The organism is Hymenobacter sp. B1770, assembly GCF_049896385.1.
Taxonomy (GTDB): domain Bacteria; phylum Bacteroidota; class Bacteroidia; order Cytophagales; family Hymenobacteraceae; genus Hymenobacter.
This window is the reverse complement of record NZ_JAFCUF010000001.1, coordinates 1-115,343: the sequence shown is the minus strand read 5'-3', so window position 1 is coordinate 115,343 and position 115,343 is coordinate 1. Positions and strand designations below refer to the sequence as shown.

The 115,343-nt window shown below is 59.9% G+C and carries 73 protein-coding genes, 1 pseudogene and 1 riboswitch (1 of these 75 running past the window's edge); of the genes and pseudogenes, 50 read left to right on the top strand and 24 right to left on the bottom strand.

The genetic code is table 11. The features are described 5' to 3' along the window. The 4 genes from ACP7AJ_RS00370 to ACP7AJ_RS00355 all read left to right on the top strand — a co-directional run. Positions 1-32, top strand: the final stretch of a protein-coding gene (locus tag ACP7AJ_RS00370; protein ID WP_426058201.1) for a Sec-independent protein translocase subunit TatA/TatB. Its footprint begins 229 nt before the window's first position; the window shows 32 of its 261 coding nt (coding positions 230-261); the start codon falls outside the window, past its left edge; its stop codon occupies positions 30-32. 17 nt (positions 33-49) lie between these two features. Then, the gene (locus ACP7AJ_RS00365; protein ID WP_426058200.1) at positions 50-544 is read left to right on the top strand and encodes a Sec-independent protein translocase subunit TatA/TatB; all 495 of its coding nucleotides are present in this window, start codon (positions 50-52) and stop codon (positions 542-544) included. Between the two features lie 32 nt (positions 545-576). Continuing rightward, a complete protein-coding gene (gene gatA / locus ACP7AJ_RS00360; protein WP_426058199.1) occupies positions 577-2,004 on the top strand; it encodes an Asp-tRNA(Asn)/Glu-tRNA(Gln) amidotransferase subunit GatA in 1,428 nt (475 codons plus the stop codon). Between the two features lie 487 nt (positions 2,005-2,491). Next, a complete protein-coding gene (locus ACP7AJ_RS00355; protein ID WP_426058198.1) occupies positions 2,492-4,426 on the top strand; it encodes a glycoside hydrolase family 97 catalytic domain-containing protein in 1,935 nt (644 codons plus the stop codon). A 70-nt stretch (positions 4,427-4,496) separates the two neighbouring features. On the opposite strand, the gene ACP7AJ_RS00350 is transcribed toward ACP7AJ_RS00355, so the two are convergent. Further along, on the bottom strand, positions 4,497-4,748 hold the full coding sequence (locus tag ACP7AJ_RS00350; RefSeq protein WP_426058197.1) for a hypothetical protein: 252 nt from the start codon (positions 4,746-4,748) through the stop codon (positions 4,497-4,499). Between the two features lie 375 nt (positions 4,749-5,123). Here ACP7AJ_RS00350 and ACP7AJ_RS00345 point away from each other — a divergent pair, with 375 nt between their 5' ends. From ACP7AJ_RS00345 to ACP7AJ_RS00320, 6 genes are all read left to right on the top strand, one after another. Continuing rightward, complete coding sequence (locus ACP7AJ_RS00345; protein ID WP_426058196.1) at positions 5,124-7,325, top strand: LysM peptidoglycan-binding domain-containing protein; 2,202 nt, start codon at positions 5,124-5,126, stop codon at positions 7,323-7,325. 217 nt (positions 7,326-7,542) lie between these two features. Then, positions 7,543-9,816 carry an NADP-dependent malic enzyme gene (locus ACP7AJ_RS00340; protein WP_426058195.1) on the top strand — a complete coding sequence of 758 codons (2,274 nt, stop codon included), beginning with the start codon at positions 7,543-7,545 and terminating at the stop codon, positions 9,814-9,816. Between the two features lie 330 nt (positions 9,817-10,146). Next, positions 10,147-10,752, top strand: a complete 606-nt coding sequence (ruvA, locus tag ACP7AJ_RS00335; protein ID WP_426058194.1) for a Holliday junction branch migration protein RuvA — start codon at positions 10,147-10,149, stop codon at positions 10,750-10,752. Between the two features lie 189 nt (positions 10,753-10,941). After that, a complete protein-coding gene (gene sprA / locus ACP7AJ_RS00330; protein ID WP_426058193.1) occupies positions 10,942-18,477 on the top strand; it encodes a cell surface protein SprA in 7,536 nt (2,511 codons plus the stop codon). 153 nt (positions 18,478-18,630) lie between these two features. Further along, positions 18,631-19,011 carry a glycine cleavage system protein GcvH gene (gcvH, locus tag ACP7AJ_RS00325; protein ID WP_092670812.1) on the top strand — a complete coding sequence of 127 codons (381 nt, stop codon included), beginning with the start codon at positions 18,631-18,633 and terminating at the stop codon, positions 19,009-19,011. Between the two features lie 39 nt (positions 19,012-19,050). Beyond that, positions 19,051-20,847: a VanZ family protein gene (locus tag ACP7AJ_RS00320; RefSeq protein WP_426058192.1), complete on the top strand. Its 1,797-nt coding sequence runs from the start codon at positions 19,051-19,053 to the stop codon at positions 20,845-20,847. A gap of 74 nt (positions 20,848-20,921) precedes the next feature. On the opposite strand, the gene ACP7AJ_RS00315 is transcribed toward ACP7AJ_RS00320, so the two are convergent. Next, complete coding sequence (locus ACP7AJ_RS00315) at positions 20,922-21,458, bottom strand: hypothetical protein (RefSeq protein WP_426058191.1); 537 nt, start codon at positions 21,456-21,458, stop codon at positions 20,922-20,924. 335 nt (positions 21,459-21,793) lie between these two features. Beyond that, positions 21,794-22,693 (bottom strand): YicC/YloC family endoribonuclease, encoded by a 900-nt coding sequence (locus ACP7AJ_RS00310; RefSeq protein ID WP_426058190.1) that lies wholly within the window; start codon positions 22,691-22,693, stop codon positions 21,794-21,796. Between the two features lie 261 nt (positions 22,694-22,954). Between ACP7AJ_RS00310 and ACP7AJ_RS00305 the strand changes: the two genes are divergently transcribed. The 4 genes from ACP7AJ_RS00305 to ACP7AJ_RS00290 all read left to right on the top strand — a co-directional run bounded on the left by ACP7AJ_RS00305 (position 22,955) and on the right by ACP7AJ_RS00290 (position 30,345). Continuing rightward, positions 22,955-25,753 (top strand): TonB-dependent receptor domain-containing protein, encoded by a 2,799-nt coding sequence (locus tag ACP7AJ_RS00305; RefSeq protein ID WP_426058189.1) that lies wholly within the window; start codon positions 22,955-22,957, stop codon positions 25,751-25,753. Between the two features lie 160 nt (positions 25,754-25,913). Beyond that, complete coding sequence (locus ACP7AJ_RS00300; protein ID WP_426058188.1) at positions 25,914-27,608, top strand: T9SS type A sorting domain-containing protein; 1,695 nt, start codon at positions 25,914-25,916, stop codon at positions 27,606-27,608. Between the two features lie 161 nt (positions 27,609-27,769). Beyond that, on the top strand, positions 27,770-28,999 hold the full coding sequence (locus ACP7AJ_RS00295) for a glycosyltransferase (RefSeq protein ID WP_426058187.1): 1,230 nt from the start codon (positions 27,770-27,772) through the stop codon (positions 28,997-28,999). A 65-nt stretch (positions 29,000-29,064) separates the two neighbouring features. After that, positions 29,065-30,345, top strand: a complete 1,281-nt coding sequence (locus ACP7AJ_RS00290; protein WP_426058186.1) for a lipopolysaccharide biosynthesis protein — start codon at positions 29,065-29,067, stop codon at positions 30,343-30,345. A 104-nt stretch (positions 30,346-30,449) separates the two neighbouring features. On the opposite strand, the gene ACP7AJ_RS00285 is transcribed toward ACP7AJ_RS00290, so the two are convergent. Continuing rightward, on the bottom strand, positions 30,450-34,043 hold the full coding sequence (locus tag ACP7AJ_RS00285) for a gliding motility-associated C-terminal domain-containing protein (protein ID WP_426058185.1): 3,594 nt from the start codon (positions 34,041-34,043) through the stop codon (positions 30,450-30,452). 68 nt (positions 34,044-34,111) lie between these two features. Further along, on the bottom strand, positions 34,112-37,615 hold the full coding sequence (locus tag ACP7AJ_RS00280; protein WP_426058184.1) for a gliding motility-associated C-terminal domain-containing protein: 3,504 nt from the start codon (positions 37,613-37,615) through the stop codon (positions 34,112-34,114). A 219-nt stretch (positions 37,616-37,834) separates the two neighbouring features. Between ACP7AJ_RS00280 and ACP7AJ_RS00275 the strand changes: the two genes are divergently transcribed. The 3 genes from ACP7AJ_RS00275 to ACP7AJ_RS00265 all read left to right on the top strand — a co-directional run bounded on the left by ACP7AJ_RS00275 (position 37,835) and on the right by ACP7AJ_RS00265 (position 41,773). Next, entirely contained in the window at positions 37,835-39,061 is a 1,227-nt protein-coding gene (locus ACP7AJ_RS00275) for an endonuclease/exonuclease/phosphatase family protein (RefSeq protein WP_426058183.1), read from the top strand. Between the two features lie 68 nt (positions 39,062-39,129). After that, positions 39,130-40,614 (top strand): cysteine--tRNA ligase, encoded by a 1,485-nt coding sequence (cysS, locus tag ACP7AJ_RS00270; RefSeq protein WP_426058182.1) that lies wholly within the window; start codon positions 39,130-39,132, stop codon positions 40,612-40,614. A 130-nt stretch (positions 40,615-40,744) separates the two neighbouring features. Continuing rightward, a complete protein-coding gene (locus ACP7AJ_RS00265; protein WP_426058181.1) occupies positions 40,745-41,773 on the top strand; it encodes a M28 family peptidase in 1,029 nt (342 codons plus the stop codon). Between the two features lie 103 nt (positions 41,774-41,876). On the opposite strand, the gene ACP7AJ_RS00260 is transcribed toward ACP7AJ_RS00265, so the two are convergent. Further along, complete coding sequence (locus ACP7AJ_RS00260; RefSeq protein WP_426058180.1) at positions 41,877-42,785, bottom strand: S66 peptidase family protein; 909 nt, start codon at positions 42,783-42,785, stop codon at positions 41,877-41,879. 287 nt (positions 42,786-43,072) lie between these two features. Between ACP7AJ_RS00260 and ACP7AJ_RS00255 the strand changes: the two genes are divergently transcribed. Both ACP7AJ_RS00255 and ACP7AJ_RS00250 read left to right on the top strand, forming a co-directional pair. Then, positions 43,073-46,015, top strand: coding sequence for a T9SS type A sorting domain-containing protein (locus tag ACP7AJ_RS00255; protein WP_426058179.1), 2,943 nt, complete (start codon positions 43,073-43,075; stop codon positions 46,013-46,015). A 137-nt stretch (positions 46,016-46,152) separates the two neighbouring features. Next, on the top strand, positions 46,153-47,385 hold the full coding sequence (locus ACP7AJ_RS00250; protein ID WP_426058178.1) for a hypothetical protein: 1,233 nt from the start codon (positions 46,153-46,155) through the stop codon (positions 47,383-47,385). 90 nt (positions 47,386-47,475) lie between these two features. Here ACP7AJ_RS00250 and ACP7AJ_RS00245 read toward each other — a convergent pair whose 3' ends face one another. The 3 genes from ACP7AJ_RS00245 to ACP7AJ_RS00235 all read right to left on the bottom strand — a co-directional run bounded on the left by ACP7AJ_RS00245 (position 47,476) and on the right by ACP7AJ_RS00235 (position 51,014). Beyond that, positions 47,476-48,501 (bottom strand): homoserine O-acetyltransferase family protein, encoded by a 1,026-nt coding sequence (locus ACP7AJ_RS00245; protein ID WP_426058177.1) that lies wholly within the window; start codon positions 48,499-48,501, stop codon positions 47,476-47,478. Positions 48,502-48,596: 95 nt separating this feature from the next. Further along, positions 48,597-49,976 (bottom strand): O-acetylhomoserine aminocarboxypropyltransferase/cysteine synthase family protein, encoded by a 1,380-nt coding sequence (locus ACP7AJ_RS00240; protein ID WP_426058176.1) that lies wholly within the window; start codon positions 49,974-49,976, stop codon positions 48,597-48,599. Positions 49,977-50,357: 381 nt separating this feature from the next. Further along, positions 50,358-50,473, bottom strand: a riboswitch (SAM riboswitch). Between the two features lie 256 nt (positions 50,474-50,729). Further along, the gene (locus tag ACP7AJ_RS00235) at positions 50,730-51,014 is read right to left on the bottom strand and encodes a LysM peptidoglycan-binding domain-containing protein (protein ID WP_426058175.1); all 285 of its coding nucleotides are present in this window, start codon (positions 51,012-51,014) and stop codon (positions 50,730-50,732) included. A 181-nt stretch (positions 51,015-51,195) separates the two neighbouring features. Here ACP7AJ_RS00235 and ACP7AJ_RS00230 point away from each other — a divergent pair, with 181 nt between their 5' ends. Further along, on the top strand, positions 51,196-51,615 hold the full coding sequence (locus tag ACP7AJ_RS00230; RefSeq protein WP_426058174.1) for a hypothetical protein: 420 nt from the start codon (positions 51,196-51,198) through the stop codon (positions 51,613-51,615). A 148-nt stretch (positions 51,616-51,763) separates the two neighbouring features. Here the strand turns inward: ACP7AJ_RS00230 and ACP7AJ_RS00225 are convergent, their stop codons facing one another. Then, entirely contained in the window at positions 51,764-52,849 is a 1,086-nt protein-coding gene (locus ACP7AJ_RS00225) for a lysylphosphatidylglycerol synthase transmembrane domain-containing protein (protein ID WP_426058173.1), read from the bottom strand. A gap of 131 nt (positions 52,850-52,980) precedes the next feature. Further along, positions 52,981-55,899, bottom strand: coding sequence for a TonB-dependent receptor domain-containing protein (locus ACP7AJ_RS00220; RefSeq protein WP_426058172.1), 2,919 nt, complete (start codon positions 55,897-55,899; stop codon positions 52,981-52,983). A gap of 305 nt (positions 55,900-56,204) precedes the next feature. Between ACP7AJ_RS00220 and dxs the strand changes: the two genes are divergently transcribed. Then, on the top strand, positions 56,205-58,148 hold the full coding sequence (gene dxs / locus ACP7AJ_RS00215; protein ID WP_426058888.1) for a 1-deoxy-D-xylulose-5-phosphate synthase: 1,944 nt from the start codon (positions 56,205-56,207) through the stop codon (positions 58,146-58,148). 355 nt (positions 58,149-58,503) lie between these two features. After that, on the top strand, positions 58,504-58,704 hold the full coding sequence (locus ACP7AJ_RS00210; RefSeq protein WP_426058171.1) for a hypothetical protein: 201 nt from the start codon (positions 58,504-58,506) through the stop codon (positions 58,702-58,704). A gap of 17 nt (positions 58,705-58,721) precedes the next feature. Here the strand turns inward: ACP7AJ_RS00210 and ACP7AJ_RS00205 are convergent, their stop codons facing one another. The 3 genes from ACP7AJ_RS00205 to ACP7AJ_RS00195 all read right to left on the bottom strand — a co-directional run bounded on the left by ACP7AJ_RS00205 (position 58,722) and on the right by ACP7AJ_RS00195 (position 62,293). Then, a complete protein-coding gene (locus tag ACP7AJ_RS00205; protein WP_426058170.1) occupies positions 58,722-59,888 on the bottom strand; it encodes a Gfo/Idh/MocA family protein in 1,167 nt (388 codons plus the stop codon). 237 nt (positions 59,889-60,125) lie between these two features. Next, positions 60,126-60,479 (bottom strand): ASCH/PUA domain-containing protein, encoded by a 354-nt coding sequence (locus ACP7AJ_RS00200; RefSeq protein ID WP_426058169.1) that lies wholly within the window; start codon positions 60,477-60,479, stop codon positions 60,126-60,128. A 377-nt stretch (positions 60,480-60,856) separates the two neighbouring features. Beyond that, complete coding sequence (locus ACP7AJ_RS00195) at positions 60,857-62,293, bottom strand: amidohydrolase family protein (protein WP_426058168.1); 1,437 nt, start codon at positions 62,291-62,293, stop codon at positions 60,857-60,859. Between the two features lie 1,753 nt (positions 62,294-64,046). Here ACP7AJ_RS00195 and ACP7AJ_RS00190 point away from each other — a divergent pair. The 17 genes from ACP7AJ_RS00190 (at position 64,047) to ACP7AJ_RS00110 (ending at position 91,136) form a co-directional block, all read left to right on the top strand. Further along, positions 64,047-64,805: a T9SS type A sorting domain-containing protein gene (locus ACP7AJ_RS00190; RefSeq protein WP_426058167.1), complete on the top strand. Its 759-nt coding sequence runs from the start codon at positions 64,047-64,049 to the stop codon at positions 64,803-64,805. Between the two features lie 499 nt (positions 64,806-65,304). Beyond that, positions 65,305-68,475, top strand: a complete 3,171-nt coding sequence (locus ACP7AJ_RS00185; protein WP_426058166.1) for a SusC/RagA family TonB-linked outer membrane protein — start codon at positions 65,305-65,307, stop codon at positions 68,473-68,475. Positions 68,476-68,536: 61 nt separating this feature from the next. Next, positions 68,537-70,057 carry a RagB/SusD family nutrient uptake outer membrane protein gene (locus ACP7AJ_RS00180; protein ID WP_426058165.1) on the top strand — a complete coding sequence of 507 codons (1,521 nt, stop codon included), beginning with the start codon at positions 68,537-68,539 and terminating at the stop codon, positions 70,055-70,057. Positions 70,058-70,238: 181 nt separating this feature from the next. After that, the gene (locus ACP7AJ_RS00175) at positions 70,239-71,315 is read left to right on the top strand and encodes a glycoside hydrolase family 43 protein (RefSeq protein ID WP_426058164.1); all 1,077 of its coding nucleotides are present in this window, start codon (positions 70,239-70,241) and stop codon (positions 71,313-71,315) included. 115 nt (positions 71,316-71,430) lie between these two features. Continuing rightward, complete coding sequence (locus ACP7AJ_RS00170; protein ID WP_426058163.1) at positions 71,431-73,101, top strand: family 43 glycosylhydrolase; 1,671 nt, start codon at positions 71,431-71,433, stop codon at positions 73,099-73,101. A 51-nt stretch (positions 73,102-73,152) separates the two neighbouring features. Beyond that, positions 73,153-74,349, top strand: a complete 1,197-nt coding sequence (locus tag ACP7AJ_RS00165; protein WP_426058162.1) for an aldose epimerase family protein — start codon at positions 73,153-73,155, stop codon at positions 74,347-74,349. Positions 74,350-74,436: 87 nt separating this feature from the next. Continuing rightward, the gene (locus tag ACP7AJ_RS00160; protein ID WP_426058161.1) at positions 74,437-76,158 is read left to right on the top strand and encodes a ribulokinase; all 1,722 of its coding nucleotides are present in this window, start codon (positions 74,437-74,439) and stop codon (positions 76,156-76,158) included. A gap of 66 nt (positions 76,159-76,224) precedes the next feature. Next, a complete protein-coding gene (locus ACP7AJ_RS00155; RefSeq protein WP_426058160.1) occupies positions 76,225-76,926 on the top strand; it encodes an L-ribulose-5-phosphate 4-epimerase in 702 nt (233 codons plus the stop codon). A 71-nt stretch (positions 76,927-76,997) separates the two neighbouring features. Continuing rightward, the gene (araA, locus tag ACP7AJ_RS00150) at positions 76,998-78,485 is read left to right on the top strand and encodes an L-arabinose isomerase (RefSeq protein WP_426058159.1); all 1,488 of its coding nucleotides are present in this window, start codon (positions 76,998-77,000) and stop codon (positions 78,483-78,485) included. Positions 78,486-78,687: 202 nt separating this feature from the next. Continuing rightward, positions 78,688-80,349, top strand: a complete 1,662-nt coding sequence (locus ACP7AJ_RS00145) for a sodium:solute symporter family transporter (RefSeq protein WP_426058158.1) — start codon at positions 78,688-78,690, stop codon at positions 80,347-80,349. A gap of 160 nt (positions 80,350-80,509) precedes the next feature. Then, complete coding sequence (locus ACP7AJ_RS00140) at positions 80,510-82,591, top strand: alpha-L-arabinofuranosidase C-terminal domain-containing protein (protein ID WP_426058157.1); 2,082 nt, start codon at positions 80,510-80,512, stop codon at positions 82,589-82,591. Between the two features lie 107 nt (positions 82,592-82,698). Then, on the top strand, positions 82,699-84,192 hold the full coding sequence (locus ACP7AJ_RS00135; protein WP_426058156.1) for an arabinan endo-1,5-alpha-L-arabinosidase: 1,494 nt from the start codon (positions 82,699-82,701) through the stop codon (positions 84,190-84,192). A 16-nt stretch (positions 84,193-84,208) separates the two neighbouring features. Next, positions 84,209-86,071: an NPCBM/NEW2 domain-containing protein gene (locus ACP7AJ_RS00130; RefSeq protein WP_426058155.1), complete on the top strand. Its 1,863-nt coding sequence runs from the start codon at positions 84,209-84,211 to the stop codon at positions 86,069-86,071. Positions 86,072-86,124: 53 nt separating this feature from the next. Next, a complete protein-coding gene (locus tag ACP7AJ_RS00125; RefSeq protein ID WP_426058154.1) occupies positions 86,125-87,114 on the top strand; it encodes a glycoside hydrolase family 43 protein in 990 nt (329 codons plus the stop codon). A gap of 93 nt (positions 87,115-87,207) precedes the next feature. Then, on the top strand, positions 87,208-87,567 hold the full coding sequence (locus tag ACP7AJ_RS00120) for a beta-L-arabinofuranosidase domain-containing protein (protein WP_426058153.1): 360 nt from the start codon (positions 87,208-87,210) through the stop codon (positions 87,565-87,567). After that, on the top strand, positions 87,453-89,258 hold the full coding sequence (locus ACP7AJ_RS00115; RefSeq protein WP_426058887.1) for a glycoside hydrolase family 127 protein: 1,806 nt from the start codon (positions 87,453-87,455) through the stop codon (positions 89,256-89,258). The genes ACP7AJ_RS00120 and ACP7AJ_RS00115 overlap by 115 nt, the downstream gene beginning before the upstream one ends. Positions 89,259-89,411: 153 nt before the next feature. Then, positions 89,412-91,136 (top strand): GH39 family glycosyl hydrolase, encoded by a 1,725-nt coding sequence (locus ACP7AJ_RS00110; protein WP_426058152.1) that lies wholly within the window; start codon positions 89,412-89,414, stop codon positions 91,134-91,136. A gap of 231 nt (positions 91,137-91,367) precedes the next feature. On the opposite strand, the gene ACP7AJ_RS00105 is transcribed toward ACP7AJ_RS00110, so the two are convergent. The 3 genes from ACP7AJ_RS00105 to ACP7AJ_RS00095 form a co-directional block, all read right to left on the bottom strand. Further along, entirely contained in the window at positions 91,368-92,330 is a 963-nt protein-coding gene (locus tag ACP7AJ_RS00105) for a glycoside hydrolase family 43 protein (protein ID WP_426058151.1), read from the bottom strand. A gap of 213 nt (positions 92,331-92,543) precedes the next feature. Continuing rightward, on the bottom strand, positions 92,544-95,366 hold the full coding sequence (locus ACP7AJ_RS00100; protein ID WP_426058150.1) for a bifunctional transaldolase/phosoglucose isomerase: 2,823 nt from the start codon (positions 95,364-95,366) through the stop codon (positions 92,544-92,546). 324 nt (positions 95,367-95,690) lie between these two features. Beyond that, entirely contained in the window at positions 95,691-96,737 is a 1,047-nt protein-coding gene (locus ACP7AJ_RS00095) for an arabinan endo-1,5-alpha-L-arabinosidase (protein ID WP_426058149.1), read from the bottom strand. Between the two features lie 423 nt (positions 96,738-97,160). Between ACP7AJ_RS00095 and ACP7AJ_RS00090 the strand changes: the two genes are divergently transcribed. Then, positions 97,161-98,171 (top strand): LacI family DNA-binding transcriptional regulator, encoded by a 1,011-nt coding sequence (locus tag ACP7AJ_RS00090; RefSeq protein ID WP_426058148.1) that lies wholly within the window; start codon positions 97,161-97,163, stop codon positions 98,169-98,171. Here the strand turns inward: ACP7AJ_RS00090 and ACP7AJ_RS00085 are convergent. Then, complete coding sequence (locus ACP7AJ_RS00085) at positions 98,168-99,172, bottom strand: hypothetical protein (RefSeq protein WP_426058147.1); 1,005 nt, start codon at positions 99,170-99,172, stop codon at positions 98,168-98,170. The two genes, ACP7AJ_RS00090 and ACP7AJ_RS00085, sit on opposite strands and share 4 nt — an antisense overlap. 73 nt (positions 99,173-99,245) lie before the next feature. Here ACP7AJ_RS00085 and ACP7AJ_RS00080 point away from each other — a divergent pair, with 73 nt between their 5' ends. Continuing rightward, positions 99,246-100,022, top strand: coding sequence for an alpha/beta fold hydrolase (locus ACP7AJ_RS00080; RefSeq protein WP_426058146.1), 777 nt, complete (start codon positions 99,246-99,248; stop codon positions 100,020-100,022). A gap of 234 nt (positions 100,023-100,256) precedes the next feature. Continuing rightward, a complete protein-coding gene (locus ACP7AJ_RS00075) occupies positions 100,257-101,021 on the top strand; it encodes an alpha/beta fold hydrolase (RefSeq protein ID WP_426058145.1) in 765 nt (254 codons plus the stop codon). A 282-nt stretch (positions 101,022-101,303) separates the two neighbouring features. Here the strand turns inward: ACP7AJ_RS00075 and ACP7AJ_RS00070 are convergent, their stop codons facing one another. The 3 genes and pseudogenes from ACP7AJ_RS00070 to ACP7AJ_RS00060 all read right to left on the bottom strand — a co-directional run bounded on the left by ACP7AJ_RS00070 (position 101,304) and on the right by ACP7AJ_RS00060 (position 104,880). Next, on the bottom strand, positions 101,304-101,717 hold the full coding sequence (locus ACP7AJ_RS00070) for an SPW repeat domain-containing protein (RefSeq protein WP_426058144.1): 414 nt from the start codon (positions 101,715-101,717) through the stop codon (positions 101,304-101,306). A gap of 84 nt (positions 101,718-101,801) precedes the next feature. Next, a pseudogene (locus ACP7AJ_RS00065) lies at positions 101,802-102,103 on the bottom strand (DUF1501 domain-containing protein); the annotation flags it as partial. 188 nt (positions 102,104-102,291) lie between these two features. Next, positions 102,292-104,880: a lamin tail domain-containing protein gene (locus ACP7AJ_RS00060; protein WP_426058143.1), complete on the bottom strand. Its 2,589-nt coding sequence runs from the start codon at positions 104,878-104,880 to the stop codon at positions 102,292-102,294. A 124-nt stretch (positions 104,881-105,004) separates the two neighbouring features. Between ACP7AJ_RS00060 and ACP7AJ_RS00055 the strand changes: the two genes are divergently transcribed. The 3 genes from ACP7AJ_RS00055 to ACP7AJ_RS00045 all read left to right on the top strand — a co-directional run bounded on the left by ACP7AJ_RS00055 (position 105,005) and on the right by ACP7AJ_RS00045 (position 108,776). Continuing rightward, positions 105,005-106,006 carry an aspartate-semialdehyde dehydrogenase gene (locus tag ACP7AJ_RS00055; protein WP_426058142.1) on the top strand — a complete coding sequence of 334 codons (1,002 nt, stop codon included), beginning with the start codon at positions 105,005-105,007 and terminating at the stop codon, positions 106,004-106,006. 106 nt (positions 106,007-106,112) lie between these two features. Beyond that, a complete protein-coding gene (locus ACP7AJ_RS00050) occupies positions 106,113-108,080 on the top strand; it encodes a carboxypeptidase-like regulatory domain-containing protein (RefSeq protein WP_426058141.1) in 1,968 nt (655 codons plus the stop codon). A gap of 78 nt (positions 108,081-108,158) precedes the next feature. Continuing rightward, entirely contained in the window at positions 108,159-108,776 is a 618-nt protein-coding gene (locus ACP7AJ_RS00045) for a DNA-3-methyladenine glycosylase (RefSeq protein WP_426058140.1), read from the top strand. 79 nt (positions 108,777-108,855) lie between these two features. Here the strand turns inward: ACP7AJ_RS00045 and ACP7AJ_RS00040 are convergent, their stop codons facing one another. Beyond that, a complete protein-coding gene (locus ACP7AJ_RS00040) occupies positions 108,856-109,191 on the bottom strand; it encodes a hypothetical protein (RefSeq protein WP_426058139.1) in 336 nt (111 codons plus the stop codon). 291 nt (positions 109,192-109,482) lie between these two features. Between ACP7AJ_RS00040 and ACP7AJ_RS00035 the strand changes: the two genes are divergently transcribed. The 3 genes from ACP7AJ_RS00035 (at position 109,483) to ACP7AJ_RS00025 (ending at position 111,427) form a co-directional block, all read left to right on the top strand. Further along, on the top strand, positions 109,483-110,037 hold the full coding sequence (locus ACP7AJ_RS00035) for a PAS domain S-box protein (RefSeq protein ID WP_426058138.1): 555 nt from the start codon (positions 109,483-109,485) through the stop codon (positions 110,035-110,037). A 262-nt stretch (positions 110,038-110,299) separates the two neighbouring features. Continuing rightward, entirely contained in the window at positions 110,300-110,611 is a 312-nt protein-coding gene (locus tag ACP7AJ_RS00030; RefSeq protein ID WP_426058137.1) for a hypothetical protein, read from the top strand. Between the two features lie 240 nt (positions 110,612-110,851). Then, positions 110,852-111,427: a sugar O-acetyltransferase gene (locus ACP7AJ_RS00025; RefSeq protein ID WP_426058136.1), complete on the top strand. Its 576-nt coding sequence runs from the start codon at positions 110,852-110,854 to the stop codon at positions 111,425-111,427. A 58-nt stretch (positions 111,428-111,485) separates the two neighbouring features. On the opposite strand, the gene ACP7AJ_RS00020 is transcribed toward ACP7AJ_RS00025, so the two are convergent. Next, positions 111,486-111,938 (bottom strand): hypothetical protein, encoded by a 453-nt coding sequence (locus ACP7AJ_RS00020; protein WP_426058135.1) that lies wholly within the window; start codon positions 111,936-111,938, stop codon positions 111,486-111,488. A gap of 164 nt (positions 111,939-112,102) precedes the next feature. Next, entirely contained in the window at positions 112,103-112,555 is a 453-nt protein-coding gene (locus ACP7AJ_RS00015) for a GNAT family N-acetyltransferase (RefSeq protein WP_426058134.1), read from the bottom strand. Positions 112,556-112,688: 133 nt separating this feature from the next. Between ACP7AJ_RS00015 and ACP7AJ_RS00010 the strand changes: the two genes are divergently transcribed. Together ACP7AJ_RS00010 and ACP7AJ_RS00005 are read left to right on the top strand one after the other, a co-directional pair. Further along, positions 112,689-114,065: a PQQ-dependent sugar dehydrogenase gene (locus ACP7AJ_RS00010; RefSeq protein ID WP_426058133.1), complete on the top strand. Its 1,377-nt coding sequence runs from the start codon at positions 112,689-112,691 to the stop codon at positions 114,063-114,065. Positions 114,066-114,347: 282 nt separating this feature from the next. Continuing rightward, entirely contained in the window at positions 114,348-114,521 is a 174-nt protein-coding gene (locus ACP7AJ_RS00005; protein WP_426058132.1) for a hypothetical protein, read from the top strand. Positions 114,522-115,343: the final 822 nt, after the last annotated feature.

The window sequence follows — 115,343 nt, the reverse complement described above, 5'->3', positions numbered from 1 at the left end:
ATCCTAACGACCCTACCAACCAGCCGCGCTAGTCTGCGCTCCGCAAGCCATGCAAACTCCTTTCATCCTCTTCTTAGGCGATATCGGCGGCTCCGAGCTCATGCTGATAATGGTCGTCATCCTCATTTTCTTTGGGGCCAACAAAATTCCTGAGCTGGCCCGGGGCTTGGGCAAAGGCATCCGCGAGTTCAAGGACGCCAGCACGGAAATTCGCAAAGAATTTGAGCAGGCCGGCCAGCCCTCGACGCCCAGCTACACGCAGCAACAACCGCCGGTGTACGATGCGCAGAACCCCTCTTCGGCCTCGCTGTCATCGCCAGCGGCGTCGACTCCTCCCGTAGCCGAAACCGGCTCCGGGTTCGACCCTTGGGCTGCACCCGCAACGGCTTCGGTGCTGCCCACGGCTGATGCCGACTATTCTTTTGAGAACAAGAGCGAGGACCTGACTCCGCCCGTGGCCCCTACCTTGCCGCCGAATTTAGCTCCCGAGGGCACGCAGCCCCGCCAGCCCTATATTCCGGCTACCCCCAATCCCAACGTATAACGCCAAATCGGGCACCTAATCTGCAGAACAGTTTGAAGCGTTTTCATTCTTTATCCGAAGTTCGTAACGAGCTGGCGGCGGGCAACACGTCCTGCCGTCAGCTCGTTGAGTATTACCTGGGCAACATCGAGCGCCAGCAGCACCTCAATGCTTTTCTGGAAGTGTGGGCCGACGAGGCCCGAGCCCAGGCCGATGCGGTAGACGCCAAACTTGCGGCCGGCACTGCGGGGCCTTTGGCCGGCATGGTCATCGGTCTGAAAGACGTGCTGGCCTACGCCGGGCATTCGCTGCAAAGCAGCAGCCTGATGCTCGATGGATTTAAGTCGCTGTTTACCGGCACGGCCGTGCAGCGCCTGCTTGATGCTGACGCCATTCTTATTGGTCGTCAGAACTGCGACGAGTTTGCCATGGGCGGCTCAAACGAAACGTCCTTCTTCGGCCCGGCGCGCAATGCGGCCGACCCAGAGCGGGTACCCGGCGGCTCGTCGGGCGGCTCGGCGGTGGCTGTGCAGGCCGATATGTGCTTGGCCTCTATAGGGTCGGATACGGGCGGCTCGGTGCGGCAGCCAGCGGCTTTCTGCGGCGTCATTGGCCTGAAGCCTACCTACTCGCGCATTTCGCGCTACGGCCTGGTGGCCTTCGCCTCCTCGTTTGACCAGATTGGGCCCATCACCCGCTCGGTGCAGGACGCGGCCCTGTTGCTGGAAGTAATGGCCGGGCCCGACGGCATGGACAGCACCGCCAGCCAGCGCGAAGTGCCTGCCTACAGCCAGCAACTCACGCCCGCCCCGCACTACCGCATCGGCTACATTGCCGACGCTATCAACAACGAGGGCCTGAACCCGGAAATTAAGTCAGCGCTGGAAACCCAGCTGGACATTTTGCGCGGCCAGGGCCACGTAGTGGAAGCAGTGGAGTTCCCTTATCTCGACTTCATGATTCCGACCTACTATATTCTCACTACGGCCGAAGCCAGCTCCAACCTGGGCCGCTTCGACGGGGTGAAGTATGGCTACCGTGCCCCGGATGCCACGGACCTAGAGTCGCTCTACAAAAAAAGTCGTTCGCAGGGCTTTGGAGCCGAAGTGCAGCGTCGCATCCTGCTGGGCACCTTTGTGCTCAGCGCTAACTACTACGACGCTTATTACACCAAAGCCCAGCGCGTGCGCCGGCTGATTAAGGACAAGACCGACGAGTTGCTGCGCCAGTTCGATTTCCTGGTGCTGCCCACCACGCCCACCACGGCCTTCAAAATAGGGGAGAAGCAAGACCCTGTGTCTATGTACTTGGCTGATATTTTCACCGTGCAGGCCTCACTGGCCGGGGTGCCCGCCATCTCGGTGCCGGTGGGAGAGGATGCTAACGGTTTGCCCATTGGCTTGCAGGTAATGGCCGGGGAATTCCGCGAAGCGGAGCTGTTGGCATTTGCCAGCGTGTTGACCGAAGAAGTGCTGGCCTAGCGCAGCACAGTTTGTTTCTAGGTTTCGGTCCGTCTCTGATTCATTTGTTTGGATTCGGCTTGTATGAAGTTTTTCAGCCGGCTGCCAAATGGTTTTCAACCGCTTGGCAGCCGGCTGAGTTTGTTGTGTTCCTTATTGGAATGGTTAGAATAAAATGCACAACCGTTTGTGTACAAAACAGCAATTGCTTTGCGAGTAGTTGCTCCACATTTAGATAGGTCAGGGGCTTGTGTTTGAGGAGGAGGGTATAATAATTTACCTCACCGCTATTTCTGGTTGCTTACGGGTAGTCTGATGGCTGATAGATTTATAATCAACCAATTTAATGCCTTTTCGCTTTCTCTGTTACACTATATAACGCTGAGTTGATTGGTAAGAAGCGTGAGCTTGACTGAGTAAAGCCCACGCTGAAAGTTCTGAACATGCCGTCTCATGGCTTGGCTAATAAACTTTCGTTCTTAACTAAGAATTTCTGCCTTCTATTTTCATGCTGAAAGCTTCATTTACCCTCATTTTCATTCTCACTGGTATGTTGGCCTGGGCCGGTCCATCGGCGCCCATCGTTATTCACAGCCCCGATGGGGCTGTGAAGGTGACGGTCAGCGTCACAGACCAGGGCACACCGGTTTACTCCATTGCCTATAACAACGCGGAAGTAATCCAAACTTCCCGGCTGGGGCTGCAGTTGGCTGGGGCTGATTATACACAGGGGCTTGCGCTGACCAGCGCGGGCAAAGCCCGGCTTCTGACCGATGCCTATACCCTTACGAACGACAAACGGGCGAACTGCCGCTATGAGGCCAACCGGCGTGAGCTGGCATTTGCTGGCAGCAGGGGGCGCAAAATCACCATAGTCTTTCAGGTGTCTAACGACGGGGTGGCGTTTCGCTACCTGTTACCGGGCAAGTCGAAAGAGATGCAGCGGGTGCTGAGCGAGAGCACGACTTTTCACTTGCCCGTGGCTGCTCGGGGCTGGTTGCATCCGCACGCGGTGGCCCAAACGGGCTGGGCCAATACGCAGCCTTCGTACGAGGAGTATTACCAACTGGGTATTGCCGCCGGCACGCCCTCCACGTTGGGGCAGGGCTGGTCGTTTCCCGCTCTTTTCCAAGCGGGCGGAAACTGGGTGCTGCTGACTGAGGCTGACATGGGACGGAGCTATTGTGGCACCCACCTGGCGCACCTGGCACCCGATGGCGAATATGGCGTAGCCCTGGCCCAGGCTCAGGAGGGCACCACGCCCACTGCCCCGGTCTTGCCTGAGTCGACGGGGCCTTTGCAGACGCCTTGGCGGGTCATTGTGCTGGGCCAGAGCTTAGGTACTATCGTCGAGTCGACGTTGACAACGGACCTGAGTGCACCCTCCAAAATTCGTGAGACGGCGTTTGTTCAGCCAGGCAAAGCGGCCTGGAGCTGGGCGCTGCTGCAAGACAAGGCCACTGTGTACGAAGTGCAGAAGCGCTTCATTAACTATGCGGCGGATATGAAGTGGCGCTACTGCTTGATTGATGCCTTGTGGGACACGCAAATAGGGTACGAGCGGGTGGCTGAGTTGGCGACTTATGCCCGCACTAAAAACGTGGACTTGCTGCTCTGGTACAACTCGAACGGCAGTTGGAACAAAGCACCCCAAACTCCCACGAATGTGCTGTTTGACCCAGTCAGCCGCAAAAAGGAATTCGCTCGCTTGCAGCAGATGGGCATCAAGGGAGTCAAAATTGATTTCTTCGGCGGCGACGGTCAGTCGATGATGGGCTATTACCAAGACCTGCTCGATGATGCGGCCCAGGCCAAGCTGCTGGTGAACTTTCACGGCACCACCCTGCCCCGGGGCTGGACGCGCACCTACCCCCACCTGATGACCATGGAAGCCGTGCGCGGCTTTGAGTTTCTGACCTTCGACCAAGCCAATACCGACCAAGAGCCCTCGCACTGTGCGGTGTTGCCGTTTACGCGCAACGCCGTAGGGCCCATGGATTTTACGCCGGTCTGCTTTTCAGAAATCCCCAACCGCAAGCGCGTTACCACCAACGGCTTTGAGCTGGCGCTCTCGGTGGTGTTTCAATCAGGAATTCAGCACTACGTGGAAGTGCCGGAAGGAATGGCCCAGCCGCCGCCCTACGTGGTTAACTTTCTGCGTAACCTGCCGGCCCGCTGGGACGACGTGAAGTTCCTGGATGGCTTCCCCGGGGAATTCGCCGTGGTGGCCCGTCAGACAAAGGGCAAATGGTACGTGGCCGGCATCAACGGTAACGCCGTCGACAAGACCATAACCCTGGACCTTTCGAAGCTGGGAGCCACCGGCGGTACGCTTATCACGGAGGGGAGCACTGCCCGCAACTTCAGCACCCGGCGCGTCAGCGGCACCACGCTCACATTGCCACTGAAGGCCAGGGGCGGGTTTGTGCTAGAGTTGGATTAGGCTTCAGCACGAGGTGCGCTATTGGCCGGCGTGAACAGGGGCTTTGTCTGTGCCGCAGGGTGCGAGCTGGTTAGCGGTTGCGGCTTGCCGGTGGTGAGGGCGTTTGTGGGCCAAATAACCGGCCTGCTTTCGTCGGGTTCACGAAAGGAACGGGGCCGCTCGAAGACTGGCCCTTGCGGGTGCTATCGGGCATTACGGTGGGTGTGGCAGCAGACGCTGGTGCATCGCCCTCTACTGGCGACTGGGCTGCCGGGCCATTGCAGGCCGCCAGCCATGCGCCGCCCGCTATGAGTAGCCCCCGGACGGCATGAGTAATTTGCATGGAAGAGAACTTAGATGGTGACTGCATTCAACTGATTATGGGCTTCCAAAGTTGTACCCCCAGGCCTAAACCGCCGCTGACACACTTGGCAGGTTGACTTAAAATTTTGCCGGGCTGGGGTAAGAAACTCCCTTCAACCATGCGGAGGGGGCGGAAACCAGCAACAAAGCAGGTGCCTCAGCCGCAATGGCTCGTGCAGTTCTGGTCTTTGTTTTTTACTTCTCAGGCTGTTTGCACTCCTGGGGCAAGTAGTTGGCTCCCTTTGCAATCAGAGCCGGTTTTGGTATACCGACTGGTGGTTTCCTCAGTGGTTGCCACAAAAAAACGTTGGGCGCTACCTATACAAGTTCTTTACCCTTGCCCTATCTTAGTGCTATGAAGCAAGGGATTAAGCGAACAAAAACCATCCGAGGCAGCCACCTGTGGCTGATGCTGGTGCTGCCTTGGCTATTGTTGAAAACAACAGATACGATGGCCCAGCGGGGGCGCAAGCACCGCGCCGTTGAACCAGTAAGCCCCACAATGCCCGCTCTGCTGGGCGATACCGTGCAGGTGAACCTGGAGCTACAGCCGGACTCCCTGGTGGCCGTGCCCGTTAACCCTGCCACCATCGACTCGGCCCGCCTGGAGTGGCTGCGCACCCCGCCCACCCTGCGCGACCTTGTTTGCGACCGGGTGAGCTGCTTTGAAACCGACGTGCCGCACCAGTTCAATAATTCGGTGATGGCCTTCGTGACTTTGTTCACAGCCCGCAACCGCAGCTACATGCAGCGCGTGCTGGAACGTGAGAACTTCTACTTCCCGATTTTTGAGAAATACTTGGCGCAGTATAACCTGCCCATCGATTTGAAGTACCTGGCTGTGGTAGAGTCGGCTCTGATTCCGACGGCCAAATCACGCGTGGGTGCTACCGGCCTCTGGCAATTCATGGGGCCCACCGCCGGCGACCTGCGCCTGCTGCGCGACGATTGGGTGGACGAGCGCATGCACCCCGAAAAAGCGACCGAGGCAGCTTGCAAGCACCTGCGCTACCTCTATGGCATCTTCCACGACTGGGAGCTGGTGTTGGCCGCCTACAACTGGGGGGCGGGCAGCGTGCAGCGCACCATGCGCCGGACCGGCAAAACCAACTTCTGGGACCTATACCCCCACATGCCGGCCGAGACGCGCAACTACGTGCCCACCTTCACGGCCATCATGTACAGCATGAAATACGCCGAAGCCCACGGCTTACGCACCGAAAGCCTTAACTACCAATACGCCGAGCCCGTGGATACGCTGGGCCTGCGCGGCCAAGCGTTCGATTTGCGCCGGCTAAGCCAGGCCTGCGGCTTCGAGGATTCCTTGTATCTCACGCGGTTCAACCCGGAGCTGCGGCGGGCGGCGCTGCCCGCCGGCTACCGGCCTTATATCATCCGCTACCCCGCCGCGGCCTCCGTCAACCTAAGCGGGGTAGACCGGGCTACGCTGCTCGCGTATTGCCAGCCGCTCACGGAATTGCCGCAACCCCTGCCCGTGCTGCCGCCTCGCCTTGAAGGCGTAGACCCCTGGGTGAGCCGGCAAATGCTGGCGGCTACTGAAGGGCCGCGTGCCCACACCGAAACCTCGGCGCCGCGCTTTCGCAAAGTGCCGCACAAAGTGCGCCGGGGCGAAACCCTGGCCAGTCTGGCCGAACGATTTGAGGTGAGCCAGGCCCAGTTGCGCCGCTGGAACGAACTGCCCAAGGGCCGGCCGCTAAAGCCGGGCCGGGAACTGGTTGTATTTGTGCCCGTGCCGGCCGCGGCGCCCAGCAGGCCTGCCGCGCCAGTGGTAGCGGCGGCTGTGCCCGAGGCTATTGCCGTGGCGCGTCGTGCGGTGGTATCGCCGGAGATAGCCGCCGCCCGGCAAGCCCAGGCTGACGCTAATGCCCGAGAGGTGGCCCGGCTACAGGAAGTAGCCCGCCAGGAAAAAGCCCAGGAGGCACGCCTTGTAGCCATCCGGCAGCGGCAAGCCATTCAGCAAGCTGCCGCCGAAGTGAAAGTTCGGGCAGAAGCTCGTGCCGAAGCCCGGCGCCTAGCGCAGGCCCAAGCTGCCGAGGCCAAGAAAGGCGACGACAAAGCACTGGCAGCCGCAACTCCGGAGGCTGCTCCAGAAGCAGTCGCGCCTGCCGAAGAGACTGCTGCCGTCGTGACTTATACGGTGCGCAGAGGGGATTACCTCAACAAGCTGGCCCGCGAGCACAACGTGACGGTGGCGCAACTGGTGGAGTGGAACGAGTTGCAGTCGGAAACGGTAACGCCCGGCCAGCGCCTGGTGCTGCGGGCACCTGTTGAAGACGAGGCAGCAGAAACTCCTGTTAGGCAGTCAAAATCGGCAGCTAAATTGGTAGCTAAGATTGCGGCTGCCCCCGTCTCAACAGCCCGTCCGGCCCTCAACAAGCGGCTGGAGCCGTCCAAGTTTCACATGGTGCAGCGGGGCGACACGCTGTTCAACATTTCGCGTCGTTTTGGCGTGAGCGTGAAAGTGCTGCGGGAGCTCAACAACCTTACTTCGGATGAGGTGAAGCTGGGCCAGAAGCTGCTGGTGCCGCAAAGCTAGAGCTCTCCAAACCGGCTGCAGCCCGCCCCGAGGCCAAGCCAGTGATAGCTGCTTGGGTTAAAGACCAAGGCGTTGGCCATTCTCCGCAACACAAAAGCTTAATAGCTTGGCTCAGCGGCAGCTACAAAATAAACGCGGCCATGCTGCGTATTTCCCGCTAATTTCGCCCTACACGGCCGCGCTGCCCGCGCGGCCGTTTCAATTTCTGATAATTCCGATGCTGAAAATAAACAAACAGGACGCCCTCAATTACCACTCGCAGGAGCCGGCGGGCAAGCTGGAAGTAGTGCCTACCAAGCCCATGAGCACGCAGCTCGACCTGGCGCTGGCCTACTCGCCCGGCGTAGCCGAGCCCTGCAAGGAGATTGCCGCCAACCCCGACGACGTGTATAAGTACACGGCCAAGGGCAATTTGGTGGCTGTGATTACCAACGGTACTGCCGTGCTAGGCCTGGGCAACATCGGCCCTGCTGCCAGCAAGCCGGTAATGGAAGGCAAGGGCGTGCTGTTTAAAAAATTTGCGGGCCTCGACTGTTTCGACATTGAAATTGACGCCACCGACCCCGACGAGTTTATTCGCATCGTGAAGTCGCTGGAGCCCACGTTTGGCGGCATCAACCTGGAGGACATCAAGGCGCCCGAATGCTTCCGGATTGAAACCGAACTGCGGGATAAGATGAACATCCCGTTGATGCACGACGACCAACACGGCACGGCCATTATTTCCTCGGCGGCCCTGCTTAATGCCCTGGAAGTGGTAGCGAAGCGCATCGACCAGATTAAAATGGTGGTGAGCGGGGCAGGCGCGGCGGCTATTTCCTGCCTGCGACTGTACGTGGCGTTGGGCCTGAACAAGGAAAACGTCGTGGTGTTCGACAAAGACGGCATCATCAACGAGGCCCGCACCGACCTCGACCCCCTGCAGATGCAGTTTGCCACCACCCGCAACATTACCACGCTGGCCGAGGCCATGGAAGGCGCCGACGTGTTCCTGGGCCTTTCGGCGGCCAAGGTGCTGCCGGCTGGCCTGCTACTGCACATGGCCGATAGCCCCATTGTGTTTGCTCTGGCCAACCCCGAGCCAGAAATCAGCTACGAGCTGGCTACCAGCACCCGCGGCGACCTGATTATGGCCACCGGCCGCTCCGACCATCCCAACCAGGTCAACAACGTGCTGGGTTTCCCCTACATTTTCCGGGGCGCCATGGACGTGCGCGCCACCGAAATCAACGAGGCCATGAAGCTGGCCGCCGTGCACGCGCTGGCCCAGCTCAGCAAAGAGGCCGTCCCCGAAATAGTGAACAAGGCCTACGGTGATAACACGCTGGCCTTTGGCCCTACTTATCTTATTCCCAAGCCGCTCGACCCGCGTCTCATCACCACCATTAGCCCCGCCGTGGCGCGGGCGGCCATGGAAAGCGGCGTGGCCCGCCTGCCCATCTCGGACTGGGCCGCCTACGAAGACCAGCTCCGCGCCCGCATGGGCGTGAACCAGAAACTGATGAACCGCATTACCTCGGCCGCCAAGGCCAACCCCAAGCGGGTGGTGTTTGCGGAAGCTGACAACTACAAAATCCTGAAAGCCGCTCAGATTCTGCGCGACGAGGGCATTGCCATCCCCATTCTGCTGGGGCCGCAGGAAACCATCGAAACCATTGCCCGGGCCAACAGCCTGGACCTGGAGGGCTGCCAGATTATCAACATTCTGAAGCAGGACGAGAAGCGGGCCGAGTACGCAGCCATTTTGTACGAGAAGCGGCAGCGGCGCGGCATGACGCTCTACGAAGGCCGCCGCCTGATGCGCGAGCGCAACTACTTCGCCGCCATGATGGTGGAAACCGGCGAGGCCGATGCCTGCATCACCGGCCTCACCAAGGACTATGGCAAGAGCATTATTCCCTCGCTGCAGGTTATTGGCACCGAGGAAGGCGTGCGGCGCGTGGCTTCCATGTACATCATTCAGCACAAGAAAGGCCCGTATTTCTTTGCCGATACTACGGTGAATATCAACCCCACGGCTGAGGAGATGGTGGAGATTATCGGCCTCACGGCCCGGGCGGTGCGCTTCTTCGACACCGAGCCACGCATGGCTGTTATTAGCTACTCCAACTTCGGCTCGAACGCCGGACCGCTGCCCGAGAAAACCCGCCGGGCCACGGAGCTGGCCAAAGCCCGTTTTCCTAACCTGTTGATTGACGGCGAGATGCAGGCCAACGTGGCCCTGAGTCCGCAACTGCTGCAGGACCACTACGGTTTCAGCCCGCTGGCGGAGAAGGGGGCAAACACCCTCATTTTCCCGAACGTGGAGTCGGGCAACATTGCCTACAAAGTGCTGCAGGAAATTGGCGGAGCCGAGGTAATTGGGCCGGTGCTTATGGGCATGCGTAAACCGGTGCACATTCTGCAGCTGGGCGCCAGCGTTCGCGAGATTGTGAACATGGCATCCATTGCCGTGGTAGATGCCCAGCAAGAGGGCAGCTTAGCGCTGTAGCCGGCATACTGGCTAGGGAGAGTTAGTGCATGCCTACATCGGCAGCAAAAAGGCCACGGCGCAACACGCTTGGCAAGCCCCATAGCCGGACCAAGACAGCCAAACTAAGGAAAAGGAAACATCGCCCTTGTGCAAGCGCATGGGGGCGATGTTTCCTTTTTTTAGCCAATTTATTTGGTCAAAAAGCCAGTAGATTTGGGATAGAAACGGGCGGGTCTACTGTTGAGTAAGCCAGCCGGTTCCGGCTTTTTGTCAGTACTTCGGGCGATATTTCAGAGCTGCTTGCATCCTGACGGACTGGCGCCTGCCTCGCTTTTATCAATTCCCTGCATGATTGCCTATCTAGACGGTAAACTCGCTTACAAAGACGCTACTCAAGCCATTGTCGACATCCTTGGGGTGGGCTACGAAGTTCGTATTTCGCTCGCTACCTACTCCAAATTGCCCGCCGAGGGGGCAGCCACAAAAATTTACACCTACCAGCACATCAAGGAAGACGGGCAGACCCTATACGGTTTCCTTGACCCGAGCGAAAAGGCCCTGTTTATGCAGCTCATTTCGGTGTCGGGTATCGGGCCGGGCACGGGCATTGTGATGGTGAGCAGCATGAGCGTGGGCGAGATTCGCGAAGCCATCGTGAACGAAAACGTGCGGGCCATCCAGAGCATTAAAGGTGTGGGCCCCAAGACGGCCCAGCGCGTTATACTGGAGCTAAAAGACAAGCTGCGCAAAGACGAGCTGCTGGCGAAAGCCGGCGTGGACACTGTTCCTTTGGCTCGCCAACACAATACGCGCCGCTCGGAGGCGTTGCAAGCCTTGGTTACCCTAGGCTTTGCGCGGGCCGCCGCCGAAAAGCAGCTAGACCAGATTCAGCAGAAGCACGGCGGGGAGCTAAGCGTGGAGGAATTGATTAAATTTGCTTTGAAGTCGCATTGAGTTGCGGCGAAAATTCTCGGGTTTTCGCCGTCTCAGGGTTACCTTACACAAGTGTCGGCACAAAAGGGCCGGCTAGTAGGCAGCTACTCGATTTCTGACCACTAATGGCCAGGCGCCATTGGCTTATTTTATACAGAATGCCTTGCCCAATGCGAACCATGGGGCAAGCGCCACTATCCGCTTAGCTGCTTGAAATCCGGTCAGAAATTACTCCCAGCGTCGGTTGTTGCAGTCGCGTCTCTGCTGGCATGGTGGGCCCAGGCCTCTCCTCTGGTAGGCACGCGCCTGACCGGCGCATGGCTGCAGGCCAGCCGCGTGCTGGCCATCGACACGCCCCAGCCGGTGGGGGCCGTGGCCGATACCCTGGGCCCTTATAAGCCCAGCCGCCGGCCGCGGGTGCGGGCCCAGGACCGGCCCGGTAGCCCATTTGGCGTGCGCCGCCGCGAGTCGCCGCTGGTGCTGCCGCTGCCTAATAACGTGAAACTCGACGTTGCGGTTGACGACAGTCTCAAGCAATTCGACGTTAAGGAGAAAGTAGGAGCCGATATTGACTACCGCGACCCCAGCGTGCTCACCTACGAGCAGTACGCGGAGTTTCAGCGTCGCGAGGCCGTTCGGGGGTACTACCGCGACAAGGCCAAAGGCGGCGTGACCGGGCCAGCGGCCGCGGCGGGCACTCCGCAGGCCCAGCGCCTCATCCCCAAAATTTACCTGGGCCCCGTGGCCAATCGCATTTTTGGGGGCAGCTACGTCGACATCCGGCCGGCGGGCTCGGTCACGCTCAAGTTTGGCTGGCGCCACAACCGCAACGAAAACCCGGCCCTGACCCTGCGCCAGCAAAGCGTAGGCGACTTCCTATTCGAGCAGAACATCAACGTCAACCTGACCGGTGCCATTGGCACCAAACTCAAGCTGGTGTTCAACTACGACACCAAGGCCTCCTTCGACTTCGACAACCAGATGCGGTTCGACTATGCGGGCGAGGAGACGGACATTATTCGCAAAGTGGACTTGGGCAACGTGAGCCTGCCTCTCACCAACTCCCTGGTGCAGGGTGGGCAAAACCTGTTTGGCATGAAAACCCAGCTACAGTTTGGCAAGCTGGGTGTGACGGCGGTGGCCGCTACCGTGCGCGGCACGGCCGACGAAATCCGCATTCAGAACGGTGCGCAGAGCCGGCAGTACGAAATCAAGGCCAGCCAGTACGAGCGCGACCGGCACTTCTTTTTGTCGCACTTCTTTCGCGAGCGCTACGACCAGGCGTTGCGCAACCTGCCCACCATTCAGAGCGGCGTGACCATTACCCGCCTGGAGGTATACGTAACCAACGACAACCGCACCACGGAGAACCTGCGCAACGTGGTGACGCTGATGGACCTAGCCGAGCCTCTTCGGCTCTACCAGGACAAGTACCGGCTGGGCAGCCCCACCCAGCAGGTGCCGGCCAAAAACAGTGCTAACTCGCTGTATCAAACCCTCATTAACACCCCGTCCGCCCGCGACAACCTTGGTGTAGATGATGTCTTGCAAAATGGACAGGGTCTCAGCAAGAACATTGACTTTGAGCGCGTGCGAGCCCGCAAGCTTGACCCGCGCGAATACACCTTCAACCCGCAGCTCGGCTACGTGTCGCTGAACACGGCCCTGCTGCCCGACCAGGTGCTGGGCGTGAGCTACCAGTACCTCTTCAATGGCCAGACCTATCAGGTGGGGGAAACGCAGGAATTGTACGGTAACCGGCGGCCCGACGAGGTGGTATTCCTGAAAATGCTGCGGGCCAGCAACCCCGGCGTGGGCGTGGCCGACCCTAGCAGAAACCCGCAAAACCCAAACCTGCAGACGCGCAACACGCCGACCTGGGACTTGATGATGAAAAACATCTATCCCCTGAACGCTTCGCAGCTGCAGCGCGACAATTTTCAGTTACAGCTCATTTACAAGGACGACGAAACCGGCGTCGACCTGATTTCGCTGAAGGAAGGCGCCCGCATTGCTAACCGCCCCATCATTGAGGTGCTGAACCTCGACAACGTAAACCCCAACAACGACCGCAACCCGGACGGCAACTTCGACTTTTTCCCCGGCGTCACCATCGACCCGGAGCTGGGCAAAGTCATCTTCCCAAACGTTGAGCCATTTGGCTCCTACCTGCGGGCACAGTTCGACCCCAGCGAAACCGACCTGATTGAGAAATACGTGTACAATGAGCTGTACACCCAGACCCAGAGCGACGCCCAGCAGCGGCAGGAAAAGGACAAGTTTTTCCTGCGCGGCCGCTTCCAGGGCGGCGCCGGCTCCGACGAAATCAACCTGCCAGGCATTGGCATTGCGCAGGGCTCGGTGCGGGTGCGGTCGGGCTCGACGCTGCTCACCGAGGGTGTTGACTACCAGGTATTTTATGACCAGGCCAAGGTCAAAATTCTGAATCCGGCTTACCTGAACTCGGCCAACGAGCTGCGGGTGGAGTTTGAGAAAAATGCTCTGGTGCAGGTGCAGCCGCGCCAGATGTTGGGTGTGCGCCTCGACTACCGGCTGAACAAGGATGTGAACATTGGCGGCACGGCTCTGCATCTGCTCGAACGTCAGGCCCCGGGCATCAACCGCGTGAACATCGGCGACGAGCCCGGCAACAACACCATTGTGGGGCTAGATGGGGGCATTCGCAAAGACAGCCGGGTGCTCACCAAATACCTCGACATGCTCCCGTTTGTCTCGACCAAGGAGATTTCTACCATTGCCTTCAGCGGCGAATTTGCCAAGCTGCTCCCGGGCCGCTCGCGGCTGGGCAACGGCGAAAATGGGGTGTCGTACATCGACGATTTCGAGAATGCGCGCACACCTTACACCTTGGGTGGCTTGGCTTCTATTCCGGCTTGGCGCCTAGCGGCTACGCCCCTGCCCATTGCCGGCAGCACGGTTCAGGGCCTACGCTCCAACTTTCAACGCGCCAAGCTGGCCTGGTACACCATCGACCAGAGCTACTACACTGGCGGGCCCAACGTACCCGGTAACATCGGGGCTGGCGACTTGTCTAACCATTACGTTCGTGGCATCAAGCGCGACGAAGTATTCCCCAATAAGGACCTAGGGGCCACCGGCAACGGCTACGAGTACACGTTCGACATGGCTTATTTCCCCAGCGAGCGGGGGCCTTACAACTATAACCCTAACATCGACGCCGCCGGTAAGCGGTTCGCCGGCGCCGAGCTGCCACAGGACAAGTTTGGCGGCATCAGCCGGGCCATCACCTTCGATACCGACTTTGACAACTCCAACATCGAGTATCTCGAGTTTTGGATGATGGACCCCTTCCTGAAGGTGACCAACCCCAACGCGCCCAACGCGCGGGTGAGTGTGACCGACCAGGACGGCAACGACGTGGTCAACACCACCGGCGGTGAGCTGCTCATCAACCTGGGCAACGTGAGCGAAGACGTGCTGAAAAACGACAACCAGCACGAATTTGAGAACGGCCTGCCCACCACCGACAACCCCCAGGAAATACGCGACAACAGCAACCCCACAGTGTGGGGTCGCGTGACGCGCCAGCAGTTCCTGACCGATGCCTTTAATGCGGCCCCTGGTGCCCGGGAGCGTCAAGACGTGGGCCTCGACGGCGTGAACGACAACAGTGAGCGGGCCCAAACTCAATACGGCACGCCTTACACCTCCCTGCCAGACCCCTCGGGCGACAACTTCCGTCATCACCTCGACCCCAGCTACGACCAGACTAACACCAAGCTGCTGGGCCGCTACAAAGACTACAACGGCTACGAGGGCAACTCCCCCGAAAACAACCAGCTCAGCTCGACGGCTTTCCCGGACAAAGAAGACCTGAACCGCGACAACGTGGTGCAGGATGTGGAGCGCTACTATGAGTACCGTATTCCTCTGCGCCCCAGCGCAGGTGGCCTCGAAGTGGGCCAGAATTTCATCATCGACAAGGTGACGAACAAAGACGAGCGCACCAGCGGCGATGAAGTGACGTGGTACCAGTTCCGGATTCCGATTCGGGAGGGCTACACCGTGCGGGGCGCTCAGGACGAGTTCGGTTTCAAGAACATCCGATTCCTTCGCATGTACATGACCGGCTGGGAGCAGCCGGTGGTGCTGCGCCTGGTGCAGCCGCAGTTTGTGGCCAACCAGTGGCGCCGGTTCATCTACCGCATCGTGGACACCCGCCAGGGCAATACGCCGCCCGTGGGCACGCTCACCGACGCCGATGCGTTCAGCGTGTCGACGGTGAGCGTGGAGGAAAACGGCCTGGCCGTGGGAAGCAGCATTCCGTACATATCGCCGCCCGGCATTCTGCGCGACCGCGAGTACGGCAGCAGCAGCGTTGCCCGCCTGCAAAACGAGCAAAGCCTGCGCCTGTCCGTCACGAACCTGCGCGATGGCTACGCCAAGGCAGCGTATAAAAACTTGACCATTAACATGCTGCGCTACAAGCGCCTACGCATGTTCCTGCACGGCGACAGCGAAGACCCCAGCGTGAGCGAAGGTCGGACGCAGGTGCAGGGCTTCATCCGCATCGGCACTGACTATACCCAGAATTTCTACCAGTATTCCCTGCCGCTGGTGATGACCCGGCCCGGCGCAACTACCGTTGACCAGGTGTGGCCCGAGGCCAACCGCATCGACGTGGCTTTTCAGGACTTCATTGATGCCAAGTCGGAGCGCAACAAGCGGGGCGGCTCCTACCAGATTCCGTACACCAAAACCCTGCCCAACGGCGCCACCATTACCGTGGTCGGCAACCCCGACTTTTCGGCGGTGCAGGGCGTGATGATAGGCATGCTAAACCCCACGGCCGACCTAGTTGACCCCAGCGTGAACAGCGTGAGTGCCAACTTGTGGGCCGATGAATTCCGGGTGTTCGACTTTGAGCAGCAGGCCGGCTACGCGGCCACTGCCCGCCTCAACGTGAAGATGGCCGACGTGGCCAACGTCACGGCCACGGGCAGCTTTACCAGCGTGGGCTTTGGCGGCCTGCAGGACAAAGTGCAGCAACGCTCCATCGACGATGCCTTCCGCGGCGACTTGCAGGCCACGGTGGCCGCCGAGAAGTTCTTGCCCGAGCAGCTGCAGCTACGAGTGCCTGTGCTGCTGCAGGTGGGCCACGAGAGCCGTGCTCCCCTCTACGACCCCCTCGACCCCGATACCAAGCTCAACCAGAGCCTCGAGAAATTTGAAACCAACACCGCTGCCCAGGCCGAGTACCGCAACAAGGTCATTGACCAAACCACCAGCCGCAGCATCTCGCTGCTGAACGTGCGCAAGGAGCGGGGCCCCGGCAAGCCCGGTGCCGTGCCTACTACGCCCAAGCCCTGGGACATTGAGAACCTGGCCCTGAGCTATTCCCTCACCGACCGGCTGCACACTGATATTCGCACCGAGCGCGACTACACCAAGGCCTACACCGCCGCCGTGGCCTATGTGTATCAGACCACGCCCAAAAACTACACGCCCCTGAGCAAGGTGCAAGCGCTGGATAACCCCTACCTGAAGATTTTTCAGGAGATAAATTTCACGCCCCTGCCCTCGCGCTTTTCCTTCCGTACCGATATTGACCGGCGCTACAACGAGCGGTTCCTGCAGCGCGTGCTCGAGCCTGGCACCCTGCCCGTGCAGGCCGGCCTGCCCATTATTCAGAAATCGTTCTTTATCAGCCGGATTTACGACCTGAAGTGGGACCTGACCAAGAGCCTGATTTTTGACTATACCGCCAACAACCGCGGCGTGGTCGACGAAGGCCAAGGCCGCACCATTGGCGGCAGCGATGTGGCGATTCGCAACCGCAAAGAGCTGCAGCAAAACCTGCTGCGCGGGGGGCGTACCACCAACTTCAACCAAGTAGCAGCCCTCACCTACCGCCTGCCGCTCGACAAGTTTCCGCTTACTGATTGGATAAGCGCTGATACCCGCTACTCGGCCAGCTACACCTGGCAGGCCGCTTCCACGGCCCTGCTCGCCCCGCTGAACCCTGTGCCAACCGGCGACGAGGAACAAGATGCCAGGACCGAAGAGCTGGCCTTGGGCAACACCATCCAAAACAGCCGCGAAATCAGCGCCAACGGCCGCATCGACCTGGTGAAGCTCTACAACAAGGTGCGGTTCCTCAACATTATTAACAACGCCCCGCCGCCCACGGCGCGCCCCAAAACCACCCGCGCCGAGCTGCAGAACCGCGCTCGGGCTACCGACGCCAGCCAGCAGCCTGCGGCGGCCGACACCACCAAGGAAGCCAACCGCTTCGTGAAAGCCGTGCTCCGTTCGCTGATGACGGCCCGCTCGCTCAACTTCACTTACGTGCGCACCGACGGCACCCTGCTGCCGGGCTACCTGCCCAAAACCCACCTCTTTGGCCTCGACAACGATTTGACGGCTCCGGGCGTGCCCTTCATTCTGGGCAAGCAGTACGAGCTGCCCGACCTGTTCGACCGCGCCCGCAGCAACGGCTGGTACACAGACCGCAGCGAGTTCCTCAACACCCCGCTCAGCTCCCTGCTGACGGAAACGCTCACGCTTCGCACGGCCCTTGAGCCGTTCCGCGGTTTCAATATTCAAGTAGACGCCCGCCGGCAGCTGGCCCGCAACCAGGAGGTGTACTATCGCAACCTGCTCGACTCGGTGACGCTGCTGCCCTTCCGCGACCCCATCACCGGCTTCACGAAGCTAGCCAATAACCCGCTGCTCGGCACGGGTTCTTTCCAGACGTCCACGGTCACCATCCAAACCTTGTTTGGCGATTTGGGCCGCAATGGCGAAACGTCGCGGGCCTTCAACCGCTTCGTGGAAAACCGCGCCAAAGTGCGGCAAAAACTAACCAACGCCAACCCGGATGCCGGCCCCACCGGCTACGGCTTTAATTCGCAGGAAGTGCTGGTGCAAAGCTTTATCGACGCCTACCACGGCCGCGACTCGGAGGGCTACGAAGCCAAGAAGTTTAATCCGTTTGCCATGCTGCCCCTGCCCAACTGGCGGGTCGACTACAACGGCTTTGCCGATTTGCCTGCCATCAAGCGGTTTTTCTCGTCATTCACCCTCAACCACGCTTACTCGTCGACTTACAGCGTGGGCAACTACACCACGTCCACAGTATACGCTCCCGACTTCAACCCCGAGAACCAATATCCTAACATCGTGAGAGGAGGGCAGGTGCAGCCGTACTACGTGGTGGGGCAGGTAAGCATCATCGAGCGTTTGTCGCCGCTTATCGGCATTAATTTTCAGACCGTGAGCCGGGCCACTGGCCGCCTTGAATACCGTACCGACCGCGCCGTGGTACTCAACACCACCAACTCGCAGGTGACCGAGCTGTACACCAACGAGATAATCGTGGGCTTGGGCTATGCCACCAATAGCCTCAAATTGCCCTTCAAAGTGGGTGGCGAGCAGCGGGTGTTGCGCAACAACCTCACGGCCCGCCTCGACTTGAGCATTCGCGACAACATCAGCGTGCAGCGCAGCATCCTCGACGTAGTCGACGTGGGTACCCCCCCGCAGCCTGGTTCCACAGGCAACCCCGAGGGTCGTGCCGAAGGGCAGATTACCAACGGCTCGAAAACCTTCCAGCTGCGCCCCACCATCGATTACCTGTTGAACACTCGCCTGAACCTACAGCTGTACTACAGCCAGACCATTACCACACCGCGCATCAGCAACGCCTTCCGAAATTCCATGACCGAGGGCGGCCTACAGCTGCGCTACAGCCTCACGCAGTAGAAACTAAAGTTTAGGAATGGTGAATTTTGAGTTGATGTGGTCAGTGCTGGGCTGCGCACCTCGCCAGCACCAGTATTTGGTACTTACTTTTGGGCATGAGCCGGAGGTTGCTGCTCGAACTCATCATTCATAAATCATTCATAATTCTCCCCAATGAACCTGCCCGCCACCTTACACTACACCAAGGACCACGAATGGATTCGCGTTGAGGGCGATGTTGCCTACGTAGGCATCACCGACCACGCTCAGAAAGAGCTCGGCGATATTGTCTACGTCGACATCGATACGCTTGACAAAGAGGTGGCCCAGCACGAGGTGTTTGGCACTGTAGAAGCCGTAAAAACGGTTTCTGACCTGTTCAGCCCCATCACCGGCACGGTGCTGGAAGTGAACGCCAAGCTGGGCGACGCTCCCGAAACCGTAAACGCGGACCCTTATGGCGACGGCTGGATGGTAAAAATCTCCATTGCCAAGCCCGAGGAGCTGGAAGAGCTGTTGTCGGCCGAAACCTACGGCGAGCTGGTAGGCGCTTAAACCCGTAGCGTACGCTTTAGCTTGTGCGTTGAGATGCCCATGCCCACCCGCCCAACGCCCAAGCCAACACCGACGCTGCCGCCCCGCCGCCCCTACGCGGCCCTGCCCATCTTGTGGGCCATGCTCGTGCTGGTGCTCACGCTCACACCTGCCCAGGAAATGCCAATCACGCCCGTTTGGGAGCTGCTGTCGTTCGACACAGCGGCCCATGCGGGCGTGTTTGTCGTTTTGGCAGGGCTCAGCTGGTTCTCGCTGTCGCGGCAGCGTCGTTGGCCTCGTTTGGCCCGGCATGCTGGGCTAGTGGTGGTGGTGGGCAGCACCCTGTTTGGGGGCCTGATTGAAGTCCTGCAGCACACCATGGGCCTGGGCCGCAACGGCGACTGGACCGACCTTGTCAGCGATGCCATCGGAGCGGCAGTAGCAGTAGGGGTGCTGACTGCGTGGGCCAGGTGGCATGCGCACCGGGCAAGCTCAGCGGTAGCCGTATTCTGGGTGGTGGGAGCTGCAGTTGCTCTTAGCGCTGCACCGGTGCCCGTCAACGCGCAGGACATGCCGCGGGTGCGCCGCACCATCGAGAAGCTGGCTTCGCCGCAGATGCACGGGCGCGGCTACGTGAATGACGGCGATAAAAAGGCTGCGGCTTACCTGCGCGGCAGGCTCAAAGAACTGAAGCTGGAGCCGCTGGCGGACGATTATACCCAGCCGTTTGTGCTGGACGTGAATACGTTTCCAAGAGTGATGCGTTGGAAAATGGCCTTTGGTGATAAGCGTCGGCAACTGCCTGCCCTCAAACCCGGCCGCGACTACATCGTAACAGCCACTTCCGGTAGCGGTCATATAACCAACGTGCCGTTAGTAGGGTTGGACACAGCCATCTTCGCTGGGTCCTTGCAAAATATGGTAGCTCAACAGCGTTTGTTGGAGCAGCCACTAAAGCAACAAGCGCTGCTGCTAACCGCCCGCGACCAGACTCGATTGTCCACGCTGCCCGTGAACCTGCGGCAACACCTGAATTCTGCTGCCGCTTGGGTGAAGCTCGTGCCCAAGCTGACAGCCTCGTTGGCATCCGAGCAAAGCCCCCGTATTGAGATAGAGCTTTTGTCTCATGTCAAACCAAAACAGGGGGCAATTATTATCCGTGGTACTTCAATGTCAGAGCCCGAGAAGCTATGGCTTACGGCCTCCGTCGACGCGGAACTCCGGCGCAATTACCAAACTCAGAACCTCGCCGCCGTTGTTCGCGGCACCACGCAGCCCGATTCGTTCCTCGTTGTTACGGCACATTACGACCATCTCGGTCAGATGGGCAAAGACGTGTACTTCCCCGGTGCTAACGACAATGCCAGTGGCGTGGCCCTGCTGCTGGAACTGGCTGCCTACTACGCCCGCCCCGAAAATCGTCCGGCTTGTTCCGTAGCCTTCCTACTCTTTGGGGCCGAGGAAGCGGGTCTGGTGGGCTCGAGCTACTTTGTGGCCCACCCGCTGATGCCACTGCAACGCATCAAGTTCCTAGTAAACCTCGACTTGCTGGGCACTGGCGAGCAGGGAGCCACTGTGGTCAATGGCCGGCTACTGGAAGAACCCTACCGCCGCTTGGTGGCCCTCAACGACGCCCACCACTACCTCCCGCAACTGGCCGCCCGCGGCCGCGCAGCCAACTCCGACCACTTTCCCTTCTCTGAAGCCGGGGTACCCGCTTTCTTCCTCTACACGCGTGGCGGAAGCACGGCTTACCACGACGTGAATGACCGCCCTGAGGCACTGTCGTTGGCGGGCTTCGCGGGGGCTTTTGGGCTGGTGCGCGACTTCCTTAATGGCATGGACGCTGCCAAGTAAAGGACATAAAAAAGCCTCTGCAGCCAACTACAGAGGCTTTTCTAATTTATAGATTACGCAGGGAAGCGGTTGGCCTAGCCTTTGGCTTTCAGCGACAGCATGATTTGCTTGGCGATGGGCTCCCACTCGGGCTTCTGGCGGTCGGCGCAGTTGAAGGTGCAAATCATCAGCTTGCCTTCCACGTCGGTGAAGAAAACCAGGGTGTACACTTCGTGGCCCATCTCGGGCTTCATGAATTCCAGGTAGCCCACCTTGCGGTTGTTGATGTTTTTCACTCCATCACCAAACCAGGTGGCGTCTTTGTACTGCTTGTGGTAAGTTTTGCTGAACGAGCCAGCGTAAACGTCGACCATATCCTGGTCGGCATCGTTGTCGCTGTAGTTAAAAGCCAGGCTGATGAGGTTGTTATTCGTGAAAATCACGCTCGGGCGGCTCTGGGCTTTGGCGTAGGCGAAATCCATCTGCTGCTCGGTCATTACCTCGAAGCCTTTAGGAATCAGGATTTCCACCCGCTCGCTGAGCACGCGCTTTTTTATCAGCTCAATTTCGGATGCCGGGTGCGCAGCCGTCAATATCAACCCAAGGATAAAGAGTAGAAGTGTAGATTTCATGCTAATCAGTATAAGAGGTGAGTAATTAAAATGCTTTTGATGGACCCAAGTTAGATACAATAATTAAGTATCCAACTTTTCGACTACAAATATTGCGATTTATTTTTTAACACCGTCCAATTAAGCTCTCATTCTTATCAATAACAGCTTAGAAATCGGCAGTTTGTGGTTTGAATAAATAACAGAGTTTGTATTTCAATACCGCTGAAAAACTGCTAAAATGAAGAATTGTTTTTTATAAAATATTGTTAAAGTTCAATTATAGGTGGTCTTTACAACGCGTGGTTAACGAAGGCTTGTATTTTTAGAATGCTAAATCGGATAATAACAGAGTGCTAAAGGATGTTATTTAATTGTTCCTTTATTTTCTCAAGCTCCTCTTTCATGCCCACTACGAGGTGCTGCACAGTAGCGTCGTTGGCCTTGGAACCAATGGTATTGATTTCGCGGCCGATTTCCTGGGCCAGAAAGCCAAGCTTCTTGCCAACAGCTTCGTCGGGCTGGTGAATTGCCTGCTCGAAGTAGGCCAGGTGGGCGGCTAGGCGCACTTTCTCTTCGGCGATGTCTAGTTTTTCAATGTAGTAAAGCACTTCCTGCTCGAAGCGGGTGGCATTGAACTGCTCGTGGCTGGTAAGCTCGGCTAAGTGGCCGGCCAGGCGCTGGCGAACGTGCTCGATGCGCGCGGGGTCGTGCTGCTCTACGGCGGCCAGCTGCTGGCGAATGGTGGCGATGTAGCTCAGGATTTCGATGGTGAGGGTAGTGCCCTCGTCTTGCCGGAACTGCTGCATGGCGGCCAGGGCCTCGGTGAGCAGGGGCTGCAGCTCGGGCCAGGCCACGTCTTCGGCGGCGGGCTCGGCTTCGCGGGCTTCCGACGCGCTGGGGATAACGCCGGGCAGGCGCAGGGCCGCCAGCAGGGTGTCTTCGCCGGTGGGCAGGCCCAAGCTGTCGGCAACGGCCTTCAACTCTTGGTAGGCCGATACCAGCGCTTCCTTATTAAGGGTGACGGCGGCGCGGGCCGCGGCGGGTCGCACAAAATCGAGGTTGAGGTTGATTTTGCCGCGCAGCAGGGCCTTGGCCACGGTGTTGCGGATTTCAAGATCGTGCGCCTGCAGGAAGCGGGGGAGGCGTAGGCTCAGGTCGAGCGTTTTGGAGTTGACCGACCGAAGTTCGATGGCGGCAGTGTAGGTATCGGTTTCGCGGTGGGCCTGGCCGTAGCCGGTCATGGAGATAAGCATATGCAAGAGGGGCTGGGTTGAGGCCGTAAAGAAACGACCCGGGCGGTGCCGGCAGGCCGTTGAGCTGGGCAGTGCAGTGCGTGCGACGGGGGCGAAATGACAGGTAGCAACCCTCTGTTTTTTGAAAAAAGCCGCAAAAGTAGAGCCCGTTTTTTCATCCCGGAACTCCCGATACGGGGCGTAACAATAGGGCAACACACTGGCTATGTTGCCGTAATAGGCCCCCGGTAATTTTGTGGCGTAAAACCAACGATACTTTTTATGCGCCTCACCTTACTGGGCTTTTTTTTATTGTGGATGAATGGGTTGGCTTTTGGCCAACAAGGCACATTGGCGGGAAAAGTGACTGATAAAAAGGCGGGGGAAGGCGTGATTGGCGCCACCGTGCTGGTGACCGGCACCACCCAGGCCGCCCCCGTGAATGTGGATGGCAGCTACTCGCTGCCGCTCGACCCCGGCACCTACGACATCACCATGACCTACGTGGGCTACAAGCCGCTCACTTTCTCGGGCATTGTGATAACCAGCGACCAAACCACCACCCTCAACGGCGTGATGGAAGAAAGCCAGACCTCGCTCTCGGAAGTAACCGTGACCGGCGTGAAGCAAACCGGCACCGAAGTCGCCCTGATTCAGGACCTGAAAAAAAGCGAGGTGGTGGTGAGCGGCATGAGCAGCGACCAGATTGTGAAAAGCCTCGACCGCGACGCGGCCGAAGTGGTGAAGCGCATTCCGGGCGTTACTATCCAAAGCAACAACTTCATTGTAATTCGCGGCCTCTCGGAGCGCTACAACACCGTGATGTTGAACGATGCCCTCACGCCCTCGGCCGAAGTGGACACCCGCTCGTTCTCGTTCGACATTCTGCCCAGCTCGGTGATAGACCGGGTGCTGATTTTTAAGTCGGGCTCGCCCGAGCTGCCCGGCGAGATGGGCGGCGGCGTAGTGAAGGTATTCACCAAAAACAGCGTGCTGGAAAACAGCACCAGCTTTACCGCCTCGGGCTGGTACCGGCACAACACCACAGGCCGCGACTTTCTGGCCAGCACCCGCGGCAGGACCGACCTGCTGGGGTTCGACAACGGCGAGCGGCAGCTGTCCGGTGCCATTTCTGAACGGGTGCAGAAGCAGCCCATTGGCCTCCGCAACTCCTGGCTGCCGCGCACCATCACGGCCCTGCCCGACCTGCGCCTGTCGTTGGGCCTTGCCCGCAAGTACGAGCTGGGCAGCGCTTACCTGAGCAACGTAGTGTCGCTTTCGTACTCCAACACCCGCGAGCAATTCGACAACCTGCGCCAGCGCTTCGAGCGGCAGATTGACCCCGAAACCAATCAGCCCAAGCTGCAGTGGAACTACAACGACGTGCAGGCCATCCAGGCCGTGCGCTTGGGCGCGATTTATAACTGGCAGCTGCGCCTCAACGACCGCAACCGCTTCGAGTTTCGCAACTTTTTGAATCAGTACGCTACCGACGAGGTGATTCACCGGGTGGGCCAGACGCTGGACCAAGGCAACGAGCGCGACGACAACGCCCTGCACTACCAAAGCCGCACTGTGTATTCGGGTCAGCTATCGGGCGTGCACCAGATGGGCGCCACTGACCACACCACCGTTACGTGGGCGGGCGGCTACAACTACGTGTTTCGGGACGAGCCCGACTTCAGCCGCTACCGCAACCAGCGCAACATCCCGGAGCCGGGCCTGCCGGCGCGCCCTTATACCGTCATCATTCCGCCGGGCGGCAACCCCTTCGACGCCAGCCGGTTTTTCTCCGAGCTACGCGAAAATACCTACATGAGCAGCGGGCAGTGGGAGCGCCGCTTCCAGGGCCGCGACACCACCCAGGCCAACCAGTTCAAGATACGCGCTGGCTTCTATGCTGAGCATAAGGAGCGGGATTTTGAAAACCGCTACTTCTCCTACATCAAGGACAACGACCGGACCTTCAATGTGGATGAAACGCTGCCCGTAGACCAGCTTTTTGCCCCGCAGAACATTCGGCCCGGTACGGGCTTCGTGCTGGACGAGGGAACCAACCCACTGGACCGCTACACTGGCCGCAACACGCTGCTGGCCGGCTACGTGGGCGTCGTGGCCCCCATCTCCGACAAGTTCAGTGTGTCGGGGGGGCTGCGCACCGAGTACAACCGCCGACGGGTGCAGTCCGGCGATGCACAGCGGGCACCCTACGTGGAAAACCGCCTCATTCCGATGCCGTCGGTAAATGCTACTTACAACTTCAACGACCGTTCGCTGCTGCGCCTGGCCAGCTCGGTGACGGTGAACCGCCCGGAGTTCCGGGAAGTAGCCGAGTACTCCTACTTCGATTTCAGCAGCAACGCCATCATCACGGGCAACGCCAACCTGCGCACGGCTACCATATATAACGCCGACCTGCGCTACGAATTCTACCCCACGCGCTCGGAGCTGATTTCGATTGGCGCCTTTTACAAGTACTTCGTCAATGCCATCGAGCAAACCACCGTTTCGGTGTCGACGGAGCAACTGTACGTCTCCTTTCAGAACGCGGCCAAAGCTGAGGACCTGGGCGTGGAGCTGGAACTGCGCAAGTCGCTGGTGGACCTAAGCAATAGCAAGTTTTTGCAGCGCTGGTCGGCGGTAGCCAATGCCGCCTTCATCTATAGCAACGTGAACCTGGCCGAAACCGACGAGAATCGGGGGCTTGCTCTTAATAACCGTCCCTTGCAAGGCCAGTCGCCCTACGTGGTGAACCTAGGCGCGTTTTACCAGGACGACGACCACGGCCTCCAAATTTCGGCCCAGTACAACATCATTGGCCAGCGCATCCGGTTCGTGGGCGACCAGCAGTCCAACTACTCCATCATTGAGATGCCGCGCAATGTGGTGGACCTGGCCGTGACCAAGAGCGTGGGCCAGCATCTGCAAATTCGGGTGGGCGTTCAGGACCTGTTCAACCAGCGCAACCGCTTCCTCTACGACTTCAACCGCGACAGTAAAATCCAAGCCAACGAAACCGGCTCCTACGCCAATTTCCGCCGCGGCACCTACTCCACGGCCGGCCTGACGTGGCGGTTTTAACCAGCGCCGCCCCCGGGCGGCGCTTGGGCAGTTAACAATATCCTAACCGGAGGCACTCCGAATCATAACGGCAACGGGGCAGGTCTTGCGCAAACCCACCTGAACCTTTGCATTCCGATTCACTCCCGTCCTTTTTCTCCCTTAATTTTTTCCCCGACTCATGAAAAAATTTGTACTAAGCGCTTTGATGGCTGTAGCAGTCGTAGCGGCGCACTCGACGCAGGTTCTGGCGCAAACCCCATGCCCCGCTGCCCCAGCTGCCGTCACGGTTTCGGGTTCTATCACCTCCAATACCACCTGGACTCGCAACAACATCTACCTGCTCAGCGGGTTTGTGTACGTGCGCAGCGGAGCCGTGCTCACCATTGAGCCGGGCACCATCATCAAGGGCGACAAAGCATCGAAGGGTTCGCTCATCATCGAATCGGGCGCCCAGATTTTTGCCAACGGCACTGCCGCACAGCCCATCGTCTTCACCTCGAATGAGCCCGCCGGCAGCCGGGGCCGCGGCGACTGGGGCGGGGTTATCATCCTGGGCCGGGCCCCGGTGAACCTGGCCGGCACCCCCACCATTGAGGGCGGGGTAAACTCGACCTACGGCGGCAACCTGCCGAACGACAACTCCGGTGTGTTCCGTTACGTCCGCATCGAATTCTCCGGCATTCCGTTCCAGCCCAACTCCGAAATCAACGGCCTGACCATGGGCGGTGTAGGGGCAGGCACCACCATCGACCACGTGCAGGTGCATTCCAACGGCGACGACTCGTTTGAGTGGTTCGGCGGCACTGTGAATGCCAAGTATTTGATTTCCAACTCGGCTACCGACGACGATTTTGATACTGACAACGGCCACACGGGACGGGTTCAGTTTGCCTTGGCCATTCGCGGGGCCAACGTAGCCGACGTATCCGGCTCTACGGCCATAGAGACCGACAACGACAACGGCGGCTCGACCAACACGCCTCAAACCGCTACGACGTTCTCGAACGTCACGGCACTGCTGCAAAACCGCACGGCTACCGCCAACTTTACCCGGGCCATGCACCTGCGCCGCAACACGGCCACCTCGGTCTTCAACTCGGTGTTTGCCGGCTGGCCCCAGGGCTTGTTTATCGACGGAGCTGCGGCCCAGACCAACGCCACAAACGGTACGCTGGTGCTGCGCAACAACGTGCTGGCCGGCATGACCGCACCCTACGGCGTCGACCCAGCTTCGGGCTTTACCCACCAGGGTTTCTTTGAAGGTGCCAATCGTGACAATCAAGTCTTGGCCGCTGCCAGCGCGCTGGGCCTGAATGCCGATAACTTCAACGACTACAACAGCAACGGCACGCCCAACGGCGTACCAGACCTTGCTCTGCCGGCTGCCTCTGTCTTAAGTTCCGGCGCATCGTTTGCCGATGCCAAGCTGACCGGCGCCGGCAACGGCGGGCCGAACAGCACCTTCGAGGTGGTAAGCTACCGCGGGGCCTTCGGTCCGGCCAGCACGGCCGATGCCAACTGGGCAGCCGGCTGGACCAACTTCGACCCGCAAATCACCTGCTACAACCGTGCAGGCCAGACGCTCAGCAACCGCGACGTGTTCAACAACCCGCTGCAAGCCCTCACGGTATCGCCGAACCCCACCGACGGCGCCGCCGCCACCTTGGGCTTTGACGTGAAGCGCGCCACCATCGCCACCGTGCGCATCGTGGACATGATGGGCCGCCAGGTAGCCACCGTGCTGAACGCGGGCAAGCTGGCCGCCGGCCCGCAGGCCCTGGCCCTGCCCGCCTCGCTGGCTCCCGGCGTGTACCTGGCCACCGTGACCACCGGCGACGCCGTGCAGTCGGTGCGCTTTGTGGTAACCAAGTAACGATTGAGGATTAGAAAATAGCACCGCCTTTTTCTGCGAAACAGCAAACGCCTGCCCTCTGCAAGGGGCAGGCGTTTTTTATGGACGCTGCCGGACGCCGCCCGGGCCACCGTACTTTGTACCCGATTCCTTGTTCCTCATTCCTCATCGCGCATTCTGCCTTGAAAACGCCCCGCGTTTTGATGCTGCCCAAGTGGTACCCGCACCGCTACGACAACCTCGATGGGGACTTTGTGGCGCGGCACATTGCGGCCATTGCGGCGCACAGCGGGCCCAACGGCGGACCCGTGCAGGCCGCAGTGGTGTACGCCAGCGTGGCGCAGGGACCCCTGCCGAGGCTGATTGATGAGGAGATTGACCAAACGGGCCCGGTGCCCACGTGGCGCTACTACTACCGCGCCCGGCCCACCGGTCTGCCGGGCCTCGACAAGCTCCTTAAGCTGCTGCTGTGGCTGGAGTGCCTGCGCCGGGGGCGGCGAGCCGTGCGACAGCACTGGGGCGGCCTACTTCCTGATTTGGTGCACACGCACATCTTATTCAGGCCCGCGGTGCTGGCGTATTGGCTGAAGTGGCGGCACGGGATTCCGTACTTGATTACGGAAAACTGGACCGCTTTTCATCCCGGCAATGTGGAACGGCTGGGCAAGCTGCGGCGCTGGCTGGCGGGGTGGCTGGTGCGACAGGCGGCGGCCTACACTCCGGTATCGGAAGACCTGCGCCAGGCGCTGGCAGCCCTGGGAGGGGTGAATGCCCACACCGTAATCATTCCCAATGTGGTTGATACGGCGCTTTTTCATCCACCTGCCTTACAAAGCGTCCGGCAAGGCCTGCTGAATGTGGCGGCCTTTAATGAACGCGCAAAAAACCTGAGTGGGCTGCTGCGCACCATGGCCCGGCTGCGGGCAGCCTACCCCCACCTGCTAGGCTTGCGCCTGCGCATAGCCGGCTATGGCGCAGCCGAGCAGCAAATGCGACAACTGGCAACTGACCTAAACTTGCTGGCCGATGGCACCGTGGAGTTTGTGGGCAAGCTGACCTCCGAGCAGGTGGCCGAGGAAATGCGCCGGGCGGCTTGCTTTGTGCTCTTCTCCAACTACGAAAACCTGCCCTGTGTGCTTATTGAAGCGCAAGCCAGCGGCCTGCCAGCCGTAGCAACCCGCGTGAATGGCGTGCCCGAACTGCTACCCGACGACGGCACGGCCGGCCTGTTGGTGCCGCCGCGGGACGAAGCCGCTTTAGCAGCAGCCATCGTGGCCGTGCTCACGGCCCCGGCAGGCCGCTTCAACGAAGCGGCCCTGCGGCAGCGGGCCGTGGAGCAGTTCAGCTATCCGGCAGTGGGCAGGGCTTTCGGGAAGGTGTATCGCCGCATACTGGGCGGCCATGTGGACTGAGGAATCGCCCTCTTAATTGGCGCCCGGCCGTGCAGGGCGTTCTTTTGTGCACGAGTAGCCCCAGTATGATAAAACGCATTCTTCAGCATTTCGCGGCACGGGTGCTCACGGCGGGGTTGAGCTTTGCGGTGGTGTGGCTCACGGCGCGGTATCTGGGCGCGGCGGGGCGCGGGCAGGTTAGCTTGTTTTTCACCGATATGTCGGGGCTGGTGCTGCTGGCTGGGTTGGTGGGCGGCTCGTCGCTGATATACCTGGTGCCCCGTCGCAACGCCTGGCACCTGCTGACTCCTGCGTATGCCTGGGCCGTGGTAGTGAGCGTGGGAGGCGCGGCCCTGGTGGGCCTGCTCCGCCCTGTGGGGCTGGACTATGTGCTGCACCTAGGCGGCGTCACGCTGGTGCAGGTGCTGCTGTCCGTCAACGTGTTTCTGCTGCTGGGGCGGCAGCGCGAGCGGGCTTACAATGTGCTCACCACGGCGCAGGCCGCGCTGTTGGCCGGGGCACTGGCACTGGCATTCGGGCCACTGAACTGGCTCAGCATTAACGCCTACTATTATGCCAACTACGTGGCCTACGGCGTGCCGTGGCTTCTGAGCCTGGGGCTGCTGCTGCGCTTGCCCGATGCCAGAAGCTCGCGCCTTAGCCGCTACCGCCGGGCGCGCCCCCGGGCCGCGGCGCGCGAGCTAGCGCGCCACAGCCGCGGGGCGCACTTTTCTAACTTAATAACCTTCGCCAACTACCGCTTCGGGTACTACGCCGTGGCGTACCTGGCCGATGCCCGGGCGTTGGGCATTCTCTCAGTGGGCGTGGCCCTGGCCGAGGCCATCTGGCTGATTCCGCGGAGCACCGCCCTTATTCAGTATGTGGCCTTGGTAAACGCGGCCGACAAGCGTAGTCAAACCTACGCGGCCTTGCGAGGCAGCCGGCTCACGCTGCTGGCCACGGCCGGCGCTGTGCTGGTGCTCACTGCCGTGCCTGCAGCGTGGCTGGCCGCTGTTTTCGGCCCCGAGTTTGGGGCAGCCCGCGCTGTGATTTTGGCGCTGGCGCCTGGCATTTTCATCAACGGGGCAGGCATGCAGGCCAGCTCGTATTTCAGCGCCACGGCCCGCTATGGCGTGAACAACCGCGCTGCCCTGCTGGGCCTGGCCGTCACCGTGCCGGCGTGTTTGCTGCTGGTGCCCCGGCTGGGGATGGTGGGTGCGGCACTGGGCATGTCGGCCTCTTATACCGCGAGTGTGGCGTATCTGGGCTGGCATTACGTGCGGGCTATTGGCGCCGAGTGGCCCGATTTGCTGCCTGGTTGGCGTGATGTGCAGTGGCTGGGAAAGTGGCTGCCAGGCAAAGATTAATGGGGCTCGGGGCGGCTTAGAGCAGTTGCGGGGTCAGTGTAAGGTAGCGCGGACTTTTAGTCCGCGGGGCCCAAGCGTACCCATTCGCGGACTAAAAGTCCGCGCTACCTTACCACTTCCACCCAGCCTTTGATGCGTAGGCCGTCGGTGTAGGTCAGGAGGTAGTAGTACACGCCGGCGGGCTGGCCGTGGGCGTCCCATTCGTCGTGGTAGGCGACTGATTCGAACACCTGCTGGCCCCAGCGGGAGAACACCTGCAAGCGCGGGGAGCAGTCGGGGCCGAGCCGGAAGGTCTGGTTTTGGTCGTCGCCGTTGGGGGTAATGATGTTAGGGATGATGCGGGCTTTCACCTCGAGTACGGGCGCGTTGGCCACGACTTCGCAGCGGTTGCCGTTGTAGCGCACCAGCAGGCGGGGCCGGTAGGTGCCGGGCGTGGTGTAAGTGTGAGTAGGATTAGGCTCTGTGGATTGAGTACCATCGCCAAAGTCCCACACCCGCGTAAACAGAGAAAAATTGTTCGAGCTAACCGCCGTAAACCGCACCGTGAGTGGCGCATAACGGGTTTCGGGGCAGGCCACCGGCTCCCAGGAGGCTTGCAGCACTGGCGGCGCGGCCACCGATACCCGCCGGGTGGCCGTGCCGGTGCAGCTGCCGCTGCTCACCGTATAGGTGAGGGCAATGGGTGCCGGGAACACAGCGGGCGGCGTGAAAAAGAATCCCGTGACCACGCTACCGCTCACCCCGGGCCCCGTGAAGGTGCCACCGGCCGGACTGCCCCGCAAGGCAAAGGGCTGCGTGCTGCCGGGACACAAAACGGTGTCAGGCGCCACGACAATAACCAAGGGGTTAGTGATGGTAACCGGCTGGGTGGCTTGTACCACGCAGCCGTTCGCGGTTAGCGTATAGGTGAGTTGATAGGTGCCTGCCGGCAGCAGTGGCGAGAAAAAATACCCCGTGGTTGCGTTGCCGCTCACCCCAGGCCCGCTGAAAATGCCGCCCGCGGGCGTGGCCGCGAGGGGAACCAGGGGCAGGGGCGGCGCCTCCGGCCCAGGCAAACAGTAAGTGGGCTGGGGCAGAGGAGGGAAGCTCACCGTGGGCGGGGCGGTCACGGTTACGCGGCGCGTGTCGGTAGTGGTGCACAGGCCCGTGCTCAGCACGGTGTAGGTGATGGTATGCACGCCGACCAAGGCTGCCGAGGGCGTGAAGAAAAAGCCCGTGGCCGCGCTGCCCGTCACGCCCGGCCCCGACCACACGCCGCCGCCCGGGCTGCCCACCAGCGCCTGGGGGCCGGCGGTGGCACACACAGTCTGGTCGGCCCCGGCATTGGCAATTTCGGGCTGAAAATTGAACACAAAGGCCGCGTTATTACACCCCGGCCCGGTGGCCGACGAGCCGCTATTATTAGTGACCGAATATGTATTGGCACCCGGCGGAATGGGAAAGCCGGTGGTAGAAAAGCATGAGCAAACGGCGTGGTACACAATGCCGCGCGGGTCGAAGCGTGAGGTGCCGCCGTCCACGTGCTCGCCAGATGAGTTCGGGGAAATATCGCCGTAGAAAGTGCCGTAGGCGAGAGCTGTAAGGCCAGCCGAAAACTGCGCTAGGTAAAAGTCGCTGCCGTCGGTGGCGAGCTGGGCGGCATCGGGCGTGGTGGGCAGGCCTGCTGTGGTTCCATTGCCTGAGAGGTAGCCAGTGCCCTGGTTCACATTGCCGCCCCAGCCACACACGTATACCCGGTCGCAGCGGTCGACCAGAAAGGCGGTGGGCGAGACGTTAATCCGGGCCGGGGTGCCGGGGCTGCTGGAGCCAAACACGGTGGAAAGCAGGCTGGCGCTCAGGTTAGCATCCAGCTTCTGAATGAACTGCGTACCGCCTGGCGTAGTGTAAAGGCCCGGAGTGGTGGGGAAGGCCCCTGTTGACTGGCCGAGCAGGTATACGCCGCCGTCGGAGCCGAGCTGCAGGAAGTACGCTTGGTCGTAGTCGGCGGTGCCCACATAGGTGGCCCGCACGAGGCTGGTGCCGTTGACCGCAATGCGCGCCGCGAAGCCGTCGACGCGGCCGGGCCTCACTGTGCGGTAGGCCCCGGCTGTCACGGGAAAGTCTGCGCTCAGCGTACCGCCGGCCACGTACACGTCGCCGCTGGCGGGCTCCAGCTGAATGGAATAAGTTGCATCGGCGCCGCTGCCGCCCAGGAAGCTGCTCCAGACCAGGGTGCTGAGGGTGGGGTTGAGCTTGCACACCACGCCGTCGGAAGAGCCGCCGCGGTAGGTGCTGCTAAAGCCCTGCCGCGTCGGAAAGTTGGGGGAGGTGGTGTGCGAGGCGATGTAGATGTTGTCGGCCGCGTCCACGATGACATCGCCGCGGAATGCGTCGCCGTAGTTGTGCACCAGCTGTGGCACCGGGGCATTGGACGAAGCCGAGGCATTGAGCGGCAGCAGGCCGTCGTTGCCGGAGCCTCCCAGGTAAGTAGACGCGGCCAACGCCGAGCCATTGACGGCGAGGCGGCTGATTATGAGGTCGGAGCCGTTGGGAACACTGAAAGGAGGAAAGCCTCCGTAGCCAAACGGGTCGGCGGGCGTGCCGCCGGCATAGGTGCGCTGTAGCGCTCCCGTGGTGGTGGGGTAGTTGGTAGAGCCCGAGGAGCCCAGAATTATCAGCTCGCCCTGGTTATTTACCACTAGGCTATGCGGAAAATCGCTGCCGCTGCCGCCCAGGTAAGTAGCCCACACCCGGGCCGCCGGGCCGCTCACGTTCGGGTTGTACTTGATGATGGCAATGTCTATCAGGCCCGCAAACGTGGTCTGGAAAGCCCCGGGGCTGGTGGGGTAGCCCGGCTCGAAGGCAATGCCACCCGAGTAGAGGTTGCCCTGCGCGTCGTAAGTGGCCGTGAAGCCCCAGTTGTTGGCGGTCGAGCCGCTATAAGTAGAAAACACCACCACCGGGTCGATGGTCAGCGGCCGGCGCGGGTCGTATTTGCCGAGAGCGAAGCGTACCAGCTGGCCATTCAGTACGTAGCGGCAGGCCACAGGCTGGCGCCGGCCGGCGGCATCGGTTTGCCAGGCCTGCGGCGCCCTTTCCGTGATAGTGCCCACGCTGGTGCGCACCAGCAGGTTGCCGGCCTTGTCCAGCGCTAGGCCCTCGGCGCCCTTGTGCCGCAGGGCAATAGCAGCAGGGTTGGCGCCCGCTGCCAACTCAAAATCGTACTCCAGGTGCTGGTCGGTGCTTTCGTAGACCCGGGCACTCACCCCAGGCCACAGGCCGGCGTAACGCAGCTCACGAAAGCTGCGCACATCACTGGCCCAGTGCCTGGCATCGGCCCCCAGGAAGTAGTTGCGGTGCTCGGAAGTGGGCGTTTCGGCAGTAATAACGGCCGCTTGTGCGCCCTCGAAATGAAGCGTCAGGGCATGGCCGGCCACCATCTGGCTAGCAGGGGCGCCGCCACTGGCTTTGGCATCATGCTGGTGCTGGGTGGGGCCGCCGTCAGCCAGCAGCGCAAACGTCAGCCCGTCGACCTCCGCAAACAGCCGGCCACCAGGCAGCGGCGCTACGTAGCGAACCGGTGCAGGCCACTGGCCTTTATTTTCAATAAACTCGAGCGTGTGGTTTGCCGGGCGGGGGCGCTCGCTAGCCGTCGTCGTCATGCTGGCTAACCACAGCAACACCAGGAGGGTAAGGCGGGCGGGTAGCAAGAGTTCCATCGAAAATAGCGAGGGTCAGGTAGATGATTGCAAGGAAGCGAATGCCGCTGAGATGTAGGGCATGCGCCCTACCTGCGCACTTCCACCCAGCCCTTCACGCGGCGGTCGTCGGCGTCGCGCAACAGATAATAGTAGATGCCGTTCTCCAGGCCTTTGGCGTCCCAATTGTTTTGGTACTCATTGGTTTGGTATACCCGCTGGCCCCAGCGCGTAAACACTTCCAGCGAAGCCGGACGGCAGCTGAAGGTGGGTCGGAAGGTTTGGTTCTGCTGGTCGCCGTTGGGAGTGATGATATTGGGCACGAACACCTCGCCCACCACCACGGGCGAGAAGCCGGTGAGGACTTCGCAGTTGCCGTAGCGAGCCGTGAGGGTGACATGGTAGGTGCCAGGCTGCTCGTAGCGGTGCGTAGGAGTGGCCTCGGTGCTGGTGGGGCTGCCATCGCCAAAGTCCCAGCGGTAGGTGGCATTGGGGGCCAGCAGCACCGGCCATAATGGGCAGTCAAAAGGCGCAAGGCCAGCGTATTGGGGGGCGGTGGCGCATATCGGCAGGTTCAGGGCTACGTTTTGCGTCGAAGTAGGCGCCAGCACCACCAGGCGGGTGTCCGCGGTCTGACAGGCACCCTGCGTCACGGTGTAGGTGAGGGGAAACAGGCCGCCGCGGTTGTTGGTATTGGGCGGAGTGAAAAAGCCGCTGGCCGTGACGCCCGTGCCGCTCCAAGTGCCACCGGCGGGACCAAAGCCCAGCAGCTGGAACGGTTGCGTCTCGTCGGCGCAGAGCGTGATGAGAGGGCCGGGGGCCACGGCGAGCGGCGCGCTCACCACCACCTGCCGGCTCACCAGGCCACAGCCTAGCGAATCAGAAACAGCATAGGTTAGGGTATGGGTGCCGGGGCCCGCCGCTGCTGGGTCGAAGCGGGAGCCACTTACGCCAGGCCCGCTGAATCTGCCGCCGGCTGGGGTGGCCGCAAGGGCCACACTGGGCATGGTAATACACTGCGGCGGGAGGGAGGCAAGCGTTGGAACGATGGTAGGAGCAACCAGGTAACGCACCGTGCGGGTGCTTTGGCAGGTGCCCGTAGCCGTCACGGTGTAGTTGATAAAGTATTGGCCCGGCCCCACCACTGCCGGCACAAAGCGGTAGCCGCCGCCGGTGATGGCCTGCACCCCTGGCCCGGTCCAGACCCCGCCGGCCGGCGAGCCGCCCAGGGTGATGGGGCCACTGTCTGCGCACACGTAGCGCCGCGGGCCGGGGTCGGCCTGAATAATTTCAAAGCTCATTTTAAAGGCCGCGTTGTTGCAGTTTGAGCTACCGTTGCGGGTGGTGTAGGTGCCGGCAGTGGGGGGCACCGGAAAGCCTTGCCTGCCCCGGCAGCCGGCGCACACGGCCTGATATATCACGCCCCGCTTGTCAAAGCGCGAGGTGCCGCCGTCAACGTGCTCGTCAGAGCCCAGCTGGCCAAAAAAGGTGGCGTACTCCAAATCGACCATGCCGGCCCCGAACTGGGCCAGGTAAAAATCACTGCCGTCGGTGGTGCGTTGCACGGCCCCGGGGGTGGTGAGCAGCCCCGTGGTGGAGCCCCCGATGTTGGGGGCGTTCACGGTGCCGCCCCAGCCGCTGATGTACACCCGCTCGCATTCATCGACCAGGAAGGCCGTGGGCACGAGGTTGGGCCCACCGCTGGGGCCGCTGCGGCCCCCAAAGGCGATGCTGTACAGGCTGGCGGTGAAGTCGGGATTTAGCTTTTGAATAAACTGGGTGCCGTTCGCACTGCCGAACAAACCCGTTGTTCTGGGAAAGGCACCGAACGTTTGCCCAAACAAGTAGGCGTTGCCGGCCGCGTCGAGCTGCAGAAAGTAGGCTTGGTCGTAGTCGTTGGTGCCAATCAAGCTGGCCCGCTCTAGGGTGCGGCCGTTGGCGCTGACGCGGGCCACAAAGCCATCGATGCTGCCAATAGCGAGCGAGCCGGTGTGGGGTGCGGTGGCGGCCATGTAGGTGCCGGCCGTGACCGGGAAATTGCGCGAAGTGGTGCCCCCGCACACGTATACCCGCCCCTGTCTGTCGCGCTGCACCGAGTAGGCCGCGTCCTGGCCGCTGCCGCCGAGGTAGCCGGCCCAGGTCACGGCGTTGAGGGCCGGCGGGAGCTTGCATAACAGCCCGTCGGTGCCGCCCGCCCGGTACGTGGGGTTAAACCCTTGGGCCAGACCCGGAAAATTGCCCGAGCTCGTAACCGAGGCGATGTACACATTACCCGCGTCGTCCAAGAGTACGTCGCCCCGGAAGGCGTCACTGTAGTTCGTCCACAGCACCGATGCTGCCACCCCATCGTTTCCGCTGCCTCCCAGGTAGGTGCTGGCCAGCAGCGCGCTACCATTGGCACTGAGGCGGCTAACCACCATGTCCGACCCATTAGGCATGTTGTAAACCGCATCGGCCGAACTATAGCCCCGCACCGACGAGCCGCCGCCAAAGCTGCGTTGCACGGCCCCGTTCGACGTGGGGTAGTTCAGTGACGAGGTGCTGCCAAGTAGCACCAGTTCGTTCTGGGCGTTCACCACCAAGCTGTGCGGGTAATCGGCGTCGTTGCCACCCAGGTAAGTGGCCCACACCCGGGCGGCGGGCCCCGTCACGGCGGTGTTGTACTTGATAAGGGCCATGTCCAGGGCACTGCTAAAAGTGGTGCGATAAGCGCCGGGGGTGGCCGGAAAAGTCCCGCCCGTGTTGAACACAATGCCGCCCGAGTACATGTTACCCGCTTGGTCGTAAGTAGCCGTGAAGCCCCAGTTGTCGGCCGTCGAGCCGGTGAGGGTCGAGAACTGCACGGTGGGGTCAATGGTAAGGGCGCGGGACTTGTCGTAGGCCCCAAGGGCGAAGGTGAGGGTGCGGCCGCTGAGCACGTAGCGGCAGGCCACGGGCTGCTGCCGGCCCGCGGCGTCGAGCTGCCAGGCCTTGGGAGCCAACTCGGTGGTGGTGCCCACGGTGGTTTTCACCACCAAGTTGCCGGCGGCATCCAGGGAGAGGCCCGCGGCGCCCTCGTAGCGGAGGGCCACGCGGGCGGGGTTGGCACGCGGCGCCAGCAGCACGTCGTATTCCAGGTTATTGCCCGAATTCTCGTACAGCGTCAGGTCGATGCCGGTCCAGAGGCCGGCGTAGCGCAGGCGCCGAAACGCGCCCACGTGGCTGGCCCAGCGCCGGGCATCGTTGCCCACAAAATAGTTGCGCTCACCCGCAGTAGGGCCCTCGGCCGTGAGGCGGACGTTGGCATTGGCTTGCTCAAAGTGCACCGTGTAGGCGTGGGCCGCCAGGGTGGCCTTGGCTCCGGTGCCAGGGGTTGCCGGAGCGGGGCTGCCTGCTCCCCCCTGATGGTGCTGGAGCACGGCCGGGTCGATGAAGCTGTACGTCAGGGCACGGGCTTGCACAAAAAGGCACCCCGCGGGCAGAGCAGCCTGGTAGCGCACCCGGCTATCCCACTGTCCTTTGTTCTGAACAAACTCCAGGCTAGGCGCTTCGGGCTCTGCCGAAGCGGCCCGCGAGGGTGTTGGTGCCGTCAGCAAAAAAGTTAAAGGCAGCATTGCCAAAAGGCATTGATGCACAGCGCGGAAAAGTCGGAGCATGTAAACGTGTAGGCAGAGGAGATGGAAATGGTAGGACAAGCAGCTGGTTTAAGCCAGCCCAAGGGTGTGCAAAATTCGTGCAAGCAATGGTTGGAAGTTCAGCCAGATTTATTAGCGTAAAAACCAGATGTGGGCTAAAAGTCTAAAGATAAATAAACTCGGGACGGTCGGCCGGCTTTGTCGGCTGCCGCTACCTTTGCGGCCCTTCTAACTCGTGCCGTGCGCCGCTCGTTTGCTTTCAAAATCACTTTGCTCATCCTGGCGTGGCTGCTGCTAGCCATTGCCTGCCAGCAGGTGCCCGCGGGGGCGTTTTGGCCGGTGGTGTTCGGGGCGCTCACCACGCCCGTGGCCTTGCTGCTAACGGGCGGACTGGCGCTTTATTGGCTGCGGCGCAACTGGCGGGTAGCCATCCTGCCAATTCTGGCCCTGGTACTCACCTGGCCCCAGGTGCAGCGCGGGCTGGCTTTGAATCTGTTTCATGCCAGCGAAGCGTCAATGGAAAAGAGCAAGCAGCTGCCGGGTGGAAAAACGATTCATTCCACTTTTTTCAAGCCGGAAGCGGACAAGGTTTTGTTGCTGTCGTCCAACGTGCGCATTTTCAATGTGTACTCGCAGCTGCGCGACCCGGATAACACGTCCTCCAAAGAGTTTATTCGCTGGCTGGCCGACAGTCCGGCCGATGTGCTCTGCCTGCAGGAATACTACAACGAGCCCCGCGGCTCGCGCGATGACAAGAACCTGTTTCAGACCGACGACAAGCTCGGGCGGGGCAGTGGCCGCCACTCGTTTATATCAGTCACGCTCACCAACGGCATTGGGGCCGAATTTGGTCTGGCCATCTTCTCGCGGTTCACCATTGTGCGCCGCGGCACCATTGCCTTTGGCCGCCTCACCCAGAACCACGCCATGTGGGCCGACCTGGCCCGCCCCGCCAACCGCACCGGCCGCAACCGCCCCGACACTATCCGGGTCTACAACATGCACCTGCAAAGCATGAGCATGGACGAGGCCGATATCGTGACCGCCACCGCAAGCCGCGCCGGCCTGCGCCAGAAAGCCCCCAACCTGCTACGGCGCTTCCGCAACGGCGCCGTGGCCCGCGGCGCGCAGATTGATACGGTACTCGAACACGCGGCCCGTTCGCCTTACCCCGTATTGCTGGCCGGCGACCTCAACGACCTGCCCTATTCCTACGCCTACGACCAGCTGGCCGACCGTATGCAAAATGCCTGGGCCACCGTCGGCACTGGCATTGGGGCCACTTACAACGGCAAACTGCCCGGCCTGCGCATCGACCAACAGTTTGCTGGGCCGAAGTGGCACGTATTGGACTGCCGCGTGCACCGGGAGATTAAATGGAGCGACCATTTCCCCATAGAAGCGTTGTACCAGCTGCGCCGCTGAAGCGCGAACAATCCCCCTCCTTATCCAAGGAGGGGAGTTATCGTTCTAATGCCCGCTACCTTTGCACCATGCCGCTCAATCTTTATAACACGCTTACCCGCAAAAAACAAGAATTCCAGCCTGTGCACCCGCCCCAGGTGGGCGTGTACCTGTGCGGACCAACTGTGTACAGCGAGGCCCACCTGGGCAACGCCCGGGGCCCGGTGGTATTCGACGTGCTCACGCGCTACCTGCGTCACTTGAACTACCAGGTGCGCTACGTGCGCAACGTGACCGACGTGGGCCACCTCGAAAGCGACGCCGACACCGGCGAGGACAAGATGGCAAAGGCCGCCCGCGCCGCCCGCATCGAGCCCATGCAGGTGGCCCAGCACTTCGCCAACCGCTACCGCCAGCACATGCTGGCCCTGGGCTGCCTGCCGCCCGACATCGAGCCCCTGGCTAGTGGCCACATCATCGAGCAGATTCAGGTGGTGGAAGAAATCATCGCCAATGGCTTGGCGTACGAGGTGAATGGCTCGGTGTATTTCGACGTGCCCAAGTACAACGAAAACCAGCGCTACGGCAAGCTCTCGAACCGCAGCATAGAGGACCAACTGGCCGGCACCCGTGCTAACCTCGAAGGGCAAAGCGAAAAGCGCAGCCCCCTGGACTTTGCCCTCTGGAAAAACGCCTCGCCCGAGCACATCATGCGCTGGCCCTCGCCCTGGGGCGAAGGCTTCCCCGGCTGGCACCTCGAGTGCTCGGCCATGAGCCGCAAGTACCTCGGCGACCTGTCCGATATCCACGGCGGCGGGCTTGACTTGATGTTTCCGCACCACGAGTGCGAAATCGCGCAGAGCCAGGGCAGCCACTCGCACACCGACGAGGCCCGCTTCTGGATGCACAACAACATGATTACGGTCAACGGCACCAAGATGAGCAAGAGCCTTGGCAACTTCGTGCTGCTGGGCGACATGTTCAAGGGGCCCACCGGCCCGCTGGCGTCGGGCTACTCGCCCATGGTGGTGCGCTTCTTCCTGCTGCAGGCCCACTACCGCTCGCCTGTTGACGTGAGCGACGACGCCCTGCAGGCCGCCCGCAAAGGCTACCGCAAGCTGATGAACGGCCTGCGCCTGCTCGAGAAGCTGGTGCCCACTGCTGACGGTGCTGACCTGTCTGGCGATGCCGACCTGCGCAAGCTCACCGCCGACATCTTCATTGGCCTCGACGACGACCTGAACACCGCCCGCAGCATCGCCAGTCTGTTCAACCTGCTCCGCAAATTCAATACGCTGGCCACCACGCCGGCGGCGCTGGCCGAAGTATCGGCGGCGGCCCTGACCGAGGCTGCGGCTACCTACCGCGCCGTGGTAACCGACATCCTCGGCCTCGTAGACGAGCCCCGCGCCAACGCCGAGCAGTTGCTCGAGCTCACGCTGAGCTTCTACTCCGAAGCCAAAGCCGAAAAAGCCTACGACAAGGTGGATTTGATTCGCGCCGCGCTGAAAGGCCAAGGCATCGTAATCAAAGACACCAAGGCTGGCGTGGAGTGGGCCTACAGCGAAGAGTAAACCCTGCCAAACCCGTCTGTCATCCTGAGCGCAGCGAAGGACCTTATCACGCTCGCAAATAGTTGAGTTAATAATCCAAATGCTTCTGGCGCGACAAGGTCCTTCGCTGCGCTCAGGATGACAGAAAAATATGAATTTCCTCTCCCTTCGCCTTCCCGTAGCCGCACTCGCCGGCTTGCTGTTCCTCACCGGCTGCCCGGATAAGAAAACCACCGAAACCGCCGATACCTCTGCCCCCGCCGAAGCCCCGTTGCCCAAAGCTCCGGTTTTCAACGCCGACTCGGCCTACGTTTTCACTGCCAAGCAGGTAGCCTTTGGACCGCGCGTGCCCAACTCCAAGGCGCATGTGGCAACCGGCAACTGGCTGGTGGTCAAGTTTAAAAGCTATGGCTTGAAAGTGATGGAGCAGCCCTTTGAGGCCATGACTTTCGACGGCACCTACATCAAGGCGCGCAACATTGTGGTGCAGTACCAGCCACAGGCCGCGCGCCGGGTGGCCATCTTCGGTCACTGGGACACCCGGCCCTTCGCCGATGACGACAAAGAGAAGAAAAACGCCCCCATGGACGGTGCCTCCGACGGCGCCAGCGCCGTGGCCGTGGCTCTGGAAATGGCCCGTGTGCTCAGCCAGCAACCCGACAGCCTCGCGCCCAACGTAGGCGTCGATTTTATTCTCTTCGACGCCGAAGATTGGGGCCATGACAGCGCTACGCAGTCCGACCTGAAAAACCAGCTCGAAGGCAGCGGCACCGATTCCTGGTGCCTGGGCTCGCAGTACTGGGCCAAAAACCTGCTGCCGAAAAACTACAAGGCCGAGTACGGCGTGTTGCTCGACATGGTGGGGGCCAAGGGCGGCAAATTCACCCGCGAAGAAACCTCGCGCAATAGCGCCCGCTTTGCGCTCGACAAAATCTGGAACGTGGCCAATCGCCTCGGCTACTCCGATTACTTTTTGTACGTCGATACCGGCGGCATCACCGATGACCACGTGTACACCAACCAGGCAGGCATTCCTACCGTCGACATCTACCACTACAATAACAGCGAGGCCTTTTTCCCCGCCTACCACCACGCCACCAGCGATAACATGAGCATCATCGACCGCAAGACCCTCAAAGCTGTGGGACAAACGGTGCTGCAGACGCTGTATGTAGACTAATTGATCTGACCGTAAGGCTGTAGCGCGAACTTGTAGTTCGCGTCCCCGCGCCGTTTGCAAATAGTTTGGGTTCGGACGCGAACTACATGTTCGCGCTACAGCGCTACAGTGCCGTGAGCCGGGCCCCGGTGGCGTTTACCTCCAGGCGGGCGTCGCTGCCCACCACCAGGGCCATGTTGTCGGCCTCATGCCCCACAGGGAAGCCGTAGCCAACCGGGAAGTTATAAAGCTGGGCGTACGAGTCAATGATTTCCTCGGCGGCGCCGCCGAATGGCACCGTATTGTCGCGCATCTGCGAAAAGTGGCCGACTACAAGGCCCGCTAGGCCCGCCAGCTGCCCGCTCCGGTGCAGGTGCAGCATCATGCGGTCGATGTGGTAGAGGTACTCGTCGAGGTCTTCCAGAAACAGGATGCGGCCCGCAAAGCTGGCCTGCGAGGCCGTGCCCGTGATGGTATGTAGCAAGCTCAAATTGCCGCCCACGAGCTGGCCGGTCGCGGTACCGGGCCGGTTGAGGCGGTGCGCTGGCACCTGCAGCGGGAGCGGAGCTTCGCCAAACAGGGCGCGGCGCAGGCTTTCCAGGGCCGCCTCGCCACCTTCCTGATGAAACAGCACCGGCATCACGCCGTGGATGCTAGCGCAGTCCAGGCGCAGCAAGTGGCTGTTGAGCACGGTGATGTCGGAAAAGCCCGCCACCCACTTGGGCTGCTGGGCAAAGCGCGAAAAGTCCAGGCCATCAATGAGGCGGGCCGTGCCGTAGCCGCCCCGGGCGCAGAGAATGGCGCGGATGCTGGGGTCATCCAATTGGCGCTGGAAGTCGCGGCGGCGCAGGTCGTCGGGGCCGGCAAACTGGTGGTGGTCGCCGGCAATGCTTTCGCCCAGCACTACTTCCAGGCCCCAGCTTTCGAGCGTTTCGATGGCAGGCGCCAGCTCAGCCGCGCTGATTTTACGAGCGGGACTGACAATGGCCACACGCTGGCCGGGCTGCAAGGCAGGAGGGAAATGAACCGACATGAGAATCAAAGAATGCGGCCGCAAATAAAGCAGGACTTGCCCGGCTGCCACTCGGCCAACGGCGATGCCAAGGCTGGCGGTTAAGTTTGGGGCAGAATTGGCCCCGCAACTAGCGCCGGCCCTGCGTCAATCTGCAATACTTGCTCCTCCATCAAGGCTCACAACTCGCTTCGAAACCGCAGTTGGCCACAGCACTTCCTTCTGATTTATACTTTAGGTACAACTTTGTACTATAAGTACAAGGTTTGTGGCCCAACAGCATCACGCCCTACTCTTTTTCCGTTTCTATGAAATCTATTCTACTGTTAGCTTGGTTGCTGGTCTTCAGTGCTTGGCAAACCGCTTCGGCTCAAACGCCCATCGACACCACCGGCGGGCGCTACCACCAGCCCATCTTCCAGAACGTGACCGTGGTTTCGGGCGTAGCCTACGGTTCGGCGGTCACGTTTTCGGGCGCCACCCAAACGCTGCTGATGGACATTTACCAGCCCAGCGGCGATGTGGCGCCCGAGCGGCCGGTTATCATCTTTGCCCACGAGGGTGGTTTCGTAAGAGGCTCGCGCACCGACCAATACATGGTAGACGTTTGCACTCGCTTTGCCCAGCTAGGCTACGTCACGGCCAGCATCGATTACCGCCTGCTGTTTCTACCTTTCGACACGGTGAATGTGGCCCGGGCGGCCATTCGGGGCATGCAGGACCTGCGCGCCGCTGTACGGTTTTTCCGCCGCGACGCGGCCACCACGAAGACTTACCGCGTAAGCCCGAGCCGGATTGTGGTCGGCGGGGCCTCGGCCGGGGGATTTATGGCCTTGGAGGTCGGCTATCTGGACAAAGCTTCGGAAGTACCAGCGTATGTGGGCCTGGCGGCGCTGGGCGGCATTGAGGGCGCCAGCGGCAACCCGGGCTACAGCAGCACCGTGCTGGCAGTGCTCAACCTAAGCGGCGCCACCGAGCAGCCAAGCCTCATCGAGTCGGGCAACGCGCCGCTCTACAGCATTCACGGCACCGCCGATGCCGTGGTGCCTTACCTGCAAGGAAAAATAGGGGCCGGCCTGCCTCCCAAGTATGTGTACGGCAGCGGCAGGCTTCATCCTTATGCTACTACAGTGGGCGTGCCCAACACGCTACGCACGCTGCGTGGAGCTCCACACATTCCGCAGCACGGTACCAGCGCCAGCCAGCTGGCTTATGCCGATACCACGTTTCGCGACATCCGTGACTTCCTGAGGCCGCTGCTGGTGCCGGTTACGGCCACGGCATACCCTAGCCTCGTCATCAACACCCCCACCAACGTGGCTGGCGGCAATTACCAAGACATCACCATCAACAGCGGCCAGGCCCTGCTCACCGGCAACATTACCGTGCATGGCAACCTGATTGTCCGCAGCCTGTCGGGCCAAACTCCGGGCTCCTTGAAAACCAGCTGCTTCGTGGTCGACGGCCCGGGTGATTTTGAGTTGCAAGCCGGTGCCACGCTCCGAATTTGCAGCCCCGACGGCATTGCGGCCAGCGGTGCTACCGGCGACATTCGCAACACGGGCACGCGCACATTCAGCTCCGCTGCCGGCTACGTCTACGAGGGCGCCGCCAGCCAGCTAACCGGCTCCGGCCTGCCCACGCAAGTGCGCGAGCTAGAAGTGGCCGTGCCTACTGCCAATTCGGTGACCCTGACGAATGCGCTGCGCATAAGTGAGAAGCTGATGCCCACCAGCGGCACTCTCAATAACAGCGGCCACGCCATTACGCTGCTTTCGGGCCCTGCCGGCACGGCCCTGGTGGCCCCTGGGGCTGCAGCGCTGAGCAGCGCCTTCACGTTGCAGCGCTACATAGACCCCGCCGTGAACCCGGGCCTCGGCTACCGGCACCTTACCCTGCCGTTCGACGATGCCACCCTGGCCAACCTGTCCGCGCCTGCCTTCACCCCGATACTTAATCCGGCTTACAATACCAGCCCCCGGCCCGATTTGGTGACGCCTTTCCCGAACGTGTTTGCATACGACCAGCGGCGGGCCACCACATCCCCTGCCACGAGCTACTCCGAATTCGACAAAGGCTGGCTGGTGCCCGCTCTCAACCCCAGCCTGCCGGTGGTAGCGTCTGGCCGCGGCCAAGGCTACGCCATAAACTTGACGGCCGGCCAGACGCTGGCTTTCACCGGCTCGTTGACCCGCAACAACGAAACCATTGCCGTGACTCTGGATGGGGCCGCCACGCCCACGGCTGGCTGGCACTTGTTGGGCAATCCTTTTCCGGCGGCGCTTAACTGGGACAACGTGCCCATTCCAGCCGGCATGAGCAGCGCCATGTACATCTTCGTTAGCCGCAGCCAGTACGGCGGGCAGTACCGCAGCTACGTGAATGGCATTGGCAGCACCGGAGCCACCATTCCATTGGGGCAAGGGTTTTTTGTGCGTTCCTTAGCCACTGCGCCCGTTACTTTAACCTTTCCGCTCAGCGCCCGCATCAGCGAATTCGGCGCGGCCAACGCCGTCACGGTGCAGCGCGGCACCGCCGACGCTCGCCCCCGCCTGCGCCTGACTCTGGCCAGCGCCGCCACTCCCACTGATACCGACGAAACCTACCTCTACCTCGAAGCCGGCGCCGATGCCGGGCCGGATGCGCAGTTCGACGCCTACAAAATGCCCAACCCCAGCGGCCTGAACCTGGCCTCGTTGGCTGCCGGCCAGGTGCTGGCCATCAATGGCATGCCGGTGCCCACCGCCGCTACGGTGGTTCCCCTAAGCCTCACCGCTCACCAAGCCGGTGCCTACGTCCTCACGGCGGAGCAGCTTACCAACTTTGCTCCCGGCATCGCCCTTACCCTAACCGATGCCCTGACTGGCGCCCGCCTCCCGCTGGCAGCGGGCACGGAATACCGCTTCACCCTGCAGGGCATGGCCGCTACCGGCCGCTTCGCGCTGGAGCTAACTCCTGCAAGCCTAACGGCTACCAGCGCGGCCAAGGCCTTGGCCGCGCAGCTGCAGGTATACCCCAACCCGGCCTCCACCAGCTTCACGGTGCAGCTGCCGCGGCCGGCTGGCAACCAGGGCGCCGTAACGGTGCGCCTCACCAACGCCTTGGGCCAAACGGTGCGACGCCAGCAGCTAGCTGCCGCGGGCCAGCCCATTCAGGGCGAGGTAAGCGTGCGGGGTCTGGCCCCGGGTGTTTACCAACTGCACATCGCCGTGGGCAGCAGCCCCGTGGTGCGCCGAGTGGTGGTTCAATAGCATGATTCCCGGCTGAAAGAAGTTGGTTGGAGCGCCTGGGGCCCCCAATCAACTTCTTTGCATGCCCGACAAAACAATGCTTTAAGCCGGTGCGTTTTCCTTGTTGAGTATGTCGTTTACTCCTTGCTCGCACTGCTATGAAAATAACTTTCCTACTTATAGTGACCCTCCTGTTGGCTGGTTTGCAGACAGCTACCGCCCAAATTGACACCACGCGGGCCCGTTACTACCAGCCCGTCTTCCCGAATGTGACCGTGACGTCGGGCGTCAATTATGGCTCGGCGGTCAATTCTGCCGGCGTCAACCAGCAGTTGCTGATGGACATCTACCAGCCCACCAGCGACACCGTGCAGCGCCGGCCAATCATCATCTTTGCCCATCAGGGCGGCTTCATCACCGGCACCCGCACCGATGCCTACATGGTAAACGTGTGTACTCGCTTTGCCCGGCTGGGCTACGTTACGGCCAGCATCGATTACCGCCTGCTGGATTTCGTTACCATCCTCACGGCTTTTGATACGGTGAACATCGCCAAATCGGCCATTCGCGGCATGCAGGACATGCGTGCGGCCGTGCGCTTCTTCCGGCGCGACGCGGCCACCACCCGCACCTACCGCGTGCACCCCGATTTTATTACGGTTGGCGGCTCGTCGGCCGGGGGCTTTGCGGCTCTTGCAGTCGGCTATCTGGACAAAGCTTCGGAAGTGCCAGCGTATGTGGGCCTGGCGGCGCTGGGCGGCATTGAGGGCGCCAGCGGCAACCCGGGCTACAGCAGCGCCGTGCTGGCAGTGCTCAACCTAAGCGGCGCCACCGAAAACCCCAGCCTCATCGAGCCGGGCAACGTGCCCCTGTGCAGCGTGCACGGCACTGCCGATGCCACTGTGCCTTACCTGCAGGGCAGAGTTGGCGGTGGCCTGCCACCCAAGTACGTGTACGGCAGCGGCCGCTTGCATCCCCGGGCCACTGCTTTGGGCATTCGCAACACCCTGCGCCCCTTGCGAGGTGCTGGCCACGTTCCCTTTGAGAACAATGCCGCCTACGCCGATACCACCTTTCGCACCATGCGCGACTTTCTGCGGCCTAGCCTGGCCCAGCCGGGCACTGTAATAACGGCGGCTGCGCCAAGCGCTGCGAAGGCCGGGCCAGCCGCGCAGGCTTACCCCATTCCCGCAGATGATGCCATCCGCCTTGTGCTGCCCCCAGCGTGGGCCCTGCCCGTCGAGGCCCAGCTGCTCGACGTCACCGGTCGCGTGGTGCGAACCATCAATCCCCACGTCCGCGACGTAGAGGTGCTGCGCGGAGCTTTAAGAGCCGGGGTTTACTCGCTAAAGTTTCCCGGGCAGCTCCCCATTCGAATTGAATTTTGGTAGGTCAGGAGGGACGTTTCCCGCTAGTCCGAGAAACAAGAGGAGCCAACTGCGCTGCTCGCGGGCCAGGTAGTGCAGCAGAGCTTCCGGCGTTTAGTGTGCAAAAGTGGGCACGTAGAATAGCTCCAGAAAGTGGGTGATTGCCGCCGTTTCCAGCAGAAAGCCGTCGTGCCCATAGCGCGAATCCAGTTCGGCGTACATCGCGCCGGGTATATGATTGGCCAGCTCCCGCTGCTCACTGAGCGGAAACAACACGTCGGAGGTAATGCCCAACACCAACGTACGGGCCCCAATGCGGCGCAGAGCGGCTGGTACCCCGCCGCGTCCGCGGCCTAGGTTGTGGGTGTCCATGCTGCGGCTCAGGGCCACGTAGCTGTAGGCGTCGAAGCGGGCCACCAGCTTGTTGCCCTGGTAGCGTTGGTAGGCACTGGCGCGGTGCTCGCGCAGCAGCTCGTCGTCGGGGTCGGTCTGGGTTTCGCCGTAGGCCGAATAGCTGCGGTAGCTGAGCAGGGCAATGGCCCGGGCGGCACGCAGGCCGTCGTCGCCCCCGCCGGGCTGGCCGGCGGCGTAAGTTGGGTCGGCTTCGATGGCCAGGCGCTGGGCTTCGTTGAAGGCAATGCCCCAGGCCGAGTGCCGGGCATTGGTGGCAATTACCACCAGATGGTCAAACAAATCGGGGCGTTGCACGGCCCATTCCAGGGCCTGCTGCCCGCCTAGCGAGCCTCCAATCAGCGTGTGAATATCAGTCAGATCCAGGTCCTGGCGCAGGGCCTCGTGGGCCGCCACCAGGTCCCGAATGGTCAGGCGCGGGAAGTGCTGGAAGCGCGGAAGGCCCGTGGCTGGGTCTGGGTCGAGCGGGCTGGTGCTGCCGTAACAGGAGCCCAGCACGTTGGCGCACACAATGAACCAGTCGGCCGGGTCGTAGTAGCAGCCCGTTCCTACCAGGCCCGGCCACCAGCTTAGCACGTCGGCATTGGCCGTAAGGGCGTGGCATACCCAGACCACGTTGTCGCGCTCGGCGTTTAGCTGGCCCCAGGTGCGGTAGGCCACGTGGGCGCCCGCCAGGGTTTCCCCGCTTTCGAGGCGCAGGTCGGGGAGGGGAAGAATATGGTCGTGCATGTGGATCTGACTTTTTTTCACCGCAGGAGCCGCAGAAGGGTTTCGCAGAAGAACGCCCTCTGCGAAACCCTTCTGCGGCTCCTGCGGTGAAAGACTTATACTTCCAGTGGCTGGGCGTGCTCCAGCTCCGGCTCTTCAACGTCGACACCCGCTGTAGGGAGCGCAGCCGTGTTGCCAATGGCATCGAATGCCTGCTGCAAATCGGCTTTAATGTCCTCAAAATGCTCGATGCCCAGCGACAGGCGCAGCGAAGTGGGCGTGACGCCAGCGGCGAGCTGCTCTTCCTCGCTTAGCTGCTGGTGCGTGGTGGCCGAGGGCTGAATAATCAGCGTCTTGGCGTCGCCCACGTTGGCCAGGTGGCTGATGAGCTTCAGATTATCAATGAATTGTGTAGCCGTTTCCTTGCTGCCCTTCACCCGGAAGCTGAGCACGCCGCCGAAGCCGCGCTTCAGGTATTTCTGGGCCGTAGCGTGGTAGGGGCTGCTGGCCAGGCCGGGATAGTTCACGCTTTCTACCTGTGGGTGCTGCTCCAGCCAGGTAGCAATCTTCAGCGCATTTTCCACGGTGCGGTCTACCCGCAGGCTTAGGGTTTCGAGGCCAATGAGCAGCTGCCAGGAGTTGAACGGGCTGATGGCAGGGCCAAAGTCGCGCAGCCCCTCTACCCGGGCCCGAATGATGAAGGCAATGTTGCCAAAAGGCCCGCCCTTGCCAAATACGTCGTTGAAAACCAAGCCGTGGTAACCCTCGCTGGGCTCGGTAAACTGCGGGAACTTGCCATTGCCGAAGTCGTAGGTGCCGCCGTCCACAATCACGCCGCCCACGCTGGTGCCGTGGCCGCCAATCCACTTCGTGGCCGACTCGACCACAATGTGCGCACCGTGTTCTAGGGGCCGAAACAGGTACCCGCCCGCCCCAAAGGTGTTGTCCACAATAAGCGGCAGGTCGTGCTTGTTGGCAATGGCCGCAATTGCCTCAAAATCGGGTACGCTGAAGCTGGGATTGCCGATGGTTTCCAGGTAAATGGCTTTGGTCTTGTCGTCAATCAGCGCCTCAAAGCTGGCGGGGTTGTCGCCGTCGGCAAAGCGCGCCTCAATGCCCAGGCGCTTGAAGGCCACCTTGAATTGATTGTAGGTGCCGCCGTATAGGTAGGCCGTGCTCACGAAGTTGTCGCCGGCTTGCAGAATGTTGTTGAGGGCAATAAACTGGGCCGCCTGGCCCGAGCCAGTGGCGAGGGCGGCCACGCCACCTTCGAGGGCCGCTACGCGTTGCTCAAACACGTCGGTGGTCGGGTTCATCAGGCGGGTGTAGATGTTGCCGAACTCCTTTAGGGCAAATAGGTTGGCGCCATGCTCGGCGCTCTTAAATACGTAAGAAGTGGTTTGGAACAGCGGCACTGCGCGGGCACCGGTGGTCGGGTCGGGCTGCTGGCCGGCGTGGAGTTGCAGCGTTTCGAAATGCAAAGGGGAAGCAGACATAATGCGGGTACGTTTGAAGGTGAAAAGTTAGAAAATGATAGGTAAAGAGCGCAAAACGGTCTGAAAAGGCGGTTTGTAAGCGCAGTGAAGCCCCAATGGCCCGTGCTGAAGATGCGGCCCCAACCGGCTGCCTTGGCCCAAAAAGCCAGCAGCGAGCACAAAGGGCCACCAAAAAAATCAGAAGGAGGGGAAGGGTTGTCTAAGCCGGTATCAGCTTAGCAACAACACGGGCACCAACAGCACATTCGCATTCGTGCCGGGCACGATGACACGCCGTAGCCGCTAGGGGCCACAACGACAAAGCCCGAAGCCAGAGCACGCAAAGCGGCCGGAGCATTCGGGACTAAATAAGCGGAGGTAAGGAGGTTTTCCATGGCACTCGATTCATATGCCCCTCCCCGGCCTGAGCCGGAGCGGGTAGGAATTGGCACCTTTCGCGCGGTCGAAGGTTGCCAGCGGGTCACGGAGCCTATTCTCTCGCCGCTTCTGTATAAAACTTAAAACTTCCCCGCCGCGAGCGGAGGAGTACCTTGTTGTTGGTGAGCCAAATGTACGCGAGAAATTTTTTTATGGGCAAGCACTTGCCAAGAAAAATAATTTTGAGTACCCCGCCAAGCGAAGCATTCAGCGTGCAAAAATTGAATGACACTACCTAGCCAACCGCTTCGAGCCAGCACTTTCAAACCTTTCAAGCACAAAAAAGCCACCCTGAAACAGAGTGGCTTTTCTCACCTTTTTTCTGCAAAAAAGTACCTAGAGACTAGGTAGGGTCAACACCTGGCCGACTTCAATCAGGTCAGGGTTGTTGCCGATGATGGCCTTGTTGGCCTCGTATATCTTTGGCCACTTCGCGGCATCGCCGTAGTGGTTTTTAGCAATTTTTGAAAGCGAGTCACCGCTTACCACGGTGTACGAGTTACCAGTAGCAGCCGGATTGCTGTTGTTGCCGAAAAAATCGGTTCCGCCAGCAGCCGGGTTTGCAGCGGGCTCTACGGGCTTTTGCTCGCCTTTGTCGCTGAGAAAATCAAAGAGTCCCATGGAAAGTTTCAATTTGATGAAAAATAAAATAAGGCGGCTTGCCTGAAGGCTAGCCGACACGGCACATATACGGGCAAGCTCAAGGGGGGTTTCGCTCTAAACCCTTTTGCGTGCCACCCGTAAGCCGACGAGCCCGCTATTGCGCGGCTTGTTCCTTCATTTCACCATTTTGCTTATTCTCATGAAATCTCACTCGCTTTTTTCGCTTCGTTATTTCGCTAGCCTGTTGATGCTCCTATCGTTGTTTACTGTTGCTTGTGGCAGCGATAAGGGCAAGGTAGAAGGAGTAAATATGTTGTACGGCACCGACAGCAAGGTATGGAAAACTGCTAAAGAGCTTGACAGTACCGGCGACAAAGTGAAGCAAACCTCAGCGCAAAAGCAAGAAGAACTGCGCATTTTTGCAAATGGCACTTACAACATGACCGGTGCCACTGGGGCTATCTCGGGAAAATACACCTTTGACCAGGCGGGCAAAACCATTACCATGACCCCCGATGGCTCAGCCACCAGCAATACTTTTACCGTGGAAACGCTCACCGACGACAAGCTCACGCTGAAGTCGGCCGACGGCGCCGCGCTGATGTTGGAAGCTGATTAAAAAGGTTTTTAGCGTAAGAAAAAGCCCCGTGCCGCAATGGCACGGGGCTTTTTTTGTGCCGAATGAAGATGTTCAAGTACGGCAGAATAAGAACAGAAATACTCTCCTCCTCTGCCATCGATACCAATGCTGCTGCCCTTGTAGGTTGCTAAACCTTGGCTGTGGCAGCGGGCTGCTTGATGAACACCCGCGTCACCCAGCGCGGTAAAAAAATCATACCCAGCACCAGATACAGGTAGTATGTCACGACCCGATACAGCAGCACCATGAAGCTGGTCATGGTAGCGGTGCCGATGAAGCTGCCAAAGAAGGTGGGAAACGCGCCCTCGGCAATGCCCGCGCCGCCAGGTGTGATGGCCAGCAGCAGGATGACTTTGTAGGTGATGTTGCGGGCAAAGATGAACAGGAAAGTGCCCGCACCCATGGGCACAAACGCCGCAATGAGGCAGCCAATAATGGCGTAGCGGGCCGTCCAGACGAAGGCCGTGCTCGCCGCCGCCTGCCACCAGTAGCGGGGGCCGTTGCCGCGCAGCTGCATCGAGGCCCGCACCATTTCCTGGCCGTGGCGGTAGGCTTTGCGCCGCCAGCGCCGCAGCAGCCGAAGCGAAAACAGCCGCACCAGCAGCCGCCGCACCGAGCGCGGATTTACGAAAATGGCGTAGAGCATGAGGCCCGCGTAGAGCATCACAAAAATATAGCTCACCCCAAACGCTACCCGCAGCGTGGCCACAAAGCCGGTTTGCAGCGCCTCGTGCGGATAAAGCCCAGCCCCGGCTACCAGTACCACCAGCGGCACCATCAGCACGTAGTACAGGTTGTCGAGCAGGGCCGTGACCATGATGTAAGCCAAGCCCTTGCCCAGCGGGATGCCTTCCTTTTCCAGAATAAAGGGCGCTGCTGCCGTGCCGCCCTGCCCTGAGGGCAGCACGCAGGAGGCGAATTCCCATATCATGATGACATCCAGAGCCTGCCGGTAGGTCAGTTCGTCCTCGGCAATGTGGCGGATGCGGTAGATGTAGCCCAGGTCGCGGGCTACCAGCACCAGCAGGGCCACCAGCAGCCAGCGCCAGTCGGCGTTCTGCAGGGGGGCTAGCTCGCCGGGCTTGTAGCTGCGGTAGAACAGAAACGCTACAACACCCAAGCCAATGACAACCGGCAGGATGAGACGCGAGGGCCGTAGCCGCTGCAGGAAGTTTGCATCGGTTTCGGAAAATGCAGGGAGCTTGTCAGGCATTGGAAGAGGAAGGGCCGCTGAACAAAAGTAGGGCGTAGCCCGCCAGGTACGGCTGCCGAGAGAGGGCATTAAAGCAGAACGCCATGCTCCGCGGCGCGGGCATGACGTTCTGCCTTATATCTGCGCATCGGTTACGGACGGCCACCGGGGCTGCCAGCGGGCGTGATGCCGCCCGGCGTAGTAGTGCCAGGCGATGGCGCATTGGCCGGCCTGTTAACTGGATTAGCGGGCGCGGGGAGCGGTGCCGTAGGTTGGCGCCGGGTCGAGTCGGAAGGCTGCGCTGTGGGGCGAAGCAGAGCCGGAACCGCGCCCGGCAAGGCGCGGGGGATGGTACGGGTCGAGTCGGTGGTGGCGCTGTCGGCGGGAGAGGTCAGTGGTTGGGCGCCGGGGACGGCGTTGGGAGCCGTGCCAGCAGGTGTGCCGGGGGCACCGGGCCGTGCGCCTGGGGTCGCGCCGGGGGCGCCGCCGGCCGGGCGCCCGCCCGCGGGAGCACCGCCACCGCCGCCATCACCAGCGTCGCCGCCGCCACCGCCTTCGCTTTTCAAATCATCGTTGTTAATGCTCTTGCTGCGGCGTGGAGGAGCCGCCGTGAGCTTACCAATGCGGTAATTGAAGCTAATCCGAAAGCCAATGATGTTGGACAAGTTGCGGCTGGCCTGGTCGATAAGGGGCGACACCACAGTGCTGCGCACAGTGAGTGTGGGCGTGAAAAAGTTGTCAAACCCAAAGCCGAGGCTGCCCCGCTTTTCCGCAAAATCACGCTTCACGCCTACGGTGTAGAAGTACTGCCCGCTCTGTTCGCCCTGGAGTTGCACTTGGCGGCCACGGAAGAAGGAAAAGGCCTGCACGCCCCACACTGGCGTGAAATTATAGGAACCCCCCACTCGGCCACTTATTACCCAGCCCTGGTTGGAGGCGTTGAAATTGGCGTCGGGCACGTTGTTAGTGAGGGTGGTATAGTAGACGTCGGTGCCTGCGTTCAGATTGAGCTTGCCGTTGTTGATGTTGGCAAACAGGCTGCCGCCGTACGCATTCTGCTGGCCGATGTTGGCAAACGTAGTCGACACCGTGTCGAGGCCACGCACCGTGCGCAGGGCTTCGATGGAGCCGGTGGTGTTGCGCACGAAAGTGCTGAAGTTCATGCTCAGGCGCTTGTAGAAGGTGCTGTAGCCCAGCTCGTAGTTGTTGGTGGATTCGGGTTCCAGGCTGGGGTTGCCCTCGCTGATGTTCTTGGGGTTTTGGGCGTTCACGTTCGGGTTCAGGAACTGCAGCGAGGGGCGCTGGATGCGGCGGTTGTAAGCCAACTTCAGCACGTTGCCATTCGAGAGCTTGCGCGACAGGTTTAGGCTGGGCACCAGCACGCCGTAGTTCGGAATATCGGGAGCTTCTGACCGGGCAAAATTGGCCTCAATGGTGGTGTACTCGTAGCGCACGCCCGGCTTCAGGGTGAAGCCCTTGGGCATCCCCAGGGTATAAGCCGCGTAGCCTGCCGTTACATTTTGGAGGTAGGTGAATACGTTGTTGGAAGCCAGTAGCCCCACCGTGGGCAGCCTTTCGCCGTTGGCTCCGAAAGCAGTAGTGCTGTAGTCAGAATTTACACGGCGCGCAATGTTCTTGGCCCCCACCTCCAGAATCTGGGCCTTGCTGATGGGATTCTGATAATCAAGCTGTATCGTGTATTCCTCGTTAAAGCTGGGGTTGTCGTTTTCGATGCGCGAGGGACCCGGCTGCGTAGAGCGCAACACCGTGTTGGTGAAGGTGTTGGTGCGGTCGTTGCGGCTAAACAGCGTCAGTACGCTGAATTCGTGCTGCGGCTTCTCAAAGACGTGCGTGTAGTTGAGGCTGGCGTCGACGGTGCCCGACAAATCCCTCGAAAACGTGTTGCGCAAATCGCTGCTAAAGGGCGTGCCCGTGGGCGAAGTCCCGGCGAAGCTGGTGCGCTCCAGCCCGTCCTGGTTGTTCTGGCCCCGGCGCGTGCCATACGACACCGACGCTTGCAGGGAATTAAACTTGTCGATGTCGTAATCCCAGCTCAGCGAGTAGCGGCCGAACAGGCCCTGCTGCCGGGTGTCGGCATCCTGCACCGTGGTGGTGGCCGCGCCAGTGCCGAGGCTACGGGTCACCTGCGTGTTGGAGAACTCGCCCGGGGTGTTGTACTGGCCCCGGCCGAAACCGCCCAGCGAAAAGCCCATTTTGCCGGTGCGCAAGCTGCCTTGCAGGCCCATGGTACTGCTGCGTAGCCCCACGCTCGTATTAATGCCCAGGGTGGCGCCCCGTAGGGTATTGGTTTTGGTGATGATGTTGATGATGCCCCCCGTGCCTTCGGCGTCGTACTTGGCCGAAGGCGAGGTAATAACTTCCACGGTCTTAATCTGGTCGGCCGGAATCTGCTTTAGCGCGTCGGCGATGCTGCTGGCGGCAATGGTCGACGGCTTGTTGTTGATGAGCACCCGAATGCTGGAACTGCCGCGCAGGCTCACGTTGCCGTCGAGGTCCACGCTCAGCATGGGCACGCGTTTGAGGACGTCGGTGGCGTCTCCGCCGCGGGTGGTCTGGTCGTTTTCGGCGTTGTATACCGTGCGGTCTACCCGCTCTTCAATGAGCGCCTTCTGGCCCGTCACCACTACTTCGTCCAGCTTTTGAGTGGCTGCTGCCATGGTCACCGAGCCCAGGTTTACGGGTTCGCCGGCGAGCACCACCACCCCGGACCGCTCCTCATTCTTAAAGCCTAGGAAGCTGAATTGCACGGTGTAGGTACCAGCAGGAATGCCTACTAGCACAAACTTACCGTCGTCGTCGGCAGCGCCGCCGTTCACTACTTTGCCCGCCGCGTCGCGCACGGCCACCGTGGCGTAAGAAACGGGCTTGCCCGTGCCGGCTTCTGTTACGGTGCCAGTAATGCGGCCGGTAGCGGCCCGCGGCGGAGCAGTGGCCGCAGCAGGGGCGGGTGCCGTGGGCCGGCCGGCCGGGCTTTGCTGGCCGGAGGCCAATTGAGTCGTGCCCAGCAGGGCAGTGAGCAGAACGGCAGTAGCCGGTAATTTTTGTCTCATACAATACATAGCAGCCAAAGTGCCCCAATTCGGGCCGGAGGTTGCACCCGGCGCCTCTTTTTTGACTTTGTTAATTCAGATAACCGCCAAGCGGCTTCATCGGCTTGCCGATACGCAAAGGTCCCTACGAATTGCACCTTAATTGGTGGAAACTAGATTATCAAGCTGTGAACCCCGACTAACACCCCGATTATGCCGCTTTCAACAACCGCTCTTCGCGCGCTGTCGTACCTTTGTGCAGGTCCGCCAATCTTTTAGCTGGCCAGATGGTTACACTCCGTCACCATCCCACCGACGCTGCCCTGATGATAGTTGAACCCGGCCCGCTCTTAGCGGCGATTGACTCGCCCGACGACCTTAAAAAGCTCGCTCCCGAGCAATTAGTCCAGCTTAGCACCGAACTCCGCGAGTTCATTATCGATTCCGTGAGTATCTACGGCGGGCACTTTGGTGCCTCGCTCGGGGTGGTCGAATTGTCGGTGGCGATGCACTACGTGTTCAATACACCCTACGACCAACTGGTGTGGGACGTGGGCCACCAGGCCTACGGGCACAAAATTCTTACCGGCCGCCGCGATAAATTTCCGACCAACCGTCGCTACCACGGCATGTCGGGCTTTCCTAAGCGCAGCGAAAGCGAGTACGATGCCTTTGGCGTGGGCCACAGCAGCACCAGCATTGGGGCGGCCCTGGGCATGGCCGTGGCTTCAAACTACAAAGGGGAGAAAGACCGGCAGCACATCGCCGTAATCGGCGACGGGGCCATGACGGCTGGCATGGCCTTCGAGGCCCTAAACCACGCCGGTGTGGCCAACTCCAACTTGCTGGTTATTCTCAACGACAACTGCATGAGCATCGACCCCAACGTGGGCGCGCTCAAGGAATACCTGACAGACATCACCACCTCGTATACCTACAACAAGGTGCGCGATGAGCTGTGGAACGTGCTCGGCAAGCTCAGCAAATTCGGGCCCAACCCCCAGCAGATTGCCCGCAAGGTAGAAGCTGCCATGAAGGCCACCCTGCTCAAGCAAAGCAACCTGTTTGAGGCCCTGAAATTCCGCTACTTCGGCCCTGTAGATGGCCACGACGTGCAGCACCTCGTCACCATCCTCAACGACTTGAAAACCATTCCCGGGCCTAAAATCCTGCACTGCGTAACGGTGAAAGGCAAAGGCTACGCGCTGGCTGAAAAGGACCAAACCCTGTGGCACGCGCCGGGCCTGTTCGATAAAATCACCGGCGAGATTTACAAAAAGACCCCGGATAAGCCCCAGCCGCCAAAGTACCAGGACGTGTTTGGCCACACCATGGTGGAGCTGGCCGAAGCCAACGACAAGGTGATGGGCGTGACGCCCGCCATGCCCTCGGGCTCGTCGCTGAACATTATGATGGCTGCCATGCCCGACCGCGCTTTCGACGTGGGCATTGCCGAGCAGCACGCCGTCACGTTCTCAGCCGGTCTGGCCACCCAGGGCATGGTGCCGTTCTGCAACATCTATTCCTCGTTTATGCAGCGGGGCTACGACCAGGTGGTGCACGACGTGGCCCTGCAAAACCTGCACGTGGTCTTCTGCCTCGACCGCGCCGGCTTTGCCGGGGCCGACGGCCCCACCCACCACGGCTCTTATGACTTGGCCTTCATGCGCTGCATCCCCAACATCGTGGTTTCGGCCCCGATGAACGAGCAGGAGCTGCGCAACCTGATGTACACCGCTACCCTACCCGAAAATGCCGGTCCGTTCAGCATCCGCTACCCGCGCGGCGAGGGCGTGATGCCGCAGTGGCGCACGCCGTTGCAACGCATTGTTATCGGCACGGGCCGTGTGGTACGCGAAGGCGCCGAGGGCGGCGTAGCCATTCTCAGCATCGGCCACATCGGCAACTACGCAGTACGCGCCACTGAAACCTTGGCCACCGAAGGCCTCGACGTGGGCCACTACGACATGCGCTTTTGCAAGCCGCTCGATGAGGAGATGCTGCGCGACATCGCTCGCCGCTACCGCTCCATTGTAACCGTAGAAGACGGCTGCCTGCCAGGCGGCTTCGGCTCGGCTGTGCTGGAATTCCTCACTGACCATGGCTTTCATATGCCGGTGCGCCGCCTCGGCATGCCGGACCGTGTGGTCGAGCACGGCTCGCAGGATGAACTATATAAAGAATGTGGGTTTGATGCCGTGGGCATTGCTGCAGCTGTGCGGGAAATGAGCGAACAAGTCATTGCCCAGTCGTTGAGCAAGAGTTTTTAAAGCAACGAGCCTTTGCCAAGAGGGCAGCGCCTTAACCTCACGGATGCGTGCTGGCTCCAGAGCCTTGGCGGCTATTGGTGCGATTTGATTACTAAATCCTTACGGTGTGCTCACTACTCAGACAATCTTCGGTGCTGTGGCGCTTGCGGGCCTGCTCAGCAGTTGCGGCTCCGCCACCATTGACCCCCAGCCGTCGCCTACAAGCACTCCGTCCCAGGCTATTACAGTGACAGTCTCGGAAGCAGGAGCACCGGGATACCCGCTGCGCGACGCGAGGGTGGTAAGTTACAATTATCAAACCGGTAGCCCAGAGTTAATTCTTACCGGCAAACTCAATAGCGGCAAAGTTCTGACTTTGAATTTTATAAGGGAAAGCGGCACACCTCCGCCCTACACAACTACCGGGCTGGAAGCCGTGCTGGACGGAGCGGCCGGCACGGCTGCTACCGGCACCACGACCTACAACACCCAGACGCGCAAAGTAGACGGCAGCTTTCAAGTGACGTTCCAGGCAACCGGCGCCCTGAGCGGCTCATTTATTGGGCTGCAGCTGTAATTTCAGTTGCGGTATCCTTAGCGGCCCACTCGGTCGAATACTGGTGCCACGTCCTTGATGGGCACCTTTTGCCCCGTCTCGGCAGCGCGGTAAATAGCTTCGAGCAGCTGCACGTCGCGCAGGCCCATTTCGCCGGGCACGCGGGTGGGCTTATTGTTGAGGATGCAATCGGCAAAGTCATCCATTTGGGCGGCTTGCTGATTCACGTTTTGAATGTTCATGGGGCCCTGGCTGGTACGGCCCTGCAGGCCACCGTAGCCGAAAGCCGGAGACAGCTCGGCCCAGCCCTTAGTCCCTTCGGCACGCAGGCGGCTAGCCATGTTTTCGGCGTAGCTGGTGCGGCAGTCGGCCACTGCGCCGTCGGCAAACTGAAGCTGCCAGCTTATGCCGGCTTCCACTTCTTTGAACAGCACCGGGTCGGTTTTGGGGGCAAATTTGGCTGTGACCGAAACGGGTAGCTGACCCTTGGTATAAAGGCAGCCCTGGAGGCAGTAAATGCCCATGTCCAGGAGAGGGCCGCCCCCGCCCAAGGCCTTGCTCACGCGCCAAGGCGTGTCGTTGTTGAACTTGAAGCCGTTATCGGCCACCATGCGCTGCACCGGCCCAAAAGCTTGCTGCTGGCCCAGTCGCATCATTTCGCGGTGGTGGGGCTCAAAGTGCAGCCGGTAGCCAATGCTGAACTTCTTGCCCGCCTTTTGCATGGCTGCCAGCATCCGGCGTGCATCGGCCGTGGTGGTGGCCATGGGCTTCTCGCAAATAACGTGTTTGCCGGCCTGGGCGGCCCGCACCACATATTCGGCATGCATGGCATTGGGCAACACCACGTACACGATGTCGATGTCGGGGTTGTCAATTATCCGGTCGAAGGTTTTGTAATCGTAAACGTTCTTGTCCGGAATGTTGTACTGCCGCTTCCACTGAGCGGCTTTGATAGGCGAGCCAGTGACAATGCCCGCCAGTCGGCACAATTTTGTTTCCTGCAAGGCCGGCGCCAGTTGCCCCGTGCTGTACTTGCCCAAGCCAACCAGCGCCACGCCCAGCTTGCGGTCGGCAGTGCGGCCGTCGGCCAAGAAATGCAGGGGGCTGGCCAAAGCGGCCCCACCCACCAGAGTGGCCCCGGCCCCTAGCGATAGGTTGCGAACAAAGGCACGGCGAGAAGAAAGAAAGTCGTCTGGAGTTTTCATAGCACAAGCAGTTTAGACATGCCTATGCTTACCCGCTTTGCCAACCGCAGGTTATGGGTAAGCCCCGGAAAATGACGTGATTCCTTCAAATGCGTGCCCCAACCAGAGCGTGAAGTTCGCTTAAAAAAGCAGCAGCGGGTTCAGCAGTTAACTCGACGACTAACAAAACCGCCGTGGTAGGGTGGAGCAGGGCCCCAAGGCGGGGAGTTAGCCGTCCTCGGATGGTTCCTGGCCGTTTTACCAAAGACGGATGTCTGTCATGCCCGATGGGATGGGGGGAATGTCACTAAAGCCCAGCACGCACCAATTGGGTTGCACGCCGAAAGCGCCCCCTTCCAGCACGTAACTCACCCAGCGGGTGATGGTCTGGCCAGTGAACTGCTCGCTCTCCGGGTCATACTCCCGCAGGAGTAGCTTGTCGCCGAGCTGGAAGTTGCGGTCGTGTTCGCGCACGTCGAAAGGCTTGTTGCCCGCCTTGGCAGCAGCAAAGCAGGACGGCCAGGTTTTGAGTTCGTGGGTGGGCCGCTGGGTTGGGCTTGAGATTTGAAACTGAGGAACGAATTGTTCGGGGAAAGCGAGATTGGTCGTCATCGGGATAATCGTTATAGAAGTAAAGCCCCAGGGCATTGGGCCGCGCACTGCATTGGCTGAGGACGGGGTAGTGAAAAGAGCCTAATGAGTAAGTGGCTTTTTGAAGGTAGCCAAAAGGTAATAAAAACTAATGGCGTAGGGTGCTTAACGTCTAGTAAATCAGCAGGGTTCACTCACTAAGAGCGTCAACCACGGCTCATTTGTCGGGTGCTTTCTGGCTTTGGTTAGCTCCTCCCCAATCGATTTTCCGGGTTCTCTGGCGGCATTCTGCGCTGATGGATTCGGGGGGCGCTGGCTCGCAGAGCATCGTCTGCGGCAACCAGTTACTTTCCAAAAAATAAATTTCCATTGCCGGAGAGCGAACCCTCTCTGCCCGCCTAATTGAGGCCCACCTTGCCTTTCATCGACTCGAACAACTTAGGCGAATCAAAGCCCACGCCCTTTTTAAACACGATTTCCATTTTGCGCACCTGCTGAATGTCTTTCTCTGGGTCGCCATCGATGAGAATGAGGTCAGCCTGCTTGCCCGCCTCAATGGTGCCAATTTCCTTTTCGCGGCCCAGGTAGGTGGCGCCGTTCAGGGTGCTTATTTTGATAGCTTGCACCGGCGTGAAGCCCCCCTCGACGAGTAGCTCAATTTGACGCCGGTTGGCGTAGCCTGCCACGGTGCGGCCGGCTCCGGTGGGGTCGGTACCCGATACCAACAAGCCGCCGGCATCGTAAAACTGCTTTTCCCAGGCCATTTCCTTTTTAAAAAGCCGCACACTGGCCGTGTCCTTCTGCTGATTCTGCTTCCAAGTGGCCACTTCGCGCTCCTGAAGCTGCGGAATCAACGATTCGAGCCCGCCGCCCAGCACCACTTCGCGGCCGGTATAAGGCTCGAACACCGGCAGGGTAGAGGTGAGGGCCACCTTCTTGCTGACCAAGAAGCGAATGAGGCTCGCCATTTCGGGGCTATTCACCGGCAGGCGCAGTAGCGATTGCCGGGCCGCGGGGTAGTCGGCCACGTCGGCCACCTTGTTGGGCACGAAATCCGAGCTGGCCATAAACCCGTGTTCGAGGTTGTCGATGCCAATTTCGGCGGCCTCGTGGTAGGTGATGGAGCAGAGGTGGCCGGTTATTTTAAGATTGCGCGGGTGGGCCTCCCGCACCACGGCCGCGAGGTCGGCCCGGGTGGCGTGCATGTACATCTTGAAAGAGGTGCAGCCTTTGTCGGCCCAAAACCGGGTGGTGGCAGCCGCGTCTTCGGGGCCTTTCACCGTGCTCAGGGCCGGAATGTCCATGCTGGGCTCTTCAATATAGGGCGCCGTCACGTCCATGTCGGGCCCGATGGCTTTGCCCTCCGAAATCATGCGCTTAATGGCCAGGTCGGTCTGGGGCTCGATGCTGCCGGCCGTCCGGATGGTGGTGGCGCCCCCGGCCAGGTACAGCCGCGGAAAAGAGTAGGGCATCTGGGCTATGTTGAAGTAGCTGCCCGCCGGCATGGTGTAGTACAAGTGCTCGTGCAGCATCACCAAGCCGGGAATGAGCGTTTTGCCCGCACAGTTAATTACCTGGGCCCCAGCGGGCACCTTCACCTTTTTCACGGGACCCACTTGCACGATGCGGCCGTTTTGCAGCAGCACCGTTTGATGCAGCTGGGCGGGTCGGCCAGTTCCGTCAATCACCTTGGCATCGGTGAGGGCAACGGTTGTCGAAGCCACTTTAATGAACTCCTGTACCTGCGAGGTAAACTGCTGGGCTTGGCTAATTTGAACTGTTGCTAATGACAGGCAAAGTGATAACAGCCAGTATTGAAAAGCCGAGAAGTACATGCTCTTTTAGAAAAGTTATTTGTTTGGAGTGCAGTAGAATTTGTCGATATTGTATTTAAATTGAAATATAAATATTATATAATGTGTAATTTGATAAATAATGTAGGAAAGATAGGAAGACCTCTCTGGTAGGCCGTATGTTTGTATTGGTTTAGTATGAATAGTAATATTGACCATTTAACCAATTGCTACTGTGAGAAAACTACTTACGCTTCTGAGCTGCTCAGGCTTGCTACTGTTTCTATCCCCACTTACCGGATATGCGCAGTGTAACAACACTATCACCTTTACTTATCCGCAGGGTTCCGGAACCACGACAGCAGCTATACCCAACGGGAGAAGTGGTATATCTTCAGACGTGTGCCCAGTCGCTGGGGCGGATTATGTAATCCAAGGCGAATCGGATTCGCCAGCTGATTTGACTTGGGCTAGAGTGACTTCGCTAGGAGCCGACCCCGCTGACCCCACCGATGATACTGATGTTATAACTCTTTCTTTTATTGACAATGCCGCGCGAGGTACAAAAGCCACTTTAATAATCCCGGCGTTCACCGGGACCGTTATATACAGGTTCCAACAAAATGCAACTTCGGGAGCCTACACTGGTCCTAATCCTTGCGGTGGTCAATCCGGTAAGAATGTATACGGATATTTGACTCTCTCTCCAACGCTTACACTTGAGCCCAGCGTCAGTGTAGCCGGTCTGGGTATTTGCCCAGGCTCATCGGTAACTTTAACTGCTTCTGGTGCAACCGACGGTGTTTATACCTGGACTGCCCCCGGTCAGGTTACCGTTATCACGAACAGTGCCTCTACGACTGCTCCCCGGCCGAGTAGCCTGACAGTAACGCCTACTGCTACGACTACCTACACCGTTACGGCTACAACTAGCTGCGGCACGTCTTCCCAGCAAATTGTGGTTCCTGTAAAGTCTTTGACGGCGCGGCCAGGCAGCAATAGGGTTTGTTATGGTGAAACTACCACGTTAGAGGCCTTCTACACTGGCGATGTATCAGGGGCAACATACAAGTGGTATGATGCTGATGATGCTACTCAGGCTTCTCTTGGCACTGATCGGACTTTTACCCCCCCACCCGTTGCAGGCACCACCGGAGAAGTAATTAAAAAGTACACCGCTCAAGTACAGACCGCAGATTGCGGTCTGCTTGAGTCGACGGCCGTAATCACTTCATCCGGCACGGTAGCTCCTGTCACAGTTACTCCAAGCGCTGCAACTATCTGTACTGGTAGCGGTAGCTCAGTGACTCTAACCGCTAGCTCAGAAAACGCAAACGTTACCTACACGTGGTCGCCAAGCGCAGGCCTAAACACAACTACCGGTGCTTCGGTAATAGCTAATCCATCAGCAACGACTACTTATACTGTAACAGCTACCACGGCTTGCGGCTCCACAACTGCAACCACTACTGTGACGGTACTTCAGACCTCAACTTTTGGTGTGACCCCCACTACACAAACAATTTGTGCTGGGCAGTCTACTACCATTGAAGCCGTAACGAACGTTTCTGGTGCTACCTTTCAGTGGTTTCAGGGACCTAATTTCAGTACCGTCATTTCACGTTCGCAAATTCTAAATCTGCCTCCAACGCCAACCGCAACTACCACCACTACCACCTACCGTGTAGTGATATCAACGGCTTCGTGCGGCACTTCAACCCAGGATGCAACTGTTACCAGAAACCCTGGGGTGACCGTGAGCCCCTTGCAGCGGACCGTAACTCGTGGCACAGCTGTGACTCTGGCTACTACTAACGGAATAGCCCCATTTACTTGGTTCGCCACAGCTAATGGTGTCACAACTACCCTTACCGAGACTGCAGCACAAATAACTGTTAACCCTTTTTTCCCCACCGAGTACAGGGTCGTAGATTCGAGAACCACTGCATGCAACTTCGCAACATCATTCATAAATGTAATTGGGCCCCTGCCCGTTGAGCTCATCAGCTTCGATGCTGCTTGGAACGACAAAACGCCGGTACTCACTTGGGCCACCGCTACTGAGAAGAACAGCGCTTACTTTGACATCGAACGCAGCTTCGATGGTGAAACCTTCAGTGTTATCGGCAAGCGTGAGGCAGCTGGTAATACCAGTGCCCGCACCAACTACCAGTTTGTAGATGCCGGTTTGGTGCGCACTACAGCCACTACGGTTTACTACCGCTTGCATCAGGTAGATGTGTCGGGCGAAGACAGCTACTCGCCGGTGCGCGCGCTGCAGGTAGCTGCCGCCTCGACGGCATTCAATGCCAGCGTATTTCCGAATCCGTACGACAAAAAGGTGGAGGTTGAGTTCAACTCTTCCGTTGCCAGCGAAGTGACTTTCATTATCCGCAACGTGTTGGGCCAGACGGTGCTTACCAAAACAGCTTCATTTGCTGCAGGTGCGCAGAAAGTTGGCTTGGATGAGGCTGGCTCGCTCCCCTTGGGCATGTACTACCTCACCATCCGCCAGGGTGGCCAGCAGCAGGTGCTGCGCATTAGCCACCGCTAGGTAGCCGTAAGGCCTTAGAAAGGCTTCATAACAAAAAAGACCAGCGCCCTAACAGCGCTGGTCTTTTTTGTTATGAAGCCTTTTGCGAACAATACCGAAAATTGGCTGTCGAGCTTAACAGGCAGCGCCGTTGCCCGGAAAGCAGCCGTCGGTAAGAGCAGCATAGAGAGAAACAAAAAATCAGTTCTAGTGGAGAATTGAAAAATTTATCCTTTTGTGAAGGAAAAACAATCGATAAATTGATAATACCAACAAATTGCATTAACATTGTCAGCCTTCAGGCGTATGCTCAACCGTTCAATTCCTTCGTGTAGACAATGATTGAAGGCTTACAAGTGCCTCTAATGTGCTCCCAGGCTAGTTTCCGAGCCCCTAGGGACTCGTAATAAGCCTTGTCTACTTCCCGGTCGTTTCTTTTCAATTTGCTGTAATTGCCCTATTAAGGCGCCTCATTACACAATCGATTGTGCTTGTTCTCACCAATTCCCACATAGTTTTTATGAAAAAGTCAGTACCCAAAATGCAAGGGCTAGCGGTGCCAGCCTTGCTCGGGGGCTTGCTGTTGCTGCCCGTAGTTGGCCAGGCAACGGTAGCGGCACCCGATAATGTATCTATGGCCTTGTTGCAGGCCGCCGACACGCCCATCAGCGGGCGCATTACCGATGAGAGCGGCGCGGGGCTACCCGGTGTCACGGTGCTCGTTAAAGGTACCACCAACGGTACCCAGACCGATGCCGACGGCCGCTACAGCATAGTGGCCCCAGCGGGCGCTACGCTGGTGTTTTCCTACGTAGGCTATACCTCGCAGGAGGTGGCCGTGGGCGGTCGCACCACCGTCGACACGCGCCTGGTTGCAAGTGCCCAGGGCCTGTCGGAAGTAGTAGTAGTAGGCTACCTGACCGAAAACCGCCAGAACGTGAGTAGTGCCGTGAGCAGCCTCGATGTTACGGAAGCCAACAAGGCACCGGTGGCCACGGCCACGCAGGCCTTGCAAGGCCGCCTGCCGGGTGTGCAGGTGACAGGAGGCGGTGCCCCTGGAGATGCGCCCATTGTTAATATACGGGGCATTGGAACGCTGGGTAATTCGGGCAGTGGCCCATTGTATGTGATTGACGGCTTGTGGACCGATAACATCCGCGACCTGAATCCCAACGACATTGAAAGCCTGACGGTGTTGAAAGATGCCTCTTCAACGGCAGTTTACGGTTCGCGTGGCGCTAACGGCGTGGTGCAGATAACCACGAAAAAAGGACGGGCTGGCACACCCTCTATTAGCTTCAATGGCTACCGGGGCGTGGAAAGCGTCTACAAGCGCTACAACCTTACCAATGCCAGCGAATGGGCCGACCGGGCCGTGCAAGCTTATGCCAACGCTGGCCTGAACCCGTTGAGCAATGGCCAGAATAGCCTTGCCGGTGCCGTAAAGGGTCCGGGCGGTGCTTTCAATCCCAATGTGGACACCGATTGGCAGAATGAGTTCTTCCAAACCGGTACGGTGGAAGACTACAACGTGTCGCTTTCGGGGGGCAGCACCGGCGAAAAAACAGCTACTAACTTCCTGGTATCGGGCGAGTACTTCCACCAGGAGGGTATTGTGAAAGGACCGGACTTCAAACGCTACAGCCTGCGCCTGAACTCGGGCCTGACCCGTGGCCGGTTTAAGTTTCAGGAAAACGTGCAGCTCACCCACCTCGACAGGACGCTGCTCAACGGCGCGCCATTTATCGACGTGCTGATTATGATTCCCAGCATCCCGGTGTATAACCCGGCCAATGAAGGCGGGTTTGGCACGGGCTCGCCGGTGTTGAACACCTTTGCTACCAACCCGATTGGTGCACAGCAGCTGCTGCGCCGGACCCAGTCCGACAACCGCATAGCCGGCAACATCAGTGGTGATTTCTCCATATTCGACTTCCTGACCTACCGACTGAACGTGGCCCTTGACGGGCACACTTACAGCAATGCCGATGCGCAGAGGTCAGGCATCCTGCGTCAAAACACTCGCATCAACACCTCGTCCCTGAATGAGTTCTTAGGCTACGACTTGTTTTTGATGGGCGAAAACACGCTGAATTTCAACAAGAGCCTCGGCGACCACACCATTAATGCCCTGGTTGGTTATTCTGAGCAGTCTTTCCGGCAGCACAACGTGCAGGCTGGTGCACAAGGGTTCACGTCCTCGCCTCAGTATTACTTTGAGTTGAGCGCCGGCCCGGAGAGGGGCGTTGTTCAGGGCTCTTCCTTTGTCAACGCCAAACGCTCTTTCTTCACCCAAGCCACGTACGACTTTAAAAACCGTTACCTGCTGTCGGTGAGCGGCCGTCGCGACGGCTCGTCGCGCTTTACTCCGGCTAACCGCTGGGGCAATTTCGGGGCCGCCTCGGTGGGCTGGCGCATCAGCGAAGAAGACTTCTTCAAAAACAATATTTCGCAAATCAACAACCTGAAGCTGCGGGCCAGCTACGGCACCATTGGCAACGACGCCCTGGGCGGTCCCTCCGGTGGTAGCTACCTGCCTTATCCCATTGTTGGTCAAAACGTCAACTATGTAATTGGTACCGGCCAGACCATCGTCAATGGTTCGAGCCAACTGGCCCTGCCTAGCCCCGATATTCGGTGGGAGGACCGCTACACCAGAAACATCGGTTTGGACCTGAGCATGCTCAATAACCGGCTGTCCCTGTCGACGGACTACTACATCTCGGAAACGCGCAACGCCTTGGCGCCTGTGCAGGTGCTCACGTATTTGGGCCACTTCGGCCAGGCCATCTTCCAGAACGCCGGCAATATTGAAAACCGCGGTTTTGAATTAGCTCTCGGCTACCACGACACCAAAAGCGCCTTCACCTATGGCGCCGATTTCACGCTGACCACCGTGAAGAATAAAATAACGGCGGTACCCGTTCGGGGCCAGACGTTTGCCGGAGGAGAGCAGATAACCCGCTCTGAGCTCGGAACTTCGTTGGGAGAGTTCTACCTGATTCCATTTGCTGGCATCTTCCAGTCGAATGACGAGGTGGCCAACTACAAGAATTCTCGTGGTACTGTTATTCAGCCTTATGCTTCGGCCGGCGATGTACGCTACACCGACGTGAACGATGACGGCCGAATTGACAATGCTGACCGCGTGTATGCCGGCAAGTCCATCCCCAACCTGCTGATGGGTCTGAACCTCAACGCCGCGTTCAAGGGCATTGACCTCTCGGTATTCCTGAACTCGGTGCACGGCAACAAAATCTACAACCAGGCCCGCCGCGACCTGGAGAGCTACAACGGCCCCAACAACTACAACGCCGACGTAACGCCCTGGACCGCCAGCAATCCCTCGACCACGACGCCGCGCCTGCTGCAGGGCGGTGGTAGCGGTAACTTAGGCCTAGCCGCTGCTTCCAACGCCTTGTTTAACACCACGCGCTGGTTAGAAGATGGCTCCTACCTCCGGTTGCGTAACATCCAGATTGGCTATACCTTCCCCAAGGCCCTGACCAACCGCGTGTCGAGCCTGGGTAGCGTGCGCGTGTACTTAACCGGCCGCAACGTGTTTACTGTCACTGACTATACGGGCTTCGACCCGGAGATAACCGGCACTGGCTTCTTCAGCCGTGGCGTTGACCTGAGCTCCTACCCCAACGTGCGCAGCTTCACGGGTGGCTTGCAGGTAAACTTCTAAATCAGGGCATGGGGCCGACGCGCGTCGGCCCCTTCCACTCCAACCGTATTCTCTCATTGATATGAAATTTAATAAGATAGCAACCCTGCTGCTGGCGGGGAGCCTTTTCCTGACCACAACGGGTTGCGATAAGAACTTGCTAGACCAGCCCAACCCGAACGCTCCGACCACGGACCAGTTCTGGAAAACTCAGGACGACGCCATCAAGGGCGTATTCGCCTGCTACTCGGGTCTGCAGCAATTTGCGGTGTACTACCGCAGCTGGCACTTTATGGCACACCGCTCCGACGAGTCGTACAGCCAGAGCCCGTTTGTAGAGTTAGCCAACTTTACGCGCTTTATCACGCCGGACAATAACTTCTTTATTTCGTCTTTCGCGTGGAATGACTACTACCGTACCATTTACCGCACCAACCAGGTTCTTACCCACGTGCCCGGCATCCAGATGGACGCAACGTTGCGTAGCCGTTTGGTAGCCGAAGCGCAGTTCATCCGAGCGCTGTCGTACTTCGACCTGGTGTATTTCTTCGGCAATGTGCCTTTGATAACGGTAGAGCCAACAGTAGCGACCCGTGCACCTCAAGCTACCGTCGCTCAGGGTGAGGCTCAGATTATTGCCGACCTGCAGGCTGCCATTCCGAACCTGCCGCTTACCTACGATGCCGCCAATAAAGGCCGCGTTACCAAAGGCGCGGCGCAGGCCCTGTTGGCCAAGGTGTACATGCACCAGCGCAAATACAGCGAGGCATCGGCCTTGTTTACGGAGATAATGGCTTCTAACCAGTACAGCCTGGTGCCGAACTATCTGGACAACTTCACGGCTACTAACGAGAACAACGCCGAGTCGCTTTTCGAAATCCAGTTCACCGGCGCGGTACTGGAAGTAGGCCAAGGCCAGGACAATGCATCTTCGTCGGAAAGCCACGACCGCCCCAACTTCTTCGGCCCTCCCGGCCCCACGTTTGCCGACGTGCAGCCCCGCCGCTGGCTCCTGGACGAGTATAACAAAGAGTTCACGGTGACCAACCCTACTCAGGTAGACCCCCGTCGCGACATCAGCATCATTCACGCCGGCAACCCGGGCGTGTTCTACGGCAGAACCTTTGCTCAACATGGCTGGAATCCCAACCAGATTTACTGGCGCAAGTATCTTAACGACCGCACCCGGACCGATGAGAACTTCACTTCCGGCATTAACCACCGCCTGATACGCTACGCCGACGTGCTGCTCATGCAGGCCGAAGCCCTCACCGAACTGAACCAGATGGCGGCTGCAGTGCCGCTCGTGAACCGGGTGCGTACTCGCCCTTCGGTAGACTTGGCTCCGCTGACCGGCACCTTCACCCAGAACGGATTGCGTCAGCTCATTCGCATGGAGCGTGCCAAGGAGCTGTCCGGCGAAGGCACCCGTTGGTTCGACATTCTCCGTTGGGGCCTGATGGATACCCAAGCTGGCATCGACGAGCTGAAAGCTCGCGACCCTGACTTCAACAACTTCCGCCTAGGCGTGTCGAAGTTGTTGCCCATTCCGCAGCGTGACCTTGATATCGACCCCAACCTGAAGCAGAACCCCGGTTACTAAAGAGTTGCCAGCTGCTGGTGGTCAGTTATAAGGATGTTGTTTGCGGACAACTGGCCACCAGCAACTGACAACTAAGTAAGAATGAAGAGTGAGTGAGCGGAGAGCCGTCCCGGGCTGCAACCTGGGGCGGCCATGCTGCTACACCGGCCGCATTTGGGCCAACAAACCTTTAGATGCCGCTATGCTATACTCGGTCCGTCTTGCTTCACATGCCCTGCTTGCCATAGCACTACTGGGCACTGGGGCGTGCGAAAAGACCCGTGTGCCTGCGGTGCCGGTTACGGCAACGCCGCTGCCAGCGGCCAGCACTACTTTCCAAAACCCCCTGCTCACTAGTGGTCCCGACCCGTTCGTGGCCCATAAAGACGGTTTCTATTACTACACGCATACTCTTTACAACCAGCTGCGCATCTGGAAAACAGCCGATATGTCGGCCCTATCCGGTGCTCCCAGCACCCTGATTTGGACGCCACCCACCACCGGCAACGCTGCTGGTAATCTGTGGGCTCCGGAGCTGTTTTTCCTCGATGGCAAATGGTATCTGTATTATACGGCGGGTCCTGTCGGGAACAACTTTGGCTTTCAGCGTACTTGGGTATTGGAAAACGCCAATTCCGACCCCACTACCGGCACCTGGATAGACAAGGGCCGCATTTTTAACCCCAACGAAGACCATTGGGCCATCGACGGAACGGTGCTGGAGCAAAACGGCAACCGCTATTTCCTGTGGTCGGGCCATAACGGCCTCGATGGCGTGCAACGCATTTATATCTCGCGCATGAGTAACCCCTGGACCCTCACCGGGCCTCGCGTGGAGCTCTCGCGCCCGCAATACGCTTGGGAAAGCGTGGGCCCGCCCTTTGTGAACGAAGGCCCCGAAATTCTTAAGCACGACAACAAGACCTTTTTGGTGTATTCGGCCAGCTTTTGCGCCACCGACGATTACGCGCTGGGCATGCTCACGGCCTCAAGCACGGCAGACCCCATGCTGCCGAGCTCCTGGACGAAGTCGACCCAGCCCGTTTTTTCGCAGCGGCCCGCTGCCCGCGCCTACGCTACTGGGCATAACTCTTTCTTTAAATCGAAAGACGGAAAGGAAGACTGGATTATTTACCACGCCAATTCTAACCCCGGCGAAGGCTGCGTGGAGCGGCGCAACCCGCGGATGCAGAAGTTTGCCTGTAACTCCGATGGCACGCCAAATTTCAGTGTGCCGGTTACTATTTACACCGATGTGGTGAAGCCTTCGGGCGAGTAGTCCTATTCGTTTAACCTCTCCTTTCTAAAACCCACCAACTATGCATAGCTTCTACCGTTTTGCTAATGAATACCCTCAATGGCGACTAACGCTGCGGTGTGGGCTAACTAGCTTGATGCTGCTGGTGGCTATGGCTTGGGCCACGCCCCGTGCCTGGGCTCTGCAGGGTGCTGTGGGCTCGCACGACCCGTCGACCATTGTCAAGAGCGGCAACACTTACTGGATATTCACCACCGGTCAGGGCATTTACGCCAAGTACTCCACTGATTTGATTCGGTGGACGCCTAGCCCACGGCCCGTTTTTCAGAATAACATCTATCCCGCTTGGATAAACACGAAAGTGCCAGGTTTTACTGGTACTTTCTGGGCCCCGGAGTGCTTCTTCATGAACGGCAAGTTCTACTTGTATTACTCCTGCTCCACGTTTGGCTCCAAAGTGTCGACCATTGGTCTGGTCACGAACGTTACCTTGGACCCCGCTAGTCCCAACTATAATTGGGTCGACGAAGGCGAGGTAATTTCGAGCGACAACAACAGCTCCGCCAACGCCATCGACCCCGCTATTTACCGCGATGCCAGCAACAATCTGTGGATGACGTATGGCTCCTTTTTTGGCGGCATACGCAACGTACAGCTCAATGCCACCACGGGCAAGGTCCTGGCTGGCGCTCCCTTGTACGCGGTGGCCAACGGTGATGTAGAAGCCGCTTATGTGAAGCAGAACGGAGCATTTTACTATCTGTTCATCAACCGCGGCACCTGCTGCCAGGGCTCCAACAGCACGTACCACATTCTGGTGGGCCGCTCGGCCTCGCCTAGCGGACCCTTCGTCGACAAAAACGGCGTTGACCTGAACAGCAACGGCGGCACTATGCTCCTGAGTGCCTCCGGGCGCTACCGTGGGCCGGGCCATGCGGGCATTTTTGAGGAAAATGGCGCTAGCTACTTCTCGCACCACTACTACGACTCTTACGACGGCGGTGCTGCCAAGCTGAGCCTGGCCCGACTGACCTGGGACGCCGCGGGCTGGCCCGTAGTGAGCCGCGATTGGCTGGAGCCAGCCGCGGTGGCGGGCGCGCCTGTGCGCTACACCATTGCCACGGCGCCGGGTTCGGCGGGATTGGTGTGGCAGTCGCGGGGCTGCACCGGCGCGGCAGGCCAGGGCATCGAGCAGGCTACTCGCACGGGTAGCACCTGCCAGCAATGGGATTTCACGGCGCTGGGCAATGGCGAGTACAAAATTACCAGCGCGCTAGGTGGTCTGGCCGCCAGCGTGGCCGGCTGCTCCGAATCCAACTTTTCGCTGCTACAGCTCGGGGCCTACACCAGCCAAGAGTGCCAGCAGTACCGCATCGAGCGGGCCAGCAACGGAAGCCTGGTGTTTGCCTCGCTCAATGGCAACCGCGTGGTGGAAGTGCCCAATGCCTCGGTAAATCCAGGCGTTCAACTTGGCATTTTTGACTATAACGGCTGCGCCTGCCAGCGGTGGTACCTCACGCCTGCCGCCACGGCCACTGCTGCAACTACCCGCATTGCTTTGACGGGCGTGAGCATTTATCCCATCCCTACGACACGCGGAACATTTACCCTGGACCTGAGCGGCCGCAAATCGTTGGAAGCTGTGACTGTGGAAGTGCTCGACATGCAGGGCCGCTCGCTGTACCGCCGAGTATTAGAGAACCCACAGGCCAAAACGGCCGTGGAAGCGGGCCTGCTGCCGGGCCTCTTTTTGGTAAAAGTCCGCCAGGGCACGGGGCTGTTTACCCAAAAACTGACCGTTCTCTAGTTCCTTCGCGTCAGACTTTCCTTCTCATTCTTTCTTTTAGCCGTTTTTGTAATGACCATCCCCCTCCGTTCCGTGCGTTTGGCCTTGCCCATTTCCAGCTTGCTATGGCTGGCGGCCTGTGGGTCGAACAATTCCACGGACCAAACCGCTGCGGCTTCGTCTGCCAATGCCGACTCTACTAAAACTACCACGACCATGCCCGTTTCCGCCCCTTTCGGTAAAAGTGCCGATGGCACCGAGGTGCAGCTCTTCACGCTTCGCAACGCCAGCGGAGCTAAAGCCACCATCACCAATTTTGGCGGCATTCTGACCAGTCTCATGGTGCCCGACAAGGACGGCAAGATGGGCGACGTGGTGCTGGGATTCGACAATGTGAGTGGCTACCAGAGTGCGGAGTACCTGAAGTCGGGCCCCTACTTCGGAGCGCTGATTGGCCGCTACGGCAACCGCATCAAGGGCGGCAAATTCACCTTGGATGGAAAGACCTACACCCTCGCCAAAAACAACGGCCCGAATACGCTGCACGGCGGCAAAGTGGGCTTCGACAAAGTAATTTGGCAGGCCGAGCCGGGCACGTCGGCCGACGGCCAAAGCCTCAAGCTGACCTACCTGAGCAAAGACGGCGAAGAAGGTTACCCCGGCAACCTGAACGTGACCGTGGTATACACCCTCACCAACGACAACGCCCTCAAGATTGACTACACGGCCACGACCGACAAGGCCACGCCCATCAACCTTACCAACCACGCCTACTTCAATCTGAACCACGGCGCCGGCAAGGACATCCTAGGACACGAAGTAACCATCCCCGCCGACCGGTACACCGTGGTAGATGCCACGCTGATTCCGACCGGCGAACTGCGCCCGGTGAAGGGCACGCCCTTTGACTTCACCACGCCCCACGCCATCGGCGAGCGCATTGCGCAGGTGCCCGGCGGCTATGACCACAACTGGGTGCTAAACGGCGAAGGCAAGCAGCACGCTGCGGCCACCGTGTACGAGCCCGTGAGTGGCCGCACCATGGAAGTGACCACTGACGAGCCCGGCATCCAGTTCTACACCGGCAACTTCCTCGACGGTACCCTCACCGGCAAGGGCGGCACCACCTACGGCAAGCATGCCGGCTTCTGCCTCGAAACCCAGCACTTCCCCGACTCGCCCAACCAGCCCAAGTTCCCCAACACGGTGCTGAAACCGGGCGAGACCTTCCAGTCTACCAGCATCTACAAGTTTGGTGTACGGAAATAGAAAATTTTCTTATGCCTGCTTAGGTCCTCAAAAGAGAGCCTGAGCAGGTATGATAACTTGAAATTGTAACAATAACTATCAACTATCGTGGAACAACAATCCGCCACTCCTGCCTTCGTTATTGGTGTTGACTATGGCACCGATTCGGTGCGTGCCGTGCTGATAGACGCCCACAACGGCGCCGAAATAGCCCAGGCCGTACACAACTATGCCCGCTGGAAAACCCTGCAATTCTGCAACGCGGCCCGCAACCAGTTTCGCCAGCACCCACTCGACTACATCGAGGGCCTGGAGGCCGTGGTGCGTCAGGTAGCCCAGCAGGTGCCTGCCACCCAGATTCTGGGTTTGGCCGTGGACACTACGGGCTCGACGCCGGGCGCCGTGAACGAGCAAGGCGTAGCCTTGGCCCTCACACCTGGCTTCGAAAACAACCCCAACGCCATGTTTGTGCTCTGGAAAGACCACACGGCCCTGGACGAAGCCGCTGAAATCAACCACAAAGCCCGCACCTGGGGCGGCGAAGACTACACCAAGTTTGAGGGCGGCATCTACTCTTCGGAGTGGTTCTGGGCCAAAATCATGCACGTGGTGCGCGAAGACGAAGCCGTGGCCCAGGCTGCCCACTCCTGGATGGAGCACTGCGACTGGCTCACCCTGATGCTCACCGGCGGCGACCTCGCCAGCTTCAAGCGCAGCCGCTGCGCCGCGGGCCACAAGGCCATGTGGCACGAGAGCTGGGGCGGCTTGCCCTCCGAGGAATTCCTGACGCACCTCGAGCCCCGGCTGGCCGGCCTGCGCGAAAACCTCTTCCAGCAAACCTACACGGCCGACGAAGTAGCTGGTCGCCTCTCCGAGGAGTGGGCCCAGCGCCTTGGCCTGACCACCGACACGGTGGTAGCCGTGGGCTCGTTCGACGCCCACGCGGGTGCCGTGGCCGGTGAAATCGAAGCGTACTCCATGGTAAAGGTGATGGGCACCAGCACCTGCGACATTGTGGTGGCCCCCACCAACGAAGTGGGCAGCCACTTGGTAGCGGGCATTTGCGGGCAGGTGGATGGCTCGGTGATTCCGGGCATGCTCGGGCTCGAAGCTGGTCAGTCGGCCTTCGGCGATTTGCTGGCCTGGTTCCGCCAGATGCTGGAGTGGCCCCTGCACAACGTGCTTCCCAATTCCAAGGTGCTGACGCCGGAACTGCAGGCCGCCCTGCGCGAGGAGATGAGCAACACCCTGTTGGTGCAGCTCAGCGAAGCTGCCGCGGCCGTGGACCCCGCCGAGTCGTCGGTGCTGGCCCTGGACTGGGTAAACGGTCGCCGCACACCGGACGCTAACCAAGCCCTGAAAGGTGCCATCATGAACCTCACCATGGGCACGAGTGCGCCGCAGGTTTTCCGGGCGCTGGTGGAAGCCATCTGCTACGGCTCGAAGCAAATTGTGGAGCGGTTTGAGCAGGAGGGCATTCCTATCAAACAGGTAATTGGCATTGGCGGCGTGGCCAAGAAGTCACAGTTTGTGATGCAGACCTTGGCTGATGTGCTGAACCGTCCCATCAAAATTGCCACTTCGGAGCAGGCGCCCGCGCTGGGCTCAGCCATGTATGCGGCCGTAGCGGCCGGCATTCACCCCGACGTGTTGACCGCCCAAAAAGCCATGGGCAGCGGCTTTGCCGAGTCCTACACGCCTAACCCGGCCCGGGTGGCCGACTACCAGGCCCGCTACGAGCAATACCAGGCCTTCGGACAATTTGTAGAAACGACCACCTTGGGCGGCGAGAAATCAGCCAAAGAGAATTCTGAAACTGCTCACGCTTAAATCTGATTCAGAACGTCATGCTGAGCTTAGCCGAAGCATGACGTTCAAGATTTATAATTAATACTTATGAGCCAATACCAAGACCTAAAGCGCGAGTGCTACGAAGCCAACATGCAGCTTCCCAAGCTGGGGCTGGTGCTCTTCACCTTCGGCAACGCCAGCGTAGTCGACCGAGAGAAAGGCGTGTTTGCCATCAAGCCCAGCGGCGTACCGTATGACTCGCTGAAGCCCGAGGATATTGTGGTTCTGGACTTCGCCAACCACGTGCTGGAAGGGGAGAAGCGCCCCTCCTCCGACACCAAAACCCACGCCGTGCTCTATAGCCACTGGGACCACATTGGTGGCATTGTGCACACGCACTCCACTTACGCTACTTCGTGGGCCCAAGCTCAGCTTGACATTCCGATTCTGGGCACGACCCACGCTGACCACCTCACTGCCGACATTCCCTGCGCGCCGCCCATGGACGACGCCATGATTGCCGGCGACTACGAGCACCAAACCGGCTGGCAAATTCTCAACGAGTTTCAGCGCCGCGGCCTCTCGCCCACGGAGGTGGAAATGGTGCTGCTGGCCAACCACGCTCCCTTCACCTGGGGCAAAACCGTCGCAAAAGCTGTGTACAACAGCGCCGTACTCGAAGAGGTAGCCCGCATGGCCTACCTCAGCTGCACGCTGCGCCCCAGTGTGCCGCGCCTGAAAGACGCCTTAATTCGGAAGCACTACGAGCGCAAGCACGGGGTGAATTCCTACTACGGGCAGTCGTAGTACTTTCTTTTATTTTGTCAAATTAGATTAACGATTGTGTAAGCCTCGGCTTCGCTTAATTCCACCCTTCCATGATTGACACTTCCCACTACGAAGCCTGGTTTATTACTGGCAGCCAGCACCTCTACGGCCCCGAAACCCTCGAGCAGGTAGCCCAGCACTCGCAGCAGATTGCCGCCGAGCTCGGCACCAATCTGCCCATTAAGATTGTGTATAAGCCGGTGCTCACGGGCCCGCAGGAAATTTACAAGCTTATGCAGGAGGCCAACACCGCCGAAAACTGCGTGGGCCTGATTGCCTGGATGCACACGTTTTCTCCCGCGAAAATGTGGATAAACGGCCTGAAAATCCTGCAAAAGCCTTTGGCGCATTTGCACACCCAGTTCAACCGCGACATTCCGTGGGCGGACATTGACATGGACTTCATGAACACCAACCAATCGGCGCACGGCGACCGGGAGTTTGGCTTCATAGGTACTCGCATGCGGCTCAATCGTAAAGTGGTAGTGGGCCACTGGCAGAGCACCGCAGTGCAGGAAAGCCTGAGCGTGTGGTCCAGAGTGGCCAGCGCCTGGGCCGACTGGCAGGGTGCCAAGTTCATCCGCTTCGGCGACAACATGCGCTACGTAGCCGTAACCGAAGGCGACAAAGTAGAAGCTGAAATCAAATTTGGCTACTCGGTGAACACCTACGGCATTGGCGACTTGGTGGCAGTTATCAACCAGGTGAGCGACGAGCAGGTAAACGAGCTGATGGCCACCTACGAGCAGGAATACGAGCTGGCTGATGGACTTAAAGACGGCGGCGACCAGCGTGAGAGCCTGCGCGAAGCGGCCCGCATCGAAGCCGGCATGCGCAAATTTCTGCAGGACACCGGCGCCAAAGGCTTCACCGACACTTTTGAGGATTTGCACGGCATGGCCCAATTGCCCGGCATCGCCACGCAGCGCCTCATGGCCGAGGGCTACGGCTTCGGCGGCGAGGGCGACTGGAAAACGTCGGCCCTGGTGCGCGCCATGAAGGTGATGGGTGCCGGCATGCCCGGCGGCAACTCTTTCATGGAGGACTACACCTACCACTTTGCGCCTGGCAACGAGCAGGTGCTCGGTTCGCACATGCTGGAAATCTGCCCTACCATTTCGGAAGGCAAGGTGAAGTGCGAAGTGCACCCGCTGGGCATCGGCGGCAAAGCCGACCCCGTGCGCCTAGTGTTCAACTGCCCAGCCGGCCCGGCCCTTAACGCGACCATTGTGGACCTCGGCAACCGCTTCCGCATGATTGTGAACGAGGTGGAAGCCGTAGCCCCTGAGCACGACCTGCCCAAGCTGCCTGTGGCCCGCGTGCTCTGGAAAGTAAAGCCCAACCTCGCCACCGGCGCAGCCGCCTGGATACTGGCCGGCGGTGCCCACCACACCGGCTACAGCCAAAACCTGACGGCTGAGTACCTGGAAGACTTCGCCGAAATGGCCGGTATCGAATACGTACTGATTGACGACGACACCAAGCTGCGCACGTTCAAAAACGAGCTGCGGTATAACGAAGTGGCCTTCCGCGGCTAAGCCTTTGTGTTTAAAAAGAACGTCATGCTGAGCTCGCCGAAGCATCCCTACCGCTTCGTTGAGCCGATTAAGTAAGTGAAGCAGTAGATATGCTTCGGCAAGCTCAGCTGACGTTTTGATTAGTTACCAATAAATTCAGCAAACCCCTCCTGCAACCCCCTGCATGCGCAATCAATTAACCCCGCTTGACATAGCGGTTTTCATGCTATACCTGGTCGGCGTGACGGCTTATGGCTATTACATCTACCAGAGCAAGAAAAAGGGCGAACAAAGCACGAAAGATTACTTTTTGGCCGAAGGGTCATTGACGTGGTGGGCCATTGGCGCCTCCATGATTGCCTCTAACATCTCGGCCGAGCAGTTTATCGGCATGTCGGGTTCGGGCTTTAAGGTGGGCGTGGCCGTGGCGGCCTACGAATGGGTGGCGGCCATTGTGCTCATCATCGTGGCGGTGTTCTTCATGCCGGTATTCCTGAAGGAGAAAATCTTCACGATGCCGCAGTTCCTGGAGCAGCGCTACAACTCCACGTTGAGCCTGATTATGAGCATTTTCTGGCTATTCCTTTACGTGTTGGTCAACCTGACGTCTATCCTTTATCTCGGCGCGCTGGCGCTGAGTAACCTGGTGGGCGGCGACACTTTTCACGTCATCATTGTGCTACTGGCCCTCTTCTCTATCCTCATTTCCATTGGCGGCATGAAGGTAGTGGGCTACACCGACGTGGTGCAGGTGGTGGTGCTAGTAGTAGGCGGCTTGGTGACGACCTACATCGCCCTGAGCCTGGTGAGCGACAAGTTTGGCCTGGGCGGCGGTGCCATCTCCGGCTTCAATGCCCTGATGAGCAAGGCGCCCGACCACTTCCACATGATATTCCCGAAGCCCACGGCCAATACCCCACAGGTGGACGTGGATAAGTACCTGTCGCTGCCCGGCATTGCGATGTACTTGGCTGGCCAGTGGATTGTGAACCTCAACTACTGGGGTTGCAACCAGTACATCACCCAGCGGGCCCTGGGCGCCGACTTGCACACGGCCCGCACCGGCATTTTGTTTGCGGCCATTCTCAAGCTTATGATGCCCGTGATTGTGATGCTGCCCGGCATTGCGGCCTACGTGCTTTACAAAAACGGCAGCCTGCAGGCCGAAATGTCGTCCACCGGCTCGTTCAATTCTGACAACGCCTATTCCGCCATCCTCACCTTCCTGCCGAATGGCTTAAAAGGCCTGAGCATGGCTGCCCTCACGGCCGCCATCGTGGCCTCCATGGCGGGCAAGGTGAACTCCATCTCGACCATCTTTACCCTCGACATCTACAAGCGCTACCTCAACACCGAAGCGACTGAGAAGAAGCAGGTGTGGGTAGGCCGCCTCACCATCTTGGCGTCTGTGGTTATCAGCGTTGCCCTGACTTGGAAAGACCTGCTCGGTATTGGCGGCGAGGGTGGCTTCCAGTTCATTCAGAAATACACGGGCTTCATCTCGCCCGGCATTCTGGCCATCTTCCTGCTGGGACTGTTTTGGAAGCGTACTACCGCCACCGCGGCCATTGTGGGTGTGCTGGCGGGCTTCGTGATGTCGGTGTTCTTCAACAACTACGCCCCATCCGTGCTCGGAAATGAAACGCTGCTCTACACGGCCTTCCCTAACGGCCGCGGCGCTTACGAAATCCCGTTCCTGATATGCATGGGCTTGTCGTTTGCTATCACCATGCTGCTGATGGTAGCCATTAGCCTGGCTGGCCCAAGGGTTAGCGCCAAGGCCATTGAGCTGCAGCCCGGCCTGTTCCGCGTGAGCCGGCAAACGCTGGTGCTCATCGTTATTATACTACTGCTCCTCACGGCGCTCTACACCAAGTTCTGGTAATTATCAGAACGATTAATAACAGAACGGCATTCAGAGCGCAGCAAAGCATCTCTACTGCGCTGGTAATCCAATTGGCTCAACAAAGCGGCTGCGGTGCTTCAACTGCGCTCAGTTATGATGTTCAATTTAACTTAAAAACAGACCATTGATATTCTCGCTCATGACTATTAAACCCGCCCTTCGGTTTTCCGCTCTGGCCCTACTGGGCCTGCTGCCCGGCCCGGCTGCGTATGCGCAGTCGGCCCCGGCCACCATCACCGTGCAGGTGAACAAGCCCGGCGACGCCGTGTCGAAAAACATGTACGGCCTCTTTTTTGAGGACATCAACTTCGCGGCCGATGGCGGCCTGTACCCCGAACTGGTGAAAAACAAGTCGTTCGAAACCGACGACCACCTCATCGGCTGGAAGGCCATCCGCGGTGCAGCCGGGTTCGAAAGCTACCTGGTATCGAGCGACCGGCCCATCAGCAACGCCAACAACCACTTCCTGCGTCTTAACGTGAGAAAAGCTGGCCCCGACGCCGCTTTCGTGAACGAAGGCTTCCGCGGTATGGGCGTGAAGGAAGGGGCAGAGTATACTTTGTCGTTTTTCGCCCGGCGTGGCCCCGGCAACGTTAGTGGCGTTACCGCGACGCTGGAAGAACCTGGTCGCGGCCAGGGTCCCGAAACGGCAGCTACAGGCAAGTCCCTGGCTCAGGCTCAGATTACGGGCCTCACCAACGAGTGGAAAAAGTACAGCGTAGTGATAAAGCCCTCGGCCACCGTTGCCAAAGCCCGTTTGAAGCTGGCAGTGGAAGGCAACGGCTCGCTTGACATCGACGTGGTATCGTTGTTCCCAAAGGACACCTACATGAACCGCGAAAACGGCCTGCGCCCCGACCTTGTGCAACTGCTCAAGGACATGAAGCCGGGCTTCCTGCGTTTCCCGGGCGGCTGCATTGTGGAGGGCCGCACCCTAGCCCAGCGCTACCAGTGGAAGGAAACCATCGGCGACGTGGCTTCGCGCCGCCCGCTGGTGAACCGCTGGAATACTGAGTTTCTCCACAAGTTTACGCCCGACTACTACCAGTCGTTTGGCCTGGGCTTTTTTGAGTATTTCCAACTGTCGGAAGACATCGGCGCCGAGCCACTGCCGATTCTGAACGTGGGCATGGCCTGCCAGTTCAACTCGGCCGAACTGGCGCCCATCAGCGCGGCCAAAGGCCCGAATGCGGCCGGCCACGACGCCGCCGGCCACGAGGATGAGCCCACCCTGGAAACCTTTATTCAGGACGCCCTGGATTTGATTGAGTTCGCCAACGGCCCGGCCAACAGCACCTGGGGCGCCAAGCGCGTGGCCATGGGCCACGCCGCGCCCTTCAACATGAAGATGATTGGCATTGGCAACGAGCAGTGGGGCCCGCAGTACCTGGAGCGCTACGAGCCCTTTGCTAAAGCCGTGAAGGCGAAGTACCCCAACATGCAAATTGTGTCGAGCGTGGGCCCTTCGCCAGATGGTGAAAATTTCGACAAAGCCACGCTGAAAATGCGCGAGTTAAAGGCGGAGTTCATCGACGAGCACTACTATGCCAAGCCCGAGTGGTTCCGCCAGAATGCCGACCGCTACGACAAATACCCCCGCACCGGGCCCAAAATCTTCGCTGGCGAGTACGCCGCCCAGAGCGTGGCCATTGGCAGCCCCGACAACAAGAACAATTGGGACTGCGCCATCTCGGAAGCTGCCTTCATGACCGGCCTAGAGCGCAACGCCGGCGCCGTGGCCATGGCGTCCTACGCGCCCATGCTTGCCCACGTCGACGCCTGGCAGTGGACCCCTAACATGATTTGGTTTGACAACCTGACCTCCTACGGCACCGTGAACTACTACGTGCAGAAGCTCTATGCCCTGAACAAAGGCACCCGCGTGCTGCCCGTAGTAATGCCCGGCAAAGCCAAAAACGGCACCGACAACCTCTTCGCCAGCGCCGTGACCGATGCTCCTACCGGCGACGTCATTGTGAAGCTGGTGAACTACTCCACCTCGCCCCGTGCCGTGAAAGTGAACCTGGCAGGCGCTAAAAACGTGGGTAAAAACGGCAAGGCCTTCGTGATGGCCAGCGACGACCTCAATACCATGAACACTATACAGGAGCCTCAGAAGCTCACGCCGAAGGAAGAGACGTTCTCCGTATCGGGCTCGAATGTGAGCTACACGCTGGCGCCGAATTCCTTCACGGTGCTGCGCATCCCAGCCAAGCGCTAAATGAAAGGGGAGCAGCCACTGGCTGCTCCCCTTTTTTGGCTATATTTACACAATCGTTTGTGTAAACTTCCGGCTCTGCCTCTCCTTCAAAACCAATCGCTTGGCTCATGAAAAAATACGTTTATCGATTCATCGGAGTGGTTCAACTCATGGTGCTGCTGGGCCTTGGGGCCTGCAAGAAAGACGCGCCAGACAAGTTTGTGCCCAGCTCGCAGCCGCCCATTACGTCGGGGCCCTTCGACATTAACAGCATTAAAGACACATACCCCGACGAGGCGCCGATGGCCAACTATCATAGGTGGGGGCCCTACAACGTGCACGACCCGGCCATCATCAAGGCGGACGACTATTACTATTCCTACAGCACCGACGTGGGCTACGGCATTTCGGATGCGGCCCTTACGCCGGGCCTGCAAGTGCGCCGCTCCCGAGACCTGATTCAATGGGAGTATGTAGGCTGGGTGTTTTCGACCCCGCCTCCGCTGGGAAGCGCCCTCATCCGGCAGGCTGGGGGCGTGCCCAACCGCCTGCTGTGGGCACCCTGTGTGGTGAAGGTGAACAACGAGTACCGGTTGTACTACTCGCTGGCCTCCGACGTGTTCAAGCTGAGTGTTATTGGGCTGGCCACGGCTACCTCGCCAACGGGTCCCTGGACGGAGCGCGGCGTGGTGGTGAGTTCCAGTAATCTGCCGTCGACGCCGGTTACCAACGCCATTGACCCCACGGTTATTATCGACCAGCAGGGGCGGCACCACATGTACTACGGCTCGGCGTTCGACGGCATTTATATTCTGGAGCTGGACCCGGCCACGGGCATGTCTCAAAACCCCGGGCAGCGCGGCCGGCGCATTGCGCAGCGCGCCTTCACCGGCAACACGATTAACGGCAACATCGAGGCCCCGGACATCATCTACAACCGCGAGCAGAACAAGTACTACCTGTTCATTTCCTACGATTGGCTTTTCACCAAATACAACGTGCGGGTGGGCCGCTCTGCTTCGCCCACCGGCCCCTTCCTGGATTATAATGGCCGGGACGTTAACCTGGCGCAGGACGACGGCCCCATGATTCTGGCCCCGTACCGGTTTTCGGGGCACGGCGGCTGGCAGGGCACGGCCCACAGCACTGCGTTTGAGAACAACGGCCAGTATTACATGGCCCACCAGGGCCGGCCAGGTGTCGATGCCTTTTACATGGTCATGCACGTGCGCAAAATGTTCTGGACCCCGGACGGCTGGCCGGTGGTGTCGCCCGAGCGCTATGCCGGCGAAGACAACACTGCCTCGCCCCAGGCTGACCTGGTGGGCGACTGGGAACATATCAAGCTGGATTACCGGGTAACGCCGGGCTTCGCCAACGAGCAAACCAGGCCCGATTTCCAGGTGAGCACGCCGCTCTCGCTGGCCGCTAACGGCACGTTCAACGGCAACGCGGCCAACACCTGGACCTACGCCGCCCCCTGGCTGGAAATGCGCTACAGCAACGGCGTAATTGATAAGCTGTACGTGCAGAAAGGCCGCGACTGGGAAAACAGGAGGCCTACCATCATTTTCACGGGCCTGAACAACGCAGGCGTGGCCATGTGGGGTAAGAAAAAGTAGTTAACCGCCGATAACGATGCCTTCGTCCTTTCGCCGAAACGCCCTCGCATTACTGCTGCTTAGCGGCCTGGGCAGCTCGCCGGTAGCAGCCCAAAAAGCCGCGCCTAAAAACAATTTTCACCAGTGGGCCGCCACGCCGCCCATGGGCTGGAACAGCTGGGATTGCTATGGCCCCACCGTGACCGAGGACGAGGTGAAAGCCAACGCCGACTACATGGCCAAAAACCTCAAAAGCAGCGGTTGGAAATACGTGGTGGTGGACATTCGCTGGTACGTGGGCAACGACACGGCCCACGGCTACAACGAAAAAGACCCGGACTTCAACCTCGACGCCTTTGGCCGTTTCGTGCCTGCCGTGAACCGGTTTCCCTCGGCGGCGGGCGGCAAGGGCTTCAAGCCGCTGGCCGACTACATGCACGCCAAGGGCCTGAAATTCGGCATTCATATCATGCGGGGTGTGCCCGTGGTGGCGGTGCAGCGCAAGCTGCCCATCCTCGGCAGCAAGGCTACGGCCGCTGACATCTACAGCAAGGAAGACCAGGCTGGCTGGCTGCGCGACATGTACACGGTGGTGGCCGGCCGCCCCGGGGCGCAGGAATACTACGATTCGCTGTTCAAGCTCTACGCTTCGTGGGGCGTAGATTTTGTTAAGGTCGACGACCTGTCCTCGCCCTACCACGCGCCGGAAGTGGAGATGATTCGCAAGGCCATCGACCGTTCGGGCCGTAAAATCGTGCTCAGCACCTCGCCCGGCGAAACGCCCATTGCCCAGGCCAAACACGTGGCGGCCCACGCCAACATGTGGCGCACTGTGGGCGATTTCTGGGATAGCTGGGAGCAGTTGAAGGAACACTTCGACGTGTGCGAGCGCTGGGCGCCCTACATCAACCCCGGCGCCTGGCCCGATGCAGACATGCTGCCCCTGGGCCGCCTGGGCATCCGGGCCGAGCGGGGCGACGACCGCATGACCCGCTTCACCCGCGACGAGCAAGTCACGCTGATGACGCTGTGGAGCATCTTCCGCTCGCCGCTGATGTTTGGCGGCGACCTGCCCAGCAACGACGCCTTCACGCTGAGCTTGCTCACCAACAAAAACGTGCTGGCCGTGCACCACAACAGCACCCGCAACCGCCAGCTTTTCCGCCGCGATAACCTTGTGGCCTGGACCGCCGACGACCCCGCCACCGGCGACAAATTCCTGGCCCTCTTCAATGCCCAGGACCAGGAACTGGCCCCCGAAAACGAAGCTGCCTGGGCCAGCGGCCCCATCACCCGCAAAACTCCTGGCCAAAGCAAACCTGCCAACATCGACATCACCGGCGCCACCAAGCTCTACCTGAACGTGCGCAACGGCGGCGATGACATTGCCTGGGACCACGCCGACTGGTTGAACCCCATACTGACCGGCCCCGACGGCAAAGCGACTTTGCTAACCACCATTCCCTGGAAAAACGCCAGCGCCGGCTGGGGCAAAGCCACCGTCAACAAAAGCGTATCGGGTGCCGACTTGCTGGTGGGAGGGAAGAAGTACGACGCCGGCATCGGCACGCATTCCAACTCCATTATCGAGTACGATTTGCCGGCCGGTTACACGCGCTTCACGACCACTGTGGGCCTCGACAATGCCGGCGCGGCACAGAACACCGGCGGCACGCTCAGCTTCCTGGTATTCACCAAAAACCCGTATCGCCCCGCACCCGCCGATTCTGTGCGCGTGCCGGTGTCGCTGAAGGAACTGGGCGTGACCGCCGGGGCCACCGTGCAGGACTTGTGGACGGGCCAGAAGCTGGGGGAGTTCTCCAGCGAGTTTGCGCCTTACATCCGGCGACACGGGGCCAAGCTGTATCGCATTTCCAGCATTAAGTCTATTAAAAAGTAGCCCTCGGTGACAGCTGTTGCGGCCTAAAATAATTCCTGATTTTCCAGTTCAGCATGAATACAAGTTTGCAAATAATACTGCTGGGAATCAGCTGCTTGGCTACGGCTTGCCAGAAAGACAAGCCCACGCCGTTTGTGCCGACAGTCGTGACGCCCATCGTGTTTCGCAACCCGATTGTTACGTCCAAATTCACGGCCGACCCCGCAGCGTTGGTGCACAACGGCCGCATGTACGTCTACGCGGGGCACGACGAGGCCACCACGAGCCAAAACCAGTACGTGATGAACGAGTGGCTATGCTACTCCTCGGCTGACCTAGCCACTTGGACCGAACACCCCGTGCCCCTGCGCGTGACCGACTTCAGCTGGGCCCGCGCCGATGCCTGGGCCTCGCAGATAATTGAGCGCAACGGCAAGTTCTACTGGTACGCCACCGTCGACCATCGCACCGTGCCGGGCAAGGCCATTGGGGTAGCGGTATCCAATACCCCCACCGGACCCTTTGTGGATGCCCGCAGCACGGCCCTGGTCACCAATGCCATGACCACCGCCGTCAGCAGCTTTTTCGACGACATCGACCCCACCGTGTTGATAGACGATACGGGCCAGGCCTACCTGTACTGGGGCAACACCGCGTGCTATTACGCCAAGCTCAAAGCCAACATGACTGAGCTCGATGGGCCCATCCAGACCATCAGCCTGCCCCGGTTCACGGAAGCCCCTTGGGTGCACAAGCGCGGCAAATGGTACTACCTCTCCTACGCCACCGAGTTTCCGGAGAAAATTGCCTACGCCATGAGCCGAAGCCCCGAGGGGCCTTGGCAGTACAAGGGCATCCTGAACGAACTGGCCACCAACTCCACCACCAACCACCAAGCCTTGCTCGACTTCAAAGGCAAGTGGTATTTTGTGTATCACAACGGCGCTCTACCCTCGGGCGGCAACTTCCGGCGCTCGGTCAGCATCGATTACCTGAACTACAACGCCGACAGCACCCTTCAAAAAGTAGTGATGACGCCCCAAGGCGTGGACCCTGCGCCATAAGCATAAAGAGTTTCACCCTCTGCGAAACTCCTTTCTCCTCCTTTCATAAACGCTATGCAAAATATTATCCCTGGCAATTCCATCAGTACAACCATGAAGACCTTCCTATCCACCATGCTGGCTGCCGCCCTGCTGAGCCCTGCGGCCGGTGCCCAGTCCGTCAAGCGCAGCGACTACCCCATCCAGGGAGTGCCCTTCACCAAGGTGACGCTGACTGACAACTTCTGGCAGCCGCGCCTCAAAACCAATACGGCCGTCACCATTCCGGCCTCCTTCCAGCGCTGCGAGGCCACCAACCGGGTGAAGAACTTCGAGATGGCCGCCGCTAAATCGGGCAAATTTGCCACTGTGTTTGCCTTCGACGACACCGATATCTACAAACCCTGGAAGGGGCCGCTTACTCGCTCAGCCTGTATCCCGACAAGGAGCTGGAAGCGTACCTCGACGTGCTGATTGACAAAGTGGGCAAGGCTCAGGAGCCCGACGGCTACCTCTACACGGCCCGCACCATCGACCCGGCCAACCCGCACCCCTGGGCCGGGCCGACTCGCTGGGTTAACGAGCGCGAGATGAGCCACGAGCTCTATAATTCCGGCCACCTCTACGAAGCCGCCGTGGCCCACCGCCAGGCCACTAGAAAGAAAAGTCTGCTCAACATCGCCCTGAAAAACGCCGACTTGGTGTGCTCGGTCTTCGGTCCTGGCAAGCGCAGCGTGGCGCCCGGCCACGAAATCGTGGAGATAGGCCTCGTGAAGCTCTACCGCGTAACCGGCAAGCCGGAATACCTGAGCACGGCCAAGTTTTTCGTGAATGCCCGCGGCCAGTACAAGGGCTACGACCCTAAGAGCCCTGACCCCTTCAATAATGGCTCGTATTGGCAGGACGACAAGCCCGTGGTAGACCAGAAGGAAGCCATTGGCCATGCCGTGCGCGCCGAATACCTCTACTCAGCCATGGCCGATGTTGCGGCCCTGACCAATGATAAGCAGCTGCTGGCTGCCGTGGACAGCATCTGGAGCAACATGGCCTCCAAGAAAATCTACGTGACGGGCGGCACCGGCGCCCTCCCCGGTGGCGAGCGGTTTGGCAAGAACTACGAGCTGCCCAACGCCACCGCCTACAACGAAACCTGCGCCTCGGTGGCCAACATCTACTGGAACCAGCGCATGTTTCAGCTGCACGGCCACGCCAAGTACGCCGACCTCATCGAGAAGGTACTCTACAACGGCCTGCTCTCGGGCGTGAGCCTCGATGGAAAATCGTTCTTCTACTCCAATGCCATGCAGATTAAGAACAGCACCAGCTTCCCGCAGACTGAGCCGGCTCGTGCAGGCTGGTTTGAGTGCTCGTGCTGCCCCACCAACCTGGCGCGGCTGTTTCCCTCGCTCCCCGGCTACGTCTACGGCCAAAATGGCAAGGACATTTACGTGAACCTCTTCGTGAGCGGCAGCGCCGACTTGGCTGTGCAGAACAAGCCCGTGCGCCTTACCCAAGCCAATAATTACCCTTGGAACGGCGACCTGAAATTCACCGTGAACCAGGCTTCGACTTCCGATTTTAACTTGCTAGTGCGCATTCCCGGTTGGGCCCGAGAAGAGGCCATCCCCTCGGATTTGTACCGCTTTGCCCAGCCTTCGAGCCAGCAAGTGGTTATCAAAGTGAACGGCAAACCGGTAAAGTATACCATGAAAAATGGTTACGCCGTGCTGGCCCGCAAGTGGAAGAAAAACGACGTGGTCGACATGAGTCTGCCCATGGAAACCCGCACCGTAGTAGCACACCCCAACGTGCGCGACAACGTGGGCAAAGTGGCCCTGCAGCGCGGCCCGGTCATCTACTGTGCCGAGTGGAAAGACAACGAAGGCAAAGCCAACAACATCATTGTGCCCAACGGCAGCACCTTCACTGCCGCCTTCAAGCCTGACGTGCTCAACGGCATCACCGAGCTCACCGCTACCGTACCCGTGGTGAAAATCGATGCGGCCAACAATACCATCAGCACAGTCAATCAAACCCTCACCGCCATTCCGTACTACGCCTGGGCTAACCGAGGCAAAGGCGAAATGACGGTGTGGTTTCCGCAGCAAGTGACTGATGTGGATTTGGTGACGCGGAAAGCCGAGGAAGTGACGCACGCTAAGTAAGACCTTAAGCGTCCGAGTAATCAGCATTCATAAAATAACGGTCATGCTGAGCTTGCCGAAGTATCTCTACTGAACGAAATCCGAACGAAGCGGTTGAGATGCTTCGGCAAGCTCAGCATGACGTTTTTGCCTTATTACAAAAGCACCTGTAGCATGAAAAAGTGTAGTCTGAATTTCACCGTTTCCGGTGCTCGTTTCTATGGTTTTCTGACGCTGCTGCTTGCTGCAGCCGCGCCATCAGTTTTTGCCCAAACGGCGCCCGCACCCGTCGCCATCACGGTTGACGTCACCAAGCAAGTGGGCCCCATGCAGCCGCTGTGGGCCTATTTCGGCTACGACGAGCCCAACTACACCTACATGAAAGACGGCCAGAAGCTCCTTACCGAGTTGGCCGCCCTCAGTCCCGTGCCGGTGTATGTTCGGCCCCACAACCTGCTCACGACCGGCGACGGCACACCCGGCCTGAAGTGGGGCTCAACCAATGCCTACACCGAAGACAAAAACGGCAAGCCGGTGTACGACTGGAAAATCGTGGACCGGATTTTCGACACCTACATCAAGCGGGGCATGAAGCCCATTGCCCAGATTGGGTTTATGCCTGAGGCCATGTCCATCAAGCCGGTGCCGTACCGCCACTACTGGGCTCCCGGACAGCCCTACGAGTCCATTTACACCGGTTGGGCCTACCCACCCAAAGACTATAAAAAGTGGGGCGAGCTGGTTTACCAGTGGGTGAAGCACAGCGTAGCTCGCTACGGCGCCGCCGAAGTAAAAACCTGGCGCTGGGAGCTCTGGAACGAGCCCAACATCGGCTACTGGAAAGGCACCCCAGCGGAGTACAACGAGCTCTACGACCACACCGAAGCAGCCGTGCACCGCGCCTTGCCCGAAGCCCTGCTCGGCGGTCCCGAAACCACCGGGCCGCGCTGGGACAAAGCCGCCGATTACCTCAAAGGCTTCCTAGAGCACTGCCTGCGCGGCAAAAACTACGTAACCGGCAAAACCGGCACCCGCCTCGACTACATCACCTTCCACGCCAAAGGCGCCCCCAAGCTGGTGGACGGCCACGTGCGCATGAACATGGGCGCACAACTCGACGACATCACCGAAGGCTTCAAAATCGTGGCCTCTTTCCCCGAGTACAGCAAGCTGCCCATCATCATCGGCGAAAATGACCCGGAGGGCTGCGCGGCCTGCGGCGTAGCCACCAACCCCGAAAACGCTTACCGCAACGGCACCATGTACTCCAGCTACACAGCTGCCGCATACGCCCGCCTCTACGAGCTGATAGACCTCCACAAAGTCAATGTAGAAGGAGCCGTCAGCTGGTCGTTCGAGTTTGAAAACCAGCCCTGGTTTGCCGGTTACCGCGACTTGGCTACCAACGGCGTCGACAAGCCCGTGCTCAACGTCTTCCGCATGTTTGGCAAGATGACCGGCCCGCGGGTGGCCGTCATCAATCCCACCGCCCTCACCCTGCCCGATATCCATAACCAAGCCCAAAGCCAGCGCGCCGACATCAGCGCCTTGGCCTCTGCCGATGGCCGCTCCGCCTCCATCATGGTCTGGAACTATCACAACGACGCCCTGCCCGCGCCCGCCAGTGAGGTAGAGCTCACGCTTCAAGGTGTGCCCGCTGCTACGGCGAAATTGCAGCATTACCGCATCGACAACGAGCATAGCAACTCCTACACGGTGTGGCAGGCCATGGGCTCGCCGCAGCAGGTGACTGCCGCCCAGCGCACGGCGCTGGAGAAGGCTGGGCAACTGGCTATGCTCGCGAACGCGCCTTCATCCGTAAGCACCAAAAACGGGCAGACTGTGCTGCGTTTCTCGCTGCCGCGACAGGGTGTGTCGATGCTGCGGCTGACGTGGTAACGAGGGCATAGGTTGGCGTAGGGAAACATCTCGCGGGGAACCTCACCCCCGGCCCTTCTCCCGCGGAGAGGGGAGCCACGGCACAAGAACCGTATAGCTTTTCAAATAAGAAGCCCCACTGCAATTAGCAGCGGGGCTTCTTATTTCTGAGTAATTCGTCAGGCTCCCTCTCCGCGGGAGAAGGGCCGGGGGTGGGGTTACGCCAGGCGCTTTCCCCAGCGCATTGCATCCCTACTTTGCCGCCTTCACGCCCTCCGTGGTCATCACCACGCGCTTCATGGCGCCGTCCTTGTTGTAGTAGAGGTAATCGATGCACACCGAGCGCCGGAAGCTGCCACCGTCGGGGTTAATTCCGCCGTTATGGTAGATAAAGTACGACTGGCCTTTGAAGTCGATAATGGCCTGGTGATTGGTGTTGGAGTTGCCAGCCACCTCGTTCAGAATGCCCTTGTATTCCCAGGGGCCTTCCAGGCTCTTGCTCATGGCGTACACAATTTTCTCCGGGAATTGCGAAGCGTAGCTCAAGTAGTACCAGCCGTTGTGCTCATGCACCCACGGTGCCTCCGTGAACAGTGGTAGTTTGATGGTCTGAATAGGACCATCCAGCTCCGTCATGTTGGGTTTGAGCTTGGCGTAGTAGCAGGTGGTATTGCCCCAAAAGAGGTAACCCTGGCCCTTGGCGTCCACAAACACGGTGGGGTCAATATCAGCCCAGTCAATCTTGTCGTTAGGCGTCATGTCACTGCTGACTATGGCCGTGCCGCGGGCATCTTTGAAGGGCCCAGCGGGGTTATCGGCCACCGCCACGCCAATGGCTTTGCCTTTGATGCTGCCGTGCTCCACGGCCGCGTACCAGTAGAATTTGCCGTTGCGCGCAATCACCTGCGAGGCCCACGCATCGCCCTTGGCCCAGGCAAAGTCTGACACCTTCAGCGGCACCGGGTGCTCGGTCCAGTTCACCATGTCGGTTGAGGAGAAGCACAGCCACTCGTTCATCACGTAGCGCTCTTGGCGCGGAGGCGCCTCGTCGTGGCCAGTGTAGAGGTACACGGTGCCTTTCTGCACCATGGCGGCCGGGTCGGCGGTGTATTTGCTTTTGATAATGGGGTTGCCGCCTACCGTGGCGCCCAGGGTTGGCGGAGCCATCGGAACGGTCTGCGCCAGCGCTGCCGTCGAAGCGCAAAGCAGCGTCATTAAACCGCACAATCGATTGTGTATTGTTGCCATATAAACCGGGTTCAAAGGGTGGTTTCTAGATGATAAAGCAAAGGAGGGAGGCTAGGTTAAAATAAGAACGTCATGCTAAGCTTGCCGAAGCATCTCTACTGCGCCAGTAAATAATTACTGCTGCGGTAAAGAAGCTTCGGCACACTCAGCATGACATTCAATCTTTAGCTCTCATAGAAGTTATGCCTGCGGCAAGGCTGCCAGCATGGTGCGCAGCCCTTTCTCCGCATCGGCGCCAAGGTGCACGCGCAGGGTGCGGCGGTTGTAGCTGTGCAGGGCCTCCAAATCGCCTAGGGCTTGGGCATTTTTGAAGGTGCCGAAGGTGTAGGAGCGGCCGGGCAGTGCCAGGTCGTTCGGGTTGTCGTCGGTGAACTGCACAAACAAGCCCGTATCAGGTCCACCTTTGTGGTACTGGCCCGTGGAGTGCAGGAAACGTGGGCCGTAGCCCGAAGTAGTGGCAATGTGGTACTGTTCCTGCACGCGACGGCGCAGCTCCTGCAGGCTCTCGCTCACGGCGGGGCTTTCGGTAAGGTAGGCTTGCAGGCAGAGGAAGTCGCCGGGCCGGGCCTGAGCAAAGAAGGCCTTCAGCACCTCGGCAGCGCCTTCGCCTTGCACGGCGGAGTAGTACGTCACGCCGTCCTGGCTGGCGACGGGCTGGCTTTTCTCGGGCAGACTGCCTTGCTCTTCTACCACCTTCATCAAGCCGTCGGTGGCCGTTTTGGCGGCTTGCACGTTGGGCTGGTCGAAGGGGTTAATGCCAAACACGGCGCTGGCCACGGCCGTGGCCACTTCCCAGCGGTAGAACTCCTGGCCGAGGTCCATCGCATCGTCCATCAGGATGGTGATGGTGGGGTGGCCGGCCTGCTCCAGTGCCTTCAGCTTGCTGGTGTTGGCCTCATCGGCTTCGCCCTTGTAGCCCACGTACACAAATACCCGGTCTTGGCCGTAGATGCCGGGCTCGCCCAGCGGCTCGCCGGCCACGGGCAGGATGCCTTTGCCCTCCTTGCCGGTGCTTTCGGCAATGAGCTGCTCCAGCCACAAGCCCAGGTCGCTTAGTTTCTCCGGTACCACCAGCGTGAGTTTGTCGCGGCCCAGTTCTGCGAGCACGCCCAGCGCAGCGCCTAGCTCCAAGCCGGGGTTGCGCTCTAATGAGCCGTAAGCGCCGCAGGCGCGCATCATGCGGATGGCGCGCTCCAATACCTCGCCGATGGGCAGGCCGTAGAGAGCCGCTGGCACTAGGCCAAAGTAGGTGAGGGCCGAGAAGCGCCCGCCCACATCCGGGAAGTTCAGAAAAATGCGGCGGTAGCCGGCGGCCGTGGCATCCGTCACAAACTTGGAGCCTGGGTCGGTGATGGCCACGAAGTTCTCACCAGCCTTGTCGCCCTTCAGCTCTTTCAGCTTGGCGTAGAAATAGTCGCCGAACGCCAGCGGCTCGGCCGTAGTGCCCGACTTGCTGGCCACGATAAACAACGTCTCAGCCAGCGGCACCGACGCTTCAATCTGGCGCACTGTGCCGGGGTCCGTGGTGTCGAGCACCGACATCGGCAGACCGTTTTCGCCCTGCTCAAACGCGGCCTTGAACACGATGGGCGCCATGGTGCTGCCGCCCATGCCCATCACCACCACGTGCTTGAAGCCAGCGGCCTTCACCTCGTGCACAAACTGCTCGATTTCGGTCACGCGGCCCACCATGGTCTCGGCCACACGCAGCCAGCCCATAAAGCTGCGAATGCTCTGCTGCCCGGCTTCGTCCTGCACCCAGAGGTCGGCTTTTTTATCCCAGAAGCCCTCGGTGAAATTCTTGTCGTTGAGCTCCTCAATCTTCTTGTCGACAGCGGCTTGGTAGCCGCCCAGCCGCATGGCCATGGGCACCACAGCCTGCCCTTGGGCCTGCGTGCGCTTGATGTCAATAGACTGCATCAGCTTGCCGAAAGGCTCATTGAATTTCTTGGCGCCGTCCACTTCCAGAAAGTTGGTTTGCTCCTCTAGGTCAATGCCCAGCTCGGGCAGGCGGCGCAGTACCTCGCGAGCCTTGTCGAGGCCTTCTTCGAGGCGGTTAGCGGGCTGGCCTTTCTCGCGGAAAATGTCCAACGTCTCCACCGGCACGGTGTTCACCGTTTTCGGGCCGATGAGGTTTTCGACGTACTTCAGGTCGTCGTATTTCGGGTTTTTATTGCCGGTACTGGCCCACAGCAAACGCTGCGTTTCGGCGCCCTGAGCTTTCAGCGCTTCCCAACGCGGACCAGCGAAAATCTCCTTGTACATCTGGTAGGCCAGCTTGGCGCTGGCCAGAGCCACTTCGCCCACCATGCCCTGCGCCAATTCGCCTTTCTCACCGCCTTCCGCGGCGATTTTCTCCAGCATGGGGTCAATCAGCACGTCGATGCGGCTCAGGAAGAAGCTGGCCACCGAGTCGATGCGCGCCACCGGCAAGCCGGCCTGCAGGCGGTCTTCCAGGCCGGCCAAAAATGCTTCGGTCACAAGCCGGTAGCGCTCCAGCCCAAAAATCAGGGTCACGTTCACGTTGATGCCTTCGGCGATGAGGCGACGGATGGCGGGCAGCCCTTCCAGCGTGGCCGGCACCTTAATCATGACGTTGGGGCGGTCCACCGTTTGCCAGAGGCGAATGCCTTCTTCGATGGTGCCTTCGGTGTCGTTCACCAGAGTGGGCGATACTTCGAGGCTCACGTAGCCGTCGCTGCTGTTCTCGGCGCTGTCGTAGAGGGGCCGGAACAGGTCGCAGGCGGCCTGCACGTCGGACACGGCTAGGTTGGTATAAATTTCGTCGGTGCTTTTGCCTTGCAGCGCCAGCGCTTTAATCGCCGAATCGTAGTCGGCAGAGTCGCCGATGGATTTGGCAAAAATGGCGGGGTTGGACGTCACGCCGCGCAGGGCTTCGTCGGCGATGCGGCGCTGCAACTTGCCGTTAATCAAAATGGGACGGCTGATAAAGTCCAACCAGAGGCTTTGGTCGAACTGGCGAATGGCAACGAGAGGATTCATAGAGGTGCGGTTAGTAAGAGCGCCAAAGGTCTGGAAAGAACGGGTTTCTTCTCAAGTACGGCGCATGGAATTACGGGAGGTGCAGAATTAGGTAGGACAAATGAATAAAAAAGCACGTCATGCCTACTTGCAGATACAGTAAACCCAATCGTTTATCCTGCTGAGCCTGCGAAGCATCTTATCACGTTTGCACAAATTGCGTTGGCGTGAAAAGATGTTTCCTCCGTCAGCATGGCAGACGCAAGGAAGACGGAGCAGTACAGATGCTTCGACTCCGCTCAGCATGACGTTCAATGGCTGTGGATTTTCACTGAGCACCGGCTGCTACTTCGCCGATACCGCCGGCCAGCCTTGCTTATCCCAGGCCAGCTTCTCAATGCGCAGCTTGGGCCGGCCGCGGTCCGAGGCATCGTAGCCGTGGAAAATGAGGTAGTCTGTCTTGTCAAACGTGGCCACTGCATTGTGGCCCACGCCAAACCACTTGCTGTCGCCGGCCAGCACCAGCGTGCCGCCGCCTTGCTCCAGCGGCAAACCGGCGCGGTCTACGTACGGGCCCGTGATTTCTTTGGCCCGGCCAACTACCATCTTATAAGTGCTTTCGGTGCCGCGGCAGCAGTAGTCAAACGAGGTGAAAAGGTAGTAAAAGCCGTCTTTCTTAAAAATAAAAGGGGCCTCAATGGCACCATCACCGGGCAGGGAGTCGTTCAGCTTGAAGTCGCGCGGGCGGCGGGCAATGGTGCGCCACTGCTCCGGCTGGGCCGGGGCAGTGAGGTCGGGCTTGAGCTTCACCAGCTTCATGCCGCCCCAGAAGGAGCCGAAGGTTAGCCAGGGCGTGCCGGCGTCGTCGCGGGCCAGGTTGGGGTCGATAGCGTTCCACATGTCGCGGCCCGGCACCGACTGGATGACCTTGCCGTGGTCGACCCACTTAAAGTCGGGAGATTTCGGGTCCAGCGTTTTGTTCGTGGCCAGGCCAATGGCCGAGGTGTTCTTGCCAAAGGCCGACACCGAGTAAAACAAGCTGTACTGGCCGTTGGCGAAGGAAATATCAGGCGCCCAGATATGCCCTTTGAAGCTGGGCACGGTGGCCACGGCCCAGGCCGGCGGCGCGTTAAACACGGGCTTTTCGGGCGTCCAGGTCTTCATGTCTTTCGACGACCACACCGCTATGCCCATGCCCGTGCAAAACATGTAGTACGTGCCATTCTGCCGAATCATCACCGGGTCGTGGGCCGAGGGAGTGGTGGTAGGGCCAGTGGGGCGGGGCGGGCCGGCCGCTGGGCTAGGGGCCGTGGGTTGAGCCGGTGGCGCGGTTTGCGCCAGTGCTCCCCAGCAAGTGAGTAGCAGGACGGCGGTGGTAATCATTCTGGTCATGCTCGACAAGCTGGCTTGAATTAACGATTGTGTGATATTCTGTTCTCTCAATAGTAGTTGTTGCGCGACCAAAGTTATAAGATTTCACAATCGTTTGTGTAAATTATTTTTTACATTGCCATTTCTTCTCCCCGAATGAATAACGACCTCTTGCTCGCCGACCCAAAAGCCCCGCATCGGCAATCCTGATGAGTGGAGTAAGTAGCAAAGAAAAGCCCTGTTTTAGCCGCTCAGCCCGGTAAGCGGGGCAGTAGCATTTGGTAAGTCCTGCGCCCAACCTGAACCGTACACCTCGCCCAAATAGCTTCTGCTTCATCGAGCTCTCAGGAGCTTTACGTAATTAATTGCATGCTTCGCTCACCAAAAAAGGCTTCACGCCGACCTCTACCCAAAGAACCAAACGCGGCTGGTAGTCCCGTTTCCATGGCCGATTTGGCTCGGGAATTGGGCGTATCCATGACCACGGTTTCGCGGGCGTTGAGCGACCACCACAGCATAGGGCCGGCTACCAAGCAGGCGGTGCTCAAACTGGCCAAAAAGCTGAACTACCAGCCCAACCACTTGGCAGCAGCGCTGCGCAAAGGCAAGAGCAAGATGCTGGGTGTAATAGTGCCTTACATCGAAGGCCGCTTTTTTGCCTCGGTGGTGCACGGCATCGAAACGGCGGCTAGCAGGGCGGGCTTCAGCGTGATTATCTGCCAGTCGAGCGAGGACGTAGGGCAAGAGCGCAAAAACTTAGACACCCTGTTGAGAGCTCAGGTAGCCGGTATTCTGGTGTCGGTATCGCGCACCACCATGGATTTTCGGCATTTTGAGAAGGTGCGTAAGCACGGGGTACCACTGGTGTTTTTCGACCGTATTCTGGAGGGCGACAACGTGAATGCCGTGCTGCTCAACGACCGCGAAGGCGCGTACCAGGCCACCCTGCACCTGCTGGAGCAGGGCTGCCGCCGCGTAGCGCATTTTGCGGGCCTGCAGCACCTGAATATTTACAAAAATCGCCGCCAGGGATACCTGGATGCCTTGCAGAGCTACGGCATTGCCCCGGATGAGGCACTGATAAAGGACTGTGATATGACCTTGGACAGCGGCGCTGGGTGCATGGCCGAACTCCTCAAGCTACCCACCCCGCCCGATGCTGTGTTTTCGGCTGGCGACTCGGCCATTCTAGGGGCTTTGCAGTTACTGAAAAACCGCGGCATCCGGGTGCCACAGGACGTGGCCCTGGCCGGCTTCAGCAACGAGGCCCTGACGCTGGTGGCCGAGCCAATGCTCACTTCCGTCGACCAGCGCACCGAGGAAATGGGCCAGGCCGCGTTCCGCCTGTTTACCGAGCTGGTGGCGGCCGAGGGTTCGGCGTTTTCGCAGCGGCAGGTGGTGCTGCAGCCGCAGCTATTTGTGCGGGCATCGTCACTGCGCAAGGGCAGCGTTTAGGGTCTAAACTTAGCGAGCTGGGGCTTTACTATTGGGCCTGCGCTTTCACAACGGCGCTTGAGCACGGTCAGAATGCGGCCTTGAATTTCGCTCATCACAAAACCGGTCCACAGCCCGGCATACCAGTTGAGGTGCGTGCTCAGGCGCTGCCGGCTGTGGAGCACGAGACGCGTGCGGCCGGGGCCTGCTGCCTGTAGTTGATAAGTGCCACGCAATACGTCAAAAAAACGGCCGCCGACAATGACGTGCTCATCGAAGGTGGAGGGCGGAATAGTGGCCGTGTTCGGCACAATGCTGAACGAGAGGCGCTGCAAGGGCACCCATTCGTCTACGGTTTCAATGAATTCGACCCCGCGCTCGAAAGTGGCGTGGCGCACCCCGCCCACGCCTTCGTGGGTGAGCGTGGCCTCAACCGGTCGCGGAAACCCAATGTCGTCAATGACGCTATGACCTAAATCCTGGGCCTGAATCGGCGCCACCCGGATGATGTGTTGCCAAACCACGGCCGCTGGCGCGTTGATAACAATGGCATTTTCGACCTGTCGGAAGTCGTCGGGGTTATTGATGCGGCTTTCAATGGGACCGGCCAGGAAGGGAAGAAGGGCGAAAGCGGTTACCACCAAGGTCTTGTCGCGCTTGCTGGGAATGTCGTTTGTGAACCCAGCGTAAAGGTGGGCGCCAATGGTGGCCATGGTTAGAAACGCCGGAAAAATGATGATGACGCAAATGAGGCCTTCGAGGTGAAACAACAGGGCGGCTGCCAGGAAGGCAAGCACCGCCAGAAACGGGGCCCAGGCCAGCCGCCACCAAGAATTGGCCGGCTCGGTAATGAAATGTGCCGTGATGGCGCCGAGCCCTACGGGCATCACCACGAGAAAGGCTAGGCTGAGCAAACCACTACTGGGTAGTATATCGTTGGCGAAGAAGACGCGGGCAATCAGCGCGTACACAAGGCCGGTAGCCACCGCAAGGATGAAAGGATATCGCCGACGTGAAATCATGGAGTAGTTTTGACGAATTATCCTCTGAGGACGGCAGGTTAGTACATTGCCGGCCCGCAAGGTACCTTCCGCTATGGCTCCTGCTCCTACGTCGTCCAACCTGCCCACCATCGTCTTCCTCCACGGCTTTGCCGAAAGCCGCGAAGTATGGACTTCCTTCACCCGCTCCTTCCCCGACGACTACCGGCTACTGGCGCCCAATCTGCCCGGCCACGGCACCAACCTGGCGCCTGTGCCCGACTTCTCAATGGAGGCCCAGGCCCGCTACGTCATCGACTACCTGGGCCAGAAGGACTGCGCCAGCCCAGTGCTGCTGGTGTGCCACAGCATGGGCGGCTACGTGGCCCTGGCCCTGGCCGAGCGCTGGCCCCAGCGGGTGGCGGGCCTGGCCCTCATCAATTCCTCGGCCTTGGCCGATACCGATGAAAAGCGCCAGAACCGTGAGAAAAACATCGGCTTCGTGGAGCGCCACGGGGTAGCCAAGTTCATGGAGTCGTTCGTGCGCCCACTGTTTGCGCCCGTCAACCGCGACAAGCTGAACGACGCCCGCGCCCTGCTGGAGGAAATTGGCAAGGCCACGCCCGAAACCACCATCACCGGGGCACTGCGCGGCATGGCCGCCCGCCCCGACCGCACCCGCCTGCTGACCAGCGCCAAGTTTCCGGTGCTGATGGTGGCCGGCAAGCACGACGTGGCCGTGCCTTTTGAAGACGCCGTGCGCCAGGCGGCCATGCCGGCCGAAGGCCATGCGCTGTTTCTGGAAGGCAGCGGTCACCAATCGTACCTGGAGCAGCCGGAGCAAACCCGCCGCGCCGTGCTGGCGCTGGCCGGAGCGGTATTTGGGAAGTAATGCTTCGACGAAAAGGAGCGGGTGCATAGGGTGATAAATTACTCTGCAACCGACAAATTTTTCGAAAAAGAACCTGCTGTGGGGAAGACGGCGCTGGCAAAAGCAACTTCTTGGTCTGTATGCGGGGCGGAGCTCCCAGTGCCCGGCTTATAGGGTTAGCAAACTATTGCTCAAGGCTGTTTCAGTAGTAAGCTGGGTGAACGGCCACTCTACCCAATGCGTAGTGGAGCGCCTATGAGCACGACTTCTCCGCCGGCAATTGTCTTCCTGCATGGCTACCTCGAAAGCCCAGAAATTTGGGCAGAATTCACTAGGCAGTATTTCAATGATTGCCGCGTGCTGATACCCGCGCTGCTTGGCTACGACGGCCAGCCCATACCGGACGGTGCCGACTATTCCCTGGAGGCTGCTGCGGCATCGGTGCGCGCCGAACTGGAGCGCGCCGGGGTCGGCCGGGCGGTCCTGGTGGGCCACAGCATGGGCGGCTACGTGGCCCTCGCCTTCGCCGAAAAATACCCTGGCTTGGTGGCTGGGTTGGGGCTCCTGCATTCATCGGCCCTCCCCGATACAGAAGAAGATTTGGCGCGCCGTCAGCGCAACCGCTCATTTATTGGAGAGCACGGCGTGGCGGCGTTTGCCGAAGAGTTTCTGCAGCCGCAGTTTGCGGCCGAGCATCGCGAGTCGATGGCCCATCACTTGGCCCAACTCAAAAGCCTGGCCGCTGCCGTGCCGCAAGCCGTGGCCCTGGGCGGCATCGACGCCATGAGCCAGCGGCCCGACCGCCGCCCGGTGCTCGAAAAAGCCACGTATCCGGTTCTGTTCATCGCTGGCAAAGAGGACAAGGCCGTGCCCCCCGAAAAAACGCACGAGGAAAGCCTGCTGCCCGACTACTGCACCGTGCTGTGGCTGGCCAACGTGGGCCACCTCAGCTTTGTGGAGCGGCCCGCCGATACCCGCCGCGCCGTGCGCCAATTGATAGACGCTGCGTTTGACCGTTAAGTAGCGAAGTGAAATTTTTAGTGACGGCTACAGCGGTAGGCAATGGCTAGGTTGTAGAAGCGTACCCAAAAAATAATGTGCACGTCATCTCTGCCTCGTGAGTAGATAGTTGCTCCACAACGAATCAGTAAAGATGCTTCGACAAGCTCAGCCTGACGTCCTTTCTGCAATGAGGATATTTTTTGGGTAAACGCTACGTACGCCAGCGGCATCTAAGCTACTAAAAAGCCCGGCCTTTAGAGGGAAGCCAGGCTTTTTATGTAAGAGAAATTTAACGCGCGATTATGCTACACCGTGTCGGCTCGTACCTGTGCCCGAAATGGTCTGGCTATCATTGGCAGAGCGGGTACTGCCGGCCCAGTCGGTAAGGAAATACACGACCAGGAACACCAAGCCTGCGGCCACAAACAGGTTGCGGGCCGTCTCGTTGTCATTGGCAAAGCCAAACAGCCAGGGCGAGGCGATGAACACCAAGCCGCTCACCAGTTCCAGCTTGCCGTGTACCGGGAAAGGGATGACGCGCGCCACGCCCAGCGGCATGTTGGTAAGCAGCGATATCACGAGGTAGCCGCCAGCCAGCACGTAGCATACGGTAGCGTAAGTACCCTGCAGGTTGAACAGGGTAGGAGCGAGGGCAAAAAAGGCGCAGGTTGCATAGTCGAGCACACCGTGCATCGTAGGTGATATGGGTTTCATAGCAAAAATGCCTAAAGGGTTGAAGGATGATTTTACTACGAATGATGGGGTCAAAATGATATAGAAGAGCTTAGAATAAGACCGTTACCTAAACCGCTTATGCCGCCCTCGTACCAGTCTGCTCAGGCGCTTGAAGCTGGTGCCTGAGATGGCCGCATCATCGGCGCATCGCCTAGCCAGTCGCTGAGCAGCGTGGCGTAGATGCTGCGGAAGTCGACTTGGTGGCGCAGGCCGCCTTAGTCGAAATTGGCTAGGTTGGGAGCGCCGTTCAAGACGCCTTCGCTTTGTAGACCATTACCGAGCAGAAACACGTTGTTGGCGGTGCCGTGGTCGGTGCCGTTGCTGGCGTTCTGGCCCACTTGGCGGCCAAATTCGGGGAATACCAGCGCTCATACAACTCCGGGTTACGCAGTCGCTGCCGCAAGGCTTTGCGCGGGCTGAGGCCGTCGGTGACATCATGCGGCCGGGGACCAAGCCCGCCCGCCAGTAAAGGTGATGAAGCTGCTGGGTGCTGCTGCTCATGGCTTCTCTGATGCCAACCAGGCGCCAGAGTTTAATGTCGTCCAGCGCCGCACTAAAACCGGGCGCCCAGCACCACTGTCTTTTTGTATTCGCGCTTCTCGCCGCTGCCGGGCCGAAACAGCTCAACCAGCAACACATAGTAGCCCACAGCGGCCTTGCGGCCCCTGTCATCAAGGCCGTCCCAGCGTAAGAAGCCGTCAGTCGGCACAGTTTCGTTGCGCACGAGGCGCCGCGTGAGCCGGCCCAGGCCGTCGTATACCGTCACGGAAGCGGCGTAGCCGGGCTGGTCGAGGTGGTAGCTGAGAGTAGCGAAGTCCTGCTGGCCGTCGTCATCGGGCGTAAATACTTCGGGCTCTACGGTCAGCTCCTGATTGCCGCCGGGCGCGTCCTGGACCTGCGAGTTGGACTGGCCCGGTGTGGCGTAGCCCACGGTTCCGGCCGCCGAGTGGAAGTTGCTGCCCAGGCTGGGGCCGCTGGCCCGGATTCGCTCCAGTGAAACGCCGTCCTGGGTGGCCAGCAGGCTCAGGTGCATGGTTTTGTTGTAGGCAAACTGGTCCAAGGTATTACCCTGGGCATCCAGCAAAATAACGCTGCTGGCCTTGTCGTCGAGCGTGGGCAGGGGGGCCACCAGCAGCGCGGCCGGGGCGTGGCTGGTGGGGTAGTGGGCGGCAATGATGTCGGCACTGGGCGTGATGGCCACCAGCTCTCCGGGCCCCAGCACATAAGGCGCCGTAGTAATTACCCGGGTAGATGTGCTGATGCCAAGGCCGTTTGTGATTTGAAAATTTTGCATGTCGATGTACTTCTGGCTGCGGTTCAGGAGCTCAACGAACGTGGTACCTCCCACCCGCGGGTTAAACAGCACTTCATTCACCACCACGTCGCCGGGGGTAGCGGGCTCGGGCAGGGCAAAGCTGGCCGACTGCAGTGGCCCGCTGGCGTTGCCGGCGCAGTCGGTGGCTGTTTGCACGGTCAGGGACGTGGCGCGGCTGGCTTGCAAAGGCGCGGCCAGGGTCAGGTCTACTTGCCGGAAATCGGGCGCCACCGGCGCGGCCCGGGAAATGGCTGGCCCGGGGGCAGAGAGCGCGTAGCGGCCAAGGGTAACGGCAGCAGCGCTGTCGAGCTTTTCCGAGAAAAACAAGCGCACGGTAGTAGCCGTGAGGGCCACGGCGCGCAGAAGGGCGGGCGGCAGCACGTCGGCGTTAGAGGCGCGCACCGAGTTGGACCGGCCGGGCGTGCCACCGATGGGGTCGTTGCTGGCGGTCCAGTTGCTGGCTCCGGCGCAGTAGTTGTTGGCATCTATCATCTCCAGGCTCCAGCCTCCGTCCTTTTTGCGGGCGTCGCGGTACCAGGTGTCGGAGTAACTCACTTCAAACAGGGTGCGGCCGTCGCGGCCGCGCAGCACCAGCTGGTCGCCGCCGTTGTTAAGGGACGGGAAGTTGGTGGGGCCGTACACTTTGCCGTAGGTGATAAACTGCAGCACCCGGGTGCTGCCGCACACAATGGCGTACTGGCCGGGCAGGAGTCGGGCCGTGTCCGGCAGCACTGCAGCCGTGCCACCGGGCTTGCCCAGGCGCACCCCGCCCAGGCTGAGCACGCGGGGGCTGCGGTTGTAAATCTCCACGTACTCCGAAAGCGGCAGGCCAACCTGCGGCGTTTCGTCGGCGAAAATCTCCGTAATGAGCAAATCGCCCACCCGCGGCACAGCCGGAGGGCTGGAAAATGAGGCTGTGAGCGGCCCGGTAGCCACGTTGCCGTACAAGTCGGCCACGTTGCGAACTTCGAGCACGTTTTGCGTGGCCACGTCGGCCCCGAAGGTGAGGCGCACGGCGGCGGGGTTAGCGGGCAGCAGCTGGACCGATGCCGGCACGGCCCCGCTTTGCAGGCGGTAGTTGGCGGGCAGGGTGGCGCTGGGCGCGGCCACCGGCTCGTTAAAAACCGCGTCAACTTGGCGGGCATCCAGGGGCACGGCGCGGGCCAGGAGCGGCGCGGTGGCGTCGGTCACGGCAAAGTCGTCGAAGTAGAAGTTGCGGCCGTTGGCCGAAGAGTAGAGCAGCGCCACGCCCACCGCCACGCTGCGCTGGTAGGTGGCGTCGGTGGGCTGGGCGGCTTCGGCCACAAAGGCGCGCCCGCCGCTGAAGTCGCGCTCCAGGGTCCAGCGGTTGGCCGTGCTGCGGGTCACGCGCACGCGCACCAAGTTGTTAATGGTGCTGGCCAGGGTGCCGTTCAGGCCGTCAATCACGAGCACGGGGCTGCGGGTCGAGTCTTTGCGGAAGAGGCTCACTTCGTCGTCGGTGCCGCCAAGGCGCACGAAGTAGCCCGAGTTGACGGGGCTTTTCAGGTCGGCCTGGGAGGCTACCAGCCACACATCGGCAAGGTTGGTAGAGCTGGTGGCCAGCTTTAGGTTGGCCCAAAACTCCCACACAGTGCCGGTGCTGGCCTGGCAGGGCGTGCTCAGTTGCAGCTGGGTGCCGGTGGTGGCGGGGCCGTTGCTCTGCAGCTGCTGGGTGGCTACCTGGAAGCTGGCGGCGTCGCCGGTCCAGGCGGGGTTGGCGGTGAAATTGCCGTCGGCGAAGTCGTCGCGTAGCTGGGCGTGGGCAAAACCCGGCAACAGCAGCAAGAGCAGTAAAAGGTGTTTCAAGAATTGAAGTAGAAGTAGATAAGAATAGGAATGCACCGCCGCAACATCGAAAGTAAGCCATTTGTGGCGATATTTGTGTGTGTGCACCCGAGCATGGTGCTGTTTTTAATCTTCTGTTTATTACATGAAACTCGCTATTGTAGGAGCCACCGGCCTAGTAGGAACCGAGCTGCTGAAAGTGCTGGCCGAGCGCCAGTTTCCCCTGACCGAACTATTGCCCGTGGCTTCCGCCAAATCGGTGGGCCAGCTGGTTGAGTTTCTAGGGAAACAATATCCGGTGGTGAGTATGGACGACGCCATTGCGGCCCAGCCCGAAATTGCCATCTTCTCGGCTGGCGGCTCGGTTTCCAAGGAACACGCCCCGCGCTTTGCCGCCGTGGGCACCACCGTCATCGACAACTCCTCGGCTTGGCGCATGGACCCCACCAAGAAGCTGGTGGTACCCGAGCTCAACGCTTATACCCTCACGCCCGAGGATAAAATCATTGCCAACCCGAACTGCTCCACTATTCAGCTGGTTGTGGCCATCAACGAGTTGCACAAGGTATACCAGGTGCAGCGCATTGTGGTAAGCACCTACCAGAGCGTGACCGGCACCGGCAAAAAAGCCGTGGACCAGCTCCTCGAAGAGCGAGCCGGCCAAACTGCCAGCAACCCCGCCTATCCGCACCCCATCGACCTGAACGTGCTGCCCCACATCGACGTGTTCGAGGCCAACGGCTATACCAAAGAGGAGCTGAAGATGGTGAACGAGACCAAGAAAATCATGGGTGACGACAGCATCCGCGTCACGGCTACTTGCGTGCGCATCCCCGTGATGGGCGGTCACTCGGAGTCGCTTAACGTGGAGTTTGCCCGCGAGTTTGAACTGGCCGATGTGCGCGCCATTCTGGCCCGCACACCCGGCGTAGAGCTGGTCGACGACCCGTCTCAGAACCAATATCCCATGCCAAAAGACAGCCACGGCAAAGACGCCGTGCTGGTGGGCCGCCTGCGCCGCGACGAAACCCAGCCCCGCACCCTCAACATGTGGGTGGTGGCCGACAACTTGCGCAAAGGCGCCGCCACCAACGCCGTGCAGATTGCCGAGTACCTGGTGCGCGACTTGGTGCCTGCCAGCCACTAAGTTCCTTGTAGGAGCTGCGAGGTTCGGCTGTTTAGTCGTCCAAGGGGGCACCTCTCATGGCTTCTGCCGGGGAAGTACCTCCTTGGACGACTATTAACTACTGAATATGCGCTGCTTTTTGCTGCTTTGGTTTGTGTTGATGGCCGGAACTGTGCTGGCACAGGGCCCGGCCATTCTGCGCGGCTTGGTAGTCGATGCCGAAACCAAGCAGCCCATTCCCAATGCCCAGGTGGGGGTGGCGGGCAACCGCATTGGTACTAGTACCAACGAAGACGGGCGCTTCGTGCTCAGTGTTCCGGTGCAGTACCAACAAGAGCAGCTGGAAGTAATGTTGCTCGGCTACCGCAAGTATGCGCAGGCCCTGCCGCCGTTGCCTGGTCCGGAGCTGCGCATTGAGCTGCGACTGAGCCCGGCCGCGTTGGGCGAGGTGCAGGTAACGGCATCGGTAGAAGGCATTGTGCGGGAGGCCGTGGCGCGCATTCCGAGCAACTACCCTCGGCAGGCTACCCGCCTCACGGGTTTTTATCGCGAGTCGGACAACGACCCCACTGGCAAGCCGCGCTACCTGGTCGAGGGTTTGCTCACGGTGTTCAAAGAATCTTACCGGGTGCCCAAGTCCGAAGGCGTGGTGCAGATTCAGCAGTCGCGCAAGGTTGACCTGCGCGCCCAAACGATAGTGCGGATTGACTGGGCGGGTGGCCCCTTCATTGCCCACATGGCTGATTTCGTGCACAGCCGGGCGCAATTTATCGACCCGGCCCATTTTCGGCATTACGCCTACCGCCTAGCGCCGGGCAGCACCTACGCCGACCGGCCAGTGTATGTGGTCACCTTCGCGCCCCGGGCCGGCAACCGGCGCGCCAATTTTTCGGGCCGGATGTACATCGACCAGGACAGCTACGCTTTTCTGGGGGCTGAATGGCAGCACACGCCCGCTGGCCTGCGCGCCAGCTTGCAGCGGGCCGATGCCCGCATGCTGCGCGTGTCTTACCAGCCCTACGCCGGGCGCTGGCACCTGAAAACGGTGTGGTGGCAAACGAAGTACCGGCCGCCCGTGGGCGAGGAACTGCTGTATTTCGGCGAGTTTCTGACCACGGCCATCGACACGGCTCAGGTGGCGGCGCCCACCTACTTGGAGCGGGCCCAGTACCGCGACGTTTTCCTGCACAACCCAGTGCCTTACGACTCGGCTTTCTGGCATAGCCAAACCACCCTGCTGCCCCCTGCGGCCATGCAGCAAGCACTGCTAGACCAACGCCGCCAGCAGCGCGCCGATTCTTTATTTCAGCAGCAGCAAGGAGGCCTGCCCGTAACTGCAGGTGCCGAACTGGCTGTGCCTGCGCCAACTCCCACGCCGCCAGCCATGCGGTGGCTGAGCCGCGTTCGTTATGGGGCGTCGGCGGGAAGCTGGCCGCTGGGCGTACCAGGAGGTGGCCTAGCCGTTGATTATACCCCGGCCGGGACAACGTTTCGAGCTCAGGGTAGCGCCCGCGTGGCCAGCCAGCAGCTCACCGGCTGGTGGAGCGCCGAATACCAGTTCGACCTCACTCCCAGGCTGGCCGCGCGCCTAGCCACACGGCGGGTGTTCCGGCAGTTTTCTGGCGATGGCTGGGAGGCTGGTTTTAGCTACGAGCACAACCTCAACCCCCACCACCGGCCTCTTTATGGGCGGGCAGGCTTGGCGTACACGCGCCAAACCATGGCGCGGGCAGTCGGAGCCTTTGAGAACACCAGCGGCGGCCTGCGGGTGGGAGGAGCCCGCCTCAACGCCGATAAGCTGAGCATGGAGGTGCAGTCGACCACCGATGCCGTACAGCCCAAACTGGGCATGGGCCTGGAGCTGAACCATAAAGTTGAGCTAGTTGCGGATATGGGCTACTTGCTGCCGCTCCGCACCCGCACCCAGTTGCAGTTGCAAGAGGAAAGCGGCTTCTTCCTGACCCGCAGTTCAGTCGCTATTGCCCTGCCGAGCGCTGATATAAGCCTACGCGTAAACGACCGGCCGGCCACCGCCGTGCCGTGGCAACAGCAGCGCTGGCTGCTCAGCTTCGGGCTGCTGTACCGGCTGCAATAGGCTACCGCAAGCGTAGAGGGCTGCAATAGCTGTCCCAGCCGAGTTAAACACTTCCCGGCGCTTGTTGCTTGAGTTTGCATGCCAACCAACCAACGCAAATTGCCTGCGGCCTTCTTTCAGCGGCCGGATGTATTGCAGATTGCCCGCGAACTGCTTAGCAAGCACCTCTACACGAGCATCGATGGGGTTGTCACGGCTGGCCGCGTTGTCGAAACCGAAGCGTACCGGCACGAGGGCGACAACTCGCTGGCCATGCACCTGCAACGCAAGCGCAACCAGGCCAAAGGCTTGCACGTGCCCGGCGGCCAGGCTTACATCTATACCGTCTATAACCGCTACGCGCTATTCAACATCGCCACGCACGATGCCGACCACCCCGACGCTGTACTGATTCGGGCCGTGGAGCCCACCATTGGCATTTCGGAAATGCTGGCACGGCGCGGCCTGCCCGCCGCCAAGCGCGCCCTCACAGCCGGGCCCGGGGTGATGAGCCAGGCCCTGGGCATCACGCCCGTGCTCACCGGGTTGCCGGTTACGGGCGAGGTGCTCTGGTTTGAAGACCACGGCGAGGCCATTGCCGATACCGATTTGGTGGCCAGTGCCCGCGTCGGCCTGGAGTACGCCGGCCTGGAAGCGGCGGGACTTCCTTGGCGCTTCCGCATTCGCGGCAACGACTGGACAAGTCCGGCCAATTAGCACACTTCGAGGCTCTTTCTGCCTTGCTGCCCTCCGCAGGGTCCTTGCGCAGCTCTGGAAGTAGGCTTTCTTATTTGTGCTACTCAGCGAAGCCTTCCGTGTTTAGCTTGCTGAGCAGTAGGGGTGCCATGAGCCCACCAGCGGACGGGCCGCACTGCCGCCACAACTCGATGCCGTGGTGCACAAGCACGAAGCAGGGTAGGTCGGCGACGTGGAAGCTGCTTACCACCGAGGGGTGGCTGGCTTCGCTGATGCAGAGCACCCGAATGGCCCTCCCAACTGCAGCTGCAGCGCATCGAGCGCTGTCGGGGACACGGCCTCGCTTGCCTGACCCGCGCGAGAAACAGAGGATGGGAGCAGTACCAGCAGCAACGCCACGTAGGGGGCGGGGTGGAAGCGGAAGGAGTTCAGTCATCGGAATTGCATTGGAACGAGCACCCATAAAATTACCGGCTTGCCTGGCTTCTATGATGCTCATCAAGAGGCCAACTGACGATTGTCAGGCCGGGGATATCAGGCCGGGGATATTGAATGCCGACCTTGCGCCCCGGCTATAGAATAAGGGCCGGCCTTTCCACGGCTCTGTGCCAAAACTCCTTAGCCTCTATACCGACCAGCTCTTACGCCATCGTCCTGTCCAACCTGCTCTATACCCAGGCTAAGGAGTTTATGGGATTTAAGGCCCCGAGCTGAGTGTTTCACGCAGGTGAACCCGGCTGGCGTGCAGCTGCTGGGCTACCCGTCGGAGCAAGCGCTTTTGGCCGACCCCGACCACTCCCTGCGCATGCCTCCCTGGACCGGCAGCCAGTGGGAAGCCTTGTGCGAGCAGGCGCAGCGAGAAGGCCGCCAAACCGTGCGGGCCCAAATTCGGCACCACACCGGCGAGCCGTTCAGAGGCTACATCGAGCTGGCGTATTTCAAGCTGGAGGAGCGCAGGCACTCTCTTGTGAACATCACCGGAAAAAGCCCGTTGCAACAGGCCGAGCGCGAGTTGGTCTACAGCCGCCGCTTCGAAGCGGTGTTTGCCAGCGCTACTATTGGCACTGTGGTTTGCGACCGAGACGGCACCATGGTCCTGGCCAATGACCTGGCCGGGCAGTTGTTTGGTTATGCCACCTCCGAGCTGCTGGGCCAGCGCATTGAGGTGCTGGTGCCCGACGCCGCAGGCCGCAAACACGCGCAGCTGCGCGTGTCTTGCAATGCCCAGCCGCAGGTGCACAGCATGGGCGCGCCCAAGGGGCGACCTGGTGGGGCTGCGTAAAGACGGCTCGGTGTTTCCTGTGGAAGCCAGCCTGAGCTAATTCTACCTCGACGAGGAACTTTACGCGGTGGCCTACACTCTCAATATCTCCCAAAAGCATCCGGGTGCTGCAGCCCGGTAAGCTGCGCAGTGCTCGCTGGTAAGGCGCGCCCACTAGCTGACAAGCTTCAGGGATTAGGCTGCGCTTTGTCATATCACAGGATATATATCCCTGGTAGCTCTGGGCATTGAACGGGCTGCATCCGTTTTCATTTCCCGCTCTATGACCCAAGAACTACAACTCAGCCTAGCCGACAACGCCAAGCAATGGCTGGCGCTGTCGCAATCCATTTCCACCTCGGAAAAAGTGACCTTTGATGCCCTGCACAACGCGTTCTTTGCCGCTTACGGGCCCAACTTCATGGCCCACGTCTACCGCGCATCCATCGAGCAGGTGCTGCAGAACATGCCCACGGTGGAGCGCGAGAAGCTGCTGGTGGCGTTCCGACAGGCCATGGACAATGCCATTGAAAGGCACGCCTACCTACTGCCCACTGCTGCCGACTGCTTGGCCTGCCTCTCCCGGAATTTCTGACCTGACGGTTGCGCCTGCGCCGCAATGGCTAAACCAACCCGGCGAAGCAGGACAAATCATTGCATAGCTAGCTTGGCAAACTGTGGCTGTTCCACCTCCCCGCTGGCCCTTGCGACCCTGAAGCGACAAAAGAAACACCACTTCATCAAGTTGCACTTACCGGCCAGTGTTCTCAGGAAAATTTGATGGTTCCAAACCTTGTCCTCATCTTCCCACTCGTAAGCGACAGCCCTTCCCTGCATGAAGACGGAAAAAGAAAAAATGCTCGCCGGCGAGCTTTATAACGCCCGGGACCCACAGCTAGTCGCCGAACGCAGGCGTGCCAGCCGCTTGTTTCAGGAATTGAACCACACCTCGGCCGACGAGCCGGCCGAGCGGGCCCGCCTGCTGCAGGAATTGATTCCCCATGCGGAAACCGGTTTGGAGTTGAACTCACCTTTTTATTGCGACTACGGCACTAACATCCGCTTGGGCGACAATGTGTTTTTCAACTTTAACTGCACCATTCTGGACGTCGCCCGCGTGACCGTTGGCAGCCGCACCCTGTTTGGCCCCAACGTCCAGATTTATACCGCCACGCACCCGCTGGATTACCAAACGCGGGCCGCGGGCCTGGAAGCGGGCAAGCCGGTTTTCATCGGCGACGACGTGTGGATCGGTGGTGACGCTGTTATCCTGCCCGGCGTCACTATCGGCAGCCGCACGGTCATCGGCGCAGGCAGCGTCGTGACGAAGAACCTCCCCGACGATGTCGTCGCGGCGGGCAACCCTTGCCGAGTCATTCGGAAGCTGTCGGCTACGGGCCCTGTGGCTTGAGGGCGAACTGGTTATTTCAGTTGCGGGAGGCTTCCCTGTACGGTTTAGGCCCAGCAGCTTACTGGCACTCCTGAAAGACAATCGGCTCGGTTTTGGCCAAGACCATACTACGCCCAGGAGCAGTGTTGCGATGCAAATAGAAGTAGCAGGTGACGGGGCGTTTGAGCCGGTCGTTGCGGCGGATGGCGGCTACAGGGTAGCTCAACGTGAGCGTGTTGTGGTGGGCCGTGACCGCGACCACGCCAAGGTCACCGTCGGAAAAGGTCATCCGCGGGTCAGTGCTTTGGAACTTGATGGACACGGCAAAGCCATAATCCGACTGTTCGGTCTCGGCCAGGTGGTAGGCCAGCTTAGCGCGAATCACTGCCTTCGGGGTCAGGGTAGTGCACGGAGGCTGGTTGAGCGTCAGTAGGGCAATGGCGTTGCCCGAAGGCACTTGGGCGGCCAGCAAGGCAGCAAGACTGGCCAGGGTTAGGATAGCACATCCGGCACTGAAGGAGAAGGATTTCATAAGGTGAGCAGTCGAGGGAACGGCGTACTATCAGCACAAGGACAACGGCCGGCGAAAGGTACTCCAGCAGCTGAGCTTAGTTCCTACTTACTAGAGGGTCTTCTTTCCCAACCAGCAGAAAGCAATGGCCATTTATTTACACCCCACATCCACCTGCAACCCCCTCATCCGTACGGGTTCGGGTGCTTGATTTCCAACCAACGGTCAGGACGGTCCAGCGGCTCGTAGCCGAAGCGTTGATAGAGGGTGTGGGCGTCGAAGGTGGCGAGCAGGTGGCGGCGCAGGTTTTGGAGGTCGGGGTGGGCCAGCATTTGCTTCACCAGCCACTTAGATAGACCATAGCCGCGGAACTCGGGCAGTACAAATACATCGCAGAGCCAGGCAAAAGTGGCCCTGTCCGTTACCACGCGGCAGAAGCCGGCCTGGCGGCCGTCGGAGGAGTATAGGCCGAAGTTGAGGGAGTTGGCAATGGCCCGCTCCACGGTGGCCCGCGGAATGTGGCGGGCCCAGTACGACTCTTCGCTTAGCCAGCGGTGAATGACCGCTACATCCAGCCGGGCCGGCTCAGTGCTGAGAATGTAGCCGTCGGGGTGAGTTTCGGTGAAGAAGGCAGGCATGGGCGCGGTAAGGAGTGAAAGAACCCGCAAGCTACAAAATCAGGGGAGGGTGGAGCCGAGCATCCGCCCTGCCCGGTGTTTCGTTTGTTATGGCAATAGGCTTAGTTGCTGTCCACACTTTTTGCCTACCGCTATGAATTTTTTACGCAATGCTACGCTGGGTCTGTTGGCGGCGGGGCTTCCTTTTGCAGCACGCGCCCAAGCTCCGGCCCTCACCACTTTCGCGGTGGGTTCTACCACAGTCACTGCGTCGGCCCTTACCACCAACCTGAACCATGTATGGGAGCTGATATGGGGTCTCGACAACTTCCTGTGGATGACAGAACGTAGCGGCCGCATTAGCCGCGTCGACCCCGCCAGTGGCCAGGTGCTGCCCCTGCTCACCTTACCCGATGTGACGCCCGTGGGCGAAAGCGGCCTGCTGGGCATGGTGCTCGACCCCAATTTTACCGCCACGCCCTACGTGTACGTGGTATACAACTACACCAACGCGGGCAGCCTGAGGGAGAAGCTGGTGCGATTCACGTATTCGGCCACGGCCAATAGCCTGACAGCACCACTGGTGCTGCTCGGCGATATTGTGGCTACCACCACGCACAGCGGTTCGCGCCTGCTCATCCTGCCCGACCGTACACTGCTCATGACCACTGGCGACGCCCAGCTGCAGTCCGAGGCCCAGAACCGGGCTTCCCTCAACGGCAAAATCCTGCGTCTGAACCTCGACGGCACCGTGCCGGCCGACAACCCGACGCCCGGCAGCTTGGTCTACACCTTGGGCCACCGCAACCCCCAGGGCCTGGTGCGTTTGCCCGACGGTCGCCTCTACAGTTCGGAGCACGGCCCAAGCACCGACGACGAAATTAACAAGATTGAAGCGGGCCGCAACTACGGCTGGCCCAATGTGGAAGGTAACTGCACCTCGCCCAGCGAGCTCGCCTTTTGCGCCGTCAACAACGTACGCGAACCCCTCACCACCTGGACGCCCACCATTGCCCCGGCCGGCCTCACCTATTACAACCACCCGGCCATTCCCAGTTGGCGAGGCAGCTTGCTGCTCGCCACGCTCAAAAACCAGCAGCTTGTGCAGCTGTCCCTCAGCCTGGCCGACGACGCAATCACGGCCCGCACCGAATTTGTGACCGGTGCCTTTGGGCGCTTGCGGGCCATCTGCGTGGCGCCCAGCGGCACCGTGTACCTGGGCACCAGCAATGGCAGCACCGACCGAGTCATTGCCCTCGAAAACCGCGCTTTTGTAACCACCGGCACCAACGCCGTGTCCAAGTTTTCGTTCAGTCTTTTTCCTAACCCCGCCCGGCGCCAAGCCACCGTGCAGCTGCCCCAGGCCAACGCGCTGCTCACCGTGCGCGACCTGGTGGGTCGCACCGTGCTCACGCGCCGCGCCGCTGGCACCACCGCCACGCTGGACCTGAGCACCCTGCGCCCCGGCACGTATCTGCTGCAGGCCCAAACCGCGGCGGGCAGGGCCACCCGCCAACTCGTGGTGGAGTAGGATGGGGAATTAGTGGGAAATGCCGCTTTCATCGGCTCTACGCGGAGGACACGAGCCGCTTCTGCGGCGGGTGAGGGCCCGAGAAGCGCTCGATTCGGCTAGGGGTGTCGAGGGGCCATAAGGCGCGAAACTGGGCCGTCGTGTTTTGGCCCTTCGAGCTCCCGCTTTAACGGCGAAGCTAAGAGTTCTGCAACAGCCACGGTCGTTTCGATACGCCACAACTAGGCCCAGTATGCAATGAGTTTTGCAGAACATGCTGCGCGAGGTAGATACACCGTGCTGATGGCGAGCTTCTTTTGCCTGAGCCGCGGCCGCAACCACGTCATTCACCTGATTAACTGCCCTCACCAGCGTGTCATTCACTCCAAGGTTCTGGGCCTGAGCGTCAACACGACCACATTGGCCGGCAAGTTCATGCTAGCCTTCTTCGCCTTCTTGGCCAAAGTACGACCGTGAGAGCATCTTGGAGATGACGAAAGCCAGGCATGCTATTGCATCGGACCATGAAAACATTCCCCTCTGCTGAACCCTCCCCTTTCGGGAGCGGCTGAGAAGGGACTTGACCAGCCATTTTTACAATGTCCCTGGTCTGCCTTGAAAAACAGCTGCTTAGCACTATTCTTGGTTGGTAGAGAACTATTTGCCCTTTGAATTACTTTGTAACCAGCTGCCCAATAGGGGTGCATTTTGTCCCCAGCGAGATTATTTGAGCTTTTCTATTGAATAGAAGCTAAGTCATTTGTCTGATTTCTTTTTCTAATTTTTTTTTAGAAAAAGGGATTATGCTTGACCGCTGGCTTTTGCTTATCTAAAAGGCCTCGGCGCCCGTGGCGTTTGTTGTTTTCGTTCGCAGCGCTTAAAAAAAATCAATGCTGCAGAAATCTTTTAGAGCCTGATTTAATTCTATCCGTGGCCCTGTCACCTACTTAGCCCCAAATGAGAGTCCATGAATGCGGCTAGCAGAAGAAATAGTTAGGACTGGCGCTTGCAGGACAAAAAACTCTTCTTACCTTTGCACTCCCAATCGAAAACAACGCTTCAACCGGAAGCAAAAAAGTGGAGAGGGAGTGAACGAAACACTTGCTTGCAGCTGTTAAGTCTTCAGTCCGGCAGGGTGCCGGTAAGCTGCAAAAGCTGCTCACCGCACGCCACACTAATACTACTACGGGAGTAGTTGCACGGTTAACCCAACTGGGGTTGGCACACGTTCTTTGAATGAATGGAAAAGACAAATGGTAAGACCTGCTTCGGCGGGTTGACAACCAAGCGTAACATTGA

What these genes read in the sequence shown, in the direction of transcription:
- ACP7AJ_RS00365 (WP_426058200.1), top strand. Translation starts at nt 50, where the DNA reads ATGCAAACTCCTTTCATCCTCTTCTTAGGCGATATCGGCGGCTCCGAG.
- ACP7AJ_RS00355 (WP_426058198.1), top strand. Translation starts at nt 2,492, where the DNA reads ATGCTGAAAGCTTCATTTACCCTCATTTTCATTCTCACTGGTATGTTG.
- ACP7AJ_RS00350 (WP_426058197.1), bottom strand. Translation starts at nt 4,748, where the DNA reads ATGCAAATTACTCATGCCGTCCGGGGGCTACTCATAGCGGGCGGCGCA.
- ACP7AJ_RS00345 (WP_426058196.1), top strand. Translation starts at nt 5,124, where the DNA reads ATGAAGCAAGGGATTAAGCGAACAAAAACCATCCGAGGCAGCCACCTG.
- ACP7AJ_RS00340 (WP_426058195.1), top strand. Translation starts at nt 7,543, where the DNA reads ATGCTGAAAATAAACAAACAGGACGCCCTCAATTACCACTCGCAGGAG.
- ruvA (WP_426058194.1), top strand. Translation starts at nt 10,147, where the DNA reads ATGATTGCCTATCTAGACGGTAAACTCGCTTACAAAGACGCTACTCAA.
- gcvH (WP_092670812.1), top strand. Translation starts at nt 18,631, where the DNA reads ATGAACCTGCCCGCCACCTTACACTACACCAAGGACCACGAATGGATT.
- ACP7AJ_RS00320 (WP_426058192.1), top strand. Translation starts at nt 19,051, where the DNA reads ATGCCCACCCGCCCAACGCCCAAGCCAACACCGACGCTGCCGCCCCGC.
- ACP7AJ_RS00315 (WP_426058191.1), bottom strand. Translation starts at nt 21,458, where the DNA reads ATGAAATCTACACTTCTACTCTTTATCCTTGGGTTGATATTGACGGCT.
- ACP7AJ_RS00310 (WP_426058190.1), bottom strand. Translation starts at nt 22,693, where the DNA reads ATGCTTATCTCCATGACCGGCTACGGCCAGGCCCACCGCGAAACCGAT.
- ACP7AJ_RS00305 (WP_426058189.1), top strand. Translation starts at nt 22,955, where the DNA reads ATGCGCCTCACCTTACTGGGCTTTTTTTTATTGTGGATGAATGGGTTG.
- ACP7AJ_RS00300 (WP_426058188.1), top strand. Translation starts at nt 25,914, where the DNA reads ATGAAAAAATTTGTACTAAGCGCTTTGATGGCTGTAGCAGTCGTAGCG.
- ACP7AJ_RS00290 (WP_426058186.1), top strand. Translation starts at nt 29,065, where the DNA reads ATGATAAAACGCATTCTTCAGCATTTCGCGGCACGGGTGCTCACGGCG.
- ACP7AJ_RS00285 (WP_426058185.1), bottom strand. Translation starts at nt 34,043, where the DNA reads ATGGAACTCTTGCTACCCGCCCGCCTTACCCTCCTGGTGTTGCTGTGG.
- ACP7AJ_RS00280 (WP_426058184.1), bottom strand. Translation starts at nt 37,615, where the DNA reads ATGCTGCCTTTAACTTTTTTGCTGACGGCACCAACACCCTCGCGGGCC.
- cysS (WP_426058182.1), top strand. Translation starts at nt 39,130, where the DNA reads ATGCCGCTCAATCTTTATAACACGCTTACCCGCAAAAAACAAGAATTC.
- ACP7AJ_RS00265 (WP_426058181.1), top strand. Translation starts at nt 40,745, where the DNA reads ATGAATTTCCTCTCCCTTCGCCTTCCCGTAGCCGCACTCGCCGGCTTG.
- ACP7AJ_RS00260 (WP_426058180.1), bottom strand. Translation starts at nt 42,785, where the DNA reads ATGTCGGTTCATTTCCCTCCTGCCTTGCAGCCCGGCCAGCGTGTGGCC.
- ACP7AJ_RS00255 (WP_426058179.1), top strand. Translation starts at nt 43,073, where the DNA reads ATGAAATCTATTCTACTGTTAGCTTGGTTGCTGGTCTTCAGTGCTTGG.
- ACP7AJ_RS00250 (WP_426058178.1), top strand. Translation starts at nt 46,153, where the DNA reads ATGAAAATAACTTTCCTACTTATAGTGACCCTCCTGTTGGCTGGTTTG.
- ACP7AJ_RS00245 (WP_426058177.1), bottom strand. Translation starts at nt 48,501, where the DNA reads ATGCACGACCATATTCTTCCCCTCCCCGACCTGCGCCTCGAAAGCGGG.
- ACP7AJ_RS00240 (WP_426058176.1), bottom strand. Translation starts at nt 49,976, where the DNA reads ATGTCTGCTTCCCCTTTGCATTTCGAAACGCTGCAACTCCACGCCGGC.
- ACP7AJ_RS00235 (WP_426058175.1), bottom strand. Translation starts at nt 51,014, where the DNA reads ATGGGACTCTTTGATTTTCTCAGCGACAAAGGCGAGCAAAAGCCCGTA.
- ACP7AJ_RS00230 (WP_426058174.1), top strand. Translation starts at nt 51,196, where the DNA reads ATGAAATCTCACTCGCTTTTTTCGCTTCGTTATTTCGCTAGCCTGTTG.
- ACP7AJ_RS00225 (WP_426058173.1), bottom strand. Translation starts at nt 52,849, where the DNA reads ATGCCTGACAAGCTCCCTGCATTTTCCGAAACCGATGCAAACTTCCTG.
- ACP7AJ_RS00220 (WP_426058172.1), bottom strand. Translation starts at nt 55,899, where the DNA reads ATGAGACAAAAATTACCGGCTACTGCCGTTCTGCTCACTGCCCTGCTG.
- dxs (WP_426058888.1), top strand. Translation starts at nt 56,205, where the DNA reads ATGATAGTTGAACCCGGCCCGCTCTTAGCGGCGATTGACTCGCCCGAC.
- ACP7AJ_RS00205 (WP_426058170.1), bottom strand. Translation starts at nt 59,888, where the DNA reads ATGAAAACTCCAGACGACTTTCTTTCTTCTCGCCGTGCCTTTGTTCGC.
- ACP7AJ_RS00200 (WP_426058169.1), bottom strand. Translation starts at nt 60,479, where the DNA reads ATGACGACCAATCTCGCTTTCCCCGAACAATTCGTTCCTCAGTTTCAA.
- ACP7AJ_RS00195 (WP_426058168.1), bottom strand. Translation starts at nt 62,293, where the DNA reads ATGTACTTCTCGGCTTTTCAATACTGGCTGTTATCACTTTGCCTGTCA.
- ACP7AJ_RS00185 (WP_426058166.1), top strand. Translation starts at nt 65,305, where the DNA reads ATGAAAAAGTCAGTACCCAAAATGCAAGGGCTAGCGGTGCCAGCCTTG.
- ACP7AJ_RS00180 (WP_426058165.1), top strand. Translation starts at nt 68,537, where the DNA reads ATGAAATTTAATAAGATAGCAACCCTGCTGCTGGCGGGGAGCCTTTTC.
- ACP7AJ_RS00175 (WP_426058164.1), top strand. Translation starts at nt 70,239, where the DNA reads ATGCTATACTCGGTCCGTCTTGCTTCACATGCCCTGCTTGCCATAGCA.
- ACP7AJ_RS00170 (WP_426058163.1), top strand. Translation starts at nt 71,431, where the DNA reads ATGCTGCTGGTGGCTATGGCTTGGGCCACGCCCCGTGCCTGGGCTCTG.
- ACP7AJ_RS00165 (WP_426058162.1), top strand. Translation starts at nt 73,153, where the DNA reads ATGACCATCCCCCTCCGTTCCGTGCGTTTGGCCTTGCCCATTTCCAGC.
- ACP7AJ_RS00155 (WP_426058160.1), top strand. Translation starts at nt 76,225, where the DNA reads ATGAGCCAATACCAAGACCTAAAGCGCGAGTGCTACGAAGCCAACATG.
- araA (WP_426058159.1), top strand. Translation starts at nt 76,998, where the DNA reads ATGATTGACACTTCCCACTACGAAGCCTGGTTTATTACTGGCAGCCAG.
- ACP7AJ_RS00145 (WP_426058158.1), top strand. Translation starts at nt 78,688, where the DNA reads ATGCTATACCTGGTCGGCGTGACGGCTTATGGCTATTACATCTACCAG.
- ACP7AJ_RS00140 (WP_426058157.1), top strand. Translation starts at nt 80,510, where the DNA reads ATGACTATTAAACCCGCCCTTCGGTTTTCCGCTCTGGCCCTACTGGGC.
- ACP7AJ_RS00135 (WP_426058156.1), top strand. Translation starts at nt 82,699, where the DNA reads ATGAAAAAATACGTTTATCGATTCATCGGAGTGGTTCAACTCATGGTG.
- ACP7AJ_RS00130 (WP_426058155.1), top strand. Translation starts at nt 84,209, where the DNA reads ATGCCTTCGTCCTTTCGCCGAAACGCCCTCGCATTACTGCTGCTTAGC.
- ACP7AJ_RS00125 (WP_426058154.1), top strand. Translation starts at nt 86,125, where the DNA reads ATGAATACAAGTTTGCAAATAATACTGCTGGGAATCAGCTGCTTGGCT.
- ACP7AJ_RS00120 (WP_426058153.1), top strand. Translation starts at nt 87,208, where the DNA reads ATGAAGACCTTCCTATCCACCATGCTGGCTGCCGCCCTGCTGAGCCCT.
- ACP7AJ_RS00110 (WP_426058152.1), top strand. Translation starts at nt 89,412, where the DNA reads ATGAAAAAGTGTAGTCTGAATTTCACCGTTTCCGGTGCTCGTTTCTAT.
- ACP7AJ_RS00105 (WP_426058151.1), bottom strand. Translation starts at nt 92,330, where the DNA reads ATGACGCTGCTTTGCGCTTCGACGGCAGCGCTGGCGCAGACCGTTCCG.
- ACP7AJ_RS00100 (WP_426058150.1), bottom strand. Translation starts at nt 95,366, where the DNA reads ATGAATCCTCTCGTTGCCATTCGCCAGTTCGACCAAAGCCTCTGGTTG.
- ACP7AJ_RS00095 (WP_426058149.1), bottom strand. Translation starts at nt 96,737, where the DNA reads ATGACCAGAATGATTACCACCGCCGTCCTGCTACTCACTTGCTGGGGA.
- ACP7AJ_RS00090 (WP_426058148.1), top strand. Translation starts at nt 97,161, where the DNA reads ATGGCCGATTTGGCTCGGGAATTGGGCGTATCCATGACCACGGTTTCG.
- ACP7AJ_RS00085 (WP_426058147.1), bottom strand. Translation starts at nt 99,172, where the DNA reads ATGATTTCACGTCGGCGATATCCTTTCATCCTTGCGGTGGCTACCGGC.
- ACP7AJ_RS00080 (WP_426058146.1), top strand. Translation starts at nt 99,246, where the DNA reads ATGGCTCCTGCTCCTACGTCGTCCAACCTGCCCACCATCGTCTTCCTC.
- ACP7AJ_RS00075 (WP_426058145.1), top strand. Translation starts at nt 100,257, where the DNA reads ATGAGCACGACTTCTCCGCCGGCAATTGTCTTCCTGCATGGCTACCTC.
- ACP7AJ_RS00070 (WP_426058144.1), bottom strand. Translation starts at nt 101,717, where the DNA reads ATGAAACCCATATCACCTACGATGCACGGTGTGCTCGACTATGCAACC.
- ACP7AJ_RS00055 (WP_426058142.1), top strand. Translation starts at nt 105,005, where the DNA reads ATGAAACTCGCTATTGTAGGAGCCACCGGCCTAGTAGGAACCGAGCTG.
- ACP7AJ_RS00050 (WP_426058141.1), top strand. Translation starts at nt 106,113, where the DNA reads ATGCGCTGCTTTTTGCTGCTTTGGTTTGTGTTGATGGCCGGAACTGTG.
- ACP7AJ_RS00045 (WP_426058140.1), top strand. Translation starts at nt 108,159, where the DNA reads ATGCCAACCAACCAACGCAAATTGCCTGCGGCCTTCTTTCAGCGGCCG.
- ACP7AJ_RS00040 (WP_426058139.1), bottom strand. Translation starts at nt 109,191, where the DNA reads ATGACTGAACTCCTTCCGCTTCCACCCCGCCCCCTACGTGGCGTTGCT.
- ACP7AJ_RS00030 (WP_426058137.1), top strand. Translation starts at nt 110,300, where the DNA reads ATGACCCAAGAACTACAACTCAGCCTAGCCGACAACGCCAAGCAATGG.
- ACP7AJ_RS00025 (WP_426058136.1), top strand. Translation starts at nt 110,852, where the DNA reads ATGAAGACGGAAAAAGAAAAAATGCTCGCCGGCGAGCTTTATAACGCC.
- ACP7AJ_RS00020 (WP_426058135.1), bottom strand. Translation starts at nt 111,938, where the DNA reads ATGAAATCCTTCTCCTTCAGTGCCGGATGTGCTATCCTAACCCTGGCC.
- ACP7AJ_RS00015 (WP_426058134.1), bottom strand. Translation starts at nt 112,555, where the DNA reads ATGCCTGCCTTCTTCACCGAAACTCACCCCGACGGCTACATTCTCAGC.
- ACP7AJ_RS00010 (WP_426058133.1), top strand. Translation starts at nt 112,689, where the DNA reads ATGAATTTTTTACGCAATGCTACGCTGGGTCTGTTGGCGGCGGGGCTT.
- ACP7AJ_RS00005 (WP_426058132.1), top strand. Translation starts at nt 114,348, where the DNA reads ATGGCGAGCTTCTTTTGCCTGAGCCGCGGCCGCAACCACGTCATTCAC.